The sequence below is a fragment of the Sphaerisporangium corydalis genome, from assembly GCF_025506355.1.
Lineage (GTDB): Bacteria > Actinomycetota > Actinomycetes > Streptosporangiales > Streptosporangiaceae > Sphaerisporangium > Sphaerisporangium corydalis.
The window spans coordinates 1-101,817 of the sequence record NZ_JANZYP010000028.1 but is presented as its reverse complement, the minus strand read 5'-3'; the positions used below and the strand labels follow the sequence as shown (position 1 = coordinate 101,817).

General features: G+C 72.2%; 105 protein-coding genes, 1 tRNA gene and 1 riboswitch. Of the genes, 52 read left to right on the top strand and 54 right to left on the bottom strand.

Annotated elements, in window-relative coordinates; all coding sequences use genetic code 11:
• Positions 1 to 441: 441 nt before the first annotated feature.
• Positions 442 to 586: riboswitch (cyclic di-AMP (ydaO/yuaA leader) on the top strand.
• 306 nt (positions 587 to 892) lie between these two features.
• Both NYZ98_RS20380 and NYZ98_RS20375 read left to right on the top strand, forming a co-directional pair.
• Positions 893 to 1,552 (top strand): hypothetical protein, encoded by a 660-nt coding sequence (locus tag NYZ98_RS20380; RefSeq protein WP_262844419.1) that lies wholly within the window; start codon positions 893 to 895, stop codon positions 1,550 to 1,552.
• 83 nt (positions 1,553 to 1,635) lie between these two features.
• Positions 1,636 to 1,712 (top strand) — tRNA-Lys (locus NYZ98_RS20375).
• Positions 1,713 to 1,813: 101 nt separating this feature from the next.
• Here NYZ98_RS20375 and NYZ98_RS20370 read toward each other — a convergent pair.
• On the bottom strand, positions 1,814 to 3,385 hold the full coding sequence (locus NYZ98_RS20370) for a sulfatase family protein (protein WP_262844418.1): 1,572 nt from the start codon (positions 3,383 to 3,385) through the stop codon (positions 1,814 to 1,816).
• 216 nt (positions 3,386 to 3,601) lie between these two features.
• Between NYZ98_RS20370 and NYZ98_RS20365 the strand changes: the two genes are divergently transcribed.
• The 5 genes from NYZ98_RS20365 (at position 3,602) to NYZ98_RS20345 (ending at position 7,896) form a co-directional block, all read left to right on the top strand.
• Positions 3,602 to 4,156, top strand: coding sequence for an RNA polymerase sigma factor (locus tag NYZ98_RS20365; RefSeq protein WP_262844417.1), 555 nt, complete (start codon positions 3,602 to 3,604; stop codon positions 4,154 to 4,156).
• A complete protein-coding gene (locus tag NYZ98_RS20360; protein ID WP_262844416.1) occupies positions 4,153 to 4,866 on the top strand; it encodes a hypothetical protein in 714 nt (237 codons plus the stop codon). Before NYZ98_RS20365 ends, NYZ98_RS20360 begins: the two co-directional genes overlap by 4 nt.
• Positions 4,863 to 5,606, top strand: coding sequence for an ABC transporter ATP-binding protein (locus tag NYZ98_RS20355; protein WP_262844415.1), 744 nt, complete (start codon positions 4,863 to 4,865; stop codon positions 5,604 to 5,606). The genes NYZ98_RS20360 and NYZ98_RS20355 overlap by 4 nt, the downstream gene beginning before the upstream one ends.
• Positions 5,603 to 7,120 carry a hypothetical protein gene (locus NYZ98_RS20350; RefSeq protein ID WP_262844414.1) on the top strand — a complete coding sequence of 506 codons (1,518 nt, stop codon included), beginning with the start codon at positions 5,603 to 5,605 and terminating at the stop codon, positions 7,118 to 7,120. Before NYZ98_RS20355 ends, NYZ98_RS20350 begins: the two co-directional genes overlap by 4 nt.
• A 275-nt stretch (positions 7,121 to 7,395) precedes the next feature.
• Positions 7,396 to 7,896 (top strand): hypothetical protein, encoded by a 501-nt coding sequence (locus tag NYZ98_RS20345; protein WP_262844413.1) that lies wholly within the window; start codon positions 7,396 to 7,398, stop codon positions 7,894 to 7,896.
• Between the two features lie 202 nt (positions 7,897 to 8,098).
• Here the strand turns inward: NYZ98_RS20345 and NYZ98_RS20340 are convergent, their stop codons facing one another.
• Entirely contained in the window at positions 8,099 to 8,866 is a 768-nt protein-coding gene (locus NYZ98_RS20340; protein ID WP_262844412.1) for a pentapeptide repeat-containing protein, read from the bottom strand.
• 494 nt (positions 8,867 to 9,360) lie between these two features.
• Here NYZ98_RS20340 and NYZ98_RS20335 point away from each other — a divergent pair, with 494 nt between their 5' ends.
• Positions 9,361 to 10,281, top strand: a complete 921-nt coding sequence (locus tag NYZ98_RS20335; RefSeq protein ID WP_262844411.1) for a hypothetical protein — start codon at positions 9,361 to 9,363, stop codon at positions 10,279 to 10,281.
• 34 nt (positions 10,282 to 10,315) lie between these two features.
• Here the strand turns inward: NYZ98_RS20335 and NYZ98_RS20330 are convergent, their stop codons facing one another.
• Entirely contained in the window at positions 10,316 to 10,759 is a 444-nt protein-coding gene (locus NYZ98_RS20330; protein WP_262844410.1) for an alpha/beta hydrolase family protein, read from the bottom strand.
• A complete protein-coding gene (locus NYZ98_RS20325; protein ID WP_262844409.1) occupies positions 10,756 to 11,958 on the bottom strand; it encodes a Bcr/CflA family efflux MFS transporter in 1,203 nt (400 codons plus the stop codon). The genes NYZ98_RS20330 and NYZ98_RS20325 overlap by 4 nt, the downstream gene beginning before the upstream one ends.
• Before the next feature lie 57 nt (positions 11,959 to 12,015).
• Between NYZ98_RS20325 and NYZ98_RS20320 the strand changes: the two genes are divergently transcribed.
• The 3 genes from NYZ98_RS20320 to NYZ98_RS20310 are packed head-to-tail and all read left to right on the top strand — an operon-like array spanning position 12,016 to position 14,768.
• Positions 12,016 to 12,507: a MarR family winged helix-turn-helix transcriptional regulator gene (locus NYZ98_RS20320; RefSeq protein ID WP_262844408.1), complete on the top strand. Its 492-nt coding sequence runs from the start codon at positions 12,016 to 12,018 to the stop codon at positions 12,505 to 12,507.
• A gap of 57 nt (positions 12,508 to 12,564) precedes the next feature.
• A complete protein-coding gene (locus NYZ98_RS20315) occupies positions 12,565 to 13,119 on the top strand; it encodes an acyl-CoA-like ligand-binding transcription factor (RefSeq protein ID WP_262844407.1) in 555 nt (184 codons plus the stop codon).
• A 20-nt stretch (positions 13,120 to 13,139) separates the two neighbouring features.
• A complete protein-coding gene (locus NYZ98_RS20310; RefSeq protein WP_262844406.1) occupies positions 13,140 to 14,768 on the top strand; it encodes an FAD-dependent monooxygenase in 1,629 nt (542 codons plus the stop codon).
• Positions 14,769 to 14,815: 47 nt separating this feature from the next.
• Here NYZ98_RS20310 and NYZ98_RS20305 read toward each other — a convergent pair whose 3' ends face one another.
• Complete coding sequence (locus NYZ98_RS20305) at positions 14,816 to 15,760, bottom strand: SDR family oxidoreductase (protein ID WP_262844405.1); 945 nt, start codon at positions 15,758 to 15,760, stop codon at positions 14,816 to 14,818.
• A 128-nt stretch (positions 15,761 to 15,888) separates the two neighbouring features.
• Here NYZ98_RS20305 and NYZ98_RS20300 point away from each other — a divergent pair, with 128 nt between their 5' ends.
• Positions 15,889 to 16,566, top strand: coding sequence for a TetR/AcrR family transcriptional regulator (locus NYZ98_RS20300; protein WP_262844404.1), 678 nt, complete (start codon positions 15,889 to 15,891; stop codon positions 16,564 to 16,566).
• Between the two features lie 107 nt (positions 16,567 to 16,673).
• Here the strand turns inward: NYZ98_RS20300 and NYZ98_RS20295 are convergent, their stop codons facing one another.
• The 11 genes from NYZ98_RS20295 to NYZ98_RS20245 form a co-directional block, all read right to left on the bottom strand.
• Complete coding sequence (locus NYZ98_RS20295; protein ID WP_262844403.1) at positions 16,674 to 18,425, bottom strand: tannase/feruloyl esterase family alpha/beta hydrolase; 1,752 nt, start codon at positions 18,423 to 18,425, stop codon at positions 16,674 to 16,676.
• A gap of 82 nt (positions 18,426 to 18,507) precedes the next feature.
• On the bottom strand, positions 18,508 to 19,290 hold the full coding sequence (locus NYZ98_RS20290) for an ABC transporter ATP-binding protein (protein ID WP_262844423.1): 783 nt from the start codon (positions 19,288 to 19,290) through the stop codon (positions 18,508 to 18,510).
• A gap of 2 nt (positions 19,291 to 19,292) precedes the next feature.
• Positions 19,293 to 20,042, bottom strand: a complete 750-nt coding sequence (locus NYZ98_RS20285) for an ABC transporter permease (RefSeq protein WP_262844402.1) — start codon at positions 20,040 to 20,042, stop codon at positions 19,293 to 19,295.
• A gap of 112 nt (positions 20,043 to 20,154) precedes the next feature.
• Positions 20,155 to 20,934: an ABC transporter permease gene (locus tag NYZ98_RS20280; RefSeq protein ID WP_262844401.1), complete on the bottom strand. Its 780-nt coding sequence runs from the start codon at positions 20,932 to 20,934 to the stop codon at positions 20,155 to 20,157.
• The gene (locus tag NYZ98_RS20275; protein ID WP_262844400.1) at positions 20,931 to 21,938 is read right to left on the bottom strand and encodes an ABC transporter substrate-binding protein; all 1,008 of its coding nucleotides are present in this window, start codon (positions 21,936 to 21,938) and stop codon (positions 20,931 to 20,933) included. The genes NYZ98_RS20280 and NYZ98_RS20275 overlap by 4 nt, the downstream gene beginning before the upstream one ends.
• 76 nt (positions 21,939 to 22,014) lie before the next feature.
• Positions 22,015 to 22,962, bottom strand: coding sequence for a catechol 2,3-dioxygenase (locus NYZ98_RS20270; protein ID WP_262844399.1), 948 nt, complete (start codon positions 22,960 to 22,962; stop codon positions 22,015 to 22,017).
• The gene (locus NYZ98_RS20265) at positions 22,959 to 24,023 is read right to left on the bottom strand and encodes a 4-oxalomesaconate tautomerase (protein WP_262844398.1); all 1,065 of its coding nucleotides are present in this window, start codon (positions 24,021 to 24,023) and stop codon (positions 22,959 to 22,961) included. Before NYZ98_RS20265 ends, NYZ98_RS20270 begins: the two co-directional genes overlap by 4 nt.
• Positions 24,020 to 24,709 (bottom strand): 4-carboxy-4-hydroxy-2-oxoadipate aldolase/oxaloacetate decarboxylase, encoded by a 690-nt coding sequence (locus tag NYZ98_RS20260; protein WP_262844397.1) that lies wholly within the window; start codon positions 24,707 to 24,709, stop codon positions 24,020 to 24,022. Before NYZ98_RS20260 ends, NYZ98_RS20265 begins: the two co-directional genes overlap by 4 nt.
• Positions 24,706 to 25,431 carry a PIG-L deacetylase family protein gene (locus NYZ98_RS20255; RefSeq protein ID WP_262844396.1) on the bottom strand — a complete coding sequence of 242 codons (726 nt, stop codon included), beginning with the start codon at positions 25,429 to 25,431 and terminating at the stop codon, positions 24,706 to 24,708. Before NYZ98_RS20255 ends, NYZ98_RS20260 begins: the two co-directional genes overlap by 4 nt.
• 168 nt (positions 25,432 to 25,599) lie before the next feature.
• On the bottom strand, positions 25,600 to 26,262 hold the full coding sequence (locus NYZ98_RS20250; protein ID WP_262844395.1) for a GntR family transcriptional regulator: 663 nt from the start codon (positions 26,260 to 26,262) through the stop codon (positions 25,600 to 25,602).
• A gap of 47 nt (positions 26,263 to 26,309) precedes the next feature.
• Complete coding sequence (locus NYZ98_RS20245; RefSeq protein ID WP_262844394.1) at positions 26,310 to 26,765, bottom strand: DUF1932 domain-containing protein; 456 nt, start codon at positions 26,763 to 26,765, stop codon at positions 26,310 to 26,312.
• 148 nt (positions 26,766 to 26,913) lie between these two features.
• Here NYZ98_RS20245 and NYZ98_RS20240 point away from each other — a divergent pair, with 148 nt between their 5' ends.
• The 3 genes from NYZ98_RS20240 to NYZ98_RS20230 are packed head-to-tail and all read left to right on the top strand — an operon-like array spanning position 26,914 to position 29,387.
• Entirely contained in the window at positions 26,914 to 27,870 is a 957-nt protein-coding gene (locus NYZ98_RS20240) for a methionine ABC transporter ATP-binding protein (RefSeq protein ID WP_262844393.1), read from the top strand.
• The gene (locus NYZ98_RS20235; protein WP_262844392.1) at positions 27,867 to 28,523 is read left to right on the top strand and encodes a methionine ABC transporter permease; all 657 of its coding nucleotides are present in this window, start codon (positions 27,867 to 27,869) and stop codon (positions 28,521 to 28,523) included. Before NYZ98_RS20240 ends, NYZ98_RS20235 begins: the two co-directional genes overlap by 4 nt.
• 12 nt (positions 28,524 to 28,535) lie before the next feature.
• Positions 28,536 to 29,387 (top strand): MetQ/NlpA family ABC transporter substrate-binding protein, encoded by an 852-nt coding sequence (locus tag NYZ98_RS20230; protein ID WP_262844391.1) that lies wholly within the window; start codon positions 28,536 to 28,538, stop codon positions 29,385 to 29,387.
• Between the two features lie 12 nt (positions 29,388 to 29,399).
• Here NYZ98_RS20230 and NYZ98_RS20225 read toward each other — a convergent pair whose 3' ends face one another.
• Together NYZ98_RS20225 and NYZ98_RS20220 are read right to left on the bottom strand one after the other, a co-directional pair.
• The gene (locus NYZ98_RS20225; protein ID WP_262844390.1) at positions 29,400 to 30,371 is read right to left on the bottom strand and encodes an endonuclease/exonuclease/phosphatase family protein; all 972 of its coding nucleotides are present in this window, start codon (positions 30,369 to 30,371) and stop codon (positions 29,400 to 29,402) included.
• A complete protein-coding gene (locus tag NYZ98_RS20220) occupies positions 30,368 to 31,231 on the bottom strand; it encodes a response regulator transcription factor (RefSeq protein WP_262844389.1) in 864 nt (287 codons plus the stop codon). Before NYZ98_RS20220 ends, NYZ98_RS20225 begins: the two co-directional genes overlap by 4 nt.
• 151 nt (positions 31,232 to 31,382) lie before the next feature.
• Here NYZ98_RS20220 and NYZ98_RS20215 point away from each other — a divergent pair, with 151 nt between their 5' ends.
• The 8 genes from NYZ98_RS20215 (at position 31,383) to NYZ98_RS20180 (ending at position 40,476) form a co-directional block, all read left to right on the top strand.
• The gene (locus tag NYZ98_RS20215) at positions 31,383 to 32,624 is read left to right on the top strand and encodes a helix-turn-helix transcriptional regulator (protein ID WP_262844388.1); all 1,242 of its coding nucleotides are present in this window, start codon (positions 31,383 to 31,385) and stop codon (positions 32,622 to 32,624) included.
• A gap of 186 nt (positions 32,625 to 32,810) precedes the next feature.
• A complete protein-coding gene (locus NYZ98_RS20210) occupies positions 32,811 to 33,011 on the top strand; it encodes a hypothetical protein (protein WP_262844387.1) in 201 nt (66 codons plus the stop codon).
• A gap of 177 nt (positions 33,012 to 33,188) precedes the next feature.
• A complete protein-coding gene (locus NYZ98_RS20205) occupies positions 33,189 to 33,737 on the top strand; it encodes a TlpA disulfide reductase family protein (RefSeq protein ID WP_262844386.1) in 549 nt (182 codons plus the stop codon).
• On the top strand, positions 33,722 to 35,722 hold the full coding sequence (locus NYZ98_RS20200) for an ABC transporter ATP-binding protein (RefSeq protein ID WP_262844385.1): 2,001 nt from the start codon (positions 33,722 to 33,724) through the stop codon (positions 35,720 to 35,722). The genes NYZ98_RS20205 and NYZ98_RS20200 overlap by 16 nt, the downstream gene beginning before the upstream one ends.
• Before the next feature lie 93 nt (positions 35,723 to 35,815).
• Positions 35,816 to 36,352: a MauE/DoxX family redox-associated membrane protein gene (locus tag NYZ98_RS20195; protein ID WP_262844384.1), complete on the top strand. Its 537-nt coding sequence runs from the start codon at positions 35,816 to 35,818 to the stop codon at positions 36,350 to 36,352.
• Entirely contained in the window at positions 36,349 to 36,837 is a 489-nt protein-coding gene (locus NYZ98_RS20190) for a S26 family signal peptidase (protein ID WP_262844383.1), read from the top strand. The genes NYZ98_RS20195 and NYZ98_RS20190 overlap by 4 nt, the downstream gene beginning before the upstream one ends.
• An 81-nt stretch (positions 36,838 to 36,918) precedes the next feature.
• Positions 36,919 to 39,849 carry an AfsR/SARP family transcriptional regulator gene (locus NYZ98_RS20185; protein ID WP_262844382.1) on the top strand — a complete coding sequence of 977 codons (2,931 nt, stop codon included), beginning with the start codon at positions 36,919 to 36,921 and terminating at the stop codon, positions 39,847 to 39,849.
• Between the two features lie 57 nt (positions 39,850 to 39,906).
• Positions 39,907 to 40,476 carry a hypothetical protein gene (locus NYZ98_RS20180; RefSeq protein WP_262844381.1) on the top strand — a complete coding sequence of 190 codons (570 nt, stop codon included), beginning with the start codon at positions 39,907 to 39,909 and terminating at the stop codon, positions 40,474 to 40,476.
• Between the two features lie 125 nt (positions 40,477 to 40,601).
• Here NYZ98_RS20180 and NYZ98_RS20175 read toward each other — a convergent pair whose 3' ends face one another.
• Positions 40,602 to 42,035 carry an NAD(P)/FAD-dependent oxidoreductase gene (locus tag NYZ98_RS20175; protein ID WP_262844380.1) on the bottom strand — a complete coding sequence of 478 codons (1,434 nt, stop codon included), beginning with the start codon at positions 42,033 to 42,035 and terminating at the stop codon, positions 40,602 to 40,604.
• A gap of 190 nt (positions 42,036 to 42,225) precedes the next feature.
• On the opposite strand from NYZ98_RS20175, the gene NYZ98_RS20170 reads away from it, so the two are divergent.
• Positions 42,226 to 42,390: a hypothetical protein gene (locus NYZ98_RS20170; protein WP_262844379.1), complete on the top strand. Its 165-nt coding sequence runs from the start codon at positions 42,226 to 42,228 to the stop codon at positions 42,388 to 42,390.
• A gap of 47 nt (positions 42,391 to 42,437) precedes the next feature.
• Here NYZ98_RS20170 and NYZ98_RS20165 read toward each other — a convergent pair whose 3' ends face one another.
• Genes NYZ98_RS20165 through NYZ98_RS20150 form a run of 4 tightly spaced genes read right to left on the bottom strand, consistent with a single transcriptional unit; the run spans position 42,438 to position 45,985 of the window.
• On the bottom strand, positions 42,438 to 43,103 hold the full coding sequence (locus tag NYZ98_RS20165) for a VOC family protein (protein ID WP_262844378.1): 666 nt from the start codon (positions 43,101 to 43,103) through the stop codon (positions 42,438 to 42,440).
• Complete coding sequence (locus NYZ98_RS20160; RefSeq protein ID WP_262844377.1) at positions 43,081 to 43,890, bottom strand: alpha/beta fold hydrolase; 810 nt, start codon at positions 43,888 to 43,890, stop codon at positions 43,081 to 43,083. Before NYZ98_RS20160 ends, NYZ98_RS20165 begins: the two co-directional genes overlap by 23 nt.
• Positions 43,887 to 44,774: a Rieske 2Fe-2S domain-containing protein gene (locus NYZ98_RS20155; protein ID WP_262844376.1), complete on the bottom strand. Its 888-nt coding sequence runs from the start codon at positions 44,772 to 44,774 to the stop codon at positions 43,887 to 43,889. Before NYZ98_RS20155 ends, NYZ98_RS20160 begins: the two co-directional genes overlap by 4 nt.
• Entirely contained in the window at positions 44,771 to 45,985 is a 1,215-nt protein-coding gene (locus NYZ98_RS20150) for a flavin monoamine oxidase family protein (RefSeq protein ID WP_316249582.1), read from the bottom strand. The genes NYZ98_RS20155 and NYZ98_RS20150 overlap by 4 nt, the downstream gene beginning before the upstream one ends.
• Before the next feature lie 78 nt (positions 45,986 to 46,063).
• Between NYZ98_RS20150 and NYZ98_RS20140 the strand changes: the two genes are divergently transcribed.
• Positions 46,064 to 47,254: a cytochrome P450 gene (locus NYZ98_RS20140; protein WP_262844375.1), complete on the top strand. Its 1,191-nt coding sequence runs from the start codon at positions 46,064 to 46,066 to the stop codon at positions 47,252 to 47,254.
• Between the two features lie 30 nt (positions 47,255 to 47,284).
• Here NYZ98_RS20140 and NYZ98_RS20135 read toward each other — a convergent pair whose 3' ends face one another.
• From NYZ98_RS20135 to NYZ98_RS20125, 3 genes are all read right to left on the bottom strand, one after another.
• Positions 47,285 to 48,145 carry an ABC transporter permease gene (locus tag NYZ98_RS20135; protein WP_262844374.1) on the bottom strand — a complete coding sequence of 287 codons (861 nt, stop codon included), beginning with the start codon at positions 48,143 to 48,145 and terminating at the stop codon, positions 47,285 to 47,287.
• Complete coding sequence (locus NYZ98_RS20130; RefSeq protein ID WP_262844373.1) at positions 48,142 to 49,089, bottom strand: ABC transporter ATP-binding protein; 948 nt, start codon at positions 49,087 to 49,089, stop codon at positions 48,142 to 48,144. The genes NYZ98_RS20135 and NYZ98_RS20130 overlap by 4 nt, the downstream gene beginning before the upstream one ends.
• Positions 49,090 to 49,177: 88 nt before the next feature.
• Complete coding sequence (locus NYZ98_RS20125) at positions 49,178 to 49,552, bottom strand: hypothetical protein (protein WP_262844372.1); 375 nt, start codon at positions 49,550 to 49,552, stop codon at positions 49,178 to 49,180.
• Between the two features lie 306 nt (positions 49,553 to 49,858).
• On the opposite strand from NYZ98_RS20125, the gene NYZ98_RS20120 reads away from it, so the two are divergent.
• Genes NYZ98_RS20120 through NYZ98_RS20110 form a run of 3 tightly spaced genes read left to right on the top strand, consistent with a single transcriptional unit; the run spans position 49,859 to position 52,154 of the window.
• The gene (locus NYZ98_RS20120; RefSeq protein WP_262844371.1) at positions 49,859 to 51,127 is read left to right on the top strand and encodes a cytochrome P450; all 1,269 of its coding nucleotides are present in this window, start codon (positions 49,859 to 49,861) and stop codon (positions 51,125 to 51,127) included.
• Positions 51,124 to 51,972, top strand: coding sequence for a class I SAM-dependent methyltransferase (locus NYZ98_RS20115; RefSeq protein WP_262844370.1), 849 nt, complete (start codon positions 51,124 to 51,126; stop codon positions 51,970 to 51,972). The genes NYZ98_RS20120 and NYZ98_RS20115 overlap by 4 nt, the downstream gene beginning before the upstream one ends.
• A complete protein-coding gene (locus NYZ98_RS20110) occupies positions 51,969 to 52,154 on the top strand; it encodes a hypothetical protein (RefSeq protein ID WP_262844369.1) in 186 nt (61 codons plus the stop codon). The genes NYZ98_RS20115 and NYZ98_RS20110 overlap by 4 nt, the downstream gene beginning before the upstream one ends.
• Positions 52,155 to 52,277: 123 nt before the next feature.
• Here the strand turns inward: NYZ98_RS20110 and NYZ98_RS20105 are convergent, their stop codons facing one another.
• The 7 genes from NYZ98_RS20105 to NYZ98_RS20075 form a co-directional block, all read right to left on the bottom strand.
• The gene (locus tag NYZ98_RS20105) at positions 52,278 to 52,619 is read right to left on the bottom strand and encodes a YciI family protein (RefSeq protein ID WP_262844368.1); all 342 of its coding nucleotides are present in this window, start codon (positions 52,617 to 52,619) and stop codon (positions 52,278 to 52,280) included.
• A gap of 99 nt (positions 52,620 to 52,718) precedes the next feature.
• A complete protein-coding gene (locus tag NYZ98_RS20100; protein ID WP_262844367.1) occupies positions 52,719 to 53,039 on the bottom strand; it encodes a YciI family protein in 321 nt (106 codons plus the stop codon).
• A 27-nt stretch (positions 53,040 to 53,066) separates the two neighbouring features.
• On the bottom strand, positions 53,067 to 55,991 hold the full coding sequence (locus NYZ98_RS20095; protein ID WP_262844366.1) for an NHLP bacteriocin export ABC transporter permease/ATPase subunit: 2,925 nt from the start codon (positions 55,989 to 55,991) through the stop codon (positions 53,067 to 53,069).
• 2 nt (positions 55,992 to 55,993) lie between these two features.
• Positions 55,994 to 58,258 (bottom strand): NHLP family bacteriocin export ABC transporter peptidase/permease/ATPase subunit, encoded by a 2,265-nt coding sequence (locus tag NYZ98_RS20090; RefSeq protein ID WP_262844365.1) that lies wholly within the window; start codon positions 58,256 to 58,258, stop codon positions 55,994 to 55,996.
• Between the two features lie 34 nt (positions 58,259 to 58,292).
• Entirely contained in the window at positions 58,293 to 59,108 is an 816-nt protein-coding gene (locus tag NYZ98_RS20085; protein ID WP_262844364.1) for an HlyD family efflux transporter periplasmic adaptor subunit, read from the bottom strand.
• Positions 59,109 to 59,114: 6 nt separating this feature from the next.
• Positions 59,115 to 60,479, bottom strand: a complete 1,365-nt coding sequence (locus NYZ98_RS20080) for a SagB family peptide dehydrogenase (RefSeq protein WP_262844363.1) — start codon at positions 60,477 to 60,479, stop codon at positions 59,115 to 59,117.
• A gap of 16 nt (positions 60,480 to 60,495) precedes the next feature.
• Positions 60,496 to 62,775, bottom strand: a complete 2,280-nt coding sequence (locus tag NYZ98_RS20075) for a TOMM precursor leader peptide-binding protein (RefSeq protein ID WP_262844362.1) — start codon at positions 62,773 to 62,775, stop codon at positions 60,496 to 60,498.
• A 346-nt stretch (positions 62,776 to 63,121) separates the two neighbouring features.
• On the opposite strand from NYZ98_RS20075, the gene NYZ98_RS20070 reads away from it, so the two are divergent.
• Complete coding sequence (locus NYZ98_RS20070; RefSeq protein WP_262844361.1) at positions 63,122 to 66,004, top strand: AAA family ATPase; 2,883 nt, start codon at positions 63,122 to 63,124, stop codon at positions 66,002 to 66,004.
• A gap of 29 nt (positions 66,005 to 66,033) precedes the next feature.
• On the opposite strand, the gene NYZ98_RS20065 is transcribed toward NYZ98_RS20070, so the two are convergent.
• From NYZ98_RS20065 to NYZ98_RS20045, 5 genes are all read right to left on the bottom strand, one after another.
• Positions 66,034 to 66,810 carry a MauE/DoxX family redox-associated membrane protein gene (locus NYZ98_RS20065; protein ID WP_262844360.1) on the bottom strand — a complete coding sequence of 259 codons (777 nt, stop codon included), beginning with the start codon at positions 66,808 to 66,810 and terminating at the stop codon, positions 66,034 to 66,036.
• A gap of 7 nt (positions 66,811 to 66,817) precedes the next feature.
• On the bottom strand, positions 66,818 to 67,414 hold the full coding sequence (locus NYZ98_RS20060) for a cell wall protein (protein WP_262844359.1): 597 nt from the start codon (positions 67,412 to 67,414) through the stop codon (positions 66,818 to 66,820).
• A gap of 15 nt (positions 67,415 to 67,429) precedes the next feature.
• Entirely contained in the window at positions 67,430 to 67,879 is a 450-nt protein-coding gene (locus NYZ98_RS20055) for a septal ring lytic transglycosylase RlpA family protein (RefSeq protein WP_262844358.1), read from the bottom strand.
• Between the two features lie 354 nt (positions 67,880 to 68,233).
• Positions 68,234 to 69,019 carry a sensor histidine kinase gene (locus NYZ98_RS20050; RefSeq protein ID WP_262844357.1) on the bottom strand — a complete coding sequence of 262 codons (786 nt, stop codon included), beginning with the start codon at positions 69,017 to 69,019 and terminating at the stop codon, positions 68,234 to 68,236.
• Positions 69,020 to 69,212: 193 nt separating this feature from the next.
• Positions 69,213 to 69,917, bottom strand: coding sequence for a response regulator transcription factor (locus tag NYZ98_RS20045; protein WP_262844356.1), 705 nt, complete (start codon positions 69,915 to 69,917; stop codon positions 69,213 to 69,215).
• 182 nt (positions 69,918 to 70,099) lie between these two features.
• On the opposite strand from NYZ98_RS20045, the gene NYZ98_RS20040 reads away from it, so the two are divergent.
• The 8 genes from NYZ98_RS20040 to NYZ98_RS20005 all read left to right on the top strand — a co-directional run bounded on the left by NYZ98_RS20040 (position 70,100) and on the right by NYZ98_RS20005 (position 77,596).
• Positions 70,100 to 70,399 carry a circadian clock KaiB family protein gene (locus NYZ98_RS20040; RefSeq protein WP_262844355.1) on the top strand — a complete coding sequence of 100 codons (300 nt, stop codon included), beginning with the start codon at positions 70,100 to 70,102 and terminating at the stop codon, positions 70,397 to 70,399.
• A gap of 2 nt (positions 70,400 to 70,401) precedes the next feature.
• Positions 70,402 to 71,925 (top strand): circadian clock protein KaiC, encoded by a 1,524-nt coding sequence (gene kaiC / locus NYZ98_RS20035; RefSeq protein ID WP_262844354.1) that lies wholly within the window; start codon positions 70,402 to 70,404, stop codon positions 71,923 to 71,925.
• Entirely contained in the window at positions 71,922 to 73,001 is a 1,080-nt protein-coding gene (locus NYZ98_RS20030; protein ID WP_262844353.1) for a sensor histidine kinase, read from the top strand. Before kaiC ends, NYZ98_RS20030 begins: the two co-directional genes overlap by 4 nt.
• 148 nt (positions 73,002 to 73,149) lie before the next feature.
• Entirely contained in the window at positions 73,150 to 74,121 is a 972-nt protein-coding gene (locus NYZ98_RS20025; RefSeq protein ID WP_262844352.1) for an ABC transporter ATP-binding protein, read from the top strand.
• Positions 74,122 to 74,128: 7 nt separating this feature from the next.
• Positions 74,129 to 74,884, top strand: coding sequence for an ABC transporter permease (locus NYZ98_RS20020; protein WP_262844351.1), 756 nt, complete (start codon positions 74,129 to 74,131; stop codon positions 74,882 to 74,884).
• 38 nt (positions 74,885 to 74,922) lie between these two features.
• On the top strand, positions 74,923 to 75,741 hold the full coding sequence (locus tag NYZ98_RS20015) for an ABC transporter permease (RefSeq protein ID WP_262844350.1): 819 nt from the start codon (positions 74,923 to 74,925) through the stop codon (positions 75,739 to 75,741).
• 64 nt (positions 75,742 to 75,805) lie between these two features.
• Positions 75,806 to 76,867 carry an alpha/beta hydrolase-fold protein gene (locus NYZ98_RS20010; protein ID WP_262844349.1) on the top strand — a complete coding sequence of 354 codons (1,062 nt, stop codon included), beginning with the start codon at positions 75,806 to 75,808 and terminating at the stop codon, positions 76,865 to 76,867.
• A 123-nt stretch (positions 76,868 to 76,990) separates the two neighbouring features.
• Positions 76,991 to 77,596 (top strand): GAF domain-containing protein, encoded by a 606-nt coding sequence (locus NYZ98_RS20005; RefSeq protein WP_262844348.1) that lies wholly within the window; start codon positions 76,991 to 76,993, stop codon positions 77,594 to 77,596.
• Between the two features lie 59 nt (positions 77,597 to 77,655).
• Here NYZ98_RS20005 and NYZ98_RS20000 read toward each other — a convergent pair whose 3' ends face one another.
• The 3 genes from NYZ98_RS20000 to NYZ98_RS19990 all read right to left on the bottom strand — a co-directional run bounded on the left by NYZ98_RS20000 (position 77,656) and on the right by NYZ98_RS19990 (position 79,632).
• Complete coding sequence (locus tag NYZ98_RS20000) at positions 77,656 to 77,958, bottom strand: putative quinol monooxygenase (protein WP_262844347.1); 303 nt, start codon at positions 77,956 to 77,958, stop codon at positions 77,656 to 77,658.
• A 136-nt stretch (positions 77,959 to 78,094) separates the two neighbouring features.
• Positions 78,095 to 78,811: a 4'-phosphopantetheinyl transferase family protein gene (locus NYZ98_RS19995; protein WP_262844346.1), complete on the bottom strand. Its 717-nt coding sequence runs from the start codon at positions 78,809 to 78,811 to the stop codon at positions 78,095 to 78,097.
• Positions 78,808 to 79,632: a metallophosphoesterase family protein gene (locus tag NYZ98_RS19990; RefSeq protein ID WP_262844421.1), complete on the bottom strand. Its 825-nt coding sequence runs from the start codon at positions 79,630 to 79,632 to the stop codon at positions 78,808 to 78,810. The genes NYZ98_RS19995 and NYZ98_RS19990 overlap by 4 nt, the downstream gene beginning before the upstream one ends.
• 33 nt (positions 79,633 to 79,665) lie before the next feature.
• Between NYZ98_RS19990 and NYZ98_RS19985 the strand changes: the two genes are divergently transcribed.
• The 6 genes from NYZ98_RS19985 (at position 79,666) to NYZ98_RS19960 (ending at position 86,469) form a co-directional block, all read left to right on the top strand.
• Positions 79,666 to 81,489 carry an ABC-F family ATP-binding cassette domain-containing protein gene (locus tag NYZ98_RS19985; protein ID WP_262844345.1) on the top strand — a complete coding sequence of 608 codons (1,824 nt, stop codon included), beginning with the start codon at positions 79,666 to 79,668 and terminating at the stop codon, positions 81,487 to 81,489.
• Between the two features lie 317 nt (positions 81,490 to 81,806).
• On the top strand, positions 81,807 to 82,571 hold the full coding sequence (locus NYZ98_RS19980) for a hypothetical protein (protein ID WP_262844344.1): 765 nt from the start codon (positions 81,807 to 81,809) through the stop codon (positions 82,569 to 82,571).
• The gene (locus NYZ98_RS19975; RefSeq protein WP_262844343.1) at positions 82,571 to 83,296 is read left to right on the top strand and encodes a hypothetical protein; all 726 of its coding nucleotides are present in this window, start codon (positions 82,571 to 82,573) and stop codon (positions 83,294 to 83,296) included. The genes NYZ98_RS19980 and NYZ98_RS19975 overlap by 1 nt, the downstream gene beginning before the upstream one ends.
• 21 nt (positions 83,297 to 83,317) lie before the next feature.
• The gene (locus NYZ98_RS19970; RefSeq protein ID WP_262844342.1) at positions 83,318 to 84,592 is read left to right on the top strand and encodes a hypothetical protein; all 1,275 of its coding nucleotides are present in this window, start codon (positions 83,318 to 83,320) and stop codon (positions 84,590 to 84,592) included.
• A 36-nt stretch (positions 84,593 to 84,628) separates the two neighbouring features.
• Positions 84,629 to 85,369: a PRA1 family protein gene (locus NYZ98_RS19965; protein ID WP_262844341.1), complete on the top strand. Its 741-nt coding sequence runs from the start codon at positions 84,629 to 84,631 to the stop codon at positions 85,367 to 85,369.
• Between the two features lie 110 nt (positions 85,370 to 85,479).
• On the top strand, positions 85,480 to 86,469 hold the full coding sequence (locus tag NYZ98_RS19960; protein WP_262844340.1) for a C40 family peptidase: 990 nt from the start codon (positions 85,480 to 85,482) through the stop codon (positions 86,467 to 86,469).
• A gap of 17 nt (positions 86,470 to 86,486) precedes the next feature.
• Here NYZ98_RS19960 and NYZ98_RS19955 read toward each other — a convergent pair whose 3' ends face one another.
• Positions 86,487 to 86,939 carry a MaoC family dehydratase gene (locus tag NYZ98_RS19955; protein WP_262844339.1) on the bottom strand — a complete coding sequence of 151 codons (453 nt, stop codon included), beginning with the start codon at positions 86,937 to 86,939 and terminating at the stop codon, positions 86,487 to 86,489.
• 251 nt (positions 86,940 to 87,190) lie between these two features.
• Between NYZ98_RS19955 and NYZ98_RS19950 the strand changes: the two genes are divergently transcribed.
• The 3 genes from NYZ98_RS19950 to NYZ98_RS19940 all read left to right on the top strand — a co-directional run bounded on the left by NYZ98_RS19950 (position 87,191) and on the right by NYZ98_RS19940 (position 88,929).
• On the top strand, positions 87,191 to 87,766 hold the full coding sequence (locus tag NYZ98_RS19950) for an RICIN domain-containing protein (RefSeq protein WP_262844338.1): 576 nt from the start codon (positions 87,191 to 87,193) through the stop codon (positions 87,764 to 87,766).
• A 144-nt stretch (positions 87,767 to 87,910) separates the two neighbouring features.
• The gene (locus NYZ98_RS19945) at positions 87,911 to 88,537 is read left to right on the top strand and encodes a TetR/AcrR family transcriptional regulator (RefSeq protein WP_262844337.1); all 627 of its coding nucleotides are present in this window, start codon (positions 87,911 to 87,913) and stop codon (positions 88,535 to 88,537) included.
• A gap of 101 nt (positions 88,538 to 88,638) precedes the next feature.
• The gene (locus NYZ98_RS19940; RefSeq protein ID WP_262844336.1) at positions 88,639 to 88,929 is read left to right on the top strand and encodes a YiaA/YiaB family inner membrane protein; all 291 of its coding nucleotides are present in this window, start codon (positions 88,639 to 88,641) and stop codon (positions 88,927 to 88,929) included.
• Between the two features lie 46 nt (positions 88,930 to 88,975).
• On the opposite strand, the gene NYZ98_RS19935 is transcribed toward NYZ98_RS19940, so the two are convergent.
• The 3 genes from NYZ98_RS19935 to NYZ98_RS19925 form a co-directional block, all read right to left on the bottom strand.
• On the bottom strand, positions 88,976 to 89,605 hold the full coding sequence (locus NYZ98_RS19935) for a response regulator (protein WP_262844420.1): 630 nt from the start codon (positions 89,603 to 89,605) through the stop codon (positions 88,976 to 88,978).
• Positions 89,606 to 89,657: 52 nt separating this feature from the next.
• Positions 89,658 to 90,761, bottom strand: coding sequence for a MacS family sensor histidine kinase (gene macS / locus NYZ98_RS19930; protein WP_407696424.1), 1,104 nt, complete (start codon positions 90,759 to 90,761; stop codon positions 89,658 to 89,660).
• A gap of 569 nt (positions 90,762 to 91,330) precedes the next feature.
• Positions 91,331 to 91,912 (bottom strand): GNAT family N-acetyltransferase, encoded by a 582-nt coding sequence (locus NYZ98_RS19925; RefSeq protein WP_262844334.1) that lies wholly within the window; start codon positions 91,910 to 91,912, stop codon positions 91,331 to 91,333.
• A 164-nt stretch (positions 91,913 to 92,076) separates the two neighbouring features.
• Here NYZ98_RS19925 and NYZ98_RS19920 point away from each other — a divergent pair, with 164 nt between their 5' ends.
• From NYZ98_RS19920 to NYZ98_RS19910, 3 genes are all read left to right on the top strand, one after another.
• A complete protein-coding gene (locus NYZ98_RS19920; protein ID WP_262844333.1) occupies positions 92,077 to 92,358 on the top strand; it encodes a DUF6458 family protein in 282 nt (93 codons plus the stop codon).
• A gap of 81 nt (positions 92,359 to 92,439) precedes the next feature.
• A complete protein-coding gene (locus NYZ98_RS19915; RefSeq protein WP_262844332.1) occupies positions 92,440 to 92,937 on the top strand; it encodes a hypothetical protein in 498 nt (165 codons plus the stop codon).
• Position 92,938: 1 nt separating this feature from the next.
• Complete coding sequence (locus tag NYZ98_RS19910; RefSeq protein ID WP_262844331.1) at positions 92,939 to 93,202, top strand: DUF4235 domain-containing protein; 264 nt, start codon at positions 92,939 to 92,941, stop codon at positions 93,200 to 93,202.
• A gap of 66 nt (positions 93,203 to 93,268) precedes the next feature.
• On the opposite strand, the gene NYZ98_RS19905 is transcribed toward NYZ98_RS19910, so the two are convergent.
• The 4 genes from NYZ98_RS19905 to NYZ98_RS19890 form a co-directional block, all read right to left on the bottom strand.
• On the bottom strand, positions 93,269 to 94,267 hold the full coding sequence (locus tag NYZ98_RS19905; RefSeq protein WP_262844330.1) for an SDR family oxidoreductase: 999 nt from the start codon (positions 94,265 to 94,267) through the stop codon (positions 93,269 to 93,271).
• Between the two features lie 31 nt (positions 94,268 to 94,298).
• A complete protein-coding gene (locus NYZ98_RS19900) occupies positions 94,299 to 94,556 on the bottom strand; it encodes a hypothetical protein (protein WP_262844329.1) in 258 nt (85 codons plus the stop codon).
• Positions 94,557 to 94,743: 187 nt separating this feature from the next.
• Positions 94,744 to 95,640, bottom strand: coding sequence for a glycosyltransferase family 9 protein (locus tag NYZ98_RS19895; protein ID WP_262844328.1), 897 nt, complete (start codon positions 95,638 to 95,640; stop codon positions 94,744 to 94,746).
• 43 nt (positions 95,641 to 95,683) lie between these two features.
• The gene (locus tag NYZ98_RS19890; RefSeq protein WP_262844327.1) at positions 95,684 to 96,901 is read right to left on the bottom strand and encodes a glycosyltransferase; all 1,218 of its coding nucleotides are present in this window, start codon (positions 96,899 to 96,901) and stop codon (positions 95,684 to 95,686) included.
• Positions 96,902 to 97,373: 472 nt separating this feature from the next.
• On the opposite strand from NYZ98_RS19890, the gene NYZ98_RS19885 reads away from it, so the two are divergent.
• Positions 97,374 to 97,700 (top strand): BON domain-containing protein, encoded by a 327-nt coding sequence (locus NYZ98_RS19885; RefSeq protein WP_262844326.1) that lies wholly within the window; start codon positions 97,374 to 97,376, stop codon positions 97,698 to 97,700.
• A complete protein-coding gene (locus NYZ98_RS19880; protein ID WP_262844325.1) occupies positions 97,697 to 98,431 on the top strand; it encodes a metallophosphoesterase family protein in 735 nt (244 codons plus the stop codon). Before NYZ98_RS19885 ends, NYZ98_RS19880 begins: the two co-directional genes overlap by 4 nt.
• A gap of 372 nt (positions 98,432 to 98,803) precedes the next feature.
• On the opposite strand, the gene NYZ98_RS19875 is transcribed toward NYZ98_RS19880, so the two are convergent.
• From NYZ98_RS19875 to NYZ98_RS19860, 4 genes are all read right to left on the bottom strand, one after another.
• Positions 98,804 to 98,953, bottom strand: a complete 150-nt coding sequence (locus NYZ98_RS19875; protein WP_189166679.1) for a GPGG-motif small membrane protein — start codon at positions 98,951 to 98,953, stop codon at positions 98,804 to 98,806.
• Between the two features lie 253 nt (positions 98,954 to 99,206).
• Positions 99,207 to 99,707 (bottom strand): DUF6328 family protein, encoded by a 501-nt coding sequence (locus tag NYZ98_RS19870; protein ID WP_262844324.1) that lies wholly within the window; start codon positions 99,705 to 99,707, stop codon positions 99,207 to 99,209.
• Positions 99,694 to 99,951, bottom strand: a complete 258-nt coding sequence (locus tag NYZ98_RS19865) for a hypothetical protein (RefSeq protein ID WP_262844323.1) — start codon at positions 99,949 to 99,951, stop codon at positions 99,694 to 99,696. Before NYZ98_RS19865 ends, NYZ98_RS19870 begins: the two co-directional genes overlap by 14 nt.
• The gene (locus NYZ98_RS19860; RefSeq protein ID WP_262844322.1) at positions 99,951 to 100,469 is read right to left on the bottom strand and encodes a DUF1360 domain-containing protein; all 519 of its coding nucleotides are present in this window, start codon (positions 100,467 to 100,469) and stop codon (positions 99,951 to 99,953) included. Before NYZ98_RS19860 ends, NYZ98_RS19865 begins: the two co-directional genes overlap by 1 nt.
• Positions 100,470 to 100,562: 93 nt before the next feature.
• On the opposite strand from NYZ98_RS19860, the gene NYZ98_RS19855 reads away from it, so the two are divergent.
• A complete protein-coding gene (locus NYZ98_RS19855; protein WP_262844321.1) occupies positions 100,563 to 101,165 on the top strand; it encodes a nucleotidyltransferase in 603 nt (200 codons plus the stop codon).
• Positions 101,166 to 101,298: 133 nt separating this feature from the next.
• Here the strand turns inward: NYZ98_RS19855 and NYZ98_RS19850 are convergent, their stop codons facing one another.
• Positions 101,299 to 101,664: a PRC-barrel domain containing protein gene (locus NYZ98_RS19850; protein ID WP_262844320.1), complete on the bottom strand. Its 366-nt coding sequence runs from the start codon at positions 101,662 to 101,664 to the stop codon at positions 101,299 to 101,301.
• Between the last annotated feature and the right edge of the window lie 153 nt (positions 101,665 to 101,817).

The following is a 101,817-nucleotide window of genomic DNA, read 5'->3' as shown; positions in this document are numbered from 1 at the left end:
GGGGGGGGGGGGGGGGGGGGGGCCCCCCCCCCCCCCGACTCTTTTCCCCACCCACCTCCACCCCCTCCGTCCCTCGCCTCCACTCCCGCCTTCGGCCTCTCGGTTCCTCGCCTTCGCTTGGCCTGCCTTCTCGGGCTTCTCGCCTCCGGCATCGGTCTGTGGGCCTCGGCCCCTCGCCCCTGCTCCTGGTCGCCCCACTTCCTCTACCGCTTCCTCGCCGGGCGCACCTTCTGGGCCCCGTGACACTCCCTCTGGCCGTGTCGAGGCGTTGCCGGGCAGGACTTAGGGCGTTATCAGCCTTGTTGTCCTGAATCTTGGTGTTTAGGGTCGTAAGGTAGATCTAATAATGCTTTGTAGTGCTTTCGTTTGCTTTGTCCTGACTTGATAGGTAAGGTTTGATCCACCTAAAGAGGTGGTGACCTGGTCTTCAGCCGGAAGGCCGCCGCCTCAACGTCGAATCCACGAGCCGCCACAGGCTCGGGGAGCCGGGGACCCAAGTTCACTGGGGTGAATCCGCGAAAGCGGTAGGGCAGACTCCAAGCCCGAATCCGTCAGCTAACCCGGTAGACGTCATTGGAGAGGAGATCCGAGTGGAGAACTCCACTTCGCGCAGTCCGTCTGCCGGGCAACCCTAAGCCCCGGTCACGCCGTCAGAAGCGGCGGACTAGTCGGCTGGTAGCAGCCGTCCACCGGGCGACTCCCTCGCCCTTCGCGACACAAGGTGGCCCTGCCACCCTGACCGACCCGAACGGAAACGCGCGATCATCGCCGGCGACGGCACCCCTGCCTTCGGCATACCCATCCGGTGACAGCGCCTTCCATCCCCCGCACCGATCCCTGCACGACTCGGAGCGCGGGTCCCCTTGTCTTCTGACGAAAGATCTGTCGCCCCATGTCTTTTTTCACGAGCACCCCCAAATGCCGATGGACCTCCGGCATCGTCAGCGCCACGCTGGCCTGCACCACCGCGATCTGCGCAACCGCCGTCTGCACCACCGTCTCGGCCCACGCCGACGACTCCCCCGTCGTCGCCGTGACCGCCCAGGCCACCAAGACCGCCCTCCTCACCGGCTCCACCAAGGCCTCGTACTTCTGGGACGACTCCTCCGGCCGCATGGGTGACACGGGCCTTCCGGCCATCGGCAAGCCGATGCAGAAGGGCCTGTTCGCCAGCCCGAGCTGGCCCCTCGGAACCGAGGGCTACGTCACCTACAACGGCAAGAAGGCGCCCTTCTTCATCGGTGACCGTGGCCCGGGCATCCCCTCCGAGAGCGGCGTCATGCTCGACATCGACGGGCGGACCTTCGCGGAGCTGACCGGCGGATCCTTCAGCGACTCGTCCCTCGTGGTCACCGGCTTCGGCGCCGGCCACATCGACGTGGACTACGTCATCACCAAGTGGGGCCCCGGCGTCGGCAAGAAGGACCAGCCCGTCCCCTTCTCCGCGGGTGCCTGGGGCGTCTACGACTCGACCCCCGCCTCGCCTCCCGCGACGGTCACCCCGCCGGTCTCGGCGTCCTCGGTGGTCCCGGTCACCGTCATCGGCGACTGACCCGCCCACCCCCGAAGCGGTGGCCACGGCCGACCCGCCGATGTGCGGACCCTGGCCCAGACTGCTAAAGTCACCGTAGTCACGCGCCGCTAGCTCAGTTGGTTAGAGCAGCTGACTCTTAATCAGCGGGTCCGGGGTTCGAGTCCCTGGCGGCGCACCACGGCCAAGGCCGATGACCTGGGCACTCTCCACTTGACGGGGGGTGCCCACAGTCATTTCCGCCCCGGCCGCCGGTGTGCCCGCCGCACCGCGATGGGTCCTCTACTGGGGCGGGTTCTCTTCCGCGTCTCGTAGTGCCTGCCCGGAGGCGCTCTTGAGGCTGGTGACCCAGGTTTCGAGCCTCTGTTTGAGCGCCAGGCCGGCGCTGTCGTAGGAGTTGTCGAGCTGGTAGGGGTCGGCGGACAGGTCGTACAGCTCATGTTCGCCGGTGTTGTAGGCGACGTAGTTCAACGCCGCGTTCACGCCGAGCGTGTTGGGTTTGGCCCGCAGGCCGACGTAGACGGGGGCGCCTCCGGTGGCGAGCGCTTGTGCGTCGCCGGGATCTTGGGGTTCCAGTAGGTTGTTCTGGGTGTTGGTGTTCAGGGTGCGGGGGCCGGCATGCTCGTTGAGGAACGCCAGGCGCCATGGCGATGGTGTGGTACCGCGCAGGAACGGCACGAGTGAGCGGCCGTCGACGAAGGCGGGCGCGGTCGCTCCGGCCAGTTCGGCGAAGGTCGGTGCGAGGTCGACGTTGAGGGTGAAGGCGTTGACGACCGCCCCGGCGGGGACGCCGGGTCCGCGGATGACCAGCGGGACGTTGAGATCTTCCTCGAAGGCGGTGTTCTTGCCGGAGTTCAGGCGGTGCTGGCCCTGGTGGAAGCCGTTGTCCGACGTGAAGACGATGTAGGTGTTGTCGAGCACGCCTTGCGCCTGCAGAGCGTCGATCGTGTCCTGGACGAGGTCGGCGACCGAGCGCAGGGATTCTCTGCGCTTTTCGTAGAAGGCGTCGATCTTGTTGATCTGGGCGGCGGTGAGCTTGGGTTTGTTCCGGATCCAGGCCGGCTTGTCGCTGACGTCGTCCTCGTTGAAAGACGGAGTTCGTGGAGCCTTGGCGTTGGGGTAGATGCCGTCGTAGCGCGGCGGCGGCGTCGCTGGTCCGTGTGGGATGTAGGGGGCGACGTAGGTGAAGAATGGCTTGTTCGGGTAGTCGGTGGTGGTGTTCTTGATGAACGTGGTCAGCCTGCGAGAGATCACGTCAACGCCGTAGTCCGCCGGCGCGCTGCCGAAGTGGACCGTCGTGCCATTGTCGTTGACGTCGTAGTTGTACTCCGAATACGGGCTTCCGCCGTTGGGGCTGAACCAGCGCGTCCACCCAGGCGGAATGTAGGTACTGCTGGGCGCTCCGTTGGGGTACCCGTTGAGGTATTTGCCGAAGAACCCGGTGCGGTACCCGGCGCTTTGCAGCCAGGTGGCGACGGTCGAGTCCTCCAGTCCTTTGCTGTGGACAGACTGGAATCCGCCGCCGGAGGCGGCCTCGTTGGTGTAGATGCCCGTGTTGTGGGCGAACTGCCCGCGCAGCGTGGAGGTTCGAGACGGACAGCACAGCGACAGTTCGACGAACTGTTTGTTGAATGTCGTGCCCTGACTGGTCAGGAGTGTTCGGAGCCCGGCGTCCTTGCCGAAGACGTCCTCGTTGAGGTCATCGGTGAGGATGAAGACGATGTTGGGCTGGGTCGTCGCTGCCGACGCCGGCGAACTGTCGAGTTTCACACCCGCGTAGGTGGTGCTCGCGGATGCGACAAGCAGGGCTACCAAGAGTTTCGATCGGTGACGATGTGGCTTGCGCGATGACATGACCTCATCGAATCCCAATTGAACCTACCGATCAAGTGGGGAATTGTGCCGCTGCGCCCCGCCGTCCATGTCGGGTCGGCTGTCGTCGGCGTCGAGTCCGCGAGTTCGGTCCCCGCGAGGGCGCACCTCTGCCGTCCCGCTCCACTCGATGCGCTGCACAGATCTGTTTCCGGTCTTTCGTGAACCGGCCGGGGCCGTGGCGCAATAGAGGGGGTGATGGATGACGACGAGCTGATCGCCCGCCTGGCGGGTGGCGACGACACCGCGCTGCGGGAACTGTACTTCCGGCACGCGCCGTGGCTGGCCGCCCGGCTGCGGGTCGCGCTGCCCGCCGCCGATGTGGAGGACGTGCTCCAGGAGACGTTCCTGGCGGTATGGCGCGGTGCCGCGGGATACCGGCCGGAAGGCTCCGGTGGCGGCTGGCTGTGGGGGATCGCCCGCAGGCAGGCCGCGGCGTGGCTGCGCCGCCGAGGCCGGGGCGACGACCTGGTGGCCGCCCTGGCGCGGGCCGGCCCGCCGTCCCTGGCCGATCCGGTGGAGGCCGTGCTGTCCCGGTCCGAGCTGGACGACGCGGTCGCCGCGCTGGGGCCGGCCGGAGGGCCGGAGCGTGAGGTGTGGCGGCTGCTCTATGTCGAGGACCGGCCGGTGGCGGAGGTCGCCGAGCTGACGGGCGTCCCGGCGGGCACGGTGAAAAGCCGCGCGTACCGGGTCAGGCGCCTGCTGCGTAAGGCGCTACCGGGGCGCTCGGTGGCGCAGGGAGGATCGTCATGAGCGAGCTGTCCGCGGACCGGGCCGGGGCCCCCGGCGACGTCGACCTGGATCGGGTGTGGATCGGGGTGGCCGCGCAGGTGTGGCGCCGCGAACCGGGATGGCCGGAACGGCTGGCGGGGCGGCTGCTGCGCTCGCCGGGGCTGGCCAGGGCGTTGCTGACCACGCCGTCGCTGCTGGTGCCGTGGCTGATCGCCAGCGTCGTGGTGTTCGGCGCGGGGGCGCTCGCGACGGCCGGGTCGGACCAGCCGCTGGTGGCGCTGATGACCCCGGCGCTGGCGGCCGCGGGCATCGCCTACGCGTACGGGCCGGGAATCGACCCGGCCTGGGAGCTGTCGGCCAGCATGGCGGTCAGCGACCGGATGGTGCTGCTGGTACGCGTCGTCGCGGTGTTCGGCGTCAACGCCGTCCTCGGCCTGGCCGCCTCGGCGGCGTCCGGGACGGCGGCGGGGCTCACGTTCGGCTGGCTGCTGCCGATGACCGCGGTCTCGGCGCTCGCGCTGGCCGCCGCGACGCTGGCGCGGTCGGCGAACGTGGGGGTGGCCGCCGGCGTGGCCGGCTGGACGATCATGATCCTCGCCGGGGAGACCGTCTCCGGGCGGTACACCTTCGCGGTCGGCGACCCCGCGCTCGTCCTCCCTTATCTGGCGTTCACGGCCGGCTGTGCCGCGGTCGTGCTGTACGCGACCCGTATGTCGAGAGGAACTTCGTGAACATCGAGATAAGCGGGCTGACCAGGCGATTCGGCCGCGCGCAGGCCGTCGCGGGGGTGGACCTGGAGGCCGGGCCAGGGGTGTTCGGGCTGCTGGGGCCGAACGGGGCGGGCAAGACCTCGCTGCTGCGGATGATGGCGACGGTGATCCCGCCGAGCTCGGGCCGCCTGCGGCTGCTCGGGCGAGATCCCGGCTCCCAGGGGCAGCGGAGGGAGATCCGGCGCGGGCTCGGGTACCTGCCGCAGACCCTCGGGTACTACCCGGGTTTCACGGTGGTGGAGTTCGTCGAGTACTTCGCGCTGCTCAAGGAGGTGCCCCCCGCGCGGGTGCCCGCCGCCGTGGCGTCCGCCGTCGAGCGTGTCGGGCTCGGCGACCGGGCCAAGGCGAAGCTGCGCAACCTTTCTGGCGGGATGCTGCGCCGGGCCGGCATCGCGCAGGCGATCGTGAACGAGCCTCGGCTCCTGCTGCTGGACGAACCGACGGCGGGGCTGGACCCCGAGCAGCGGGTGACGTTCCGTACCCTGCTCCGCGACCTGGGCGAGCAGGCCACCGTCGTGGTCAGCACCCACCTGGTCGAGGACGTCGGCGCCGCCTGCGGGAGGGTCGCGCTGATGGAGAAGGGGCGGATCGCCTTCGACGGCACCCCCGCCGAGCTGATCTCCCGTGGCGTGGGACACGGCACGGGAGACGCTCCGCTGGAGCGCGGGTACAGCGCCGTGCTCCAGCAGGTGCGGTCATGACCGCGGTGGCGGTCCCGCCACGGGCCGGGCGCGCACGCCTGACGCCGCCCGGGCGGTTGCTGCGGCTGGAACTGCGCCGCAACCCGATGCCGTGGACGTTGCCGCTGCTGGCCGTGCTGTACTGGTTCGACACCTACCAGACCATCGTGTCGTTCCCGCCCTACTGGCTCCAGCGGGCCATGATCATGCAGACGCACGCCATCACCGACTTCGAGCCGTTCGTCGTGGGCGTCGCGGCGTGGATGGGCTCGCGGGACGGTCGTCGCGGCACCACCGACCTGGTGGGCGTCACGTCGCGACCGCGGCTGTCGGCCCAGCTCGTCACCTGGGCGGCCACCGCCTGCTGGGCCGTGCTGGCGTACCTGGTCTTCGCGGGCGTCCTGTTCGCGATCATGGCTCGTGAGGCCGTCTGGGGCGGGCCGCCGTGGTGGCTGGTGGCGGTCGGCGCCGCGAGCATGGTGGCGTTCAGCGCCATCGGGTTCACCGCCGGGGCGCTGCTCCCCAACCGTTTCACCCCGCCGCTGGCGGTGATCGCCGTGGCCGTCCCGCTCCTGGTGGCGTTCCGGCTCGCGGTCCAGGGCGACGTGGTCGCGCTGATCGCGCCGGCCAACGACACGATCGGGCACAAGCCCGACGCGGACCTCGGCATCTTCCACCCCTTCCTGCCCGACCTCTCCATCACCCAGCTGATCTTCCTGTCCGGCCTCACCATCGCGGCCCTCGCCGCACTGGGCCTACCCGCAGGCTCGGGACCCTGGCGGGTCCGCCGGGTCTGTGCGGCGCTCGTCGTGCCCGGGCTGGTCGCGGCCGGGATCGCGGTCCGGCTGACAAGTACGGCGCGGCTGCAACCGCAGGGCATGATGGCCATCCCCGCCCTGCACGACAGCGCCGACGACCGGCCGATCGGCTACACCCCGGTCTGCGACCACTCCGTGGTCCCGATCTGCCTGCACCCGGCCTTCCGCGCCGACCTGCCGGACGTGGTGGCCGCCCTCGCCCCCGTGCTGAACCAGGTCACCGGCCTGCCCGGCGCACCCGTCCGTGTCGATCAGATCACGACGAACCTCCGGGCGTGGCCCAGCCTTGGGGAGGAGGTCAGCGGCAGCCCGCCGGCGCTTCGCCTGCCGCTCGCCGGCTACGGGGTCGCCCCGCGGAACTTCGGCTCCGCCTTCATCGCCGGCATGGTGCGATCGCGCGCCGGGATGACGATCGTGAGCAGCGTCGTCGGTGGCGGGTACAGCCCCGGCCCGATGGGCGAACCACGAGGCACCCCCGCCCAGCAGGCGATCGCGGCGGCCCTCCTGAAGCTGGCCGGCACGTCGTCCACCCCCCAGTGCGCCCGATCGGGCATCACGACAAGCTGCTACGTGGTCCCCATGCCCCCGCCCGGCACACCAATCCACACCGCGGCCCAACGCTTCGCCGCACTACCCACCGCCACCCGCCACACCTGGCTGACCACCCACATAACCGCCCTGCGCACCGGCCGCCTCTCCCTGAATCAACTGCCATGACCGCCCTGCGCACTGGCCGCCTTTCCCTGAAGCAACTGCCGTGATCGCGCTACGGATCGGCCGCTTTTCCCTGAATCAACTGCCATGACCGCGCTACGGATCGTTGGGCGCCTCTGCCTGGAGCCGCTGCCGTGACCGCCGCCGACCTGCGACCGGGGGTGGCGGGCCGGTCGTGGCCGGCGGGGCTTCGTCTGGTACGCCTGCATCTGGCCGGCCGTCAGGTCCCTGGGGCTCTCGCGGCACTGGCCGGGTGCGCAGTCCTCCTCAGGTGCGCGTTGCACTGGCACTGGATCCAGGGCAGCGGACCCTCCGCGCAACAACTGCCGCTGCTGATCGAGAGCGCTGCGGCCATGATCATCGCGGTCACCACCCGCAGCCCGTTCGGCGAGGTCGAACGCGCCACCGGCCGGTGGCTGCCCTGGCTGCGCCTCGGCACCACCCTGGCACTGACCGCGGCCGCCGCCGGGATGCTGGCCGCCGGTACCGTACCCGCGCACCTGCCCGGCGGCGACCTGGCCCTGCTGCGCAACGTCGCCGGTCTGGTGGGCGTCGGCCTGCTGTCCGCCGCCGTGCTCGGCGGTCATCTGTCGTGGGTCGGACCGGTGGGCTACCTGGGTCTGGCCGAGGTCGCCCTCACCTCCGCCCGGACCACGCCATGGATCTGGCCCGCCTGCCCACCCCACGACCACGCCGCGGCCCTCTGCGCCACCCTGGCCTTCACCGCAGGCACGCTCGCCATCACCTGGCGCGGCGCCCGCGACACCACCCACGAATGATTCACCTCCTGCGGTTCGGGACTGTTGGCCCTGCAATGGTCGATATCGGTCTCGTGCTGTGGTGGGGAACCTCGGGCGGCGATGGGGCGTCTGCTTACGGTCAACGACCCCGGGTGTTCACAACCTCCCGAACACCGTTTCTTGTGGATAAGAGCATGCGGCCGCCCGGTCTGCTCGGTCTCTGAGAGACCGGCTGTGGCGTTCAGGCGGGCTCTTGCCGGCCTGTCGCCTCCTCCTTTGGGGGTTCCTCGGTTCGGGGAGCCTTCTGGACCAGGTCGACAGAGTTCGAGCCGTCCGGTCGGGCTGACTCGGTCCAGCCATCCGGCCAGGAACGCCGGGCGTTGGTCGGTTGCGCCGTGGCCTCGTGTAAGGCCGGGGCTTTCGTGAAGATGGCTTGCAGGAAGGAGGTTCCGGCGGAGAATTTCGCCTGCCGGAAGACGCTCTCGTTCATGAAGGCGGCTCCGTCGAAGATGGCCTCCTTCGTGAAGGTGGCCGCGCGGAAGACGGCCCGGTCCTTGAAGGTCGTCCGGCTGAAGAGTGCCGTCCCCGTGAAGGCGGCGCCCCGGAAATCCGCTCGGAGGGCGAACACGGTCTCTCGGAATATCGCGTCGCCGGTGAACAGCGCCTCGGCGAAGGCCGCCTTGTAGTTGGCCTCTCCCCAGGAAGCCCTGCCCGCGAACACGGCTCCGCTGAACACCGTCCGCCCCTGGAACGTGGCCCGGTCGAAGCGGGCGAACCCCTCGAACCGGGCCCCGCCGAACCCCGCAGAGCGCATCCGGCAGTCGGTGAAATCAAGCTTCACCAGCCAGGCGCCCGTCAGTTCCACGTCGACGTCCGGCCAGAACAGGGCGGGGTGCGGGTATTCGGACCTGCTCCACTGCAGATGGTCCCGAAGGATCCGCTGCGCCGTGGTGCGGACCTGAAGCTCCTGCGGGTCGACGAACGCTCTGATCTCTTCCTCGGGGTTCACCGGTGGGTCCGCTCCCTTTCCCCGCCGCGCCGGTACGGGCGAGGTCAGGACGGGAGCCATCCGGCCTCTCGTCGGCGTCGTACTCCTGATACGCCTGCGTGCGCTCCCCGAGCCATTGCCGGCGGATGCCGAGCATGAGCGCCACGAGCCCCGCGGCGCCGGCGCCGACGGTCAGCCCGGTCTTCACGGCATCCAGCCGCAGCTCGACGCGCTTGGCGGCGTCCGGCGTGCCGTCCGCTAGGAACAGCAGGACCGCCGTGGCGCTCCACATGGAGACCGCGACGATGAGGACCCCGGCCAGGACCCACCACCACGGCAGCACCCGCAGCGTCGCCCGGTCGGACCGCGTGCCCCTACTCGACAGGCCAAGGCCCGCCCCCGCGAGCACCCCGGCGACCAGCAGCCCCCTCTGCCTCATACCGGTAACTCCACCATGATTCCCACCGAAGTGTCGGTCGGTACGCCCGCTCCGTCACACCCCTGGAGCCGCCCTCGTGGGCGCTCCGCACCTCGGGGCGTTCATCGCGTGCGCCGGTGTGCTGGACTTCGTCCAGGAGACCGAGAGATGGGGGACAGGCATGAGGAGCACCGTGCCGTTCGGGCCGGCCGAGCGGACCGAGATCGGGGCTTACGTGGACTTCGTGACCGGCGCTCCGGCGTCGGTACGGGAGACGCTGGGCATCGGCTCGCTGCGCGTCGGCGCGGTGCTGGCGCTGACGATCCGCGAGGACCCGAGCCGTTTCTTCAACCGGGCCGGCGGGTTCGGCGCCGACGAGCCGGTCACCGCGGACGTGCTGGCGCGGGTGTGCGACTTCTACCGCGAGCAGGGCGTGCCCCAGGGCTCGTTCATGATCGCGCCGCCACTGCTGCCGCCGGACTGGGCCACGACCGCCGGTGAGCTGAACCTCACCGAAGGCGGCCGTCACGCCAAACTGGGATGCGACACCCAGACCGCGGTGTCCGCGGCCGACGGCCTCGCGGCGCTTCACCCCGGACTGCGCCTCGGCCCGGTCGAACCCCACCATGCGCACGAGTGGGCGACGGTCATGATGACCACCTTCGGGTTCACCACGCCTGCCATGATCGACATGGCCGCGTCCTGCGTGGGCCGGCCGGACTGGCGGCAGTACGCCGTCTGGGACGGCGAGCGGATCATCGCGGTCGGGAGCATCTTCGTCAACGGGGAGTGCGCGGACATGTTCGGCGGGGCGACGCTCCCTGAAGGCAGGGGCCGAGGCGCCCAGTCGGCGCTGCTCACCGCCCGCGCCCGGGCGGCCCAGGACGCGGGCTGCCGATGGCTCGTCGCCGAGACCGGCGCGGAAGGGCCCGGCGAGCACAACACCTCCCTGCGCAACATGCTGCGCGCTGGCTTCGAGCCGCTGTACGAGCGGGTCACGTGGCTCTGGCGCGAGTAGGGATGCCGCCTCACCGTGAAGGACGGGCCGGCCATCACGGGGGAGCTGTCGACAGCCGGGACCGGAGGAAGTCCACGATGATGTCCATGACCTGCGTGCTGGCCCAGACGCGGGCCGTGGGCGAAGCGGTGCGATAGTCGATGGCGGCCACCACGAAACCCACCTGGGTGACATGGCGGCGCGGGCGGGCGGCCATCGCGCGCCGGGCGGTGACGAAGCCACCCCCGGGCAGGTACAGCACGAGCGGGTGCGGGCCGGGCGTCCGCGGGGTCAGGATGTCCATGCGCAGCGTGCGGCCCCGAGCGGCGTAGGGGATGCCTCGATGGGAGCGAGCGCCTCGGCCGGGCCTGATCTGGCCGGCGGGTTCCACGCGCAGGTGGAGGCTGTCGGGGTCGTCGTCCGGGGCGGCCACGCTGGACAGGCGGATGGGACGGCCGCTCAGCGCCGCCAGTGCCATGATCAGGCGCATGGCGTTCACACGAAGCTCCTTTCGAGCAGCGGCCGCCACGGGCGGGCGGCCAGCAGCGCCGCGACCGCCAGCGCCAGGGCGGCCAGCATGACGAACGCCATCGTGCGCAGCGTGGCGCCGCTCAAGGGGGCGGCCAGGGCGCCGAACAGGTAGGCGGCGCCGCCGGACAGTGCGGACGCCGCACCGGCGCGGGCGCGGCCGATGGTCTGGGTGATGGTGGTGACGGCGGGGAAGACGCCGCCGACGCCGAAGAGCGTGATGGCGAGGCAGACCCAGGTGCCGGCCAGGGTGGGAGCCAGCGTGGCCTGGACCGCCAGCGCCAGCGTGCCAAGGGCGCCGACGGTGAGGTACCCGGTCAGCAGCAGCGGCACGGCCGCCCGCCGGGCGGCCAGGCCGAAACCCGCGCCGGCGGCGAGCATGGCCGCGGCGTTGACGGCGAACACCATCCCGTACTGGACGGCGCTCAGTCCGTAACCGTCCTGGAAGACGTAGCTGGAGGCGCCGATGTAGACGAACATCGCCCCCGCGGCCGAACCGAGCGCCAGGATGTATCCGGCGAAAGCGCGCTGGCGGAGCAACACCACCATTGAGCCGAAGGCCTGACGCAGGCCGCCGGGCGATCGCCGTGCGGGCGGCAGGGACTCCGGCACGCCCAGCCAGGTCGCCGCCAGCAGCACCAGGCCGAGGGCGGTCAGCGCCCAGAACACCGCGCGCCAGCCGGAGGCGGTCACGATCACGCCGCCCAGCAGCGGGCCGAGGACCGGCGCCACCCCCAAGATCATTGCCAGGATCGAGAAGTAGACCGGCAGCCGGGGCCCGGCGAAGCGGTCGGTCAGTACGGCGCGGGCCAGCACCAGCCCGGCCGCTCCCGCGCACCCTTGCAGGAAACGGCCGCCCACCAGCAGCGGCGCCGTCGGTGCCAGCGCGCAGCAGGCCGACAGCAGCGCGAAGGCGGCGGTGCCCGGCACCAGCAGCCGGCGCCGGCCCAGCCCGTCACTGAGCGGCCCGATCACCAGCTGGCCGGCGACCAGCCCGATCAGGAAGGCGCTCATCGACAGTTGCACCGCCGGTCGGCTCGCGGCCAGTTCCCGGCCGAGGCCGGGGAAGCCGGGCACGTACATGTCGATGGCCAGCGGCGCCACGGCGGTGAGCGGCCCCAAGACGGCCAGCAGCAGGACGGGACGCCGGAGCGTGGGGGTCTCTACCATGTCGTAAAGGTAACCTAGTAGTCAACTGGTTAACAATTACTCTGGAGTGAGGGTGGCATGAGCCGGAGTACCGATCGCGTCCGCGAGCTGTGGGCCGCGGCCCGTCCCGACCTCGACACCTCCCCGATGGAGGTGATCGGCCCGCTCAAACGGGTCGTCGCCCTGCTCGGCGAGGCGCTGGACCCGCTGTACGTCGACGCCGCGCTCACCGGCGCGGAGCTCGATGTGTGCCTCCGGCTGCGGCATGACCGGAACCCGACCATCGCCCGCCACCTGGCCGCCCAGATGCGCCACTCACGTGCGGCGATCAGCAAGACCCTGAGCCGGCTGGAGGGCCGCGGCCTGGTCGCGAGAGCACCCAGCCCGACCGATCGTCGCGCCGCGCTGGTACGGCTGACGCCTGCGGGCGAGGCGGCCGTCGATGCGATCTTCCCCCGCCAACTGGCGCGGGAGGCCGAACTGCTGGAAGGCCTGGGCCCGGACCGCGAACACGTGATCGACGCCCTCAACCTGCTGGCCGACGTCCTGGCCAGGCGATCGAGCTTGTAGTGTTATCTACTAACATGTTAACGTCTAACATGTTAGTAGATAACGTATGGGGTGCTGGTGAACGACTGGCGAGAGCGTAAGAAGGCGGCCACGCGGCAGCGGATCCAGGACGCGGCGATCGAGCTGTTCCTGGTCAAGGGGTACGAGGCCACCACGGTGGAGGAGATCGCCGCCGCGGCCGGGGTCTCGCACATGACCTTCTTCCGGTACTTCCCGGCCAAGGATCTGGTGGTCACCGCCGACCCCTACGACCCGATGATCGCCGAGTTGGTGGCCGCCCGGCCGGCCGAAGAGCCGCCGCTGCTGCGGCTGCGGCGCGCCCTGGCCGAGGGCTTCACCTACCTGGAGGAGCGGGAACTGGCGACCGTGCGCGCCCGCGCGCGGCTGATCCTGGACACCCCCGCGCTGCGCGCCCAGTTGTGGCAGCAGGAACGCGACACGGCCGAGCTCGTCGCGACCGCGCTGGCCGGCGGCGTCCCCGACCTGCGCTTCCGGGTGCTGGCCGGCGCGGGCATGGCCGCGATGACCGCCGCGGTCGTCCAGTGGGCCGGTGATGACGAGACCGCGAGCCTGGCCGAGCTCATCGACCGCGCCTTCCAGGCGCTCACCTGACGCATTCCGAGGAGCCTCAGATGCCCGATGCCCCCGAACTCCACGACGGCCCGCACGCTACGCCCGTACCCCACGACCTGCCCGAACTTCACGACACGCCCGTGCGCCACGAGGGCCCGCTCGACACGCCCGTGCTGATCGTCGGAGCCGGCCCGACCGGGCTGGTGCTGGCCATCGACCTGGCGCGTCGCGGCGTCGCCTGCCGCGTGCTCGACAGGGCCGCCGAGCCGTTCCCCGGCAGCCGTGGCAAGGGCGTGATGCCGCGCACGCTGGAGGTCTTCGACGATCTCGGTGTGATCGAGCAGGTGCTGGACGCCGCGATGCTCATGGCAGTCACCCGGTTCTACGACCGCGACAGGCTCATCGCCGAGCTCACCTTCGTGTACGGCCGGGCGGGCGAGTCCATGCCCTACCCTGACGCCCTGCACGCTCCGCAGTGGCGGATCGAGACCATCTTGGCCGAGCGGCTGGCCGCCCTGGGCGGCGTGGTGGAGCGCGGGCAGGAGTTCGTCGGCCTGGAGCAGGACGCGGAGGCGGTGACCGCGACCGTGCGGGACGTGGCCACCGACGCGACCCGGACGATCCGCGCCGCCTACCTGGTCGGCGCCGACGGCGGACGGAGCACGGTGCGCAAGTCGGCCGGGCTGCGCTTCGAGGGTCACGGCGACCCCGGCCAGGTCGGCCTCATCGGCGACGTCGAAGTTGAAGGGCTCTCGCGCGAGGCCCGATACGTCTGGTCCAACGCCGACCACACCTTCCTGCAACTGTGCCCGCTCAAGGGCACCGACGTCTGGCAGTACAGCGCCACCCTCGCGGGCGACGAGGAGCCCGGCCCCGCGACCTTCCAGCGGCTGTTCGACGCCTACACCGGGATGACCGGAGTGCGTCTCCACAGCCCCACCTGGTTGTCGCGCTTCACGGTCAACCAGCGCATGGTCGACCGCTACCGGGTGGGCCGGGTGCTGGTCGGCGGCGACGCGGCGCACGTCCACTCCCCGGTCAGCGGCCAGGGCCTCAACTCCGGTGTCCAGGACGCCTACAACCTGGGCTGGAAGCTGGCCATGGTGCTGGGCGGCGCCCCGGACCGCCTGCTGGACACCTACGAGGCCGAGCGGCTGCTGGTGGCCCGCAAGGTGCTGGCCACCAGCCAGACCGGGCACGGCGCGCTGTTCTCCACCAACCCGCTGATGGCGCTGCTGCGCCGCTGGGTGCTGCTGCCGCTGCTCACGCTGCCCCCGGTCACCCGCGCCCTGCTGCGCAGGCTCTCTCAGATCGGCCTGCACTACCGCGAGTCCCCGCTCAGCGCCCCCGGTCCCGCGGGCCGCCCGCGCGCCGGCGACCGCGCCCCCGACGGCACCGCCGTACAAGCCGGCACCGGGACCCGGGTGCGCCTGTTCGACCTGTTCCGTGGGCCGCACTTCACCCTGCTGACCACCGAGCCCATCCGGCTCGACGGGGTGGTGACCCACCACCTGGAGCGGGTGTACGGCACCGCGGGCTGCGCCCTGGTCAGGCCCGACGGCTACCTCGCCTACCGGGGCCCCGCCGACCCGCGCGTCCTGCGCGACTACCTGGCCGGCCTGACCGGCTCCCATCCCGCCGCCCTGCCCACCGGCACCGGCCGCCCGAGGACGGACACCTACGGCTGACGGCCCTGCGAGGACGCCGGGCTCGCCGCGGGCGTTCCGGCGGGCGATTACGGTCGTGCGGGACGGTCGGTGTGGAAGTAGTGGCCCTTTTCCAGGTCGTCCAGGAGGCCTGGCTGGGTGGGGGTCCAGCTCAGGAGGTCGCGGGTCAGGTCGCTGGAGGAGGCGCTGTCGAGGGAGATGAAGCCCGCGAGCCAGGTGAAGTGGCCGGGCGCGTCCTCGGGGGAGATCGAGCGGACCGGCAGGTCGAGGTGGCGGCCGAGGACCTCGGCGATCGAGCGGATCGGCACGCCCTGGTCGGCGGTCGCGTGCAGGGTCGATCCGGCGGGTGCGCTCTCCAGGGCGAGCCGGAACAGGTGTGCGGCGTCGACGCGGTGCGCGGCCGGCCAGCGTTGGGAGCCGTCGCCGACGTAGCCGGAGACGCCCTTGTCGCGGGCGATGCCGACCAGTGCGGCCATGAAGCCGTGGTCGCCGTCGCCGTGCACGGTCGGCGGGAGCCGTACGACCGACGAGCGGATGTCCTGGCCGGCGAGGGCGATGGCCAGGTGGGCGGTGCCCATGCGGATGCGCGGGCCGCCGGTCACGTAGGCGGGCAGATCGTTGGGCTCGAGCCCGTCCGCTTCGGTGCTCACCTGGCCCGGCTTGAGGCCGAGCAGCCCGGAGGCGAGCACGAACGGCCGGCCGGAACCGGCGAGCGCCTGGCCGAACGTCTCGACGGCGCGGCGGTCGGCGTCGGCGGCGTTCGTGAAGCCCCCTGAGAAGGCGATGTCGTGCTTGAAGGCGAGGTGGACCACCCCGTCGGACGCGCCGGCCGCGTCGCGCAGGACGTCGAGGTCGTCGAGGGAGCCGTGGACCACCTCGGCACCGGCCGTGGTGAGGGCGGCGGCCGAGGCGTCCGAGCGGGCGAGCCCGACGACCTGGTGACCCGCGCCGATGAGTTCGGGCACGAGTGCGGAGCCGATCCATCCGGATGCCCCGGTGACGAAAACGCGCATGAGTGAGCCTCCAGCCTGGGCCGATCGTCCTCGCGCCGAGACGCGCGGCTGACGATCGATCGATGTCAGTTGCTGACATCACACAGTAGCAGTGATGTCAGCCGCTGTCATCGGGGTACGATGCCCGCATGGGTCGATGGGAGCCGGACGCGCGCGGCCGGCTCGAACGGGCGGCACTGGAGCTCTACCTGGAGCGCGGCTTCGAGCGGACCTCGGTGGCGGAGATCGCCGAGCGGGCGGGGCTGACGGAGCGCACGTTCTTCCGGCACTACGCCGACAAGCGTGAAGTGCTGTTCGGGGGGTCGAGCGCGCTGCAGGAGCTTCTCGTGCGTACGGTCGCCCGTGCTCCCGAGCCGGCGAGCCCGATGGAGGCCGTGATGGCGGCCGTTTTGGCCGCCGCGGCCGTGATGCAGGAGCGCCAGGAACATTCCCGCCGGCGCCAGGCCGTCATCGCCGCCAACACCGAGCTGCAGGAACGCGAGCTGATCAAGCTCGCGTCGCTGGGGGCGGCGATCGCCGACGCGTTGCGGCGGCGCGGTGTCGACGAGGCCTCCGCGAGCCTGGCCGCCGAGGCGGGCATCGCCGTCTTCAAGATCGCCTTCCGGAGCTGGACCGAGCAGGCCGAGCAGACCGAACAGGCGGCGGACCAGGCGGACCAGGCGGACCAGGCGGAGCGGGCGGAGCGGGCGGAGAAGGCCGGGCAGACCGGGCAGACCGGGCAGGTGGAGCAGGGCGGGCAGAAGGACTTCACAAGTTTCGTCGAGGAGTCGTTCGCGGGCCTCAAGGCGGTGACCGCGGGCACCTGACCCGCGACGCCCGGCCGGTCCGGGGACCGCGGCATCTGCCCTGCGATGCCCGGCCGGCCCGGTGCGGTCGTCCGCTCGGCACCGGTGCCGGCCGGTCGTGAGACGACTCAGATCATGCGGGTCAGCCAGGTTCGTTCGGGATGGAGGACGAGCCGTGTTCCCTCGGCTCGGCCCCGCGTTTGGTAGTCGTGGGAGAAGAGCCGTTCGCCGAGCCAGTGGTAGTCGTCCTTCGGCTGGTGGGCGGGGGTGGAGGAGACGAAGTTCGCCGCGTCGTCGGTGCTGCCGGAGCCGTCGTAGCGGGCGACCGCCGGGTAGGGGAAGACCGGCCGGGTCCGTGCGGGCGTCTGGTTCGCGGACGTCGAAGCGACGATCCGTCCGGGCTCGGCACCGCTCTCGACCCAGGCCATCACCGGCGTGAGCACGTCGAAGACGTTCGGCCCCTCACCGCCGCCGCAGTGCGCGACGCCGGGGAAGAGGTAGAGCCGGGCGAAGCCGTCGACGGCGCCCCGGCCCATGGTCCGCTGGACGGCGTCGAAGTAGGCGAGGGTGCCCTGCGGGGAGATGTGCTGGTCGTTCCAGCCGTGCCAGAGCAGCAGTTTGCCGCCGCTCCGCCTGAACGCGGTGAGGTCGGGGTCCATCGCGGACAGGTAGCTGGACGACTGGACGGTCCGCCAGAACCCCTCGACGGTGAGCTTGAGATCCGACAGCTCCCAGGTGGGGTCCACCTGGTTGGTGTAGCCGAGGTAGCGGGCGAAGGAGAGCACGAAGTTCTCGCTGCCCACCTTCGTGCCCTGGGCCGAGGGGACGAACAGGGTCCACTCCGGCTCCGAGCCCCACTCATGGGCGATCGCCGGCTCCAGCCGCTTCCCGTCGCCGGTGACGGCGCCGTCGTGCAGGCGGCGGACCACCGCGGCCTCGGCGGGCGTCAGGCAGGTCGCGGTGTCCTGGCCGGTCCGGCAGACCAGGCTCGCGGGGTCGAAGTCGCAGCGGCGCGGGTCGTCGAGCACCCCGTCCGCCAGCCCGTCGCGCGCGTCGCACCGGGCCAGCACGGCCTGGTGGACGAGCGGCAGCCGGCCGGCGAGCAGGATGTACTTCCCGTCGGCGCCGAGGTTCGCCAGGACGTTCCACGCGTGGTGGAAGGTGTTCTGGACGACCATGTTGTTGGCCGGCGCCCCTGCGGCGATCCCGTCGAAGTCGCCGGGGTAGCGCTGGGCCTCCATGAGGGCCTCGCGCCCGCCGTCGGAGCAGCTGTCGAAGTAGGAGTACGCCGGGGCGTGCCCGTAGAACCGGGTGATGACCGCCTTGGCGACCTGGGCGGTGACGTGGACGCCCCGGTAGGCGAAGTCGATCTGCGCCTGCGGGTCGCCCGCCGCCCAGGAGCCGTCGAACGAGCCCTGGTGGCCCATGTCGGTGGTGGCGCTGGCGATGGTGCCGTCGGCGATCGGCCGGCAGCTCGCGGCCTGGGTGTAGTTGATGGTGGAGGAGCCGCACTCACCGCCGCAGCCGGTCTGCAGGTAGCGCTGGGTCCAGCCGCCGACCGGCAGCCGCATGACGATGGTGTCGGCCGGGGCGATGGTCCCGGTGACCGCGCAGTAGGGGGCCGGGGCCCCGGCGGTCGACACGGTGGCCGAGGTGATGGTGACGGGCGCGTCCGTGACGCCGCCCAGGTCGAGGCCGGTCAGGGCGGAGCATTCCATGACCGGTTCGAGGGCGGGCAGGTCGGCGAGGCCGCCGCCCGGCCGCGCGCCGGCGGTGACGCTCACAGCGCTGGCGGTGGCGCCAGCAGTGGCGCCGGGGGTGGCGCTCGTCGCTCCGGCGGCGGTGGCGGGGCTCAGTACCGCCACCAGGGCCACCGCCATGGCCGCGCCGCACAATTTGGATCTGAGGGTCGTTCTCCGCATGGACGTCCGCTCTCTCGGGGGGTGGGGTGACGCTCGGGGATCACGCGACGGGGCGCTGCCCGTTCTTGGCCTGCTGGATCAGCTTGTAGACGTGCGCCCGCAGCTCGGCGAAGCGCGGCAGGGACCGCGTGGTGAGCTGGTCGCGCGTCGCGGGCAGGTCGACGGCGACCTCTTCGAGGACCTCGGTCGGCGAGTTCGACAGGACGATCACCCGTTCGGCGAGATATACCGACTCGTCGATGTCGTGGGTGACGAACAGGACGGTCATTCCAAGACGTTTCCAGAGCGACCGGACGAGGTCCTCCAGGTCGGCGCGGGTCTGGGCGTCGACCGCCGCGAACGGCTCGTCCATCAGCATGACGCTCGGCTCGTAGGCGACCGCCCGTGCGATGGCCACCCGCTGCTGCATCCCGCCGGAGAGCTGCCAGGGATGGGCGTCCGCGTCCCCGGCCAGGCCGACGGCCGCAAGCGCCTCGTCGACGAGGCGGCGCCGATCCTCCTTGCCGAGTCCCTTCTCCTTCAGCGGCAGTTCCACGTTCTGGCGCACGGTGAGCCAGGGGAACAGGCTGCGCCCGTACTCCTGGAACACCACCGCCATGCCGGGCGGCGGGCCGACGACCGGCCGCCCGTCCAGCCGCACCTCGCCGGACGTGCCCTCCAGCAGCCCGGCGACGCAGCGCAGCAGGGTGGTCTTGCCCGCGCCTGACGGGCCGACGACGCACACCAGTTCGCCCGCGCCGACCGCGAGGGTCAGGTCACGGACCGCCTCGACGTCGCGTCCTCGTCCCTGGTAGACCTTGCGCAGGTGGCGGACGTCCAGCAGGGTCATTCATTTCTCCAGCTCAGCAGCCGGGCCTCGGCGACCCGGAAGATCAGGGACAGAAGGACGCCGATCAGCCCGAGCAGGATGATCCCGGTCCACATCTGGGGGACGGCGAAGGTGCGCTGGAACTGCACGACGGTGAAGCCCAGGCCGTTGCCGGCGGCGAACATCTCGCTGATGACCATGAGGATGATCCCGACCGACAGCCCTTGCCGGGCCCCGGCGCAGATCTGCGGGCTCGCGCCGGGCAGCACCAGGCGCAGGAGCCGGGCCCGGCGGCCCAGCCGGTAGCAGCGTGCGGTGTCGCGCAGCACCTCGTCGACCGCGCGCACGCCCTCGACGGTGTTCAGCAGGATCGGCCACACACAGCCGGAGACGATCACGAGGATCTTCATAGTGGTGCCGATCCCGGCGAACAGCATGAGGACCGGCACGAGCACCGGCGGCGGAATCGCCCGGAAGAACTCAAGGACGGGTTCGAGCACGGCACGCAGCACCGGCAGCGACCCGATCGCCACGCCGAGCCCGACGCCCAGCACCAGGGCTAGGCCGTACCCGGCGAGCAGGCGGCCGACGCTGGGCAGCACGTCGGCGGTGAACCTGCCCGTGAACCAGGTCTCACGGAAGGTCCCGGCGATCTCGCTCAGCGGCGGCCAGAAGAAGTTGTCGCTGTTCACGGTCGCGACCCACCACAGGGCGATCAGCAGCACGGGCAGCCCGAGGAGCTGGACGCCCTTCCTCAGGGCGTTCATTCGGGAACCTCCCGTTCATGGGCTCTCACGCGGGCATCTCCAGGCTCAGGGCGTTCACGCGGGCATCTCCAGGCTCAGGGCGTTCACGCGGGCATCTCCAGGCTCGGGACGTTCACGCGGGGATCTCCCGGCGGATCGAGGGGTGCCAGCGCAGCGCGCGGCGTTCGGTGGCGCGGGCGGCCGCGTTGACCGCCACACCGATCAGGCCGACCACGATGACCAGCGCGTACATCGCGGGGACCGCGCCGGAGTTCTGCGCCTCGGCGATCTGCCTGCCGAGGCCGGGCGAGCCGATGACAAGCTCGCCGGTGATCTCCAGGATCAGCGCGACGGCCGCGCCGAGCCGGAACCCGGTCAGCACGTACGGGAGCGCGGTCGGCCACAGCACGGTACGGACCTGGGTGAGCGGCCGGAACCGGTAGGACCTGGCCGTCTCCCTGGCGACCGGGTCCACGTCCCGCACCCCGTACAGGACCTGGACGAGCACCTGCCAGAACGTCGCGTACACCACGATCAGCAGGGTGGAGCGCAGGTCGGTGCCGAAGAGCAGGACCGCGAGGGGGATCAGCGCGACCGACGGGATCGGCCGCAGGAACTCGATCGTCGAGGTCGTCGCCGTCCGGGCGACCGGCACCCCGCCGATCACCAGACCGAGCACCACGCCCGCGACCATCGCGATGCCCAGCCCGAGCGCCCAGCCGCGCAGGGTCTCCAGCAGCGACCGCCAGAACTCGGCGGTGCCCGCCTGGCCGGCCAGGGCCTCGACCATGGCGCTGAAGGGCGGCAGGTACCGGCGGTCGACGAGGCCGACCCGGGGGGTCGCCTCGAGCACCAGGACGAGCCCGGCCAGGCCGAGCCCGCCCAGTGCCCAAGGCGGCGGGGTGCGCCTCACGGAAGCAGCCCGGCGAGGTCGGGGGCCTTGGTGATCAGCCCGTCGTCCTGGACGAGCTTGGCGAGGGTGTCGAGCGAGGCGCGGTTGATCTCGGCGGGGAAGGCGGGGAGGGTGAGCGACCCGGCCGCCGAGGCGTCGATCTTGGTGTAGGTGAGCAGCACCTTGCGTACGGCGTCGGGGTGGGCGTTGGAGTACTCCTGCGACTTCCGCATCGCGGCGGTGAACCTCTTGACCAGGTCGGGCTTGGCGGCGGCGGTCTTCGCGGAGGTGAAGTACCCGGCGACGGAGAGGTCGGGGGCGGCGTCCACGTAGTTGGAGGCGATGATCCGGTCGCCGGCCTTCAGCGACGCCGACAGGAACGGCTCGACGATCTGGACGGCGTCCACGCTGCCCTGGTCGAGCGCGGCGAGCATGTTCGGGAAGGCCAGCTCGGTGAACTTCACCGCCTTGGGGTCGCCGCCCGCGGTGCGGACCGAGGCGCGGACGGTGGTGTCGTTGATGTTGTTGAGCGTGTTGACCGCGACGTTCTTCCCCGAGAGGTCCCTGGCGGTCTTCAGCGGGCTGTCGGCCTTGACCACGACCCCGCCGAAGTCCATGCCCTGCACGCCCGTCGAGGCGGCGCCGGCCGCGACGACCTTCAGGCCGAGGCCCTTGGACGAGGCGACCATGAGCGAGGTGAAGTTGCTGAAGCCGAAGTCGTTCTGGTCACTGGCCACCGCCGGGATGATGGCGGCCCCGCCCTGGGCCGGGACGAGTTCGACCTTCAGCCCCTGCTCGGTGAAGAACCCCTGCTGGACGCCGAGGTAGATCGGCGCGACGTCGACGATGGCGATCACGCCGACCTTGACCGGGGTGGGCCCGCTCGCGTCGGGATCGGCCTCGCCGCCTCCGCACGCGGTCAGCGCGGCCAGGCACAGGGCGGAAGCGGCGGCCACGGCCGCACGGAACTTGATCACGGGCTTCTCCAGGGGGTGAGGGCGGGTGTCGATGATGCTAGAAATCACCTACAAGATTGTCAACGATTTGGTCACCAATCTTGATGTGGGGATTCGTGCCCTCCGGGCGGCCACGGTGTCCCGCCTAGCCGACGGGAGGGGTGCCGTGGGTGTGGAACGACTCGATCGTCTTCAGGCCCCAGGCCTGGCCCTTGGCCCGCTCCGCCTCGGTCCAGGTGATGGTCTTCCAGTCCGGCGCCAGGATGAGCCTGGCGACCGGGTTGCACAGTTCGATGCGGTTGCCGCCGGGCTCGTACACGTAGAGGAAGAAGGTCTGCTGGATGGCGTGCTTGTGCGGGCCGGTCTCGATGTGGACGCCCTTGTCGAGGAAGATGTCGGCGGCCCGCAGGATGTCCTCGCGGGTGTCGGTGGCGAAGGCGATGTGGTGCAGCCTGCCGTTGCTGCCGGTCCAGTCCCGCGTGTAGACCAGGTCGTAGGACTTGTTGGTGAAGCTGAGCCAGCGAGCCCCGATCGTGCCGCTGTCGAGCAGGATCTGCTCGGTCGGGCGCCCGCCCAGCACCTCGCGCACGAAATCGGCGCTGCCCTCCACCTCGGCCGCCAGGTAGTTGACGTGGTCGAGCCGCCGCACGCACACCCCGCGCGCCGGGTAGGCCTGGGCCTGGTTCTTCAGCGACGGCGCCAGCTCCGGGGGGGCCTGGTACCACTCGCTCTCCCAGTAGATCTCCAGCTCGTGCCCGTCGGGGTCGCGGAAGACGTACGTCGGGCCGATCCCCGGATCGCCGTCCCGCCAGCCGACGCCCAGCCCCGCCGCCTCGACCGCCTCGACCCGCCGGTCCAGGGCGGCCTGAGAGGAGGCGCGCAGCGCCATCCTGCGCAGGCCCGAGGTGTGGTGCGCGGTGAGCTTCAGGGTGTGCCGCTCGTAGTCGTCCCAGGTCCGCAGATACACCGAATCGCCCTCGGAACCGACCTCGGTCAGCCCCATCACCTCGGTGAAGAACCACAGGCTCCTGTCGAATTCGGGCGTGAGCAGCTCCACATTGGCGACGTGCGCGATCTCGTGTTCCGCCGTCATCGGAGACCTCCGGGTCGTGGGTGGACGGTGCCGTCGAAGAGTTTGCGTGCGGTGCGGACCAGGCTGGCGCGGCGCACGTCCGTGCCGTCCAGCTCCACCAGCACCTCGAGCCGCCCGGTGGGATGCTCGATGGCCAGCGGGCCGCCGCCGGCCGGGAGCTCGGCCAGGTCGTGGCCGACGGCCCCGTCCATGAGCAGCGCGGTCGCGACGGTGACGGCGCCGAACACGCCGATCGACGCGTGCACCTTGAGCGGGATGAACGTCCGGGTGCTGATCGCCCCGCCGTCGCGCGGGGGAGCGACCAGGGTGGTCTTGGGGACGGACGCGCCGGTCACGTCCCCGAGCCCCATCAGCGCGCCCGCCTTGAGCCGCAGCGACTGGACGCGGTCGCGCAACGCGTCGTCGGCGGCCAGCTCCGCCACGCCCTCGTACCCGGTGAGCCCGAACGCGGAGGCCGGGGCGACCACCACCGGCATGCCGTTGTCCACGCAGGTGACCGGGACGCCGTCGACCACGTCGCGGACCCTGCCGGTCGGCAGCAGCGCGCCGCAGGCCGACCCTGCGGTGTCCGCGAAGTCCAGCATGATCGGCGCGGCGGTCCCTGGCACCCCGGAGATCGCGGTGCCGCCCTCGTAGCCGACCACGCCGCCCGGCGTCGGGAACGTCGCGGTGGCCAGGCTCTGGGAGTTGACCATGCGGATGCGCAGGCTCGTCTCCCGGGGCCCGGCCGCCACCAGGCCGCGCTCGACCGCGAACGGGCCGACGCCCGCCAGAAGGTTGCCGCAGTTCTGCCGGTCGGAGACGACCGCCTCCTCCACGCCCAGTTGCAGGAACAGGTAGTCGACGTCCGCGCCGGGCGCGGCCGGAGGGGACACGATCGCGACCTTGCTGGTCAGCGGGTGGGCGCCGCCGATCCCGTCGATCTGGCGCGGGTCGGGGGTGCCCATGACGCGCAGCAGCAGCTCGTCACGCTCGCAGGGGTCGGCGGGCAGGTCCCCGGCCAGGAAGTAGGCCCCCTTGGAGGTGCCGCCGCGCATGAGCATGCAGGGCACGCCGGTCACGGCGCCTCATATGGCTCGTACACCAGGCCGAGCCCGGGGAGCATCGCGCGCAGCCCGTACCGGTCGAGGCCCAGCTCGCCGTCGCGGAAGGCGGCGCGGGTCGCCTCCTCCTTCGCCGCGCGGGCGTCGGAGGCCGACAGCGCCTCGGCGACGTTCTCGCGGGCCACGCACACGACGCCGTCGTCGTCGGCGACGATCGCGTCGCCGGGGCGGACGACCTGCCCGCCGATCGTGATCGGCACGTTCACCGCGCCCGCGGTGGCCTTGACGGTGCCCTGGGCGCTGACGGCGGCCGACCAGACCGGAAAGCCCATCGCGTGCAGCTCGGCGATGTCGCGGACGCCCGCGTTGGTGACCAGGCCGCGTACGCCACGGTGCCGCAACGCGGTCGCGAACAGTTCGCCGAACATCCCGTCGGTGGACGGGGAGGTGGTGGTGACGACCAGGATGTCGCCCGGCCCGCACTGCTCGACCGCCACATGGATCATCAGGTTGTCGCCCGGCCAGGCCAGCACGGTCACGGCCGTCCCGCCGATCCGGGAGCCGAGGTGGGTGGGGCGCAGGTGCGCGCCGAGGAAGCCTGTGCGCCCGATCGCCTCGTGGACCGTCGCGGCACCGTGCGCGGCGAGCGCGTCCACGGTGGCGAGGTCGGCGCGGGGCGGGCCGGTGACGACCACGGTCCTCATGCCAGGATCCCGGTGGTCTGCGGGTAGAACCGCACGTACGCCTCGGCCATCGTGGTGTGGGCCAGGCCGAGGTTCGGCCCGGCGTTGCGCCTGAGCTGCACGCCACGGCGCCTGGCGAGGTCGGTGTAGTACTCCCACATGTGCTGCTGGGCCGGCAGGCAGGTCATCGCCCGCTCTTTGCGCTCGAACACCGGGGTGATGTCCAGCAGCACATCAGGCTTGAAGTCGCACTGTTCGCTCTGGTGCGGCTCGAAGAAGAAGACCGGCGGCGCCCCGAGCGGCTCGCCGGGCGCGTCGTACCCGATCGCCTGGGCGAGGATCCGCGCCTGCAACGCCATCCGGGCGGCGGCGGGGTGGTCGCCGTTGTACGGGTCGCTCAAGGTGTGGGTGAGCACGACGGCCGGGACGAACTCGCGGTAGACGTGGACCAGGCGGTCGGTCAGTTCGGGCGTCTCCAGCAGGGGGTAGTCCCCGGCGTCGAAGAACTCGATCTCCGCGCCCAGAGCGGTGGCGGCGGCCTCGGCCTCGGCCCGGCGCAGCTCCTTGATCTCTTCCAGCTTCTTCCCCTCGCGCCAGGCCTTGGCGGACTCGCCGCGCTCGCCGTAGCTCAGGCAGACCACTCTCACCCGGTCACCCCGCTCGGCCGCCAGGGCGATCGCGCCCGCGGCCCGCCAGACGAAGTCTCCGGCGTGCGCGCTCACCACCAGCAAGGGGTTGCTCATCAGATCTCCTCCGCAGGGTCGGGTTCGCGCCCATCTTGCCGAGGTAGATCGTGATTGTCAACAATATTGTCTGCAATACTTTGATCCGCGACAGGACCCGGCACGACCGGCGAGAAGAGAGGACGAGGCCGTGGAAGGCGCGGCGTCGGTCAGGCGACCGTCAGCGGCTCACTCGGCGTTCTTGAGCGCCTGGATGACGCTGGTCAGGTGCCGGCGCATGGCCCGCTCGGCGGCCGCCGGCGAGTGCGCGCAGATCTCGTCGATGATGGCCAGGTGCTCGACGAGCGAGACCTGCGGCCGGCCGGGCACCAGGGCCAGCCGGAACTGGTGACGCACGTTCTGGGCGCGCAGCCGCTCCAGCACCCCGGCCGCCGTCGCCTGGCCGCCGATGTCCCTGATCCGCCGGTGCAGCGCCTGGTTGAGCTCGGAGTACCGCAGGACGTGCCCGTCGGCCACCGCCGCGCGCATGGCCGCGCCGATCTCCTGCAGCTCGGCGATCTCCTCATCGGTGATCCGCTCGGCCGCCTTGGCCGCGCACAGGCCCTCCACCACCATCCGGACCTCGGAGATCTCCACGGCCTCTGCGACCGTGACCGCCCGCACGCGGGCGCCCCGGTTCTGCTCGCGCTCGACGAGCCCCTCGTTGGTCAGCTCGAAGAGCGCCGTGCGCACGCTGCCCCGGCTGGCGTCGAACTGCCGTGACAGGTCGGCCTCCACCAGGCGCTGGTTGGGGGCGAAGTCGCCGCGCGCGATCGCCTCCCGGATCGCGGCGGTGACGTCCCGCACGACGACGGCCCCCTGGCCGGACGCTTCCTGTTCCTGCGCTGGCATGAGCTCCTCGCTCGCTGTGTACCTGATCGGCGACGACATCGCCGCCCTTACGCCTCTTCCACGGTGGACCCCGCCGCGGCGAGCTCGGCCAGCCAGGCCAGGCTCGCCTCGGTGATCCGGACGGGGACCTCCAGCTCGGCCAGCAGCTCGGCGGCGGCGGTCATCTCGTGCGCCCGCCGCTCGGCGTGCCGTATGGTGCCCTCCTCGAGCCGGGTCACGAAGGACGCGTCCGCCGCGGCGAGTTCCTCGCCGATGTTCTCACGCAGCCAGTCCTCCAGCCCAGCCGCGCGGGCGGCGGTCAGCTCCTCGGCCGCGGCGGCGCTGTTGACGCTGAGCACCAGATCGGCCCCGGTGGCGGCGTCGGCCTCCCCGGAGCAGGGGATCACCCCAGGACCAGGCCGCACCACGGGGTCGTAGCCGCGCACCTTCGCGCCGGCCGCGAGCAGGTCCCGCGAGATCAGTCCCCCGGCCTCACCCAGCCCGAGCACCGCGACCGTGACCACACGTACCTCCGCAGACGCCGCCCTTATTGTTAACAAGATAGCTGAAAATCATGTCACCCGGTCTCCCGGCCGGTCGCGCACGCGGCCCTTACGCCCGTCAGAAGACCCCCGGTTCGAACTGTGTCAAGATTTCCGATATAACCTACTTGTGATACATGTTTCTGCCCTGCGCAAGGTGTACGGCACCGGCGTGGTGGCGCTCGATGGGGTCGACCTCGATGTGCGCGAGGGCGAGATCTTCGGCGTGCTCGGGCAGAGCGGGGCCGGGAAGAGCACGCTGCTGCGCTGCGTCAACCTGCTGGAACGGCCGACCAGCGGCACCGTGACCGTCGGCGGGCAGGACCTGACCGTCCTCGGGGACGCCGAGCTCCGCGCGGCGCGGCAGCGGATCGGGATGATCCACCAGCATTTCGCGCTGCTGGCCTCCCGCACGGTCGCCGCGAACGTGGCCTTCCCGCTGGAGGTGGCCAAGACGCCGCGCGCCGAGCGCCGGACCCGGGTGGCCGAGCTGCTGGATCTGGTCGGGCTGTCGGACAAGGCGGGGGCGTACCCGGCGCAACTCTCCGGCGGGCAGAAGCAGCGGGTCGGCATCGCCCGCGCGCTCGCGGCCCGGCCGAAGGTGCTGCTGTCGGACGAGGCGACCAGCGCCCTGGACCCGGGGACCACGCAGTCGATCCTCGCCCTGCTGCGGCGGCTCAACACCGAGCTGGGGCTGACGATCCTGCTGATCACGCACGAGATGCAGGTGATCAAGAGCGTGTGCGACTCGGCGGCCACGATGCGGGACGGGAAGGTGCTGGAGTCCGGGCTCGTCCACGACCTCATCGCCCGGCCCGGCGCCCTGCTGACCCGGGAGATCTTCCCGCTGCCCGAGCCCGCGCCGCCCGGCAGCGTCACCCTGACCTTCGCCGCCGGGCAGGCCGGCGAGCCGGTGCTGTCCGGCCTGGTGCGGAAGTTCGACGTGGACGTGGACATTCTCGGCGGCTCGCTGGAGGAGCTGCGCGGCGTGTCGGTCGGCCGGCTGCGGGTCGGGCTGCACGGCGGGGAGACCGCCGCCGCGCTCGCCTACCTGCGCGGACGCGGCGTACTGGTGGAGGGCCCATGACGTTCGAGGAACTGCTCCCGATTCTTGGGCAGGCCACCGCGGAGACCGCGCAGATGGTCTTCTGGTCGACGCTGCTGACGGCGCTGCTCGGCCTGCCGATCGGCGTCCTGCTGGTCACCACCGACCGCGGCGGCCTGGCCCCGCTGCCGAAGGTGAAGGCCGTGCTCGGGGCGGTCGTGAACGTGGGGCGGTCGTTGCCGTTCATCGTGCTGATGGTCGCGATCCTGCCGTTCACCCGGCTGCTCACCGGCACCACGATCGGCACCGTGGCCGCCATCGTCCCGCTGACGCTCGGGGCCGTCCCGTTCTACGCCCGGCTGGTGGAGACCGCGCTGCGCGGCGTCGGCCGCGAGGTCGTGGAGGCCGCGCAGGCGATGGGGGCGCGGCGGGTCACCGTCGTCACGAAGGTCCTGCTGCCCGAGACCCTGCCGGAGCTGGTCGCCGGGCTGACCGTCACCGTCGTCGCGCTGATCTCCTATTCCGCGATGGCGGGCGCGATCGGCGGCGGCGGACTCGGCGACCTCGCCATCAGGTACGGCTACCAGCGGTTCGACACCGGCGTCATGGTCGTCACCGTCGTCCTGCTGATCCTGCTCGTTCAACTCATCCAGATCCTGGGCGACGCCATCGCTCGCAGGCTCGCACACAGATAGGAGATTTCGGGGATGCGTAGATTCATGGGGGTCACGGCCGCGGCCGTGCTGGCACTGGTGCTCACCGCCTGCGGGGGCTCGTCCGGCACGAGCGGCACTACGGCGGCGGCATCGGGGGCACCCGCGGCCGAGAACGCTCCGCTGAAGGTCGGCGTGAGCCCGGTGCCGCACGCGGAGATCCTCAAGTACGTCAGCGACAACCTTGCCGCCAAGGCAGGGATCAAGCTGGATATCGTCGAGTTCTCCGACTACGTGCAGCCGAACGTGCAGCTCCAGGAGGGCCAGCTCGACGCGAACTACTTCCAGCACCGGCCGTACCTGGCGGACTTCCTGAAGTCCAAGGGCGGCGAGGAGCTGACGTTCGTCCAGGCCGTGCACCTTGAGCCGCTCGGCCTGTACTCCAAGAAGGTGAAGGCCGTGACCGAGCTGGGGAGCGGCGCCACGGTCGCGCTGCCCAACGACGCGACCAACCTGGGCCGCGCGCTCAAACTGCTCGAGGACAACGGGGTGATCACCCTCAAGCCGGGCGTCGGCACCGCCGCCACCGAACGCGACGTCGCGGACAACCCCAAGAAGCTCCAGTTCAAGCCCTTGGAGGCGGCCCAGCTTCCGCGTTCGCTCGAAGACGTGGACGCCGCCGTGATCAACGGCAACTACGCCCTGGAGACCGGGCTCAAGCCCGCCACCGACGCGCTGGTGCTGGAGAAGGCGGAGGGCAACCCGTACGCCAACGGGCTGGTCGTCCGCAAGGGCAAGGAGAACGACCCCCGGGTGAAGAAGCTGGCCGAACTCCTGGCCGGCCCCGAGGTCAAGAAGTTCATCGAGACCACCTACCAGGGCTCGGTGATCTCCTCCACGACCTGACCGGCCCCCGCCTCAGGGGAGTACCAGGTGGGCGAAAAGGGGGCGGTGGTCGGTCCCGGGGACCAGGTGCGTGCTGTACGCGCGCACCGCGACGCGCGGGTCGGCGAGCACGTGGTCGAGCGTCACCCCGGGGATCGGCCGCCACCCCTTGGCGGGCCAGGTCGGTGACAGCCCCTGGCCGGTCGCGTCGGCGGCGTCCCGGTACCCCGTCCCGACCAGGCGCCGCAGCGCCCCATGGTCCAGCGTCGCGTTGAAGTCCCCGGCCAGGACGCGGACCACTCCCCGCGGCTCGGCGCCGGGAAGCGCGCGCAGGCCCTGCGCCCAGCACGCGACCTTGTAGCCGAAGCGCGGCGCGCACGGGTGCACCGACGCCACGTACACCTCCGGACCCCCCGGCACCCGCACGACGGCCACGGCCTGGCGGAAGTTCCCGTACTCGATGACCGGCGCGGCGCGGAGCGGGAACCGCGCGTAGATGCCCGACCCCCACGGCCCCTTCGCAGGGCTCCCCGCGAGCGTGGGGAGCAGGTCGCCCAGCCCGGCCCTCTTCAGGCCCTCCACCGCGTCGGGCGTGAGTTCTTGAACCGTCAGCACGTCCGGCTTCAGCCGCCGCACGAGGCCGACGACCGCCTCGGCCGAGGCCGCCCCCGCGGCCATGTTGGCGGTCATGATCCGCAGCTCACGCCCGGCGGCCGGCGGATCGCCCCCGGCCAGCGCCCTCGGCAGCACGCACGCGCCCAGCACCGCCGTCACCAGCGCACCCGCCGCCGCGATCCGCCACCGGCGCAGGAGCAGAGCGGTCAGGGGCGCGGCGACCGAGGCGGCGGCGACGTACGGGGTGAAGGCGACGAGCTGGATCCAGTACAGGCCGGCGTCCCATCCCGTGAGGCGCAGCGCGGCCCACGCCGCGAACGGCAGGAGGAGCAGCCACGCCAGGACGGTCACCCAGCGCCACCGCCGCCTGGGGGCCGGTTCGTCGGTCATGGCGGTGATTGTCGCAGGGGCGGGGCCACTTTTCTGGCGGGGGAGAGGCCACATGCTGAGCCTTCGTTTCCGCACGCGCAACCGTCAGGGGGGCGCACGACGCTGGTGCGCGGATCGGCGGCCGGGGGCGCGTACCGGTCCGTCTGCCAGCGGGAGCCGGTCAGGTGGAGGATGGCCTGGATGTGGCTGGTGACGCCGAGTTTGCGGTAGATGGCTTCGAGGTGTTTGTCGACGGTTCTGATCGAGATCTGGAGGCGCCGGGCCGCGAGGCGGCGGGTGAGGCCGTCGGCGATGAGACCGAGGACCTGCTGCTCGCGCGGGGTCAGCGGGCTCGCGGGGGAGCGTGATCGGCGGGCCCTGCGGTCCAGGGCGATCAGCAGGGGGTGGAGCCGCTCCACGAATTCGCGTTCCTGCTTCTTGAAGCTCCCGTCCTCCCTGCCCAGGGCGAACGCGCGCATGGTGCCCGCCGGGGACAGCAGGGGAAGGGCCAGGTGGTCGTAGAAACCGGTGACGGACCGGATGTCGGAGCCGACCGCCGAGGAGCGCCAGCTTCGCAGGCTCGTCAGGTCGGTGACCGCGAGCGGCCTGCGGTCGCCGGTCCGTACGTAGTGCTGGATCAGCGGGTGACGCTCCATGTTGCGGCGGGTGACGTCGGTCATCGTGGACGTGGGCAGGCGCGTTTCCGGCCACCCCAGCCCCTTGACGCCGTTCCTGCCGACCTCGGAGAAGGTGGCCACGGGGCATTCCAGCACCCGCTGGAGCGACTCGGCGATCCAGCCGTAGTCGATCTCGGCAGGGCTCATCGCCGTCAGCTCGACGGCCAGATCGAGCACCTGGTCGTACCTGTTCCTGGAAAGCATCCCGCCCCTACGGCTACGTACTTCCGCGTATACCGCCAAGGCCGACGCTATGCCAAAAATTACCTTCAGGCACCGGCCGCGGGGGGCGCGGTACCGGCGACCGAAGCCGCTCGTCGCGCCGAAAGGCGTCTTTGTCATGAAGGAAACGCCCGTGTCTCACTCGATGGTGCCGTTCACCGGACGTACGACGGAGTGCGACGCGATCCGGGCCGCGCTGCGGGAGGGCGCGGGCGTCCTCGTCGTGGGGGAGGGCGGCTCCGGCAGGACCCGGTTGCTGGCGGAGGCGGTGGCGGCCCTGGAACTCAGCGGCACGCCCGTGCTGCGGGTGACGGGCGCCGGTGCGGACGTGCCGTTCGGGGCCCTGGCGCACCTTCTGCCCGGCTCGCCCGACGCGGTCAACCCGATCAGGTGGGCGGCGGAGGCCATCTGGCCACCGGCCCCGGTCCCCAGCCCCACCCCCTTCCCCAGCCCGGTCCCAGCCCCGATCCCCGTACCGGGTCCGGTCCCGATTCATGGCCCGGGTAGGGCGGCGGGTGGCCGGATGGTTCTGGTGGTGGACGACGGTCATCTGCTCGACGCCCATTCGGCGGCGACGGTCAGGCACCTGGTGGTCCACCGCGGAGCGCGGCTCGCCGTCAGCGCCCTCGCCGGGGCCGCGCTCCCCCCGGCGATCCTGTCGCTGTGGAAGGACGGCCGGCTGTCCCGGCTCGACCTGGCGCCGCTGTCCGCGCAGGACACCGCGCGCCTGCTGGCCGCCGCCCTTTCCGGGGACGTCGAGCCCGCCACGGCCCGGTCGCTCCGGCACGCGGCCGGCGGCAACGTCCGCCTCCTGGTCGAGCTCGTCGCCTCCCAGTCGTTCACGCGGGTGGACGGGCGGTGGCGGTGGCGGGGGGAGCTGGTGCTGACCGGCAGGCTGCGGCAGCTCGTCCTGGCGGACATCGGCGCCCTCGACGACGCCGAGCGGGAGGTCCTTGAGTACGTGGCGACCGGCGAGCCCCTCGCGCTGGACACGCTGATCCGCCTCACCTCGCCCGGCGCCGTCGAGCGCGTGGAACGGCGGGTGCTGATCGCCGTCGAGGTCCGCCGCTCCGGCCTCCTGGTACGGCTCGCGCATCCGCTACTCGGCCGGCTCATCAGGGCCGGGTCGGCGCCCGTCGCCACCCGGAACCGGCTCGGCCGGGTGCGCGAGGTCCGCGGCCCCGGTGAGGAGGAGGCCACCGTGCTCAGCGCCAGGGAGTTCGAGGTCGCCCGGCTCGCGTCGTGGAACCTGACCAATCGCGAGATCGCCGACTGGCTCGCCCTGTCCCCGCGCACGGTCGGCAACCACCTGTGCAGCGTCTACACCAAGCTGGGCGTCAACCGCCGCCTCGACCTGCCCCCGCTGCTGGTCTGAACGTCCCCCGCCCCTGCCGGGGCGACAGGGGGGCGACGCACAGGAGACAGGGGGACGACAGGGCCCGCCGTTAACGTCCCGGGACGACGGATCTGAGGACTCCGGCTGGACGCGTCCGGGAGCGTGCGCCATCGGAGGCGGGGTTCGTCGTGTGTCCTCGTCGGAACGCGAACAGGGGAGAAGGGTGTGCTGAAAAATCTGAGCGATCGAGTGCTCTCGATCTTTGTGCCGGAGGTCGAGGCGGCGGCCGGGAGCTTCCTCCAGGCATGCGGCTGCAAATGGCATTGGAACTGGACCTACTGGTACCGCAACTGCTACTGGATCACCGTCGGGACCCTGTACAAGTGCGACCCGTGCTACGACTCCTACCTCGCGTGCTCGCCGTAGGGGCGAGCGCGTCCACGAGCACACCGGCCGCCACGCGGCCGTGAGGCTCTGAGAAGGGGATCGATCCCAATAGGCCGGGCGCGGCGGTCCCAGGCAGTCGGACCGGGGCCGCCGCGTCCCGTCAGAGGCCCGGGCGGGGAGATCCGCCCGTTCGGAGTGACTAGGGGGAATGGGCCCATGCCCTATGTAGTGGCGGCGACGGTCCTGGTGGGAATCATCGGCGTCGCCAACCTCGTCCTGACCTACGGCGTCATCCGCCGGTTGCGGGAGCACAGCGCGCTGCTGACCATCGGGCCGCCGAGGAACGACGACTTCGAGCAGGCGAAGCTGCCGGTCGGCGGTTCCGTGGCGGACTTCGAGGCGATCACGACCGACGGTCTCGACCTGTCGCGGGACGGCCTGACCGGTGAGACGCTGGTCGGGTTCTTCGCCCGGTCGTGCGACTCCTGCGCGGAGGAACTGCCCCGGTTCGTGGAACTGGCCGCCGGGATTCGCGGCGGGCGGGACCAGGTGCTCGCCGTCGTCATGGAGGACGGGCTGGACGCGGGGGAGATGATCGGCGACCTGGCCGGCGTGGCGCGCGTGGTGCGCGCCGAGAACCCGGAGAACGCCATCGTCCGGGCCTTCCAGGCGCGGGCGTTCCCCGCCTTCTTCTTCCTGGACGACGGGGTGGTACGGGCGGCCGAGTTCAGGGTGGGCGCGCTCCCCGCGTGGCAGCCTTCGTGACCCACGAGGCCCAGGAGGGCGGCGGCGCCCGGCACGAGACCGGCGGGGCCCGACCCGAGCACGGCCCGGAGGTCAGCGGCGCCCGGCACGCGCATGGCCCGGAGACCGGAGAGGTACGGCACGAGCACGGACGGGAGGCCGGTGGTGCCCGGCGTGGGCAGGTCGCCCGGATTCGCGAGGCCGTCATCCTCTCCTGGCGCGCCGGGCCCGTACCGCTGTCGGTCACGGTGCTGTGCAGCCTGGTGTCCGCCGCGCTGCCGGTGGCCTCGGCGTTGTGGACCAAGGCGGTGGTCGACACGCTCGCGCGCCCCGGGTTCGCCTTCGCCGACGTGCTCCCCCCGGCCGCGGGGCTGGTCGTGGCCGGCATGCTCGTCGCGGTGGTGCCGCGGGTCGGCTCGTACGCGCGCGGCATCTCCGACCGGGCAGCGGGGGTCCTGTCCCAGGACCTGCTCTTCGCTTCCGTCGAGCGCTTCACCGGCCTGCGCCGTTTCGAGGACCCCGCGTTCCAGGACCGGCTGCGCCTCGCCCAGCAGTCCACGGCGCAGACCCCGGGACAGGTCGTCCAGGGCGTGCTCGAATGCGCGGCCGGCGGGCTGACCGTCGCCGGGTTCCTCGCGTCGGTCACGACGCTCGGCCCGGCGATGCTCGTGCTCGTCGCGGCCACGGCGGTCCCCGTGCTGGTCGCCCAGCTCAGGCTCGCCCGGCATCACGCCTCCATGCTGTGGAAGGTCAGCCCGCTCGAACGCCGGGAGATCTTCTACACGATGCTGCTGTCCGGCCTGGACGCCGCCAAGGAGCTCCGGCTGTTCGGCACCGGGCCCGTCCTGCGCCTGCGGATGCTGGCCGAACGACGGGCGTCGAACCTCCAGCGGCGCGGCGCCGAGCGGCGTGACCTCCTCACCCAGGGCTGCCTGTCGCTGCTGGCGGCGGTGGTCAGCGGGGTGGCGCTGATCTGGGCGGTGAACCTGGCCGCCGAGGGCGCGATCGGTGTCGGTGACGTGCTCCTCCTGGTCGCCTCGGTCGCCGGGACCCAGGGGGCGGTGACCCGGATCGCCTCCGCCGTCGCCGGCACGCACCGGCAACTGCTGCTCTTCGACCACTATCTCGGGATCATCCGGGCGGAACCCGATCTGCCCGTCCCGGTCGCCGGCCACCGGGAGCTGCCGGAGCTGCGCCGGGGGATCGAGTTCCGGGACGTGTGGTTCCGCTATTCGGACGACCACCCGTGGGCGCTGCACGGGGTGAGCGTCTTCATCCCGTACGGCCAGGCGGTCGCGCTCGTCGGGCGCAACGGGTCAGGCAAGAGCACGCTGGTGAAGCTGCTGTGCCGGTTCTACGACCCCACCAGGGGGTCCATTTCGTGGGACGGAACGGATCTGCGCGACGTACGTCCCGAGGACCTGCGAGAAAGGATGACGGTGGTGTTCCAGGATTTCATGCGGTATGAGATGACGGCCGCGGACAACATCGGGCTCGGCGACGTCACGGCCATGGGCGACCGGCCGGTGCTGGAGTCGGCGGCGCGGCTCGCGGGCGTCCACGACACCCTGGCCGCCCTGCCGCGCGGCTACGACACACCGCTGACGCGCATGTTCACGGGCGACGGTGACGGCGGCTCCGAGGAGGACGGCTCGTCCGACGACGGCGTGCTGCTGTCGGGCGGCCAGTGGCAACGGCTGGCCATCGCGCGGGCCCTGATCCGCCGGGGCCGCGACCTGGTCGTCCTCGACGAACCGAGCTCGGGACTGGACCCGTCCGCCGAACACGACGTCCACACGCGGCTGGGCGAGCACCGCGCAGGGCGCACCAGCCTGCTGATCTCCCACCGCCTCGGGGCCGTGCGAAGCGCCGACACCATTCTCGTCCTCTCCGGCGGGACGGTCATCGAACAGGGGACCCATGACGAGCTCGTCACGGGCGGCGGCGAGTACGCCACCCTCTTCCGGCTCCAGGCGAGCGGGTACACCGATGACCGCCAAGCCTGAGCCCCGCGCCCGGCCGACGACCGGCGAGCCTGAGCGCGGAGTCCGGCCGGTGGCGGGCGGTTCCGGGCGCCGCGCCCGGCGGGGGTGGCGCGCGTGAGCGACGTCCTGATCGCCTGCCGCGGCCTGATCATCCTGGTCTTCGCGGTCGCCGTGGCCGGAAAGGCCCGGAACGCGGCCGCGTTCGCCTCGTTCGAGGCCTCGGTCAGGGCGCTGAAGGTGGCGCCCAGGCCGATGACCCGCCCCCTGGCCGTCGCGGTGGTCGCGGGAGAGCTCGCGGTCCCGCCGCTGCTGGCCTTCCCCGCGACGGTGGTCGCCGGGTTCGCCGTCGCCGCCGTGCTGCTGGTGGCGTTCCTGGCGGCCATCGTCTCAGCGCTCAGGCGGGGGACGGCCGCGACCTGCCGCTGCTTCGGCGTGTCGGAGGCCCCGTTCGCCTGGCGGCACGTCGTCAGGAACGCCCTGCTCACCTCGGTCGCCGTGACCGGGATCGTCTGCGCGGCGACCGGCGGTCCTTCGCCCGTCCACCCGGCCGGGGCGGCCGTCTCGATCGCCGTGGCCGCCTTCCTCGCGTTCCTGGTCGTCATCATGGACGAGCTGGCCGCCCTGTTCGGCCCAGTGGCGCGCCGCTCGTGATCGTGGCCGTCGTGCTGGGCGTCCTGGCGGTGGCCCTGGCCGTGCTCGCCGTCTGCGCCCGGCTGCTGTTCCTGGTGGTCACCGTGGTCGGCGCGAGCATGGAGCCGGCCTACCGTGCCGGGGACCGGCTGCTGTCCCGGCGGTGGGCGCCGCACCGCGTCGGCCGGGGCGATGTCGTGGTCCTGAACGGGGCCGTCACCGGAGTCGACCTCCCGCCCCAGGCGATGTCCTACCTGCTGTCGCGGCAGGAGGGCCGCCTGGTCCGGTTCCTCGTGAAGAGGGTGACCGCCGTGCCCGGCGACCCGGTGCCGGAGGTCGTCGTGCCCGCGCTGACGGTGCCGGCCGACGTCGTCCCGCCAGGACGGCTCGTGGTGCTCGGCGACAACTGGCGGACCAGCGCCGATTCGCGCGTGTTCGGATTCGTGGCGGCGGATCAGGTGGTCGCCGTGGTGATCCGGCGGCTTTCCGGTCGTCAGTACGGTTAGCTGTTCGCGACGGGTTCGAGGCCGCGGGGTGCCCCGGCCGGCGGGCCGGGACGGGGGGTCGAAGGAGTGAGGTCATACGGGGTGAGCCGGTTCGGCGTGCTGGGGCCGCTCGAAGTGGTGTACGACGGCCGGCCGGTCCCCATTCCGGCGGCCAAGCAGCGGGTCGCGCTGGCGACCCTGCTCCTCGAGGCGAACCGGCCGGTGCCGCTCGACCGGCTGATCGAGCGTATCTGGGAGGACGGCACCACGCCCGAGGACGCCCGCGCGGCGGTGCAGACCCACATGGCCCGGCTGCGCCGCACGCTGGGCGACGGCACCGGAGGCGTCCGGCTGATCGACACCCGCGACCGCGGCTACCTCATCCACGCAGGCCCGGACAGCTTCGACCTCATCCGGTTCCGCGACCTGGCCGGGCGGGCCGCGCGGGCGGGCGACGGCAGGGCCGAGGCCGGTCTGCTGCGGCAGGCGCTGGCGCTGTGGCGCGGGCCCGTGCTGGGCGACGTCCCGTCGGAGTCGCTGCATCGCGACGAGGTGCCCCGCCTGGTCGAGGAGCGGCTGGCCGCGCTGGAGCGCTGGTCCGACATCGGGCTCGCCCTGGGTGACCACGACGAGGTCATCGCCGAGCTCAGGCCGGCCACGGCCGAGCACCCGCTGCGTGAGCGCCTCTGGGTCAAGCTGATGCTCGCCCTCCACCGGTCCGGCCGGCGCGCGGAGGCGCTGCACGCGTACGTGAGCGTCAGCTCGGTCCTGCGGCAGGAGCTCGGCGTCGACCCGGGGGAGGAGCTGCGCCGGATCCACCACGCCGTCCTGGCCGACGAGCCCGACCTCGTGCCGGCCGAGCACGTGCGCGCGGGCGCGGCGCTCCGTCCGGCCACGCCGCCCCGGCAACTCCCGCCCGACATCGCGCACTTCACCGGCAGGGAGGCCGACCTCGCGCGTCTGGACGCCCTGCTGCCCCCGGAGCGTGAGCCCGCCTCCGTACCGCCAGGGGAAGCCCCGCCGGACGCGACCGTGATCTCCGTGGTCAGCGGGATGGGCGGGGCAGGGAAGACGACGCTCGCCGTGCACTGGGCACACCGGGTGGCGGCCCGCTTCCCCGACGGGCAGCTCTACCTCAACCTCCGCGGGTTCCGGTCCCGCGCGCCGCTGGAGCCGGGGGCCGCCCTGGAGATGACGTTGCGGGCGCTGGAGGTCCCGTCCGAACGCATCCCCGACCAGGTGGACGCCCGTTCGGCGCTGCTCCGCAGCGTGCTGGCCGGCCGGCGGGTCCTCATGGTCCTGGACGACGCGCGCGACAGCGCCCAGGTGCGGCCGCTGCTGCCCGGCTCGGGCTCGCTGGTGCTGGTCACCAGCCGCAGCCGGTTGGGCGGCCTGGTCGCGCGGGACGGCGCCCGTCCCGTCACCGTCGGCCAGCTCTCCCCCGCCGAGTCGGTCGGCCTGCTCGGCGCGGTGCTCGGGCGCGACCGGATCAGCGCCCAGCCGGAGGCCGCGGCCGATCTGGCGAACCTGTGCGCGCACCTTCCGCTGGCCCTGGTGATCGCGGCCGAGCACGCCACGCGGCGGCCTGACGTGCCACTGGCGGTGCTGGCCGGGGAACTCGGCGACGAGCGCACCCGCCTGGACCTGCTCGACACCGAAGAGGACACCGAGTCGAGCCTGCGCGCGGTGTTCGCCACCTCCCACCGCGAGATCGGCCACCAGGAGGCCCTCGCCCTGGAGCTCCTGGCGACCGGCCCCGGGCCGGACATCGGCCACGGCGCCGCCGCCTGCCTCATCGGCCTGCCCCGGGCGGGCGCCCGCCGGACGATGGAGCGGCTGCACGGCGCCAACCTGCTCCAGGAGCACGTGCCCGGCCGGTACCGGATGCACGACCTCGTCCAGATCTACGCGGCCGAGCAGGCCGGCCGCGTCCTCGCCTCGCGGTTCCGCACCGCCGCGCTGCGCCGCCTGGCCGACTTCTACCTGCACACCGCCTACGCGGCCAACCGGCTCATCGACCCCCACCACCTGCCGTTCGAGATCGGGCCGCCCCCGGCCGGATGCGAGCCGGAGCCGCTCACAGGCGTGACGTCGGCGCTGGCGTGGTTCGACGCCGAGCACGCGTGCCTGGTCGCCGTGCACGACCTGGCCCTGGACCAGGGGTGGTACCCCCTGGTCTGGCGGCTGACGCTGTGCCTGTTCGGCTTCCACCACCGGCGGGGTCACCTGCCCGACCACCTCGGCATCTGGCGGTCCGGGCTGGTGGCCGCCCGGCACCTGGGCGACCCGGCGGCGCTCAGCCTGGCCCATCGCCGCCTCGGGCAGGCCTGCTCCCGAGCGGGCTCGTCCGCCGAGGCCTTCCACCACCTGTCGCGCGCGCTGGCGCTCACCGAGCGGAGCGGCGACGTCCCGCAGCAGGCCCACACCAACATGGCCATCGCGGTGGCGTGGGGCAGGCAGGGGGCCGACCATCACGCCCTGGTCCACGCCGAGCGCGCCCTGCGCCAGTTCCAGACGCTGCCCGCCCCCGTCTGGCAGGCGCAGGCGCTCAACGCCGTCGGCTGGTACCACGCGCGCCTCGGCGACTACGAGCGCGGCAGGTCGCACTGCGAGCGGGCGCTGGACCTGCAGCGCGAGCACGGTGACGGGGCGAACGAGGCCATCAGCCTGGACAGCCTCGGCTTCATCGCCCACCGCACCGGCCGGCACGAGTGCGCCGTGTGCCACTACGAGGACGCCCTGGCCCGGTACCGCGAGCTCGGCAACAGCTACCAGGAGGCCGACACCCTGATGCGGCTCGGCGACGCGTACGAGGCGCTCGCCCGGGCCGAGGAGGCCCGCGACGCCTACCGGCGGGCCCGCGACCTGTACGCCGTCCAGCACCGCACCGGGGACGCCGGGCACACCGGCGGCGGGCCGGTACGCACCTCGGCGGGATCCCCGTTCCTGGCGGTCCTGAGGTCGGCCGCGCTCCAGCACGGGCCGGGCGGGGAGGCCGCCTCGCCGCGTTCCGGCGGCGCGTCTCTCGCGTGACCGGACCGGGACCGGAGGGGGTGGGGGACGTGGCCCGGCCTGTGTGAAGATCGGCGCATGATGCGATTAGGGCGGTTACTGCTTGCTTTCGGCTGCGTGCTGACGTTGACGGCGGGGGCCGTCTCCAGCGCCGCGGTGGCCGATTCGGCGAGCGCGGCGAAGGTCACCGACGTTCCCACGCAGCTCTCCGCGATGGAGAAGCTGGGGTTCATGGTCGGCAGGTGGGCGGGGACCGGCTGGACCATCGGGAGCTCCGGTGTCCGGCAGGAGTTCCTGCAGACCGAGCGCGTACGGCGCCAGGTGGGCGGCCTGGTGATCTCCGTCGAGGGCGAGGGGCGGGACAGGGCCGATCCCCGGCGGGTCGTGGACACCGCGCTCGCGGTGATCAACTACAACGACGTCACCGCGCAGTACCGCTGGGAGGCGTTCTCCCAAGGCTTCGTGACAACGGTGGCGCCCGTGGTCGGTGACGACACCTTCCAGTGGAGCCTGCAGACCCCCAGCACGACGATTCGGTACACGCTGCAGTTCACCCGCAGGACCTGGCACGAGATCGGCGAGTTCACGCTCGACGGCGGGCAGACCTGGCGGCAGAACTTCCAGATGGACCTGGTGCGCGTCGCCTGACCCGCGCGGGCGGCGCCGCTCACTCCGGTCCGGCGCCGTCCGCCGCGGGGGCGGGTGACGGGCGGCGCCGGGTGCGGTGTCACCGGAGAAGGGCCAGGGGGTTCACCGGGTGAAGGTATAGGCGGTCACCGGGTGAAGGTCAGGCCGGTGGCGGCGGGCGCGGCGGCGGTCCTGGCCCTGCGGATGCCGAGGACGGGGTCGGTGACCAGGTACAGGCCGGTGGCGGCGTCGTACAGGTCGTTGGCGTCCATCTTCATCGGCGCCTGCGTGCTCCCCTCGGACGGGACGTTCCCGGCCGCGCGCAGTTCGGCGGTGTGCGCGGCGGCGACCAGTTCGTGCATGGGCGCGGTGCCGCCGGACGTGCTCGCGTCCGACAGGTCCGACAGGCCGGCGGTGATGGAGGCGAACGCGTTGCCGTGCCGCCGCGCGGGCTCGGTCCTGAGCAGGCGCTGCGCGAGCCAGAAGTAGCTGGCCCTGCCCCGGTACTGCCGGTAGACGGCGGAGACCATGGCCAGCAGCCGGGCGTAGGAGTTGCGGTAGAGCGACTCGTAGAAGCCGCGCGCCTCCAGCTCGCCGACGTCGCCGTCCACCGTGGCGGTGATGGAGGCGGCGGCGAGCAGGCCGCTGTACATGGCCAGGTGGACGCCCGTGGACAGCAGCGGGTCGAGGAAGCAGGCGGCGTCCCCGGCGGTGAAGTACCCCGGGCCGCAGAAGGTGTCGGCGACGTAGGAGAAGTCCTGCTCGACGCGGACGGGGCCGTCGGGGGTGCCGGTGGCGACCAGTTCGGCGACGGTGGGCGACTCGGCGACCAGGGCGCGGAACATCTCCTCGGCCGAGCCGAAGGCGCCCCTGCGCTCAAGGAACCGGGTCTGGTGGGTGACGAACCCGACGCTGTAGACGTCGTCACGCAGCGGGATGACCCAGTACCAGCCCTCGGGCGAGGAGATCACGTTGATCCCGCCGCCGGGGGTGTCCGGCAGCAGGGCGCCGCCCTGGTAGTAGCCCCAGATGGCCACGTTGCGGAAGATGTCGTGCGGCCTGCGGTCGTGGAGGTGCCGGACCGACAGCACGCCCGCGCGGCCGGAGGCGTCGACCAGGAAGTCGAAGTCCTCGGTGGCGGTGGTGCCCCGGTAGGTCCAGTCGGCGGCGTGCGCCCGTCCCTCGTCGAAGTGGACGCGCTTGACCTGGGCGCCCTCGATGACCTCGGCGCCCTGCTCGGCGGCGTGGTCGAGCAGCACCTTGTCGAAGTCGGCGCGGTCCACCTGCCAGGAGCGGACCTTCGGCCCGAACGTCTTGGCCCAGTCGATGGTCCAGTCGCGTTCGGTGCCCCAGCGCAGCAGGATGCCCTCCTTCACCGTGTAGCCGCGGGCCTCGATCTTGTCGTGCGCGCCGGCGTAGTCGATGATCGCCCGGCACGATGGGGAGACCGACTCACCGATGTGGTATCGGGGAAATATCTCGCGTTCCAAAAGGCGGACGTCCACCCCCCGCCGCGCGAGAAGCGCCGCCGTGATCGAGCCGGCGGGGCCGCCTCCGATAACCAAGACTTTCTTCGCCATCAGCCAGTCCTCCGCATTTATCGGTACAAGTCGCGTTGGGAATTACGTATTACGCATGGGCCGCGACGAACTACGTACGCGTCGGACGGTGGATGCGTATGTTATGACCTATTCTTGGCGATATTCTGGACCGGTCATGTCAGATGGCCGATGATGCATTTGGGCCTCACCCCGTCCAAAGGAGCACATCATGGGCTTGAACCTGCGAGTGGTCGTCCCGCTCGTCTACGCGGCAGCCGTCATCGTCACCCTGCTGATCGACAAGACCGCCGGCGGCGTGGTCGCCGTCGTCGGCGCCATCCTGGTGGCCCTGTTCTTCGTGAGCTACGGCCGCAGGGCCAAGCGCACCTCGTAGCCGGACGCGCGTCAGTGACCGGACGCGCGCCGAGGGCCGGGCGCGCGTCATCGGGGCGTCAGCGCGAAGAGGGCGCCCCACGGGTCGTAAAGGATCGTCGCCCGGCCGTGCCGAGCGGCGATCGTGGCCCCGAGGCGCTCGGCCGTGGCGAGTGCGGCCGGGCCGTCGCCGGTCATGAAGTACGTCACCCATCGCGCCGCCGTACCGGCCATCGGCGCCCGTACGGCCGTGGCGACCCCGGTCGCGCCGAACACGCCATCGTAGAAGGCGCCGGCCCCGTCCCGGGCCCACAGCTCGTTGCGGCACCACGTCCCCGGCTCGTCCACCACCACGATCCCGTCCGCCCAGTGGCCCTGCCACAGCCCGACGGCCGCGCCGCCGGGGTCCACCGCGAACAGCAGCCGCCCGTCGTGGCCCGCGTCGATCGGGCCGAAGACCACCGAGCCGCCGAGCTCCTTGACCCGGACGGCGCCGGCGTCGGCGTCCTTGGTGGCCAGGTAGGTGTTCCAGGACGCGGGCAGCCCCATGCCGGGGGCCACCCGGCCGAACCCCCCGACGACCTGCCCGTCCAGGCGGACGAACCCGTACCCGCCGGCCTCCTCGAACTCCCACCCGAACAGCTCCCCGTAGAACGCCTTGGCGCCCTCGGGGTCGAGCGCCGCGTAGTCCACCCAGCACGGCGCGCCGGGCTCATAGGACCGGTGAATCGGCACGGAGTCCCTCCCTCTCGGCCAGCAGCAGGTGGTCGCCGACGGCGGACGCGACCGTCTCGGGCCGCTCGATCAGGCACAGGTGCCCGGCGGCGGGCACGGTCAGCGTCCGGCACCGGGGGACGGTCGCGCGCAGCAGCTCGGCGCTCGTCCGGAACGTCGGCATGTCCTCGTCGCCGACCACGACCAGCGTCGCCGCGCGGATGCCGCCGAGGTCCTGCGCGGTGTGGACGTGCCTGCTGAGGCCGTACATCGCGCCGTCGCTCAGCTCCTTCCACGCGTGCCTGGCCACGACGGAGCGGAGCCGGGCACGCAGGGCGGGGTGCCGCTCGGTGCCGCGGAAGATGTCCGGCGGCGAGCTCATCCACAGGTCGGCGAGCTGCTCGCCTGAGGCGCCGAACCGCGCGAGCGCCGCGAGCGCCCGGTAGCGGTCGCCGGTCCCGGGCTCGGCGGGCGCGCCCGCGATGGTGGGCGAGCCGATGATCAGGCCGCGGATCGCCTCGGGGTCGCCGATGGCCATCTGCAGGGCGATCATCGACCCGATGGACTCGGCCACGACCAGCCGCGCGGACTCGGCCCTGGCCAGCGCGGCCAGCTCGGCGCCGACCGCGCTCAGGGACGTGCCGGGCGGCAGCGGGCCGGACCGGCCGTGACCGGGCAGGTCGACGCCGACGTGCCGCCAGCCGGGCAGCAGCGTCCACAGCTCCTTCCACACCGACGAGTCCATCGTGTAGCCGTGGATCCACAGGACGGCGGGGCCGTCGCCGTGCGTGCGCGTGAACAGGTTCATGACGGCGCTCCGAAACTCGCGCAGAACTGGCGGAAGGCGATGACGGGCGCGTCACCGGCGTCGAACCGCTGGGGCGCGTTCACGTCCAGGTGGTCCCAGACGACCCGGTCCTGGTCGAACGCGTACTTGGCGCCGTGGATGAGGGCGGGCAGCGAGCCGGTCTGGCCGGGGCGGACCCCGATCGCGACCCGTCCCACGCAGCCCTTCCCGTCGGGGACCGCCCCGGTGATGATCGTGTACGGCGCCTCGCCGTCACCCAGCTCGGTGACCACCAGGTGCGGGCTGAAGGCGCGGGCCACGAACCGGGACGCGAAGTCCAGCCGGCGCTCCTTCTCCCAGGGGGGCGCCTTGGTGCGGAACTCGCCGGCGATGACGAGCTCGCCGTGCTCCCCGAGGGTCGCCCGCATGCCGCGGACCGAGGGCACCAGGTGGACCGTGCGGAAGTGCTCGGCGTCGAAGGCGTTCTCCACGACGTACTCGGCGGGCACCGCGACCGGCTGGATCACCGCGCCGACGACCACCAGGTCGGCGGCCACCTGTTTGATCACCTGCTGGAAGCCACGGTCGTCGCCCGGACCGTCCGACAGCCGGGCGAACAGGGCGGCGCCCGCCCGTTCCGTGGGCAGTTCGGCCACCGACCAGCGGCGGCCGGTGTCGCCCAGGGAGATCCGCTTGCCGTGGAAGGGGCAGGTCACGCAGCCGCCGTCCAGCTTGCCGCCGTACCCGAGGTGGGCGCCCCGGTGCGGGCAGGCGCCGTCGAAGACCCGGATCCGGTCGCCGTCCCTGACCGCGATCAGGCTGCGGCCGCAGGCGCTGAGCGGTGTGAGCTCCTCGGTGAGCTCCTCCTCCAGCGCGAGCAGGAACCATCCGCCATGAGATGTCATCTCTTCAGCGCCCCCATCACTTCTCTGGCCGCGCGCTCGCCGCTGGCCATCGCCATGTGCACCATGGGCGGGCCGGAGCGGCCGACGGTGGCCTCCCCGGCGAAGAAGAGCGTGCCGCCCATCGGTTCGGCCCAGGCCGCCGACGCCCACAGGGCGCCCACGGCCGGGTACGTGTACGCGCCGCCGGCCCACTCGTCGGCGCCCCAGTCGGCCACCTCGACCGAGATGGGTTCCACCGAGCGGGTCCACGGCATCGCCTCGCGCAGCGAGGCCGCCACGCCGCCCGGCGAGCGCGCCGCCACGCGGGCCGCGTGGGCCGCGCGGTCCTTGGCCACGATGAGCACCTCGGGGCGGCCCGCCGTGGCGCTGACGAACCCGAGCCGCCCGCCGGCGTCGAAGACCACACTCGACTCCGGGGCCGGGCCCGGGTAGGTGACCACGCCGCACCACCCGTCGCCGAGCCGCAGTTCGTACGCGGCGGCCTGCTTGCGCACGGGCAGGGCGTCGATGACGAGCCCGCCACCGGTGACCAGCGGGGGAGGGACGGTGACGACGGCGGCGCCCGCGGTCGTGACGCCGCCGGGGGTGGTGACGTCCACCCGGCCGGGCGTCCACGCGATCCGCAGGGCCGCGCTGCCGGTGCGCACGTCCAGGCCCGTGGCGAGCCGGGCGGGCAGGCGGTCGAACCCGCCGGGCACGGTGAACTCGCCCCGGCCCGCGCGGTCGGCCCGCCGCCCGGCGGCCAGGCCGAGGGCGCTGAGCACGTCAGGATCGGCGGCCCAGTTCTGCCGGAACCACTCCGCGGTCGCCTCGGCGACCGTCGGGCTCACCGGGGCCTGGAGCTTGAGCCACTGCGCGACCGGTACGTCCTCGGCCGCGCGGGCCAGCAGCCGTTCCTCCAGCACCGGGGGCGGCGGTCCGCCCTCGGACAGGGCGGCCATCGGGCGCAGCTCCCCGCCGAGCAAGACGTGGGCGGGCCGCCGGGGCATCGGCACCAGGCGTTCCTGCCCGGGGAGCGTCCAGATGGGGTTGCGGTCCCCGTGGACGACCTGCGCGCCGAGTTCGAGCAGAGAGGGCCGATGGGTGAGGATCCGGCCGCCGATCCGGTCCCTGGCCTCAAGGACGGTCACCGCGAGGCCCGCGTCGCGCAGGCGCCCGGCCGCGGTGAGGCCGCTGACTCCGGCTCCGATCACGACCACATCGAACTGCACCGCTTTCCACCCCCTTGTAGTAGCTTGTTGCTCGGCTTGATCATGAGGACGCGTGATGCTTGATCAGGAGGACACGTGATGAAGGCATCCCGCGGGCTTCCCGCCGATCTGGCCCACCCGTTCTCGCCACGCGGCCGGGCCGATCCGTACCCGGCGTACCGCTGGCTGCGGGCCAACGACCCGGTGCACTTCGACGTGACCTCCCGCATGTGGCTGCTGACCGGACACGCCGACTGCGCGCTGGCGCTGCGTGACCCGCGCTTCTCCGCGGCACTCGGCCAGCGTGAGCGGGTCAGGGAGGACGCCCTGCCGCCGTCGATGCTCACCACCGACCCGCCCGAGCACCAGCGGCTCCGCTCGCCGGGCGCGCTGCTGCTCGGCCCGGCCGCCATCCGCGGCATCGCCGCCGGCATCGCCCGCGAGGTCGACGAGGTCATGGCAGGGCTGGCCGGACGCACGGAGGTCGAGGTCACGGCCGACATCGGCGAACCGGTCGCGACCGGCGTGCTGGCCAGGCTCTTCGGGCTGCCGGCCGCCGCACGTACGGAGTTCGCCGGGCTGGCCGCGCGCACCTCGGTCAACCTGGACCCGCTGGCGGGCCCCAAGGAGGCCGCGGCGGGCCGGGCCGCGATGGGGGAGCTCACCCGTTTCCTCGGCGCGCACGCCGACCGGGCCCTGGGCGGGCGGGACGAGGACGGGCGGACCTCGCCGTTCGGCAGGCTCGCGGCCGACGACCGGCTCACCCGGCCCGAGATGCTCGGCGTCGCGTCCCTGGCCATCGTCGGCGGCTGGAAGCCGCTGGCCGAGATGGTCGGCAACGCGCTGTACTGGCTGCTGCCGCGCCCCGAGGAGGCGGCGCGGCTGCGCGAGGGCGGCGAGGAGGCGGCGGGGACGGCCGTCGACGAGCTGCTGCGCGTGGAGGCACCGATCCCGTTCATCGCCCGCGTGACCACCGAGGCCGTGCCGCTGGACGGCGGGACGATCCCGTCCGGGGCCCGGGTGCTCGCGCTGATCGCCGCGGCGAACCGGGATCCGGCGGTCTTCGACCGGCCGGACGACCTGGTGGTGACCCGCTCGCCCAATCCGCACCTCGCCTTCGGCGGCGGCACCCATTTCTGCCTGGGTGCTCCTCTGGTCAGGCATGCCGGGGCACTCCTGCTGCACGACCTGCTGAGCCGGTACCCCGGGCTGCGCGCCACGGGGTCCCCGCCCGTCTGGGCTCCGTCGCTCGTGCCCCGGCGGCTCGACGGCTTCACCCTCGCCCTGTGACAGGCCCCCCGGCCTGCCACGCGGGCCGTATCACTTGACGTTGGCGCCGCGCCACCTGAAGCTCAGCAGCGTCAGCAGCAGCGAGGCCACGCACCAGGCGCCGAGCACGGCCGCGGTGCGGCCCAGCTCCCAGGTGCCGGCCGGTTCCACCACGGCGAAGTCGGCCGGCAGGAACACCGACCGCAGACCCTGCGTCATCCACTTCAGCGGGAAGAACGCCGCGATCGTCTGCATCCACGCGGGGAGCTGGCTGTAGGGGAAGAACACCCCCGAGATGAACTGGAGCACCAGGAACGGCAGCGTGACGATCGCCGCGGCCGACCTCGCGTTCGGGATGACCGAGCTGAACGCGACGGCCAGCAGCGAGCAGGCCATGGCGCCGAGCAGCAGCACCCACAGGAAGGTGACCCAGTGTTCGGTGGTCGCCGGTAGCGGCAGGTGGAACAGCGAGACCCCCACCGCCAGCAGGATCACCGCCTCCAGGATGCCGGTCACCACCACGCGGACGATCTTGCCGACGAAGTACGCGGTCTTCGGCATCGGCGAGGACGCCAGCCTGCGGATCATGCCGGTGTCCCGCTCGATCGCGATGTTGATCGCCAGGCCGTTGAAGCTGACGCTCATGATGCCGCAGGCGATGATCCCGGCCACGAACGTCTGCTTGAAGTCGGTGTGCGTGCCCGGAACGGTGCCGGAGAAGATCGAGCCCAGCACCAGCAGCAGGACGACCGGCAGCAGCAGCGTGAAGAACAGCGACTGCTTGTTGCGGAAGAACGACTTCAGCTCCACCGACGACCGGGCCATCGACGCCCGCCACAGGCCCGAGCCACGTCCGGTCGCGGTCCGCGCCGCCGGGCCCTTGCGGGCCACCGCCGCGTCGGGAGTTGTCATGAGTCGGCCCCCTGGTTCTCGCTGATGAGCTTGAGGTACACGTCTTCGAGCGTGGGGCGCTGGACCCGCAGGTCCGGCAGCTCGTGGACGCCCGCCTCGGCGGCCCACGGGAGGATCGCCGCGAGCGCCTGGGTCGGGCTGTGGGTGTGCAGGGTGACGACCTCGTCGTCGGACGGGTCGACCAAAGCGTCCGGTGGCAGCAGCGGCAGGGTGAGGCCCGCCATCCGGCCGACGCGGGTGAAGCTCACCACGGCCGGGGTGTCGCGACGGCCGCCGAGCTCGGCGACGGTGCCGACCTCCACGACCTTGCCCGCGACGATGACGGCCGCCCGCTGGGCCAGCGCCTCCACCTCGTCGAGGTAGTGCGTGGTCAGCAGGGTCGTCTTGCCCCGGTCGGCGAAGTACCGCACCAGCTCCCACGCTTCGAGCCGGGCCGCCGGGTCCAGGCCCGTGGTCGGCTCGTCCAGGAAGATCAGGTCCGGGTCCCCCACGATCCCGACCGCGACGTCCAGGCGGCGGAGCTGGCCGCCCGAGAGCTGGTGCGCCTGCTTGCGCTCCTGCTTGCGGAGCCCGACCATCTCCATGGCCTGCTCGACCGGGAGCGGCGCCGGGTAGAACGCCGCGAAGTGCTCGATGACCTCACGGACCGTGAGGTCGGAGTAGGCGCCGGTGGTCTGCGGCACGATGCCGAGCCGCGCGCGCCACTCGGGGGCGTCCTCGGCCGGGTCCCGGCCGAGTACGCTCACGTCGCCACCGGTGCGACGGCGAACCCCTTCGAGGATCTCCACGGTGGTCGTCTTGCCCGCGCCGTTCGGCCCGAGCAGGGCGAAGACCTCGCCGGGATGGACCTCCAGATCCACGTCCTGGACGACGCTCGCGTTTCCGTACCGCTTACGTAGCCCACGCACGTGAATCGGGTTCGCCGTGTCGACGACCGCGGCCATGACCTCTTCCTCTCGCTCGGGGGACCGCCGGGCCGGCGGTCCCTTGCCGAGGCCACGCCGGTGAGCGCGGCCGGTATGTCGAGCGTCCTCAGGTGCAGCAGCAGCAGGGGCAGCAGCAGCAGTTGATGTCGACGCCCGCGGCGATCGAGTCGAGGTCGCCCTCGCTCAGCTCGGCCAGGTCGATCTGCGGGGTCTCCGGGACGTGGAACTCGAAGACGCCGCTCTCCAGACCCCGCTCCCACAGGGCGACCTGGACGTCGAGGTTGCTGTCGTGGTGGCCTTCGGGCACGTTGCGGACGAGGGTGACCTGCGCGCCTGCGGGCAGTTCGAGACCGGCCTCGGCGAGCGCCTCACGCGGGTTTGTGTCGAGCTTGGTGGAGAACTCCTCGCTCGACCAGGCGGTGATGAGCACGCGGGTGTAGGCGTTGACGAATTCGGTCCGCTCTTGGGGGTTCAGGGCCATTGTGTCCTCCTGGAGCTTTTCGCTGCGGCGCGACTCGCCGTCTGGAATGAAGTCTCGCATGCGAAATTCAGGGTGCCCAGACTTAAATTTCCGGGGCCAGAATATAAGTATTGAGGGGCCTTGTGCGAGGGGGTACGCTGTAAATGCACCCCCGTGAAGAATACGCTTCACGAGTACGTATCAAAGCATTCGCATATACGTATTCAAAATGAATGCCGACGTAAGTGATTGGGAGAGCCGATGTCCGGGACGTACGTATCTCCCCGCCTTCCTCCGGGACCCGGCGGCACCCAGAGCCTGCGCACGATGCGCGACGCTCCCCTCGACTTCGTCACCGCGATGGCGGCCTACGGCGACGTCACACGGCACGACGCCGACGGCGGGCCGGTGTACATGCTCAACCGGCCCGACCTCGCCAGGTACGTACTCAAGGAGAACGGGGCCAACTACACCAAGGACGGCACCCCCGACGACGACATGCTCCGGCCGCTGCTCGGCAACGGGCTGCTGACCAGCAGCGGGAAGGAATGGGCCGCGCAGCGCAAGATGTGCGCGCCGGCCTTCCGGCCCAGCGAGGTGGAGAAGTTCGACGAGGTCATCACCGGCGCGGCCGGGAACCTGGCGCGCCGCTGGGCCGAGACCCCGTACGGGCAGCCCGTACGCGTCGATCACGACCTGACCGCGCTCACGCTGACCGTCATCGTGCGCGCCATGCTCGGCACCGACATCGGCGGCATCGGCGATGGGTTCGGGCGCGCGGTGGACGCGGTCAACCGCTTCATCGGCCACTACGTACCGAACGACGACCCCGACCCCGCCGACACCTCCGTACGCTTCGCGGGTTTCCACCGGGCGCGCGGGTTCCTCGACCAGGTGACCCGCCTGATCATCGCGGCCCGCCGCGCGGGCGGCGGCGACGGGCACGACCTGCTCACCTCGATGCTCGCCTCCGGGCACCACATGTCCGACACCGACCTGCGCGACCAGGTACTGACGATCATCATGGCCGGGCACGAGACCACGGCCAAGGCGCTCACCTGGACGCTGTACCTGCTCGACCGGCACCCGGAGATGGCGCGGGACGCGTACGCGGAGGTGGACGACGTGCTCGGCGACCGTACGCCGGTCGCCGCCGACCTGCCGAGGCTGGTGGCCTGCCGCCAGGCGATCCAGGAGGCGATGCGGCTCTACCCGCCCGTCTGGCTCATCTCGCGGCGCTCGGTCGAGGACGACGTCATCGGCGGCTACGACGTGCCGGCCGGCACCCTGGTCTGCGTCAGCCCGTGGGTGCTGCACCGCGACCCGAGGTACTGGCAGGACGCCGACGCGTACCGGCCTGACCGGTTCGCGCCCGAACGGGTGGCGCTGCACCTCAGCCACCAGTACCTCCCCTTCGGCGGCGGGCCGCGCGTCTGCGTCGGGCAGCACTTCGCGATGGCCGAGGCCACCCTCGTGCTCGCCGTGATCCTGCGGCGGCTGCGCCTTGAGCTGGTCGAGGGCTTCCCCGTCGAGACCGAGGCCCTGGTCACCCTGCGGCCCAAGCACGGCATGATGATGATCCCGAGGTCCCGATGAGCGCCCCCACGGTCCACCGGGCCGGTTCCTACGACGCGGCCAACACCACCTCAGGCGGGCTGCGCGGCGAGCTGGCCCGCCTGGAGGCCCAGGCCGAGCTGTCCTTCGACGAGGAACTGCGCATCATGCGCGAGCTCGGCCTGCGCGGCGCGGGCCCGCTGCTGGAGCTGGGCGCCGGGTCAGGGGCGGTCACCCGCCGGCTGCGCGCCGCCGAGCCCGACCTGCCCATCGTGGCGGCCGACATCGACGAGACCGTGCTCGCGCACGCCGCCTGCCCCGGGGTGCCCCGCCTGGCGGCCGACGGCCGGGGGCTGCCCCTGCGCACGGGAAGCGTCGGCGGGGTGCTGCTGCGATACGTACTGCAGCACGTGGCCGACCCGGCGCCGGTGCTGGCCGAGGCGCTGCGCGTGCTGCGGCCGGGCGGGCTGCTGATCGTGGTCGAGGTCGACAGCATGCTGTGGGGGCTCGCCGACCCCATGTACCCCGAGCTGGCGTCGGTGCACGCCACGATGGCGGGCGCCCAGCGCGGCGCCGGGGGCGACCGCCAGATCGGGCGGAAGCTGACCCGGCTGCTGCGCGGGGCCGGCTTCGCCGACGTGGCGCTGCGCCCGTTCGCCACCACCAACGACGACCACCCGACGGAGGCCTTCGCGCCGCACATGGGGCCGGAACGGCTGGTCCCGCTGGTGGCGTCGGGCGCTCTGTCGATGGCCCAGCTCGCCTTGGCGGCCGACCGCTGGAAGCGGTTCAGGTCCGACCCGGACGCGTGGGTCATGCTGCTCGGCTTCGTCGTGGCCGGCACCGCACCGGGCGGTCCGGCCGGAACCACATGGAGGAAGAGATGAGCCCGTTCTGGAAGATCTTCGTTGCGATCTTCGCTTACATCAGTGGGATCGTCGGCCTGGCGCTGGCGGTCATGAACGCGAGCCAGAAGCCGCCCACGACGTCGCTGGCCGTCATCTACGGCGCCGCCGGGATCATCTTCCTGGGGGTGGGTGTCGTGCTCAGCAGGAGGCCGCGCTACTAGCCGGCGGCGAGTGGCCGGTTCCCGCCCCCCACGGCGGCGAACCGGCCCATGCGTGCCTCACCGGACATCTCCCCGACGCATGCCTCAGCGGACATCGCCCGGGCGTGCCCGGCCGGGCGGCGGTCACGCGGGATCGCAGGGGCGTACCTCCACGATGTCGCCCGGCGCGTACGGCATCTTGCGCGCCCAGGACTCGGCCTCGTCGGCGGACTGCACCTCGATGACCCAGATGCCGCCGATCTGCTCGCGCCCGACCGCGTACGGGCCCGCGACCGCGGGCCCGTCGGGGCGCACCAGCTTGGCCGCGTGGGACCTGGTCAGCCCGCAGCCGTACTTGACGATGACACCCGACTCCACCATCGAGCGGCCGAACTGGCGGTGCGCCTCGGCCATCTTGTCCCGCTCGGCCTCAGTGAAGGCGTCCCAAAGCGTCTCGTCGCCATGTATGAGTAGCACGAAATCCACGTGTTGATCCTCCCTCATGGGTCCTGCCCGTGAGCGTGACGCCGTGAGGAATGACCTCAAGGCGCGGGCGGGGGCCGCCGAGGCTTGGCATGAGCCCTGTCATCCTCCATGCTCGCAGAGACGCAACTCAACCACGTCCCCCGGTTTCAAGGGGAGGCGTTCCGCCCATGCGACGGCCTCGTCCTCGGAGGGCACGTCCAGGATCCACATCCCGCCCAGTTCGGGCTCGCCGTCGTCGCGCGGCTTGGCGTCCGCGACCGACTCGGGGCGGGCCAGGCGGCAGCCGTAGACCACCCGCACGCCCGACTCGCGCAGGCCCGCGCCGAACGCGCGGTGGGCGGCGAAGTAGTCCTGCCGTTCGTCGCCGGCCATCTCGGCCCACGCGCTCTCGGCTCCGTGGATCAGCAGTGCGAATTCCATGGTCACGTCCTCGGCTCGGTCACGCGGTCACATCTGCCGGCTGGCCAGGCGGGCGAACAGCCCGCCGGTGTCGGAGACCAGCTCGTCGTACTGGCCCTGCTGGACGATCCGCCCGCCGTCCATCACCACGATCTTGTCGGCCGCCCTGATCGTGGACAGCCGGTGGGCGATCACGATGCGGGTGGCGTTGAGCTGGCGGGTGCTCTCCGCGACGGCGTTCTGCGTGGGGTTGTCCAGGGCGCTGGTGGCCTCGTCGAAGAAGACGATGCGGGGCCGGGAGACCAGGGCCCGCGCGATCATGATCCGTTGCCGCTGGCCGCCCGACAGGGTGTTGACGCCCTCCGACAGGACCGTGTTCATGCCCATCGGCATGGCCGAGATGTCCTCGGCCATGCCGGCCATCGAGGCGGCCTCCCAGGCGTCGTCGACCGAATGGTTGGTGCTGCCGATGATGTTCTGCCGGATGTCCCCGGCGAGCAGCGCGCCGTTCTGCAGGACGACGCCGCACTGCCGCCTGACCGCGCCGATGTCCAGCTCGGTCAGGTCCTGGCCGTCGTACAGGACGGTGCCCGCGACCGGTTCCTCGAAGCCGAGCAGCAGGCGCAGGATCGTGGACTTGCCGCTGCCGGTGGGGCCCACGATCGCGACGAACTCGCCGGGGTCCACCGACAGGTCGATGTCGCTCAGCACGAGCGGGCCGTCGTCGCCGTACCTGAACGACACCCGGGAGATGGCGATGCGGCCCGACAGGTCGCCGGGGTCGGCCTTGCCCGTCTGCTCCTCCGGCTCGGCCGACAGGATCGGGGCCAGCTTCTCCAGCATCGGCACGATGCTCATCGCGGTGATCGCCGAGCCGGTGAACTGCAGCACCGAGGCGATGAGCAGGTTGAACGCGGCGAAGAACGCCAGGAACGCGGCGATGGGAAGCTGGCCGCGCAACGGCCCGCCCGCGATCGCGAAGATGAGGACCGAGCACACCAGCGGGTAGCCGGCGTTGAACGTCGTGACCAGGTTCTGCAGCCGCCGCGCCGAGGCGGAGGTGCTGCGCGTCTGCAGGAAGTCCCGCGTCCACACGCTGAACGCCTGGTCCTCGGCGGCGGCCACCCGCAGCTTCGGCACGGCCGTCAGGAGCTGGAACACCCGCGAGGACAGCTTCTGCTCCTGCTCGTACAGCCGGCGTTGCAGGCGGACCTCGAAGTACCCGGCGAGCCCGCACACGAACACGCTGACCAGCACCAGCAGGGTGGCGATCAGGGCGAGCCTGCTGTCGTAGAAGTAGACGAGCACCAGGTTGGCCAGCCCGGCGAACAGCCCGAGCGTCGCGGTCGTCATGACGCCGGACAGCATCTCCTGGGCCGCGCTGACCCCGAGCACGGTGGTGCCCAGCTCGCCGGTGGAGTACCGGGCGAAGAACGTGGCGGGCAGCGACAGCAGCCGGGTCCAGGCGCCGGCCTGTAACCGGGACGACGACCGGCCCTCGATGCGCAGCGCGGCGACGTTCTGCACGATCGACAGCGCGCCCGCCACCAGCGCCCCGCCGATGACCAGCAGCGCCCCCTCCACGATGAGGTCGTGCTGGGCGCGCGCGACGAACGTGCCGAGGACCATGCCGGTCATGGCCGGCACCAGCAGGCCGATGATCGCGACCAGGGTGCCGAGGGACGCCAGCACCCAGAAGTCGCGGCGGTTGCGCGCCAGCCCGAACCGCAGCAGCCCGGCCACCGTGCGCACCTCGCGCGGCAGCGGCTGGTACAGCACCTCGGCCCGGTTGGACAGCGTCGCCGCGACCGCCGCGGTGACGGGGGTGACCCGGGTCTGCCCCGGTTGCGCGACCACGTAGTGGGTGCCGATCGGCAGCAGCGCCACGGGGACGTCGTCGGCCGCCCGGAAGCCCACCATGGGCCCGAGGTCCTTCTTCCACCATCCCTCGTCCAGCCGCACCGTCCGGGTGCGCACCCCCGAGACCAGCGCGATCGCCTGCAGGGGATCGACGTGCCTGCCGTGCGTGCCGCCGGGCGGCGGCGCGGTGACGCGGAACCCGCCGTGCGAGGCCACCAGCCGGGCGGCGGCCAGCGCGGGCGAGTCGGTGGTGACGTCGGCCAGCCGCACCCGGGCCTCGGTGTCGCGCACGAGGGTGTCGAACCCCTGGCGCGCGGTCCGCATGGCGCCCGCCTCCCGCTCGCCCCGGCGGGTCAGCATCTCCACCTCGCGCAGGCCGTGCCGTTCGACGCGGCGGTCCACGGTGTAGAGGAAGCGGGTCGCGTACTCCACCCACCTGGCCCAGATCGTCTCGTCGGCCAGCAGCTCCCACGTCGTCTTGGCGGCGAGCCGGGTCTGGCCGGTGGCCACCACCCAGTCGCGTTCGGTCACGCAGACCTCGGCGCCGGCGGTGAGCCGCCCGGCGACGCCTTCGGGCATCTCGATCGCGCCGTCCTCGACGGTGAGCCAGCAGATGCCGTCCACCGACCGCGCCGCCTCGCCGTCGGCCAGCTCGGTGGACCTGCCGGTGGACAGCGGGACGAACTCGCGCGGGGGCAGGCCGTTGCGCATGGCCTGGGCCAGCGAGACGATGCCGGCCTCAAGCCCGCGGACGAACTGCTGGACGGCCACGCCGTACTCGCCGGTGGCCATGGTCCCCGAGCGGCCGGTGGCCGACAGGGCGCGCAACCGGCCGAGCGGCATCCGGGACACGCGGGTGCCCGGGATGGGGCGGCCCACGATGCTGTGCCGGGGGCCCTTGGGCGAGCCGAGCAGCAGCGCCCCCTGGCGGACCCGGCACAGGTAGTTCCACCGCCCCACGGGCAGGCCGTCCTCCAGCCGTACCGCGAAGAGGTCGACCGCCCCCTCCTCGACCAGGAGCACCTCCCGCAGGTCGGACAGGACGTGCATGCGGTCGGCCGAGTAGTCCACCGGGGTCGCGGCCTCGGCGAAGAAGGGGACGAATCCCGTCACGGTCAGCTCCCGTCGCCGTTTCTGTGGGCGTTCTCGATGAGCCGGGCGTAGTGCCCGCCCTTGGCGACCAGCTCTTCGTGGCGGCCCTGTTCGACCACCTCACCCTGGTCCAGGACGAGGATCTCGTCCGCGTCGCGGATGGTGGACAGGCGGTGCGCGATGATGAGGCAGCCGCATCCTCTGCGGCGCAGGTTGTCGGCGATGATCCGTTCGGTCTCCGAGTCCAGGGCGCTGGTCGCCTCGTCGAGGACCAGCAGGGTGGGCTGGACCGACAGCGCCCTGGCCAGCTCCAGCCGCTGCCGCTGCCCGCCGCTGAAGTTGCGGCCCCCCTCCCTGACGTTGCTGTTCAGGCCGCCGGGCCGGGCGGTGATCATGTCGAAGATGGCCGCGTCGCGCAGTGCCGCGATCACCACCTCGTCGGGGATGTCGTCGCTCCACAGCGTCAGGTTGTCGCGCACGGTCCCCTCGAACAGGCTGATGTCCTGGTCGACGTAGGCGACCGACACCGCCACGGCCGTGCGGGAGTACGCCTCCCTCGGGAGGCCGTCCAGCAGGACCTGGCCCGACCCGGGCACGTACAGGCCGGCGGCGAGCTTGCCGACCGTCGACTTGCCGCTGCCGGAGTTGCCGACGATCGCCACCCGGCGTCCCGGCACGACCGAGAACGACAGGTTCTTGATCACCGGGGGCGCGATCGGGTTGTAGCCGAAGGACACGTCGTCGAACTCCAGGCTGCCGTCCAGGCGGACGTCCACCGGCGGCGCCGGGCGGGGCTCGAAGACGTGCGCGACCGGGTAGCGCTCGACGTCGTACAGGCGGTTGATGTCGGCGGAGATGTCCTGGAGCTGCCCGCCCAGGTTGGTGAGCTGGGTCACCGGCCGCGACAGGGCGTTGAGCAGCGTCTGGAAGGCCACCAGCATGCCGACGCTGATCACCCCGTCGACCACGCGCAGGCCGCCGATGAGCAGGATGAGCCCGCTGTTGACCCCGGCCAGCAGCGGCGGCACCACCGTGAGCGTGGCGGTGGCGACGCCGAGGCGCTGCTTGGCGGTGACCGCCTTGGCCAGGAACCCGGCCCAGCGCTGGAAGGCGTTCGGCTCGGCGCCCGAGGCCTTGACGGTCTCGATGAGCTGCAGGGTGTTGAAGGTGGTGGACGTCAGGTTGCCGAGGTCGGCGCGGAGCGCGGCCACCGCGTCGGTGCGGCTGCGGGACACCCGGCGCAGCACCAGGATGTTCAGCAGCGCCATGGCGACCCCGACCAGGCCGAGCAGCAGGTCGTACCTGATGAGGATGGCCGCGTAGAACAGCACCAGCACCAGGTTGACGGCGGTGACCGCCAGGTCGCGCGACAGGATCTCGGCGACGGTGTCGTTGGCCTGCACCCGTTTGGCGACCTCGGCGGGGCGGCGTTGCAGAAAGAACTCGACGGGCAGCCGCAGCAGGTGCCGGAAGAAGCGGGCCGAGCTGACCAGGCCGAGCCGGATCTCCAGGCGCAGCAGGTAGTGCCGTTGCACCGACGTCAGGACGAACACCGCGACCGACGTCAGCCCCATGCCGAACAGCAGCGGCACCAGGTACCCGGGGTCGCGGCCGGACAGGATCCTGTCGATGTACACCCGGCTGAACGCGGGCCCGATGATGCCGGGCACCACCAGCAGCAGGCTGGCCAGCAGGACCAGCGGCAGCGCCCGGCCGGACGGCATCCGCCGCGCCAGCAGGGCCTGCCCGACCCGGGTGGGCCGCCCGCCGGGGCGGAAGTCCGGGGACGGCTCGAACGTCAGCACCACGCCGGTGAAGCCGGAGTCGAAGTCCTCCCAGTCGACCAGGCGCGGCCCGCTCGCCGGGTCGTTGACCGCGACCATCTCCTTGCCGAACCGGGTGCGCACCCCCTCGACGACCAGGAAGTGCTGGAACGCCCAGAAGATGATCACCGGCTTGGCCGCGGTCCGCAGGTCCTGGGCCTCCATCTGGAAGCCCCGGGCGATCAGGCCGTAGCGCCGCGCCGCGTTGATGACGCTGGAGGCCTTGGCGCCGTCCCTGGAGACCCCGCAGGCGGCCCGCAGTTCCTCCAGCGGGACGAACTTCCCGTAGTACCCGAGGATCATGGCCAAGGAGGCGGCGCCGCACTCCACCGCCTCCATCTGGATCACCGTCGGGGTGCGTTTCCGCCATCTCCACCGCCGCCCCCGGGCGGCCTTGGCGGCGGCCGGGCGTGGCGGCCTCCCCGCCTCGGGAGCTCGGGGCGGGCTCGCCGTGGCCTGGCTCATGCGTCCCTCCAGTTCGGGCCGTTCGGGTGCCGCTTCAGCGGCCGAGCATCAGGTCGAACAGGGTCTGGCTGCCGAGGTCGATCGAGCCGGTCACGTTGACCTGGGAGGACAGTCGCAGCGGCGGGCCCGCCTTGGTGGACCACGCGTACCCCGACGTCGTGTGCGGGTCGCGGTCCAGGTCGACGATCACCAGCCGGGGCGGCGTGCCGTTGAGGTAGCCGTGCGCGGCGGACTCGCCGCCGACCAGGTCGGCCACCTCCTCAAGGATCAGCGGGTAGGTGCTGACCGAGGCGACCCGGCCGCGCAGCAGCCCGAAGCTCCCCGGCGGGGCGGTGGAGACCGACAGGTCGACCTGCCTGCCGGGGACGACGCCCAGCATGCGGTCGGCCGGCACGAACAGCATCGCCACCAGCCGGTCGCCGGGCGCGTCGGTGCGCTCGACGGTCAGCAGGTCCTCGCCCGGCATGACCATGTGGCCGTCGTCGGTCGTCGCGGCCACCACGTGCCCGCTGAACGGGCTGTGGACCAGGCGCGGGGTCGTGGAGTCCGTCTCGATGATCTCCACCACGGCCTGGCCCCGCTGGACGGTGTCGTCGGGATGGACCAGCATCGTGCGGACCAGCCCCGCGTACGGGCTCTGCAGCTGGGCGGTCCCGCCGGGGTGGGTCAGCAGGCCGGTCGCCGACACCGTGACCGGCAGCCGCCCGACGAACGCCCACACCGTCACCGCCGCGACGATGATCAGCACCACGAAGGTGGCGATCCACCCGCGCGGGGAGGCCAGCAGGGTCGGGGAGTCGAGCTCGTCGGGCTCCCGCATCCGCTGGAGCGCTTTGAAGCGGAATTTCATCTCGCATCACCGTTTGCTGCCGAGGACCAGCTCGCCCACGCTGCCCTCGGCGTAGTAGTCGAGCCCGCTCGCGGCGGCGAAGTCCTCGGCGTCCCCGCCCCCGAGCCCGCACACGGCGAGGCCCATGGCGGTGCCGACGAGATACAGCGTCTGGTACAGGACGCCGACGTGCTTGAGCACCAGGGAGTAGGCGATGGTCTCGTACTTCCACATCACCCGGCCGAAGCGCGCGGTGACGATGAGCACCACCTGCGGGTCGGCCGCCAGCACCGCCGAGGACCTGGCCCGTTCCACCAGGATGGCGGTCGCGGGGCCGGGTTCGGCGACGCGCTCCAGCGCGTGCCCGGCCGTGTCGTAGTGCCACAGGCCCGGCTCGGCGCCCTGGCACGAGACCACCAGCGGGTAGACCTCCAGTTCGTGGACCGACCCGCCGGAGGGGTAGGGGCGGTCGACGAGTTCCTGGCCGTCCGACCCGGTGTACCCGTCGCGCCGGCGCATCGACCGGTAGAGCAGCTCGCCGAGCTGGTCCACCGTGATCGGGTCGTCGGGGTCGTGCTCGCGCAGCGACCGCCGCCGTTCGAGCGTCTCGGTCAGGCTCGGGTCGGCCTTGGCCACCACCTCCAGGTCGGGCGGGGACAGGTCGATCCTCGGGCCGCCGAACGCGGGCGGGGCCGAGGGCATCGGGCCGAAGCGGTCGCCCAGCGGGTAGGTACCGCCGTAGCGGCCGGTGACGCGCGGCCCCCGGCTGTGGGCGTGCAGCCACAGGTCCCTCGGGGACCACTGCGCGATCGGCTGCGTCTCGTCCTCGGAGGTGGGCGCCAGCAGGCCCGCGGCGGCGAAGAACCGCAGCATCGGCCCGACCGGCAGGCCGGGGAGCGCCCCGGCCAGCTCGGCCGGGGTGGTCCAGCCGGCCAGCGCGCCGAGGATCGCGGCCGCGTCCGGCGCCAGCTCGACGATGCCGGAGTGGCGCGGGGAGCGCACCGCCAGCACGCCGTCCTCGGCCGTCGTGACGGCGAACCGCGACAGCCGCACCCGGTCACCGGGGCCGGGCGCGGCCCCGGGTTCCACCGGCCCGGCGCCGACCGGCCTGAGCCGGGCGGCGTCCACGCTGTACTCCAGCAGGCCGCCCTTGCCCAGGCGGCGCACCAGCATGTGCCAGCGGAGCAGCCCGGCCTCCCCGTCGCCGGCGACGACCGTCGCGGTGAGGTCGGCCTCGGTCACGTCCCCGGCGGCCAGCGCCCGCAGGGCGCCGGCCGTGCCGGGCGGCAGGCCGCGCAGCGCCGAGGAGCCCCCCGGGGTGGTCACCCGCAGGACGCCGTCGGCCTCCGATAGCTCCGCGTCGCGGCGAAGCCGTAACTTCGTGTCGGTCACGGTCTGCTCCTCCCGCTCAGAAGAAGACGCTGGTCGGGTTGAGCTGGTCCTCCGTGCGGGCCTGCGGCACCCAGCCCAGCGCGACGGGGACGTCGTACAGGCGCCCGGCGCCGAGCCGCCGCCAGAAGTGCCGCATGCCGGGCGCGATGACCCGGACGACGCTGAGCTCCAGGTCGGGGCGGGTCTGGTCGAGCACGACGACCTCGATGTCGCAGGCCCTTGCCTTGGCCACGCACGTCTCGACGTCCGCCGCCAGGTCGTCGCCGCCGGACAGGGGGTGGTCGGCGAGCGAGCGCGTCCCGAGCGAGGGGTCGGGGACCAGCCAGGGCTCGTTCGCCAGCTTGGTCTCCTTCCACCAGGCCAGGGTGGCGACGTCGTCGTCCAGGTAGATGGTCTCCCCGGCGTCGTCGCGGCGTTCCACCGACGGCAGGAACTGGTTGACCTCGGTCAGCGTCCTGATGGCCGCGATCCTCGGGTCCAGGTGGGCGCCGAAGCCGACGATGACGTCCTCGACCGGGTGGCCGACGCGGTGGGAGACGCCGACGAAGGCGGGGATGCCGAGGTCGGTGGTGAGGTCGAGCAGCCAGATGTCGCGGCCCATGCGCCGGTAGAACTCGCGCAGGGTGTCGACGTAGGGGTCGCGCAGCGAGTCCAGGTCGAACGCGGGGCGCCGCGCCCGGTTGTACCACCACAGGGCGACCGCGTCGCGTTCGACGAGTTCGCAGAAGCCCTGGAGGATGGCCTCCTCGATCGAGTTGCCCGACGCGTTCCCGTTGGAGTCGCCGACGCAGTAGAAGTGGCGTTCCAGGTCCGGGTGGCCGTACCAGGCGTACCCGGAGGGCACCAGCCGTTCGCGCTCGTCGGTGAGCGACCAGGCGGGCGACCAGTCGATGGGCAGGTCGGTGCGGAACTTCTCGGGCACCAGGTGCAGCCGGTGGCCGGGGTCCTTGTTCCACGCGTCGCGCCCCGCGTACTGGCCGGGGGAGAAGTGCAGCAGGGATTCGGGGTGTACCGCCACGGCCGGGTCGAGGTCGGCGTAGGCCGCCTCGCGGACCGGCTCGTCGCCGCGCCACACGCCCGAGTAGCGCTCGATGGCCTCGCACAGGGCGCTGACCTTGGCCTGGACCTCGGTGCGTCCCTTGCCGCCGCTCTGCCCGCGCAGGTTGCGGCGGAGCAGGTCCATGTTGTCGCCGACCATGGCGAAGTTGTGGCCGGCGGTGAAGCTGTAGGTGACGCCGTTGTCGTACTCGGCGAAGGTGTGCAGGCGGGTGACCGCCCCGATGAGCGGGCTGATGTGCTTCTGCAGCCGGTCGTAGGTCTGCGAGGGCGGCTCGATGCGGTAGCCGCCGTCGGTGACGTGGCGGGCGTCGCGCGAGGTGAGCACCACCTTCGGGCTGCGCTCGGTGATCAGCGACTCCTCGCCGCAGGCGGCGCACTGCGGCAGCCGGACCATGGTGTGCTCGGTGGCGGCCAGGGTGCGCAGGTCGATCGTGGTCATCTTGCCTTCGAGCCGGGACGGGGCGCCGGTGGCGGCGATCCGCGCCAGTTCGACCGCGAGCAGGCCGCCGGCGATCGCCGGTCCGGCGGGGACCGACTCCCGGGAGGGGTGCACCGGTGTGCCGCCGGTGCCGAGCTTTCCGGCGAGGTAGCGCTCGACCTGCCGGTTCCCGCTGATGCGCTGGGACAGGCAGGACCAGCAGCCGGTGCGGCCGGGCTGGAGCACCGGTCCGGCCCACAGCGTCATCCCGGCGGGCTTCACCAGCGCCCACGGGTGCTCGGCCGCCAGGTAGGCGGTGTTGAGGCGCTCCAGCGCCGGGTCGAGGTAGTCGTTGACGACGACCAGGGTGAGGGCGCCGCTCGGGTCGGCGGCCTCGGCGAGGTCCACCTGCCGTACGCGTAGTCCGTGTTCGCGTAGTTGTGCGATGACCGTGCCGGGATCGGCGCCCGCGCCGGTCACCGTGAATTCGGTGTCCGCGAGCGAAACCCTGACCTTTTCCGGGTCGAGACCTTGTGCGTCCCAGTACGCGAGTGTGTGCTCCGGCCAATCAGGCCGGCCGTCCGCCAGGTGCCCGAAGGCGTCGAATTTGCGAATGGCGGTGAGCACCTGCATAAGCGGCAGTTTGCCGCTCAGCGCCACCGCGATGTCGGCCACCGTGTGCCGTCCGTCCAGGTAGGGGAGCACTTCGGCCGTCCCCGTCCCCTGGATGAGATAATGCTGGCCCTCGGCGAGCAGGAACACCTTCGACCCATCGACGACCTGGGCCGTGAAATGCGCCTTGAGGCGTGGGCGGTCCATGGCCCTCCCCGTATTCGCTTGATTACCTTTGATCGCAGAGTTGCACCCGGGCCGGACCGGTGTAAAGACGCATTCCGGCCGTACGTATTGGGGCGGTATTCAAAGGGCGACGTACGGGATGCGTATCCGGGAAATGCGTACGGCGCATTGCGGTCCGCGCTCGCGTACGTTTCGGGTAAGATCCATACGGTCGCCCCGGGTTGGGCGGTGTTCTACGCGTAAGCCCAGTAAACCGGCCACAAGGGATGATAAGTCCCTTTGGTGGTGAATTAGGTATTGACAACCGACCCGTCGTTCGCGGCATGATCGTGGCATCAGACGTAGCCACCCGGCCCTTGGGGGAGCGATGTCTTCAGGGCAGCCGGTGCTGCACCGCGACATCGAGCTAGCGGCGATCCAGGAGGCGATTTCCCACGTCTACGCGGGTAAACCCTCCGTTCTGGTGATCCTCGGTCCCCGGGGAATCGGCAAGACCACCCTCCTGCACGCCGCCCTCGCGCGAAAGCCGGACATCGGCGCCATCCTCATGGCCCGCGGCCACTCCGACGAGCACGACTACCCTTTCGGCGTGGTCCGCCAGCTGTTCGATCCGCTGATGGGCGGGTCGGGCAACGGGGTGCCGCCCGCCACGCCCGGGTCGCTGGTCCTCCCCGGGCAGGTGTACGAGAACCACGGCGGCGGGCTCGTCGCGCCCGACCTGCTGCAGAGCCTCTACCGCTCCACGCGCTCCATCACCACCGGCTCCCAGCCGCTGATCATCGCCATCGACGACGCCGACTACGCCGACCCGCAGTCGGCCCAGTGGTGCTCCTACATCGCCCGGCGGCTCGACGACCTCCCGGTCATCATGATCCTCACGGTGGACTCCCAGGGACGCGGCGGACGCGAGATCGTCCGCGAGATCGCCGCCCTCCCGTACGCGCGGCTGCTCCGGCCGGCACCGCTCTGCGCCACCTGCGCCGGGCGCCTGCTGGAGGGGGCGATGGGCACCGCCGTGGACGCGGACGTCGCGGCGGCCTCCCACCGGCTCACCCAGGGGAACCCGCTGCTGCTGCACCAGATGGCCGGCCAGCTCCTCGCCGCCGGGGTGAGCCCGGAGAAGACCGAGCTGACGCGGGTGCTGGAGATCGGGGCGGTGTCGCTGACCGAGACGGTGCTGCGCTGGCTCGCCGACCACGACCCCGCGAGCGTCGACCTGCTGCAGAGCCTCGCCATCGTCGCCCCCGAGGACGGGCTGGAGACCGCCGCCATGCTCTCGGGGTTCGGCCAGCTCGTCGCCGAGAAGGCGGGCGGGACGCTGCGCGCCGCCGGGCTGCTCGCCGGGCTGCCGGCCGGCCGGTTCGCCCACGAGCACATCCAGCGGACGATCCTCGCGGGCATGGACCCCGCCGTGCGCGACGGCCTGCACCGCAGGGCCGCCTCCCTGCTCTACCGCCTCGGCGTTCCGGTGGAGCGGTCCGCCCGGCACCTCATGTCGGCCGGCCCGACCGGCGACCCCTGGAGCGTGACCGTGCTGCGCGAAGCGGCCCGGGAGGCCGCCGCCGAGCACTCCTGGGAACCGGCGACCCGCTACCTGCACCGCGCCCTGGCCGAGTCCGGCGACCCGACCACCGACCTGGAGGTCACCGCCGAGCTGGGCGCCGTCGAGATGCACCGCGACCTGCCCGCCAGCCTGCGGCACCTGCGCACGGTGTTCGCCCGCGTCCGCGCGGCGCCGCAGAACATGCTGGCCCTCACGCCCTTCGCCGACATCCTGGTGACCGCCAACTCCGCCGAGGCCGGCGACATCTTCACCGAGGCCGTCGCGATCGCCTCCGAGGCGCCCACGCCCTTCGGGCCCGACCTGCTGCTCGTCCTCGCCGCCCAGGCGCTGCTGTGGGGCAGGTCCGCCGCGGTGCCCGGCCTGCTTCGCCGGCTCCGCGGCTCCTCGCGCCTGCTCGCCACCCCGTCGGCGCAGCAGTTCGTGAGCGCCCTGGCCCTGGTCACCGGCGTCCGGGGCCGCAACCTGCCGCGGACGCTCGCCCTGACCCGGCGGTGCTTCGACGGCAAGGGCGTCGCGCCGCTCGGGGCGGTGCTGCCGCTCATCTGGTGCGACCGGATCGACGAGGCGTCGTACTGGTCGCAACGCGTGGTCACCGAGGCGCGCTCCGCCGCGTCCGACACCCGGCTGGTCCTGTCGCTGCTGGTCAGGTCCGAGGTGGGCTACCAGCTCGGCAGCCTTTCCGCCTCGCTGCGCGACGCCGAGGAGGCGATCCGGTTCTCGGCGGCCTCGCGCGCCGAGGGGTTCCACGTCGCGGCCCTGGCCAACGCCGGCCGGGCGCTCGTCGAGCTCGGGGACCTGGACGCCGCCGAGCGGGTGCTGCGGTCGGTGGACCCGTACGGGGACTGGCACCCGCTGGTCGCCGGCCAGATCATGGACGCCCTCGGCCGGCTGCACGTCGCCAGGGGCCGCCCGCAGGACGGGCTGCGGATCCTGCTGGAATGCGGGCGGCGCCTGGCCTCGGCCGGCATCACCAACCCGGCCTGCGTCCCCTGGGGCACCCACTCGATCCTCGCGTACGTGCTGTTCGGCGAGCGTTCCGCCGCGCGGGCGGTCGCCGAGCGCGAGCTGGAGCTGGCCCGCGCCTGGGGCGCGCCCACCACCGTCGCCCGCGCGCTCAGCGCGGGAAGCGTCGCCTACGAGGGGACCGCGCGGCTGGACATGCTGCACGAGGCCATCGAGCTGCTGCGCAACAAGGGCGCCCGCCTGGAGCGCACCCGGGCCCTCATCCGCCTGGGCATCGCCCAGCGCCAGTCGGGCGACGAGCAGAAGGCCCGCGACACCCTGACCGCCGGGCTCCGCCTCGCCGACGACTGCGGCGCCGTCCGGCTGGCCGCCCTGGCCGACAAGCACCTGGCCGACACCGGCGCCCGCGTCCCCGGCGCCCGCGTCCCGCCCGTACGCCGGGAGGGCGCGCACCCGCTGACCGTGGGGGAGCGCCGCGTCACCGACCTGGTCCTTCAGGGCATGAGCAACCTGGAGGTGGCCACCACCCTGTCGATCAGCAAGCGCACCGTGGACACCCACCTGGCCCGCATCTACCGCAAGCTCGGCATCCACGCCCGCGCCGAGCTGGCCGCGATCCTGAACGCCCTGACCACCACCCTGCCCGCCGTCCCCGAGCCGGGCACGCGGCCCGCTCCGGTCCTCGACCTCGACGACCCCATGGAGTACCACGCCGTCCTGTGAGGCCGGCGGCTCCTGGCCCGTCAGGTCCGTCACGCGGGCACCGGCTCGTCGATGAGGGCGACGCGGACGGCCGAGGGGTCGCCGCCGGCGAGCGGCACGGCGAACACCGCGATCCGGCCCTGGGCCGCGTACACCACGAACCGCAGGCCGTCCTCGTCCCAGGTGTCCTGGACGTCGGAGCTGAGCCGCGCGGACGCCGAGCAGTAGGCGGGGCTGAGGTAGAGCAGCCGCAGCGTGACCTCCAGGGGGACCTCCCCCGGCGGGGGTGCGGCGAGCGGCCCGCGCAGCCGCACGACGAGCCGGCGCAGGGGCGTCAGCCAGTAACGGTCCAGCTCCGCCGAGAGCCCCACCAGGACGGCGGCCTCGGCCAGGCCGAGGGCCGCGAGCGGCGGGGTGACCGTGAGGGGACCCGCGCCGATCACCGCCAGGCTCATGACGAACAGGAGCCCGGCGCGGGCGAAGGCGCGCGGGTCCGCCGGGCGCGCGTGCCCGCCGAGGCAGCCGCACGAGGAGGCCGGCGCGGCCACGCGCGCGTAGGTGAGGTAGGCGAGGAACCCCGCCGACAGCGCGGCGGCGGCCAGGCCGTCCACCGGCAGGGCGGGCGGCGCCAGCAGCGCCGCCGCCACCGCGAGTTCGAGGACGCCGGTCAGCCGGTACGCGTGGACCGCGCGCCCCGGTCCGGCCAGCCGGGCCAGGGCGCTCTGTTCCGCCGACGCGCGCGCCCGCCGCCCGAGCAGCTTCGCCATGGCCGCCCAGAGCAGCAGGGGGCCGATGACGTACGCCTGCAGCGCGGCGATCCCGTGCATGTCGCTCCTAGTGCGGGGAGAAGACGGTGGCGATGTCGGCCTCGTTGGTGTCCGGCCGCCAGGCGCCCAGGACCTGCACGTGCTGGCCCACGCGCAGCAGCGACAGGTCGGCGGACGGCGGCGCGTCGGAGTAGACGGCGACCGAGGTGCCGGGCACCAGGTGGCAGAGGACCTCTTTCCCGTTGTGGTCCAGGTGGATCTTGTCGCTGGTGATGTTCCTGATGTGGCCCTTGATGTTGATGATGTTGAGCCACACCGACTCGGCCGCGAGCACTCCGTCCGGCATGCGCACGCCACGGGCGTACAGCCCGTCGCCCGGCCTGGCCTGCTCGAAGGAGACGGGGCCCAGCTTCCACAGGCTCGTGCCGTCGACGACCCGGATGCTGTGGAACACCATGTTCGACCCGAGGACGAACAGGGTGTTGCCCTTGATGTCGCGGATCCGGCCCTCGGCGAAGTTCGGGTCGGGCGTCCCGGGTTCGATCCCCGGCGCCGCGGCGCCGAACGCCGCCTCCGGGCCGAGCGACCCCATGGTGGTGGCCGCGAGCACCCCGGCCCCGCCCCCGAGGACGGCGGACCTGAGCAGCTGCCTTCTGCTGGTCATCGGGCGTCCTTCCTGCTAGGGGGTGGAGATCTCGGCCGGCCGGAGGCCGGCGGAGAGGCTGGCGATCTGGCTGAACGCGGCCGGGGTCAGGTCGATCAGCCGGTTGCTCGCGCACGTCGCGCCGCAGCAGCTCCGCTCGCCGCAGAACAGGTCGGTCTGCGGGCCGCAGTCGGCGATCGAGGTGACGACACTGGCGCCGCTGCACAGTGCCGTGGTCCGGTGGTTGAAGCCGCAGGTCCTGCGGGACAGGCCGACGCCGCAGGTGTCCGGGTGGGTGATCGCCAGGCAGTTGTCGGAGGTGTTGGGCCACGCGTGCTGCATGCTGCCGGAGTTGCAGGTGCCGCAGGCTCCCCTGCCGGTGGTCGAGCACGGTCCCCAGGCGGTGCCGCAGCAGAACCAGGAGACCTCTCCTTGGACGGGGCCGAGCAGGTCCCTGGGCGGGGCGGGGGGCTGGCTGCGCGCCATGCGCGTCCTCCTACGAGTGGCTCCGGCGGTCCCTCGGTCCGATAAGGCAAATACGGAAATTCCTGACCTTCCCATGAATAACATGTCAGATGATTTCGTCAATGCCTGATCGCGAGCCGCTATGAACTCACCCGCCGCGTCCACCGGCCGCCGCCCTCGGAAACCCCGGGCGCGGGATGCGTACGCATGGCCGTGAGCGAGGAGCATTCATCCGGAAACTCTCCGAAGACGCCCGCCGTCGTGGCCGGATGTACGAATAATGTACGCCCATAATGCGGCCCCCGCCCGGACTTCCCCGCCGCACAGGAAAGCGCGCGGGAATGTGATGGGCGCGACGGGTTCACGGGCGTCCGCTCACCCGCCCGTGAGGGGGAGGCGCAGGGTGACGCGGGCGCCGCCCAGGGGGGAGGGCCCGGCGTCCAGGGTCCCGTGGTGGGCCTGGGCGATCTCGCGGGCGATCGCCAGGCCGAGGCCGCTGCCGTCCCGGTCGAGCGCGCGGGCGGCGTCCAGCCGGGTGAACCGCTCGAAGATCCGCTCACGGTCGGCCTCGGCGATTCCCTCGCCGTCGTCGGACACGGCCAGTTCCGCCACGCGGCCGGTGCGGCCGAGTTCGACCGACACGATCCGCCGCGCGTGCCGCTGGGCGTTGTCCAGCAGGTTGGTGAGCACCCGGCAGATCTGGATGCGCACGGCGTCGGCGACCACGCCGCGCGTGAGCCGCAGGCGGATCCTCAGCGGGTCGGACCGCAGGGCGACCTCCGCCTCGACCAGCTCGGCCAGGTCCACCGGCTCCCGCCGGGGCGCGTCCACGCCGCTCCTGGACAGCAGGAGCAGGTCGTTGATGATCGCCTCCAGCCGGCCGACGTCGCAGAGGGCCCGGTCGATCACGTCGCGCACGTCGTCCTCGCCGGGGTGCATCCGGGCCTCCTCGAGTTCCGCGCGCAGCCCGGCGACGGGCGTGCGCAGCTCGTGCGAGGCGTCGGAGGCGAAGCGGCGCTGGCATTCCAGCGCCCGGCTGAGCCGTTCCAGCCTGAGGGCGGCGTTCTGCACGCTCGGGCCGATCCCGATCTCGCCGGCCATCTCGGGGACGCCGTCGCGGTCGGGCGTGGCGGGCACGCGGGCATGGTTTCTGCTGTCCATATCGGGTCTTCCTTCCGCGGCCGGGCCGTGGGTCACGGTGCCCGGAGCGCAGGTGTCCCGCGCGTGGTCTCCGTCCGGTCGGACGGCACGCGACCGGGGTGATGCGGCGACATGGGCTGGACCAGGGATGAGCGGGGGGAACGCGCCGCTTGCTTTACCCACACTAGGAGCGGGGTGTAACGTCCTGCCACCCTCAGGTGGTCCGACCCCCACCCCCAGATGGGCCGGATCGGTGCCCGGCGCCGGTCGCCCGCGGCCCTGGCAGCAGGCCCATGCGGTGGGCCACCACGACCGCTTCGAGCTGGCTGTGCGCGCCCAGCTTCATCATGACGTTCTTGACGTGCCCGCGGGCGGTGTGCGGGCTGAGGACCAGGTGGCCGGCGATCGCCTGCGGGTCGAGCCCTTCCCCCATGAGCCCGAGGACCTCCAGCTCGCGCGCGGTGAGTCCCGTGCGGTCGTCGCCCGGCGGCGCGGCCCCCGGCCCTGCGCCCTTGAACAGTTCCCGGAACGTCCCGCCCTCCACCATCACGATCGCGTCGTCGACCGAGGCCCGGATCACCCGGAGGATGTCGGGGAAGGCGCTGTCCTTGGGGAGGAATCCGGTGGCCCCGGCGGTGGCGGCCGCGCCGAGGAGGCCGGGGGTGGGGTCGCCGGTCAGGATCAGGACCCGGATCCCCGGGTGGGCCGCCTTGATCCGCCGGGTGCCCTCGATCCCGTCGTCGCCGGGCAGGTGGACGTCCATCAGCACCACGTCGGGGCTCCGCGTCTCCACGAGCCTGACGGCCTCTTCGACCGTGCCGGCCGTGCCCACGCAGTCCAGGTCCGGCTGGGCGCCGATCGCGATCTCCAGTGCGCCGGCCAGGGCCCGCTGGTCCTCGACCACCAGGACCCGGGTCACGCGTCCCCGCCCTCGGCGGCGCGCGTCGGGAGCGCGGACGGTTCTCGGCACATGGCTGCTCGCTTCGCAGGCGGTCCTCACCCTTCGTCACGAAGGTAACCACAGCGCGTAGTGCCGGGCAAATCCCGCCGTGCCCCTCGGCGCGCCGTTTGGGCGCCGCAGGGGGTGGAGACGGTCCATCTGTGACCACCTACTCGTTCCGGTTGTACGTGGCCGGGACCACGGAACGGTCCAAGGCCGCGGAGGCGAACCTGCGGTTCCTGTGCGACGAGCGCCTCGCCGGCGCGTGCGAGGTGGAGGTCGTCGACGTCGCCGAACGGCCGGACCTGGCGGAGGAGGGCCGGGTGCTCGCCACCCCGACGGTCGTCAGGCTCGCCCCGCCGCCGGTGCTGCGGGTGGTCGGGGACCTGTCCGACCACGGGCGCGCCGCCGCCGCCCTGGGCCTGCCCGCCGCGCCCGGCCCGCCCGAGGAAAGGCTGTGACGATGGACGGGAGCACCGCGATCGAGCGGGTCCCCACGGGGATCGACGGGTTCGACCATGTGGCGCTGGGCGGCCTGCCCGCCCGCAGGTCCACGCTCGTGAGCGGCACGACCGGCAGCGGCAAGACCGTGTTCGCCGTGGAGTTCCTCGCCCGGGGGATCCTGTGCTTCGACGAGCCCGGGGTCTTCGTCACCTTCGAGGAGGCGCCGGCCGGCATCCGGCTCAACTCGGCGTCCCTGGGGTTCCCCATCGAGCGCTGGGAGGACGAGGGCCGGTGGGCCTTCGTGGACGCCTCGGACGTCCTCACCGACGAGGCGCCGGCCGTCGGGGCGTACGACTTCGGCGGCCTGGCGGCGCGCGTCACCTACGCCGTGCGCCGGACCGGGGCCCGCCGTGTCGTGCTCGACTCGCTCGGCGCGCTCTTCGCCCGCTTCGCCGACGCCGCCGTCGTCCGCCGCGAGCTGCTCAAGATCACCTTGGGCCTCCAGGCGCTCGGGGTGACCTCGGTGGTCACGGCCGAACGGCCGGGGGAGTACGACGGCGTGACCCGCCACGGGGTCGAGCCGTTCGTCATGGACAACGTCGTCGTCCTGCGCAACGCCCTGCGGCGGGGACGGCGGAGCCGGACGCTGGAGATCGTCAAGTTCCGCGGCGCCGCCCACCGCACCGGTGAGTGGATCTTCACCATCGACCCGGCCGAGGGCATCGTGCTCGTCCCCCCGGCGTTCCTCGCCGCCTCCACCGGCGGGCGCGCCTCCACGGTCCGCGTCTCGTCGGGCAACGCCGGGCTGGACGAGATGTGCGGCGGCGGCCTCTACCGCGACGCGGTCGTGCTGGTGTCCGGCCCGACCGGCATGGGCAAGACGCTGACCGCCCTCCGCTTCGCCGCCACCGCGGCCGAGTCCGGCGAGCGCTGCCTGATCTGCACGTTCGACGAGACCCGCGAGCAGCTTCTCCGCGACGCCGGCGGGTGGGGGCTGGACCTGCGGGCCATGGAGGCCTCCGGCCTGCTCCGCGTGGTGTCCGGCTACCCGGAGGTGGCCTCGCCCGAGGACCACTTCCTGCGGATCAGGCGGTCGATCGAGGAGTTCGCGCCCACCCGCCTGGTCGTCGACACCCTGTCCTCCCTCGAACGCGTCGTCAGCCAGCGGGCCCTGCTGGACTTCGTCATCGCGCTGGGCGCGCTGCTCCGCCGCGACGAGATCACCACGCTTCTCACCGCCGCCCCCACCGGCCACGCGGTGCCGGCCGGCGTCTCGGCGGTCACCATGGAGATCGCCGGGCTGGCCGACGTGTGGATCATGCTCAGGTACGCCGAACGCGCGGGCGAGGCCCGGCGCGCGGTCACCGTGCTGCGGGCCAGGGGCTCGGCCCACGACCACCGGATCCGCGAGTTCACGATCGACGGCGGCGGCATGCGCATCGGCGAGCCGCTGAACGGCGTCCCGCACGTCTCCACGGGGAACGCCGATCCCACCGCACTGTGGCCGCCGTCCGCCCGTGCCACGGACAGGCCGCCCGGATGAGGGCCGAGGGGGAGCCGGGGACCGGCGCCGGGCGGGAGGCCGCGCGCCGGGACGGCATCAGCGAGGTGGTCGTGTCGGCGTCGGCGGACGGCGTCGTCGCGGTCGACGGGCGCGGGGTCATCAAACTGTGCAACCCGGCGGCCGAGTCGCTGTTCGCCCGCCCGGCGGGGGAGCTCGTCGGCACCCCGTTCGGCTTCCCCATCGTGGCCGGCGCGTCGACCACGATCGACCTGGTGCTGCCCGGCGGGGGCAGGCGGGTGGTCGAGATGCGGGTCTCCGCCACGACCCTGGACGGCGCGCCCCTGTACGTGGCGGCGCTGCGCGACGTCACCCGCAGCCGGCACGCCGAGCGGGAGATGGAGGCGGCCCTGGAACGCCAGAGCGTCCTGGTCGCCATGGCCGCCCACGAGCTGCACAGCCCGCTCGCCACGATCAGCGTGCTGGTCGGCGTGCTGCGCGACCGCCTGACCGCGCTCGCCGAGGACCGGCGGGCCGAGATCGTGGACCGGATCGCCGACCGCACGGCCCGCCTCCAGGGGCTGGTCAAGAAGCTGCTCGTCGCCTCCAGGATCGACGCCAGGGGCGGCGCCTCCGCCTCCCTGGAACGGGTGCCCGTGCTGGCGCTGGTCGTGGAGCTGGTGGGGGAGCAGGACGGGCGGGCCGGGGACGTGCGCCTGTCCTGCGAACCCGGGCTGGTCGCGCTCGCCGACCGCCAGGAGTTCTCGGTGATGGTCGGCAACTACCTGGAGAACGCCTTCGCCTACGGCAGGCCGCCGGTCGAGGTGTCGGCGTCCCGGCGGGCGGGCTGGGTGCTGCTCCGGGTGCGCGACCACGGGCCCGGGGTGCCTGGGGCGTTCGTGCCCCGGCTGTTCGACCGCTTCGCCCGCGAGCCCGGCGTCGAGCGGGTCACCGAGGGCACGGGCCTCGGGCTGTGGATCGTCCGCAGGCTGGCCAGGGCCAACGGCGGGGACGCCTGGTACGAGGCCAGGGACGGCGACGGTGCCCGCTTCCACCTCCGCCTCCGGCGGGCGCCCGGCGACCCCGGCGGGCGAGGACCGGAACCCGTCCGCCCGTGATCGCTTATGTCCAGAGCGCCGGAGATTTTCGCTCATAAGTTAATAAGTTGCGAGATTTCAGCCTGGTCTTACAAACTATGGTCGTTCGCGCACGAGTGATCTCTGGCCGGGAAGCGTCCGGCCGCACCGGCCGGCGGAGGTGACCAGGGTGGACGACGGCGAGACGCCTTTGATCGACGCGAAGGGGCTGGTGAAGGAGTACCCCGCCCGCGACAGGCCAGGAGGGGTCTTCCGCGCGGTGGCCGGGCTCGACTTCCAGGTCGGCCGGGGCGAGGCCTTCGGGTTCCTCGGCCCCAACGGGGCGGGCAAGTCCTCGACCATGCGGATGCTCGGCTGCGTGTCCCCGCCGACCGCCGGCACCCTGCGCATCCTCGGCATGGACCCCGCGCGCGACGGGCGGCTGATCAGGGCACGCCTCGGGGTCGTCCCCCAGGAGGACGCGCTGGACGTCGAGCTCACCGTCCGCGAGAACCTGCTGATGTACGGCAACTACTTCGGCATCCCGCGCCGGGTGGTCAAGGAGCGGGCCGCGCGGCTGCTGGAGTTCGCCCAGCTTGAGGAGAAGGCCGGCGACCGGGTCGAGGCGCTGTCCGGCGGCATGCGGCGCCGGCTCACGATCGCCCGCTCCCTGGTCAACGAGCCCGACGTCCTGCTGCTGGACGAACCCACCACCGGGCTCGACCCCCAAGCGCGGCACGTCCTGTGGGACCGGCTGTTCCGCCTCAAGCAGCAGGGCGTGACCCTCCTGCTCACCACGCACTACATGGACGAGGCCGAGCAGCTCTGCGACCGGCTCGTCGTGATGGACAAGGGCCTGATCGCCGACGAGGGGTCGCCCCGCGAGCTGATCGAGCGCCACTCGACCCGCGAGGTCCTGGAGCTCCGGTTCCGGCTGGACGAGCAGGACCAGGCCACCGGGAAGGTCAGGGCCGTCACCGGCGCCCGCGAGGGCGAGCGCGTCGAGGTCCTGCCGGACCGCCTGATGGTCTACACCCCCGACGGGGAGGCGGCGCTCGCGGCCGTCACCGCCGCCGGGCTGGCCCCGGTCACGGCACTGGTGCGCCGGTCCACCCTGGAGGACGTGTTCCTGCGCCTCACCGGCCGCTCCCTGACGGACTGAGGCACCGATGCTCCTCCGAGAGTTCTCCGCGTGGATGCTCCGCTACCGCCGCACCTGGCGGTCCACCATCGTGGTCAGCGTCGCCAACCCCCTGCTCTTCCTGCTCGCCATCGGCGCCGGCCTCGGCCGGCTCGTCGCCCCCGAGGCGCTGGACGGCATGACGTACCTGGAGTTCTTCGCCCCCGGCATGCTGGCCGCCGCCGCCATGCAGAACGCCTACATCGAGTCGGCGTTCAGGGTGAACGGCGCGCTGCGGCGCGACCGGAGCTACGTGGTCGCCGCGGCCACGCCCCTGGAGCCCAGGGACATCATGGCCGGGCACCTGCTGTTCATCACGTTCAGGATCGCGAGCAGCGCCCTGGCGTTCGCCGTGGTGATGGTCGCCTTCGGCGCGTCGCGCTCCCCGATGGTGGTGCTCACCGTCCCCGCCGCGCTGCTCACCGGCCTCGCCTTCGCGACCCCGCTCGCGGCCTGGGCGGTGACGGTCGAGAAGTTCGGCACGCTCAACGCGGTCTTCCGGTTCGTGCTGATGCCGATGTACCTGCTGTCCGGCACCTTCTTCACGCTGGACTCGCTCCCCGCCTGGCTGCACACCGCCGCGTACGCGCTGCCGCTGTGGCACGGCGTCGACCTGTGCCGGACGCTGAGCCTCGGGACGGCCACCCTGGCGGGCTCCCTGGTGCACGTCGCCTACCTGGGCGCGTTCGCCGCCGGCGGCGTCGCCGTGGCGCTCGTGACCTACCGGCGGCACCTCCACTACTGACGCGACCGGCGTCACCCACTTCAGACGGGAGCGAGGAAATGTCGGCGCTGAAGCTCGGCGAAGGTCCCGGGATCCGGGACGTGCCCCACGTGCCGCGCGCGGGCGGTGCGCACCTGCTGCTGCTCCGCAACCTGTGGGTCCACAAGGGGCACAGCCCGTGGACGATGGCCCTGTACTCGATCTTCGAGCCGGTCCTGTACCTGCTGGCCATCGGCGTCGGCGTCGGCCGGCTGGTCGGCGACGTGGCCGGGGTCGACGTCGGCTACGCCTCGTTCGTCGCCCCCGGCCTGCTGGCCACGGCGGTCATGAACAGCGCGCTGCACGAGACGATGGAGGCCGCGTTCACCAAGGTCCGCTACGACCGGTTCTACCAGTCGGTGCTGGTCACCCCGGTCACCGTGACCGGCGTCGTCGTGGGGGAGGTGGCGTGGGCGATGCTGCGCGGCCTCATCACGGCGGTGGGCTTCCTGGTGGTGATCACCGCGTTCGGCCTGGTGCCCTCCGCGTGGGCGCTCGCGACGCTGCCCGCCGCGCTGCTCGTCGGTTTCGCCTTCGGCGCCTGCGGCCTCGCGGTGACGACGTACATCAGGGGGTGGCACGACTTCCAGTACGTGCAGCTCGTGCTGCTGCCGATGTTCCTGTTCGCGACCACGTTCTACCCCGTGACCGTGTACCCGAGGGTCGTGCAGTTCGTGGTGGAGCTGCTGCCGCTCTACCACGCCATCCAGCTCCTGCGCGGCCTCGCGCTGGGCCGGATAGAGCCCGCGCTGCTGGTCAGCGCGGCCTACCTGGTCATCATGGGGGTGCTCGGGCTCGTCGTCGCCCGGCGGCGCTGGACCCGCGTCCTGCTGCACTGACACGGGGCGGGTGAGCGGGGCGGGTGTGATCCGTGATACGGATGTGGGGCTGAAGGAGGGGACCATGTTGCCTTGGCGGGGCGAACCGGCCGGACGGATCGACGAGCACGTCTTCGAGAGCGAGCTGCTGCGCGGCAACCCCCTCGGGGACCCGCACCACCGGCCGCTGTGGGTCTACCTGCCGCCCGGGTACGACGACGACCCCGACCGGCGCTACCCGTCCGTCTACGTCATCCAGGGCTACACCGGCCACCTCGCCATGTGGAACAACCGCACGCCGTTCCGCCGGCCGTTCCCCGAGACCGCCGACGAGGTCTTCGCCCGGGGCGAGGCGCCGCCGGTCATCGTCGTGTACGTGGACGCATGGACCGCGTACGGCGGCAGCCAGTTCGTCGACTCGCCCGGCACCGGCCGCTACCACTCCTACCTGTGCGACGAGATCGTGCCGTGGGTGGACGCCCGCTACCGCACCCACGCCGGCCGCGACCACCGCGCGATCACCGGCAAGTCCAGCGGCGGGTTCGGCGCGATGATCACCCCGATGCTCCGCCCCGACCTGTTCGGCGCGTTCGCCACCCACGCGGGCGACACCCTCTACGAGTACTGCTACCTGCCGGACTTCTCCCAGGCCGTGCGCCTCCTCCGCGCCTTCGACGGCGACATCGGCCGGTGGTGGCGGGAGTTCCAGGGCCGCACCGCCTTCACCCATCCCGCCGACGAGGTGCTGATCGGGGTGCTCGGCTGCTCGGCCGCCTTCTCCGCCCGCGCGGACGGCGTCCCCGAGCTGCCGTTCGACCCGCGCACCGGCGTGCTCAGGGACGAGCTCTGGCAGCGCTGGCTCGCCTGGGACCCGGTCCGCATGGTGCCCGGTCACGCCGACGCGCTGCGGTCCATGCGGGCCATCTGGATCGACGCGGGCACCCGCGACGAGTACAACCTGGACGTGGGGGCCCAGGCATTCCACCAGGCGCTCCTCGACAATGGCGTATCGGATGACCTGATGCACTTCGAGCTGTTCGACGCCGGGCACGGCGCCATCGACTACCGCTACCCGGTCTCGCTGACCTGGCTCGCCAGGCGCATCCAGCCCGCTCCTGTCCGGGACACGGCTCCCCCCATCCAGTAGCGTTGCGGTGACCGTCGGACAGGCTTCCTGCCCGCAGGCCCTCGCATGGCGTTCCCGGCCGCGTGGCCGGATCCGTGCCGGCCCGTACGGCCCCCTGTCACCGCACCCCCGAGGGAGGGTCCCGTGTCCACCCCGACGTCCGGCGACGGCCCGCCCGGGTACCCGCGCCTGGCCAGGGCCGAGATGGACCGCCTGGCCGAGGTCCGCCGCTACGAGATCCTGGACGCGCCCCGCGACGGGTCCTTCGACGACATCGCCCAGCTCGCCGCCATCGCCTGCGCGACGCCGATCGCCACGGTGACCATCGTCGACGAGGACCGCGTGTGGTTCGCCGCCACCGAGGGGCTGGAGGGCGTGGAGCAGGTCGGCACCGAACCGGGCTTGTGCGCCTCGGCGGTCCTGGACGACGTGCTGTACACCGTGACGGACGCGACGCTCGACCCGCGCACCCTGGACCACCCGCTGGTCCGTGGCGAGCTCGGCCTGCGCTTCTACGCCGCCGCGCCGATCATCACCGCCCAGGGCCACCGGCTCGGCACCGTCAACGTCATCGATCGGGTGCCCCGGCTGCTCAGCGCCACGCAGAACGCCGTACTGACCCGGCTCGCCGCGCTGGTGGCCCGCCTGCTCGACCTCCGCCTGGACGCGATCACGGCCATGCGCGTCGCCCAGGAGCTACGTGAGGCGGCGGCCAGGAACACCGCCGCGGCCGAACCGGGCGGCCCTTGATCGGCCGGGCTCGGCCCTGCGGCCGCTGATCGGCCGGGCCGGCCCGTGATCGGCGCGTGTCAGCCCGGCGGGTCGGCGGCGATGACGTCGACGCGTTCGATCGTCGGCGGGCGGGTGAAGAGCTCGTCGGCCCGCTCCATCAGGGCCTCTGCGACCTTGCCCGACTGGTGCGCCAGCCGCCCGGCGTCGTCGGCGAAGATCCCGAAGATCCCGAAGGTGGCGCAGTTGATGCGCAACGCGAACCATCCTGCCGTGTCCGCCTCGTCCTCGACCAGGACGAGCGAGTCCCGCAGGAAGTTCTCGATCTCCCGCTCCTTACCCGGCCGGGCGTGGACGCGTACCAGCAGGCCGGCGGTCACCATGCGCGATCCCTCCCTCTTCGAGGGCGTGGAAACCTGATCGCCGTGAGCCCTACCCGACCTGGAATGCGGACGAACTACCGTAAATCAGGAAATGGCCTGGCCTTTGCCTGATCGGGGCGTCCCCGGGGTAGCCGGGCTAGGAGCCGATCAGTTCCGAGCCGGGGGAGGCCCCCGGAGGCGAGCCGGCCGTCGTCGCCGGGGCCGGCAGGACGATCGCGGTCAGGATGAGGCCGTCCCTCACCAGCCACCGCCCGGAGAAGGCCGTCACCTCCGAGCCGTCCACCACGGGACCCGGCACGAGGAGCCGCGCGGAGAAGGTGCCGTCATCGGGGCCGATCGACAGGTCCGCCTCCTCGAAGTCGAGCCACAGCCCGGTCAGCGGGAACCACGCCTTGTAGACCGACTCCTTGGCGCTGAACAGCAGCCGCTCCCAGCAGACGCCCTCGCTCCGGCGTGCCAGCTCGCGCAGGCGTTCCCGTTCCGCCGGCAGGGAGATCACCTCGAGCACGCCCTGGGTCAGGACCTCGTTGGGCTCGGCGTCGATGCCGATCGTGGCGACCCGCGCCGACCTGCCGAGCACGGCGGCGCGGTAGCCGGTGCAGTGGGTCATGCTGCCGACGATCCCGCTCGGCCACCCCGGCTCCCCGCGCGGCCCCGGCACCACCGGCACGGGCGGCAGGCCGAGGCGGGCCATGGCGCGCCGGGCGCACAGCCGTGCGGTGGTGAACTCCCTGCGCCGCTTGTCGACCGCCACCTCGACGGCCTTCTCCTCCTCGGGGAACAGCATCGTGTCCGGCGGATCCTCGAACAGGTCCTCGGAGACCACGTACGAGGGGAGAATGCTCTCGATCACGACGGGGCCTCCTCCGGGAAGACGTGCCTGATCGCCCGCATGCCGTCAATGTTGTACTGGCGCCGCTCGCGCGGGTACCCCAGCGACACCTCCTCGAAGCGCACCCCGTCGTACCAGGTGGTGCGGGGGATGTGCAGGTGCCCGTAGATGACCGCCGCCGCGTTGTGGCGCAGGTGCCAGTCGGCCGTCTCGACGGTGCCGCACCACTGCGCGAACTGCGGGTAGTGCAGGATGTCGGTGGGCTGGCGGGTCAGCGGAAAATGGTTCACCAGCACGGTCGGGATGGCGGGGTCGCGCTCGGCGAGGCGGGCCTCGGTCTCGCGCAGCCGGGCCCGGCACCACGCGTCGCGGCTCGGGTAGGGGTCGGGGTGCAGCAGGAACTCGTCGGTGCACACCACGCCGGTCTCGTGCGCCCAGGCGAGCGCCTCCTCCTTGGTGGTGTCCGGCGGCCGGAAGGTGTAGTCGTACAGCACGAACAGCGGCGCGATGGTGACCGGCCCCCCGTGCCCCGTCCACACGGCGTACGGGTCCTCGGGGGTGAGCACGCCGATGCGCCGGCACAGCTCGACCAGGTGGCGGTACCGCTCGTCGCCACGGAGCCGCACCGGGTCGTCCTTCGGCGTCCACAGCTCGTGGTTGCCCGGCGTCCACACGACGGTGGCGAACCGCTCCTTGAGCAGGGTGAGCGCCCACTCGATGTCGGCGACGAACTCGCCGACGTCGCCGGCGACGATCAGCCAGTCGGAGTCCGACTCGGGCCGGAGTTTCTCGACGATCTGGCGGTTCTCCGGATACGCGACATGGAGGTCGCTTATCGCCATCAGCCTGCCACTGCCCGTCGCGCCGATCGTCACATGGCGATCGTAACCGTGACCTTGGCGGCCGGGGAACACACCCCGGGCTGGACCGGAGACGCGCGCGATCCCGGCCCCGCCGGGCGGACGGCCGCGCGAGGCGGCCGGCGCCACCGGCGCGCGGCGGTGGCCTGGGCGGGCGTGCGGCGGTGGCCCGGCGCCGGATACCGTTTGCGCATGACCGCCACCATCGTCGCCAAGGACCTCGCCGCCGGGCACGGTGACCGGGCCCTGTTCGCCGGGCTCGACCTCGTCGTGGCTCCCGAGGACGTGATCGGCCTGGTCGGCGTCAACGGCGCGGGCAAGTCCACGCTGATGCGGATCCTCGCGGGGCTCGCCGCCCCCGAGGCGGGCTCGGTCCAGCTCAGCCCGCCGTCGGCCATCGTCGGATACCTCCCCCAGGAGCCCGACCGCCTGCCCGGGGAGACGGTGTCGGCCTTCCTGGCCCGGCGCACGGGCGTCGCCGCCGCCCAGGTCGCCCTGGACGCGGCGACCGAGGGCCTGGTGGAGGGCCGGCCGGGCGCCGACGACGCGTACTCCACCGGCCTGGAGCGCTGGCTCGCCCTCGGCGGGGCCGACCTTGAGGAGCGCGCGGGCGAGGTCGCCGCCGAGCTCGGCCTGGACGTCGAGCTCGACCGGCCGATGACGGCCCTGTCGGGCGGGCAGGCCGCGCGGGCGGGCATGGCGTCCCTGCTGCTCAGCCGGTACGACGTCTTCCTGCTCGACGAGCCCACCAACGACCTGGACCTGGACGGGCTCGAACGGCTGGAGCGCTTCGTCCAGGGGCTGCGGGCCGGCACGGTGATGGTGAGCCACGACCGCGAGTTCCTCACCAGGACCGTCACCAAGGTGGTCGAGCTCGACCTCGCCCAGCAGCAGGTGCGCGTGTACGGCGGCGGCTACGAGGCCTACCTCACCGAGCGCGAGGTCGCCCGGCGCCATGCCCGCGCCGAGTTCGAGGAGTACGCCGACACGCGGGCCGGGCTCCAGGCGCGGGCCGGGATGCAGCGGGCCTGGATGGAGAAGGGCGTGAAGAACGCCCGGCGCAAGGCCCCCGACAACGACAAGATCGGGCGGAAGTTCCGGTCAGAGGCCACCGAGAAGCAGGCGGCCAAGGCGCGCCAGACCGAGCGGATGATCGAGCGGCTCGACGTGGTGGAGGAGCCACGCAAGGAGTGGGAGCTCCGCATGGAGATCGCCGCCGCTCCCCGTGCCGGGGCCGTCGTCGCCACCGCGCGGGGCGCCGTGGTCAGGCGGGGCGCCTTCGTCCTCGGCCCGGTCGACCTGGAGATCGGCTGGGCCGAGCGGGTGGCGATCACCGGCGCCAACGGCTCGGGCAAGTCGACGCTGCTCGCGGCGCTTCTCGGCAGGGTGCCGCTCGACGAGGGGCACACCGCGCTCGGTCCCGGCGTGGTGGTCGGCGAGGTCGACCAGGCCCGCGCCCTCTTCCTCGGGGACGAGCCGCTGCTCGGCGCGTTCGAGGCGGCCGTGCCCGACCTGCAGCCCGCGGACGTGCGCACCCTGCTCGCCAAGTTCGGCCTGCGCGCCGACCATGTCCTGCGGCCGGCCGCCACGCTGTCACCCGGCGAGCGCACCCGCGCGGCCCTCGCGCTGCTCCAGGCCCGGGGCGTGAACCTGCTGGTGCTGGACGAGCCGACCAACCACCTCGACCTGGTCGCGATCGAGCAGCTCGAATCGGCGCTCGCGTCCTACACCGGCACGCTGCTCCTGGTCACCCACGACCGCCGCATGCTCCAGGCCGTGGACACCACCCGCCACCTCCACCTCACCGCCGGGCGCGTCGACCAACTCGCCCACCCCTGACAGACGCGCCCACCCCTGACGCCGCCGGCCGTTCAAGGACCGCCCACTCGGTTCCGTCCGCCGGGCCGGAGTTCGGCGTGCAATTTTTTCGTGATCAAAGGCCGAAAACCGTATTTACACGAGTTTATGTATGTGACTTATGTATATTTTACGATCTTCCGCTGCTTGGAACGACCTTGGCTGCTAAGACGTTCTTTAGCTAGGTACTTTACTCACATCAAGGGCACTGGTGCGATCGGCCGCGTGCGCGCCCCACGCGACCCCTCCGTACCGCGCCGGGAAGCGGTGGGCACGTGCACAAGGCGCATAACCCGGGCATGCCGACGCCGTGGTCGCGAGGAGTCCAGTTCTTCCAGGCGTCCCGCGCGGGACGCAGGGACGGGCGTCACGGGGTTCCCTACGACCACTTCCCGTACGCGACGAGCTCGTCCGGCGTGCCGGGCGGGTCCGGCGACGACAGGTGGACCAAGTACATCCGGGCGGTCGCCGCCGACAGCGCGTGCCGCCGCGCCCGGGTCATGAAGTCGTTCATCCGGGACACCAAGGAGGAGGAGGGCGCCCTTCTGGTGGCCGCCGGCACGATCAACGAGCTCTCGCGGCGGCTGGAGGGGACCGGGCCGCCCGCCGCGCCCGCCCCGGGCCCGTCGTCGCAGTACCCGCTCCCCCTGGGCGAGGTCATCGCCGCCCGCCGTGCGCGGCTCGACGCCGACGCGCGCGGCGCCGCCGACCGCGAGCTCGCCGCCGCGCGCAAGGCGCTGGCCGAGAAGCTGGCGCTCTACCAGTCGTCGGTCCGCCAGATGCGCACCGACATGAACGAGGTGGCGTCCTTCGCCAACCACGTCGTGTCCCACTACCACCAGGCCCTGGACCGTTCCTACCTGGCCAGGAAGCGGAAGGAGGGCCGCAGGGACGTCAGGCTCCCGGCCTGGGAGCCCGCGAGGATCGAGCCCGACGCCTCCGAGGAGCGCATCGTCATGTCCGGCGACATCCTCGACCTGCTCCCCCCGAAGATCCGTGAGGTCGTGGAGGAAGCGCTGCGGAACCTCGGGAACGGCCCCGCGAGCGAAGGCGGTGCCGCGTGATGACGTCGGCCAGGATCCTCGCCTGCGCGCTGCTCCTCGGGCTCGCGTGCCTGACGGGGTGCGGCGACGACGAGCCCCCGAGCGTCTTCCGCTCGTGCGGCCTGGTCGTGGACGCCACCTCCTTCTCGGTCAACACCGACGTCCCCAAGAAGATCCGCGAGGCGGTCCCGGCGTTCCTCGCCGACTGCGACCGTGTCGCGTACACCGTCGTCAGCGGTTCGGTCGGCTCCTCCGACTGCCGGCAGGCGCCGCTCGGCCTGAACGCCGGCCCCCGGGACGGCGCCCAGGGGAACCCGCACAGGATCGAGCAGATCAACCTCACCCGCAGGGCGGCGGCCGTCACGGTGATGAACCGGCTGCTGGACTGCGCCCGGCAGGAGACCAGGACGCGGACCGGGTCCGACGTCATCGGCGCCCTGGCCGACATCGCCCGCCAGGCCAACCCCCTCGACACCCCGGCCAGGCTCCTGCTGATCAGCGACATGGCGCAGAACACCAAGGAACTGAACCTCTACAAGGCCGAGATCGGCACCGCCGCCCTGCGCGAGGCGATCATCGCGCGCCTCCGGCGGGACAACCGGCTCCCCCGGCTGGAGGGCACGCAGGTCAGGATCGTCGGGTTCGGCGTCAACGTGACCTCCGACGCCCTACGACAGCAGCAGTTCAGGGACTTCTGGAACCTGCTGTTCCAGAGGGCCGGTGCCCCTCCGGTGACCTACGTCTGACACGTCGAAAGGAAGACGCCGATGGGCCAGAACCAGCGACGCGCGTGGTGGTGGCGCGTCAAGCCGTACCTCAACGCCGGCGACCGGACGAGCGTCGCCGAACTGGAGATGGAGGGGGACCCGTACGGGGGCCCGGTGCCCTCGGGGCCGCCCCCGGAGCGTGACCTCAAGAGGCTTCGCGCCGAGGCGCGGGAGAACGGCTACCGCGACGGCAGGTCGGGGATGTACGACCAGTGGAGCCTCTCGACCGGGAGCAGGCCGCCGTACCTCATGACGCTGGAGGCCAAGCGCGAGGAGGTCGTCGCCGAGGAGAAGGTCCGCTCGCTTCGCGACCTGCAGCGCCTGGAGGAGCGCATCGCGGTGACGAAGCAGGACCTGAACAGGTGCACCGAGCAGGTCACGAGCACCAAGGGCGAGATCGAGGCCCTGACCCGGCAGGAGAAGGCGCTTCAGCGGCTGCTCGGCGGCGAGGGGCCGGAGGGGGGGACCGGCGCGGAGGGGACCGCCGCCCAGCCCGGTCGCAGGTGGGCGGAGCCGACGCGCTCACTCAAGCGCCGCCTGCTCGCTTTCGTGCTGCGCGGTGTCGTGCTCGTGCTGTTCGCCGCGGTCGAGATCCCGATCCAGTACGCCACGTTCCTGTTCTTCGGCGAGAGCCCGGTCATGACGCTGGCCTTCGTCGCCGGCACGGCGGGCTCGATGCTCGTGGCCCCTCACCTCGCCGGCGGGTGGGTCAGGCGGATGAGCGTCGAGGGGTGGCGCTCGCCCCTGCTCCCGGGCACCGTCCTGGTCGTGGCGGGCTGGTTCACCGGGGTGTGCCTGCTCGCCTACCTGCGCACGGCCGTGCTGTTCGCGTCGATCATCGACTCCGAGACCCTCCTGCAGGTGAAGTCGACGATCGACACGCTCCAGCTCGGCCGGGTGCCGGTGGTCGTGCTGTTCAGCGCGCTGCTGACGCTGAGCGGCGTGGTGACGTTCACCTACGGGTTCCTCGGCGAGAACCCGTACGCGACGAAGCTGGCCGACATCCAGCGCGAGCGCAAGAAGCTGGAGAAGGTGCTGGCCGTGCTCGAAGGGCGCAGGCACCGCGACGAGTACCTGGTCAGCCTCGCCGCCACGCGCAGCGCGCGCCACGCGGAGCGGTGGGAGGCCTGGATCACCGCCAGGGGCAAGCACTACGACGTCTGCGTGGCCGTCTACCTGCAGGCGGTCGCGGACGCGATGAAGAACCCGGCGTTCACCGAGTCCGCGGGCCTGTGGCTTCGCGAGCAGGCCAAGGGCCCGGTCTCGGCGCACTGAATGGTTTCGAGCAGTACCGAGTGACGGGAGCGTTGGGTGGACAGTGTCCGCGTATGCCTGGCCGGGATCGGGTTCGGCCTCATCATCGCCGGATTGTTCGGCGCCTCGATCAGCATCGCGTCCGTCGTCGTCCTCAAGGAACCCACCTTCGGCCAGCGGGCCGCGCTGGCCGCCATCGGCGTCGTCACCGTGGCCCTGATGCTGTGGACGAGGCCCCCGTGGAGGTCCGTGCCGCTCCACAGGCTGACCGCCCTTCTGGTCAGTTGCCTCATCGGGCTGCTGCTCGCCTACCTGACCTCCAGCCTGCGCTTCCCCGACCTCACCGCGGACCGGCCCCACAAGGGACGGGAGGGCAAGTGGGGGGGCGTCCTCGACTACGGGAGGGCCGGTAAGCACACGGTCTGGCTGAGCATCGACGCCGTCAGCGGCCCGCTCCTGGTGTCGGGCAGGCTCGAAATCGGGATGCGCAACGGCTCCTGCGCCTTCGAGCTCAGCGACTCCCTGGTCACGCCGGGAAAGGCGGTGTCGATGGGGTCGCCCGGCCGGTCCCGGGACGAGGAGGTCTGCGGGGCCGAGGACGGCGCCGAACTGGGCACGGAGGTGGACCCCTCCGGCACGCGCATGCACCTCGTCCTGACCGGCAAGGGAAGGAAAATCGCGGAGGGGGACGTGTGCCGCGGACCGCTCGGAATCCTCCCCGTCCTCCCTGATATCCCCGGCATCCGCGTCTTCGACTGTCCGCCGCCGGCCCCTCCCGGAGATCTCCCGTCCCGTTGAACCGCATCCCGCCGCAGCGCGTACCTCCTGGTACGAATCGCCGCTCGGCCCCGCGTACGTACCGCGGCGGAGCGGACGACGGTCCAGAGTGATCAGGGAAAGGGGTCTCCGTGCCCGTGCGCAGCGTCCGGAAGAGACTCGTTCCGGCGGTCGCCGGGTTGGCCGCCGCCCTGCTGCTGACCCCGACGGGGAGCGCGTCCGCCGAGCCGCGCCCGACGGTCGCGCAGGCGAAGACCAGGCTGGACAAGCTCCAGGACCAGGCCGACAAGATGGTGGAGCGCTATAACACCGTCGCCGAGAAGTACAAGTCGGCCAAGCGGAAGTACGGGCGGCTGGACCAGGAGCTGAGCCGCGAGACCGGCAAGGTCGCCGACCTGCGGGAGGACGTCGTGTCCGCCGCCTCGAACATGTACCAGTACGGCGGCCTGATGAGCGTGCCGGGCATCGTCTCCCAGGACGACCCGGCCGGGCTGCTGTCCGGGCTGGCGGTGGCCAACCAGGTGACGGCCGGCCAGGCGCAGACCCTGGAGGAGTTCGACAACGCCACCAAGGGCCTCCGCACGCGCCGCGGCAAGGCCAAGTCGGCCTACGACGACATGGCGAAGATCCTGGCCGACGTCGCCAAGGAGAAGAAGCAGGTCGACAAGCTCGTCGGCGAGCAGGAACGCCTCCTGCGGCGGCTCAACCAGTTCAACGCGGGCGACCCGAACAGCCGCGGCATCAAGTACACCGGCACGGCGTCGGGGAACGCCAAGGTCGCCCTGCAGTTCGCCTTCGCGCAGGTGGGCAAGCCGTACCGCTACGGCGCCACCGGGCCGGGCGCCTACGACTGCTCCGGGTTCGCCCAGGCGTCGTGGGCCAAGGCCGGCGTCAGGCTGCCGCGCACCACCTACTCGCAGTGGGCGTGGGGGTCGGCCCGCCGCGTCTCGCTGAACGACCTGCAGCCCGGTGACCTGCTGTTCAGCAACGGGCTCGGCCACATGGGCATCTACGCGGGCGCCGGCAAGATGGTGCACGCGCCGCACACCGGCGACGTCGTGAAGGTCGTCACCCTGGACTCCTACTGGCGCGGCCGGCTGGTGGGCGCCGTCCGCCCCTGACCGGCCCGGCCGGGCCCTCAGGAGACGTACAGGTACAGCGCGTCGGCGACGCAGGCGGGCCTGCGCATGCCGTCGACCTCGACGGTCAGCCGGACCGAGGCCAGCCGCCCGGCGGGCGAGTTCTTCAGGTCGGTGAGCGTGGCGCCGCCGCGCACCTTGGCGCCGACCGGGACGGGGGCGCGGAAGCGCAGCTTGTCCAGGCCCACGTTGACCACCATGCCGGCCTCCTCGATCGAGAAGATCTCGGCGATGAAGGCGGGCAGCAGGGCCAGCGTCAGGTAGCCGTGGGCGATGGTCGCGCCGAACGGGCCGGCCGAGGCGCGCTCGGGGTCGACATGGATCCACTGCCGGTCGCCGGTCGCCTCGGCGAACATGTCCACCTGCGCCTGCGTCACGACATGCCATCCGCTGTACCCGAGGTGCTCCCCCTTGGCCGCGCCGAACTCCTCCACGCTCACGAAAGATCTCACCCCCGCATCCTCCTGACCCCGCGCGCGCCGCGCAACAACGGCCGCGCCGGATGGGACGCGGCGGGGTGTCCGGGACATCCCGGCCGTATCAAGGCCTGCTTTGGGTAACGAGATGATTACGCTTCGTTGCCTGTCCGTCATCCGATCCGTGGTGCATGGTACTGATCCTTTGTACTCTCAGTAGTCAATCGATCGCTGAGAGTGAACAATCGGATCGCGCTTCGGCGCATGCGCATCGGAGGTCGACAAGCATGGACAAGCAATCGCCGGTGGACGGTCGCGGGCACGGACGGCTCGGCCGGGTCCTGTCACGCCTCGGAGCCGTCGTGGCCGGCGCCGGCCTGATCGTGGTGCCCGCGACGGCGGACGCCGCGCGTGGTACGGACGCCGCGCCGTCCTCGGCCAGGGCCGACGTCCAGATCGTCGCGGTGCACAGCCGCAAGTGCCTGAACGTGGACCTGAGCCAGGGCGGCACCGAAGACGGCGCCGACGTCCTGCAGTGGACCTGCGCCGGCACCGACAACCAGCTCTGGAGCATCGAGGACGCCGGCGGCGGCTACTACCGGGTGATCGCCCGGCACAGCGGCCAGTGCCTGGAGGTCGAGGGGGGCAGCGCCGAGGACGGCGCCAACGTCCAGCAGTGGACCTGCGTCGCCAGCGCCAACCAGCTCTGGTCGGTCCACCGCTTCGGCGACGGCTCCTTCGCCTTCGCGTCCGCCGTCAGCCGCAAGTGCCTGCAGGTCGCCGAGGGGAGTTTCGAGGACGGTGCCAACGTCGAGCAGTGGGGCTGTGACCGCGCCTCGTACCAGCGGTGGCTGATCGGCTGAGCCGGGTCGTCATCAGGCTGGGAGCCGGCGCCTCCCCGGATGGGCGCCGGCTCCCGTTCGCCGCCGCGGGGTGTGGACGGCGCGCCGGGACGCGGGCGCGCACCTTCGCGGTCGGAAATTACTTGGTTAAGGTAATTATTACTCATGCAAGTAAGCGAGGGGCCGTCCCGGCGGCGCACGTTCGCCGGGCGGGCGCGGCGGGCGCAGATCGTCGAGGCCGCGATCGGCGTCATCGCCGAGCTGGGCTACGGCCAGGCGTCCTTCGCGCGCATCGCCGAGCGCGCCGGGCTGAGCAGCACGCGCCTGATCTCCTACCACTTCGCCGGCAAGGACGAGCTGATCAAACAGGTCGTCGCCCAGCTCTACGGGGAGATGTCCGGGCACATGGCCGAGCGCGTCCAGGCCGAGTCCACGCCCGCCGGGGCGTTCCGGACCTACATCCAGGCGCTCGTCGGGTTCATCTCGGCGCACCGGGCCCGAATGAAGGCCCTGCTGGAGATCTTCCTCAACCACCGCGACGCCGACGGCGGCGTGACCTCCTACGACGCGGCCACCGACCTGGCCACGCTCGCGCCGATCGAGGAGATCCTGCGATGGGGCCAGCGCGAGGGCGAGTTCCGGATGTTCGACACCCGGGTGATGGCGATGACCGTGCACCGGGCCATCGACGGGCTCCCCTTCCTGCTGGAGGCCGACCCCGGCCGGGACCTCGACGCCTACGGCGAGGAACTCGTCACGCTGTTCGACCTGGCCACCCGGAGCGCGAGGTGAGACGCGGCGGGGGTGAACCGGCCGCGACCCGGTGAGGTACTCAGGTGCGGCCGGGTACGCGTACTCAGGCGCCCGCGCCGCCGGCGGTGGACCATCGAAGCATGACGAAGCCCATCCAGCCCACCATGACCGGTGCCTACTACGCGCAGTGCGTCATCTCCTTCGGGCTCGCCCTCGCCAGTGTGGCGATCGGCATCGCCTACCTCCCCGTGGACGCCTGGATCCGCGCCTTCCTGGCGGTGGCCGTCCTGTCCACGGTGACCTCGTCCTTCGTCCTGGCCAAGTGCGTGCGCGACCGCCAGGAGCTCGGCAACGTGTCCAGCCGCGTCGACCAGGCCCGCCTGGAGAAGCTGCTCTCCGAGCACGACCCCTACAAGGTCGACGCCCTCTGATCGGTCCTGGGCGCGCTCCGAGGTCCCGGGGGAGCACGGGGCGCGCCTAGGACTCGCCGAGACCGCGTTCGATGGCGTACCGGACCAGCTCCACGCGGTTGTGCAACTGGAGCTTGTTCAACGTGTTCTGCACGTGGTTCTGCACGGTGCGGTGTGAGAGCACCAGCCGTTCGGCGATCTGCTTGTACGACAGGCCCTTGGCGACCAGGCGCAGCACCTCGGTCTCGCGGTCGGTGAGCCGGGGGCCGTCGTCCGGCGCGGACCGCGCGGCGAGCCTGCGGTACTCGCCGAGCACCAGCCCGGCCAGCCCGGGGGTGAACACCGGCTCGCCCTCGGCGGTGCGCCGCACGGCGTCCAGGAACTCCTCCCGGCTCGCCGACTTCAGCAGGTACCCCGAGGCGCCCGCCTTGACGGCCTCGAGGACGTCCTCCTGCTCGCCGCTGGCCGACAGCACCAGCACGCGGGGCGGGTGCTCGCGGGCGGCGAGCCCCCGGGCGACCTCGGCCCCGGGGATGTCGGGCAGCCTCAGGTCGAGGATCACCACGTCGGGGCGCACCGCCGAGGCGACGCGGAGCGCCTGGCGTCCCTCACCGGTGGTGGCCACCACGTCGTACCGCGCCTCGCCGAGGTCGCGGGCGACCGAGTCACGCCACATCGGGTGGTCGTCCACCACCATCACCCGTAAAGCGGTCACGACCGTAACTGTAGGGCGGTTCGCCGCCCCCGGCCTAGGCGGCGGGGGATCCGGACCGCGCGGGGGCCGGCACGGCCAGCTCCACCTCGGTCCCCTGCCCGGGGACGGAGGTGAAGCGGGCCGTGCCGCCGAGGACGGCGACCCGGCCGAGGATCGACTGGGCGACGCCGAGCCGGCCCTCGGCCTCGGCCCGCGCGAGGCGTCCGGCGGGGATGCCGGGCCCGTCGTCGCGGACGGTCACGGTGATGGTGCCGCCGTCCTGCTCGGCGAACACCCAGGCGCGGGTGTCCTCGGCGCAGTGGACGCGCACGTTGTCCAGGGCCGCGCCGACCGCCGCCGCCAGTTCCCCGGCCTGCCCCGCGCGCAGGAGCAGCGGGGTCGCGGGCGTGGACACGGTCACGGCGGCCGAACCGTACCGGCGCAGCAGGGGCACCAGGTCGGCGAACCCTTCGTCCTCGTACGAGGACGAAGCCGGTGCGGCGCGGACCATCTCCCGCAGCGCCTCCTCCTGCTCCCCGGCGAGCCGCCCCAGCTCGGCCGCTTCACCGCCGAGTTCCAGCCCCCGGCGCCGCACCATCGCGAGCACTTGCAGGACCGAGTCGTGGATGCCCCGGGCGAGCCGGTCGCGCTCGCGGGTGGCCGCCTCCATCTCGACGGCCCGCTGGAGCCGTTCCTCCGCCTGCGTGGTGAGCCGGGCGACGTGGCCGACGACCGCTCCGGCGAGGATGAGCAGCACGGTCCCGTTCAGGGGGACGAACAGGTCGAACCCCCGCAGGCCGCGCTGCCACAGGTCGGCCATCGACAGCACGACCGCCGCCACGATCCCCGCCCGGCGCCCGGCGTACACCGCCCAGGCGAGCACGGGCCCGGCGACCCAGGTCGCGGTGACCGGCATGATCCCGTCCGGGCCCGCGGTGGGCCCCTGGACGTACGGGGAGGCGAGCAGGCACCCCATGGTGACCAGGACGTCGATCACCAGGAGCGTCCGGCCTCGGGCGACCGAGTAGCCGAACGCCGTCGCGGCGGTCCACAGGGCCATGACGCCGATGACGAGCCACCCGACGACGGGCCGCTGATAACCACCGGCGCCCGCCAGCGCCAGCGCCGCGTAGCCGACCGAGGCGATACGGTAGACCACGATGGCCCGCCAGAATGATTCGGCTATCCCCATGACAGGGCCGGCACACCGTTCCCGGCACGGCCGCCAGGACCGGGAAGGACGGCCGGTCTCCGCCCAGCGGAAACGCGGTGGCCTGGCAGGTCACAAGCTCGCAGCGGCGGCTGGATTCTCCAAAGAAGCCAGCGATCTGGCGGAAATAAGGTCATATCGCGGTTACGCTCGATTCATGGTTAGGCAGCAGACAGCGGTAGTACCGGCAGATCCAGAAAACCCTGGCACCTGCCTATGCGGGTATCCAGCCGACTACGTGATCGAGACCAACTGGTTCTCGGGCAGGCGTTCCCGGGACCCGGTATGTGAGCCGCACGTCGACGAGGTGGTGCGCGGCATCGCCAAGAAGAACGCGGTGCGGAACGGCGGAGCTTAGAGCGGCCGGCGAGGCCGGCGCGTGAGGTACCGGGCGCCCAGGAGGCACCAGGGCTCCCGGTCACCGGAAGTACGAGACACGTCACCCCAGCAGGCGTAGCAAGTCGGCGGTGGTCGCCACGACCACCGCCACGACCCCCGTCACGACCCCGTCGCACCGGTCACGGCCGGCCCGCCGGGGCGAGGTCCGGGTGCCCGCGGTGGGCGGACCAGTCCGGGGACAGGACGGACATCACGATCGCGTCGTGCCATGCGCCGTCCCAGCGCAGGGCGTCACGCAGCACACCCTCCCGCACGAAGCCCACCTTCTCGTAGACGTGGTGCGCGCGTGCGTTGAACGCGAACACCTCGAGCCCGATGCGGTGCATCCCCACGGTCTCGAACGCGTGGGCCAGCGTCAGGCGGGTGGCCTCGGTGCCGAAACCCCTGCCGTACGCGCGCGGGCCGACCAGCGCGATGCGCAGGTTGCAGGACACGTTGCCGGCGTCGAGGTCGTTGAGCACGATCTCGCCCACGTAGGAACCGTCGGACGCGTCGCAGATCGCCAGGTCGAGCCGGTCCTGCTGCGCGCCGCGCGAGGAGTACCAGATCCTGGCCGCCTCGTAGCTGATCTCCGCCTGCGACCCGGTGAGCCGCCGGGTCTCGGGGTCGCGCACGAGCTCCCACAGCCCGTCGGTGTCCTCGGGGCGTACCGGGCGCAGCACGACGCGCTCGCCGGCGAGGGTGGGTTTATCGCGGAACATCACGCAAGAGTGCGTATCACCGACGTGCCTGCCTGGGCAAACGGAACGGCCGCCACCCGGACGGACGAGGCGCGCGCCCTGTCCGATCTGCGGGAAAGGTCTCCTGACGTTTGAGATCCGTGGGGGGGAAAGAAGGGGTGGCGAGGAGCGAAGGAGGCATTTCCATGACCATAGCCGGAAGCATCTTCCTGATCATGCTCGGCGCCATCCTGACGTGGGCCGTCGAGTTCGACCTCGCCGGCGTCGACATCAACGTCGTCGGCGTGATTCTCATGCTCGGTGGCATCGCCGGTCTGCTGTTCGGCATCTGGCGGATGGCGAACATGCGCCGCACGGCGGCCGTCAGCCGGACGGACACCGTCACCCCTGTCACCCCCATGAGCCCGGTCGACGGCACGAGGACCCAGGTGTACGAGGAGCGGCGTTACGACGACCCGATGGCCTGACCTTGGCTCTCACCCCGGCGGGAAAACTCGTTAGAGCCTTTCCTGCAGGGGTAGCGGGGGTTCATGGCGAAGGAGGACACCATGGCGGATATCACGGATCGTGCGCAGGACGCGCTCGCCGAGGCGAAGAAGAGCACCGGGGACCTCGCGGTCAAGGCCGGGGACAAGGCCGGAGATCTGGCCGTGAAGGCCGGTGACAAGGCCGGCGACCTCGCGGCCAAGGCGGGCGACAAGGCCGGGGAACTGGCCGCCAAGGCCGGTGACAAGGCGGGCGAGCTCGCCGCCAAGGCGGGGGACAAGGCCGGGGAGTTCACGGCCATGGCCACCGACAAGGCCGGGGAGCTCACCGCCAAGGCCGGTGACAAGGCGGGCGACCTCGCCGAGCTGGCCGGCACCAAGGCGGGCGAGCTCGCGGGCAAGGCCGGCGACCTCGCCGAGAAGGCCCGGGCCAACATGCCGGACGAAGTGAAGGACGCCGCCGACAAGGTCGTCACGCAGGCCAAGAACCGCCCGTGGGCGACGGCGGCCGTGGTGGCCGGCGTTCTGCTCCTCTGGCGCGCGCTGCGAAGGAAGAAGTGACGTGAGAAAGCTTGTCTACAGGTCGGCGGGCGCCCTTTCCGGCATGGCCGGCGGTCTCCTGTCCGGCCTGATCTTCAAGCAGGTGTGGAAGCTGGTGGCGGGCAAGGGCGACGCCCCGGAGGCGACGTCCCGGCAGTACGGCTGGACCGAGATCCTGATCGCCGCCGCCGTCCAGGGCGCGATCTTCGGGGTGGTCAAGGCCGCGATCGACCGCGCCAGCGCGGAAGGCTTCGAGCACGCCACGGGTGAGTGGCCCGGAGACTGATCGCCGATCGTGGTCCGCGCGTCCGCCGCCGTCGCTCACCCGCGACGGCGGCTTTCGTCTGCTCGGTCAGCGGCGTGCGAACAGGACGGCCATGGCCGCCGCCGCGGCGCCGCCCACGCCGGCCGCGATCAGGTTGCGGTGCTGGGACATCCAGACCTGCGCGCTGCGTTCCTTCGAGCGATCGTCGAAGCTCCCGTGGGCGCCGTAGTCGCGGTCCTGGTCGGCTGGCTCCCACAGGTTGGCCACGCCGCTCGGCCGCTTCTCGTCGGTCTGCTGCGACTTCACGCCCGTCCTGCCGAGGTAGCGGTCGATCAGCCCGGGGGCGAGCCGCTCGCCGATGATCGTCGCGGCCGTGCTGCCGCCCACCCAGTACTCGCGCCGCGCCGGGTGCTCGGCCGCGTACACGATGGCCTGGGCGGCCACCTCCGGCTGGAAGATCGGCGGCACCGGCTGCGGATGACGCCGCAGCCGCGAGAGCACCCAGTCGAACTGCGGGGTGTTCACCGCCGGGAGCTGCACCATCGTGATCTTCACGTCGCTGCGCTCGTTCATGAGCTCCGTGCGCACCGACTCGGTGAAGCCCTTCATGGCGTGCTTGGCACCGCAGTAGGCCGACTGGAGCGGGATGCCCCGGTAGGCGAGCGCCGACCCGGCCTGCACGATGACGCCCCTGTTCCTGGTCCGCATCCTCAGCAGCGCGGCCCGGGTGCCCCAGACGTACCCGAGGTAGCTGACCGCCGTGGTCCGCTCGTACTCGGCCGGGTCGATCTCCGTGAACGGCGCGAACACCGAGGAGAAGGCCACGTTGATCCACACGTCGATGGGGCCGAGCTCACTCTCGATGGCGTCGGCCGCCGCGTCCACCGCGCGGTGGTCGGAGACGTCGGCCGCGTACACCGTGGCCGTCCCGCCCGCGGCGCCCACTTCGGTCGCGGCGGTCGCGAGCCCGGTCTCCCCCCGCGCGATGAGGGCGACCTTGGCGCCCTTCTCTCCGAGCATCCGTACGACCGCGCGGCCGACGCCACCACTGGCGCCGGTCACCACTACGACTTTGCCGGTTAACACGTCTTCTCCTTCTCAGCCGGTGGGGCGGGACTCAGCCGGTGGAGCGGGGCCCGGTGCCGATGCGGCGCTGCCGCCGTACGGCCAGGACGACGTCCACGACGGCGGCCACGGCCACCACGGCGAGCACGATGGCGAGCACCGGGGCCTTCGCGACCAGCGCGAGAACGCCCAGGGCCAGCGCGAGGAACAGGACGAACGACCCCAGACGTATGTGAATGACATCCCGGGGTGTTCCGGTCACCATGGGCGTGCCAGTGGTCGACCGCTGTTCCGGAGTTTCGTCCGTCATCGCTCCCCCTCTGCGCTGAAAACTCCCATTACCCGACAAATCCGATGACATGTTCGCTCCGTGTGCGGCGGGAGCCGACGGGCGGATCGCGCCCGCGTGCTTCCTACCGGCGAGTTCCGTTTCGGAACAGCTACCGCCCGGGAGGCCTTCCAAACATCGCCCCCCGCGGCGAGAGCCCCTCACACGGTCAGGGGACGGGCACCGACAGCACCGCGCGGCCCGCCGCGACGACCTCTTCCACGGTCACCGACCGGGGGTCGGTACCCCGTGAGAGGGCCCGGTGCCGCGGCCGGTCGGCCGGCGGTCCCCACCGGGCGGGCGAGCCGGGCCCGAACACCACCACCGACGGCGTCCCGTAGGCGGTGGCCAGGTTGGCCACCCCGGTGTCCGCGCTGACCACCAGGCCCGCCCCCGACACCAGGGCGCACAGCTCCCTCAGGGTCGTGCGGCCGGCCAGCACGCTCCGGGGGAGCAGCCCGGCCTGGGCGGCGACCAGCAGGGCCATGGGGCGTTCCCTGCGGGTGCCCGTCACCACGGGGCGCAGCCCCTCGGCGGCCATGGCCCTGGCGACCTCCGCGAAACGCCCGGGCGGCCACCGCCGCGCCGCGTCCCGGCCGCCCGGATGGATCACGACCGCGCCCGGCGCCGGGTTCGGGCAGAGCGGGACAGGGAGCATGAGGTCGTCGGGGTCCGCGCGCGAGCCGTACCACCGGACCAGGCGGCACCACCGCTCCACCTCGTGCTCGTGCTCGTGCCAGGACGGCCCCTTCAGCCGGGGCATCGCCGGGTTGGCGAACGCCCACAGCCGCCGGGGGCGCGCGTCCATCAGCAGGTGGTGGCTCTTCGGCCCCCGGCCGTGCATGTTGACGGCCAGGTCGGGCCGCCGCCCGTTCCACATGAACTCGTCCAGGCCGCTCGTGGGCAGCAGGCCCTCCACCGCCCCGGTCAGCAGGGCCAGGTCGCTCAGCTCCGGTGGCGCGGCGAGCACCACGCCCAGGCCGCCGCGGCGCAGCGCCCGGAGGGCCGGCACGGCGGTGAGCAGCTCACCGACGCCGTGCGCCCGCAGCACCACCGCGACGCTCATCGTTCCTGCCCCCTCACGGGGGATAGCGGGGGGTCCTGGGAGTTCACGATGCCTTCCTTCCGATGGGGACGCGCCCCCGGGCCGCGAGGACCTGCTCGTAGACGGCGCAGGTCTCCTCCGCGACGCGGGGCCAGTCGTACCGCGCACGCGCCCGCGCGGCGCCCGCCTGGCCGTAGGCCGCGAGCAGTCCGGGGTCGCCGAGAAGAGTGTTGACGGCCGTGGCGAGCGCCCTCGGCTCACGGGGCGGGACCAGGAGGCCGGTCACGCCGCCGACGACGGTCTCGCAATGGCCGCCCACGGCGGAGGCGACCACAGGGAGCCCGCACGCCATGGCCTCCAGGGCGACCATGCCGAACGGCTCGTACCAGGGCACGCACACGGCCACGTCGGCCGAGCGCATGAGCGCGGGCACCTGCTCGTGGGCGACCCGCCCGACGAAGCGGACCCGGCCGAGCACCCCGGCCTCGGACGCCACCCGGCGCAGCCGCGCCACCTCGGGGTCGTCGTCCAGGTCCTGCGGGAGCGGCCCGCCCGCGACGATCAGCTCGGCGCCGGGAACCAGGCGCATGGCCTCGATGGCCGTGCTCACCCCCTTGCGGGGCACCAGCCGCCCGATGGACAGCAGTCTCCGGCCGCGCGGCCGGGGCGCGACAGGACCGGCGGGGCCGAAGTCCGCGCAGTCGACCCCGCAGGGGACCACCTGGACCGAGCGCCGGGGGACGTCCATCCGGAGCAGCTCACCGGCCTCGTCGCCGCACGTGGCGATCACGCGGTCGACGCCGTGGGCGATCACGGCCTCCGCCTTCAGCCGCTCCCGGGGGCTCGGGTCGCCCGCCCCCTGGTGGCGCCGCTTGACCACGCCGAGGGCGTGGAAGGTGTGCACGACCGGGATCCCCGGATCCCTGGCCGCCGCCAGGGCGGCCAGGCCGCTCATCCAGAAGTGGCTGTGCACGACGTCCGGCGGCTGGAACGTCCAGTGCTGCCGCAGCCAGTGCGCGAAATCGGGGACCCAGGGAAGGATCGCGTCCTTGGAGATCCTGGACGGCGGGCCGGCGGGGACGTGGACCACCCGGACGCCGGGGGCGAACGCCACCTCCTCGGGCAGCTCCGCGCCGTCCCTGCGGGTGTAGACGGCGACCTCGTGTCCCCTGGCGGCCAGACCCCGGGCCAGGGCCGCGACATGGACGTTCTGGCCGCCGGAATCCTCGCCCCCGAGCGCGGCGAGCGGGCTCGCGTGCTCGGACACCATCGCTATCTTCACCGGGTCTCCTCCATGTTGCCGAACCCTGCATGGTCCCTGGCCCGGTCGCGGGGCAGGGGACGCCCGGTGACCCGCGCGCGCCGTCCGGCCGGAGAACCGCCGCCGGGCGTGACCGATCACGAAAGGGCGAATCACGACACGACTAGGAAGGGCGGAACGCGGTCACGCGGTGCACGGGTGACAAGGTGCACGACGCCGGCGCCGACGGTGTCCCGCCGTGGGCGGGACCGTCCGGAGTCCGGCCGGGTGACCTGAGCGCTCGCTGCCTTGGGGACTGGAGATCGGATGACCCGCACCCACCGCCCACGTCGTCGGGGGCGGCGCATGCGTCTTGTCAACGGACGGTTCTATCCTCAAAAAGAGGGCTGAAACCTCCCTGGTTTCAACGCCCGCGCGCCGGGCACAGCCCTTGGTTTCAACGCCCGTCCCCCCGGGCACAGGCAGGAGCCTGCACTCGATCGGAGGGGGGATCATGTCCCACGAGACCGGGAACCACACCGTGTCGCACGAAGCCGCGTCGCACGAAGCAGTGCCCCATGAAGACGCGCCCCACGGAGACGCGCCGCACTACGTGGCCGCCCGCGTGCAGCGGGCGCTCGCGGAGGACGAGCGGACCTACGAGCTGGGCATCCGGGTCGACATCCGGGGCGACCTGCTGTTCCTGCGCGGCCAGGTGGAGGGCGACGAGCGCCGGCTGCTGGTGGCCGCCGTCGCGGGCGAGACCGCGCCCGGCCTGAAGGTGCGCAACGAGGTCACCGTCGTCGAGGTCAGGGACCCTGGAGAGGAGGAGACCCTGTGAAGATCAGAGTCGCGGCCGTCGGTGACGTCCACCTCGGCGAGGACATCCGAGGGAGGTACCGCCGCAGGCTCGAGGGCATCGAGGAGCGGGCCGACGTCCTGCTGCTCGCGGGCGACCTGACCCGACACGGCACCCCCGAGGAAGGCAGGATCGTGGCCGAGGAGTTCCGCGACCTGCCGGTTCCGGTGGTCGCCGTGCTCGGCAACCACGACTACCAGTCCGACGCCGAGGACGAGATCGCCGAGCTGCTCGGCGACGCCGGGATCCGCGTGCTGACCGACGACTCCACGGTCCTGGACTTCGGCGGCGTACGGCTGGGCGTGGTGGGCGGCAAGGGGTTCGGCGGCGGGTTCGCGGGCAAGTGCGCCAGCGAGTTCGGCGAGCCGCAGATGAAGTCGTTCGTCCGGCACACCAGGGAGATCGCCGAGCTGTGGCACAAGGCGCTCAAGGGCCTGGACACCGACTACCGGGTGGTGCTCAGCCACTATTCGCCGGTCAAGGACACCCTGGCGGGCGAGCCGCTGGAGATCTATCCGTTCCTCGGGAGCTACCTGCTGGCCGAGGCCGTCGACTCCGAGGGCGCCGACCTGTTCCTCCACGGGCACGCGCACGCCGGTGTCGAGAAAGGGGTCACCCCGGGCGGCCTGCGGGTGCGCAACGTGGCGCTGCCCGTGCTCGGGCGGGCGTACGCCGTCTACTGTCTGGGCGGCGAGGACCCCGAAAGCTGCTGACCCGCTTCCGGGGCGGTGCCGACCGGTCTGGAGGCCCCCAAAAGCTGCCGGCCCCGTCCAGGATTCCTGGGCGGGGCCGGGGTTTTCACGAATGGATGGGCGATAAGGCAACACGTGTGAAATTCCGATGAAGAAAGTCTTCTTCTGGGAATGGCCGCATGATGTCAGGCGGTCCGGCCCGTTGGTGCGGCCGGCCGCTGTATTCGTCAATCCTCTGGGAAGTGCCGGGGCCGGCGTCAGACGACGTGGCCCAGGCGGAGCCCGCGCGGCCGTGGGCCGCCGGATCCTCGAGGTGGGACGGCCGCGGCCGGCGGACCGGATCGGCCGGTCCGCCGCTTGCGCGTCCCAACTCGCCTCTTCTTCGAGGTGCTGTTACGGATGAAAAATGCTGACGCCGCCCGGGCCGACGAGCAACCCGACGACGATGAGGACGATCCCCCAGAGGAGGTCGCGACGGGCCAGGATGACGTAGATCCCGGCGATGACCAGAACGACGGCGATGAGCCAAAGAAGTGTACCCATGGGCATCCCTCTGCCCTGACAAATCCAGCCTTAACGTTTTCGAGGATCAACTCTTTCGCGGGCTCGATTCTTGGCCGAGCCGTGGCCTCCTGAGGGGGCCTTCTTGGCGAACGCGGCCCCGGGCCACCGCGGCGTACGCGCGCCCGCCGGCCCCATGGCCGCAGGGGCATCCGGGGCCCCGGGACGGGAACGGGCGCCTCCCCGGCGCGGTGCCGGAGAGGCGCCCGTCAGCGCCCTCGTCCTTCGTCCGGTGCTAGGCCGGCTCGACCTCGTCGCGCCTGCGGTACCGGGAGACCAGCGGCTCGACGAACCACAGCCAGGCGCTCAGCCCGGCCACCCCGCCCGCGAGCAGGGCCGCAGGCAGGATCCCGAGGAACGCCTCCACGACCAGCCCGGTCGAGCAGGTCATGGAGGTGGCCAGCGCGACCCCGCCCACGATGCCGAGCCGGTTGGCGCGGTGGAGCATGAGCTCCTTGAGCTGGGTGCGGAACAGGATCCTGTGCTGCGTCGCCGGGGCGATGAAGCAGATGGAGGCCACGGCGGCGCTCAGCATCGCCACGTAGAACAGCCACCGGCCCGCCTGGTCGACCTTCCCGAACCCGGCGGAGAAGGGGAGGGTGAGCAGGAAGGCGAACAGGACCTGCACGCCCGTGGCCGCCACCCGTAACCCCTGGAGGAGCTCGCCGAGCTCACGGTCGACCCGTTCCTTGTGGCTCTCGTCGGAACCGGGCCCGGCCATGTCACTCAACGTCATGTTGTTTCCTGATCCTTTCGCGCCGGTGCGCCCGCACCATCCGCCGTACGGTGAACAGCACCGCCGCGAGCGCGGCGTACGCCAGCAGGCCCAGCAGGACGGTCAGCCAGACGGCCCCCGCCTGCCCCGCCACCACGCTGAGCAGGGTGCAGGCGACCAGCCCCAGCGCGGCTATCCCGAACCACTTGCCGTACGGGTTCTCCTGAAGGACCTTCAGCGAGCCGCTGAGGGAGATCTCCGACATCACTCCTCCTCGGCCGGCGTCATCAGCTTCCCGTACACGAGCTGGAGCCAGTCGGAGACAGCGACGGCGGACATCGTGACCCCGGCGAGGCGGGTGACGCCGGGGGCGAAGACCATCCCGGCCGCGTACGCGGTCGCCACCCACTGCGCGATGCAGAACGGGCACGTCACCAGCTCGCCGATCGCGTGCTTGATGCCGTGGCCGCGGACCTCCTCCTTCAGCTCGGCGGGCCCGCTCACCCCGGTGTACCGGGTGAAGGGCGCCCGGAGGGGGCTGGTGACCGGGTCCTTGGTGAGCGTCCGCGACATCCGGTGCGTGCTCAGGCCCATCAGGAGCAGGTCCATCGGGGAGATCCGCTTCGGCGGCCGGGCGCCGGTCAGCCTGCCCAGGGCAAGGAGGCCGGCCACCGCACCGCCGTAGACTCCGAGAACGCGCAGGTAGGAGCCCAGCGGCCGTTCAGCGCCGTTCTCGTAGGCTCGTTCCTCCTTACGAAGTGTGTTCGCAATTGTGTTGGTCATACGGCGCCGCCTACCCGTACGGCGCCCGGCCATGCGCCGCGTTTGCACCGGAAACGGCGCGGGTACACGGGATCTCTAACCGTAGGGGGGGTCTTGGGCAGCCACACGCATGAGGTCACCGACGCCATCATCGACACACTCAAGCGCGCCGGTTCCGTGCTCAAAGCCGAAGGGGTGCGGTTCGCGCTCGCGGGCGGGTGCGCGGCCTACGCCAGGGGAGCGGCCCCTTCACTGCACGACGTGGACTTCGTGCTGGTGGAGGAGGACGTGCCACGGGCGCTGGAGAAGCTGCGGGAGGTGGGGTTCCGCACCGCCAAACCGCCAGAGGACTGGCTGGTCAAGGCGTTCGACGAGGGGGACAGGCTCGTCGACCTCATCTTCAGGATCGACGAGCGGGCGATCACGCCGGCGATGATCGAGCGGGCTGACATGATCAACACGGCGGCGCTGAGCCTGCCGGTGCTCGACGCGACCGACCTGGTCATCTCGTGGATCCTGCCCATGTCGGAGCACAGTTGCGACTACGGCTCGATGCTGCCGCAGGTCCGGGCGCTCCGGGAGCAGGTCGACTGGGACCGGGTCGCCGTCGCCGCCTCGGTCAGCCCGTACGCCGCGACCTTCCTCACCCTCCTGGACCGCCTCGGCGTCGCCTGCCCCAAACCCCCACCCCCCAACGCCGACACCACCTGGCCCTGACACGGCGGAGGGCCGCGCCTCCCGGCCCGGCCCTGACACGGCGGAAGGCCGCGCCTCCCCGGCGCGGCCTTCCGTACTACTTCCCTGGGTCGGGTGATGGCCTAGAGGGTGCCCGGCCCGAAGGTGGTCCTTGCTACAAGGTGCCCGGCCCGAAGGGGAAGCGACCGTAGTAGTCGCCGACCTGGGTGCGGTACGCGGGCTCCTTGAAGGCGCCCTCGTCGAACTCGGGCGAGTCCTTGATCTCCTGCTTGGTGCGGCTGAGGAAGACCTTCTTCTCCTGCGGGTCGATCTGGGTGACCGTGCTCGCGGGAAGCATGACCTTCTTGCCGAAGATCCAGGGACCGGTGTCGACGATCAGGTAGCTCTCGCCGACGTCGTATGTCGCCTCGTCGACCGAACCGATCTTGCCGTCCGTGGCCTCGACGTGGTACCCCACCACGTCGAAGGTCTGGCCGGCACCGGTGACGGTCGGGCTGAAGCTCCAAAGATCCTGCTGCATGTTTCTCGTTCTCCCTTCGATGGACTTCGTCGGGACCCTTCGCCTACCCGCTCACTCCCCGCCAAACGTCCCCCTCCCGCCACGCCGCCCTGTCCCGACGGTCATCCGGCCCGACGACCACCCCCTCCCGCCCCCACCGAATCGTCCCCTCAC

Excerpts from the sequence above, each read along its gene's own strand:
- NYZ98_RS20305 (WP_262844405.1), bottom strand. The coding sequence starts at position 15,760 with ATGCGCGTTTTCGTCACCGGGGCATCCGGATGGATCGGCTCCGCACTC.
- NYZ98_RS20325 (WP_262844409.1), bottom strand. The coding sequence starts at position 11,958 with ATGGTAGAGACCCCCACGCTCCGGCGTCCCGTCCTGCTGCTGGCCGTC.
- NYZ98_RS19985 (WP_262844345.1), top strand. The coding sequence starts at position 79,666 with ATGGCGATCGTAACCGTGACCTTGGCGGCCGGGGAACACACCCCGGGC.
- NYZ98_RS20285 (WP_262844402.1), bottom strand. The coding sequence starts at position 20,042 with ATGAACGCCCTGAGGAAGGGCGTCCAGCTCCTCGGGCTGCCCGTGCTG.
- NYZ98_RS19915 (WP_262844332.1), top strand. The coding sequence starts at position 92,440 with ATGGCGGATATCACGGATCGTGCGCAGGACGCGCTCGCCGAGGCGAAG.
- NYZ98_RS19885 (WP_262844326.1), top strand. The coding sequence starts at position 97,374 with ATGTCCCACGAGACCGGGAACCACACCGTGTCGCACGAAGCCGCGTCG.
- NYZ98_RS20085 (WP_262844364.1), bottom strand. The coding sequence starts at position 59,108 with ATGAAATTCCGCTTCAAAGCGCTCCAGCGGATGCGGGAGCCCGACGAG.
- NYZ98_RS20180 (WP_262844381.1), top strand. The coding sequence starts at position 39,907 with ATGATGCGATTAGGGCGGTTACTGCTTGCTTTCGGCTGCGTGCTGACG.
- NYZ98_RS20205 (WP_262844386.1), top strand. The coding sequence starts at position 33,189 with ATGCCCTATGTAGTGGCGGCGACGGTCCTGGTGGGAATCATCGGCGTC.
- NYZ98_RS20100 (WP_262844367.1), bottom strand. The coding sequence starts at position 53,039 with ATGGAATTCGCACTGCTGATCCACGGAGCCGAGAGCGCGTGGGCCGAG.
- NYZ98_RS20030 (WP_262844353.1), top strand. The coding sequence starts at position 71,922 with ATGAGGGCCGAGGGGGAGCCGGGGACCGGCGCCGGGCGGGAGGCCGCG.
- NYZ98_RS20090 (WP_262844365.1), bottom strand. The coding sequence starts at position 58,258 with ATGAGCCAGGCCACGGCGAGCCCGCCCCGAGCTCCCGAGGCGGGGAGG.
- NYZ98_RS19970 (WP_262844342.1), top strand. The coding sequence starts at position 83,318 with ATGGGCCAGAACCAGCGACGCGCGTGGTGGTGGCGCGTCAAGCCGTAC.
- NYZ98_RS20320 (WP_262844408.1), top strand. The coding sequence starts at position 12,016 with ATGAGCCGGAGTACCGATCGCGTCCGCGAGCTGTGGGCCGCGGCCCGT.
- NYZ98_RS20010 (WP_262844349.1), top strand. The coding sequence starts at position 75,806 with ATGTTGCCTTGGCGGGGCGAACCGGCCGGACGGATCGACGAGCACGTC.
- NYZ98_RS20350 (WP_262844414.1), top strand. The coding sequence starts at position 5,603 with ATGACCGCGGTGGCGGTCCCGCCACGGGCCGGGCGCGCACGCCTGACG.
- NYZ98_RS19875 (WP_189166679.1), bottom strand. The coding sequence starts at position 98,953 with ATGGGTACACTTCTTTGGCTCATCGCCGTCGTTCTGGTCATCGCCGGG.
- NYZ98_RS20220 (WP_262844389.1), bottom strand. The coding sequence starts at position 31,231 with ATGCTTTCCAGGAACAGGTACGACCAGGTGCTCGATCTGGCCGTCGAG.
- NYZ98_RS19975 (WP_262844343.1), top strand. The coding sequence starts at position 82,571 with ATGACGTCGGCCAGGATCCTCGCCTGCGCGCTGCTCCTCGGGCTCGCG.
- NYZ98_RS20075 (WP_262844362.1), bottom strand. The coding sequence starts at position 62,775 with ATGGACCGCCCACGCCTCAAGGCGCATTTCACGGCCCAGGTCGTCGAT.
- NYZ98_RS20110 (WP_262844369.1), top strand. The coding sequence starts at position 51,969 with ATGAGCCCGTTCTGGAAGATCTTCGTTGCGATCTTCGCTTACATCAGT.
- NYZ98_RS19850 (WP_262844320.1), bottom strand. The coding sequence starts at position 101,664 with ATGCAGCAGGATCTTTGGAGCTTCAGCCCGACCGTCACCGGTGCCGGC.
- NYZ98_RS19935 (WP_262844420.1), bottom strand. The coding sequence starts at position 89,605 with ATGGTGGTGGACGACCACCCGATGTGGCGTGACTCGGTCGCCCGCGAC.
- NYZ98_RS19940 (WP_262844336.1), top strand. The coding sequence starts at position 88,639 with ATGACGAAGCCCATCCAGCCCACCATGACCGGTGCCTACTACGCGCAG.
- NYZ98_RS20370 (WP_262844418.1), bottom strand. The coding sequence starts at position 3,385 with ATGTCATCGCGCAAGCCACATCGTCACCGATCGAAACTCTTGGTAGCC.
- NYZ98_RS20070 (WP_262844361.1), top strand. The coding sequence starts at position 63,122 with ATGTCTTCAGGGCAGCCGGTGCTGCACCGCGACATCGAGCTAGCGGCG.
- NYZ98_RS20055 (WP_262844358.1), bottom strand. The coding sequence starts at position 67,879 with ATGGCGCGCAGCCAGCCCCCCGCCCCGCCCAGGGACCTGCTCGGCCCC.
- NYZ98_RS20170 (WP_262844379.1), top strand. The coding sequence starts at position 42,226 with ATGGGCTTGAACCTGCGAGTGGTCGTCCCGCTCGTCTACGCGGCAGCC.
- NYZ98_RS20125 (WP_262844372.1), bottom strand. The coding sequence starts at position 49,552 with ATGGCCCTGAACCCCCAAGAGCGGACCGAATTCGTCAACGCCTACACC.
- NYZ98_RS19865 (WP_262844323.1), bottom strand. The coding sequence starts at position 99,951 with ATGTCGGAGATCTCCCTCAGCGGCTCGCTGAAGGTCCTTCAGGAGAAC.
- NYZ98_RS20020 (WP_262844351.1), top strand. The coding sequence starts at position 74,129 with ATGCTCCTCCGAGAGTTCTCCGCGTGGATGCTCCGCTACCGCCGCACC.
- NYZ98_RS20300 (WP_262844404.1), top strand. The coding sequence starts at position 15,889 with ATGGGTCGATGGGAGCCGGACGCGCGCGGCCGGCTCGAACGGGCGGCA.
- NYZ98_RS19895 (WP_262844328.1), bottom strand. The coding sequence starts at position 95,640 with ATGAGCGTCGCGGTGGTGCTGCGGGCGCACGGCGTCGGTGAGCTGCTC.
- NYZ98_RS20225 (WP_262844390.1), bottom strand. The coding sequence starts at position 30,371 with ATGACCGACGAACCGGCCCCCAGGCGGCGGTGGCGCTGGGTGACCGTC.
- NYZ98_RS20230 (WP_262844391.1), top strand. The coding sequence starts at position 28,536 with ATGCGTAGATTCATGGGGGTCACGGCCGCGGCCGTGCTGGCACTGGTG.
- NYZ98_RS19950 (WP_262844338.1), top strand. The coding sequence starts at position 87,191 with ATGGACAAGCAATCGCCGGTGGACGGTCGCGGGCACGGACGGCTCGGC.
- NYZ98_RS20380 (WP_262844419.1), top strand. The coding sequence starts at position 893 with ATGTCTTTTTTCACGAGCACCCCCAAATGCCGATGGACCTCCGGCATC.
- NYZ98_RS20365 (WP_262844417.1), top strand. The coding sequence starts at position 3,602 with ATGGATGACGACGAGCTGATCGCCCGCCTGGCGGGTGGCGACGACACC.
- NYZ98_RS20065 (WP_262844360.1), bottom strand. The coding sequence starts at position 66,810 with ATGCACGGGATCGCCGCGCTGCAGGCGTACGTCATCGGCCCCCTGCTG.
- NYZ98_RS20160 (WP_262844377.1), bottom strand. The coding sequence starts at position 43,890 with ATGAACCTGTTCACGCGCACGCACGGCGACGGCCCCGCCGTCCTGTGG.
- NYZ98_RS20155 (WP_262844376.1), bottom strand. The coding sequence starts at position 44,774 with ATGACATCTCATGGCGGATGGTTCCTGCTCGCGCTGGAGGAGGAGCTC.
- NYZ98_RS19870 (WP_262844324.1), bottom strand. The coding sequence starts at position 99,707 with ATGACGTTGAGTGACATGGCCGGGCCCGGTTCCGACGAGAGCCACAAG.
- NYZ98_RS20260 (WP_262844397.1), bottom strand. The coding sequence starts at position 24,709 with ATGAGGACCGTGGTCGTCACCGGCCCGCCCCGCGCCGACCTCGCCACC.
- NYZ98_RS20255 (WP_262844396.1), bottom strand. The coding sequence starts at position 25,431 with ATGAGCAACCCCTTGCTGGTGGTGAGCGCGCACGCCGGAGACTTCGTC.
- NYZ98_RS20000 (WP_262844347.1), bottom strand. The coding sequence starts at position 77,958 with ATGGTGACCGCCGGCCTGCTGGTACGCGTCCACGCCCGGCCGGGTAAG.
- NYZ98_RS19920 (WP_262844333.1), top strand. The coding sequence starts at position 92,077 with ATGACCATAGCCGGAAGCATCTTCCTGATCATGCTCGGCGCCATCCTG.
- kaiC (WP_262844354.1), top strand. The coding sequence starts at position 70,402 with ATGGACGGGAGCACCGCGATCGAGCGGGTCCCCACGGGGATCGACGGG.
- NYZ98_RS20175 (WP_262844380.1), bottom strand. The coding sequence starts at position 42,035 with ATGGCGAAGAAAGTCTTGGTTATCGGAGGCGGCCCCGCCGGCTCGATC.
- NYZ98_RS20140 (WP_262844375.1), top strand. The coding sequence starts at position 46,064 with ATGAAGGCATCCCGCGGGCTTCCCGCCGATCTGGCCCACCCGTTCTCG.
- NYZ98_RS20295 (WP_262844403.1), bottom strand. The coding sequence starts at position 18,425 with ATGGCGGTGGCCCTGGTGGCGGTACTGAGCCCCGCCACCGCCGCCGGA.
- NYZ98_RS20060 (WP_262844359.1), bottom strand. The coding sequence starts at position 67,414 with ATGACCAGCAGAAGGCAGCTGCTCAGGTCCGCCGTCCTCGGGGGCGGG.
- NYZ98_RS19990 (WP_262844421.1), bottom strand. The coding sequence starts at position 79,632 with ATGGCGATAAGCGACCTCCATGTCGCGTATCCGGAGAACCGCCAGATC.
- NYZ98_RS19925 (WP_262844334.1), bottom strand. The coding sequence starts at position 91,912 with ATGTTCCGCGATAAACCCACCCTCGCCGGCGAGCGCGTCGTGCTGCGC.
- NYZ98_RS20120 (WP_262844371.1), top strand. The coding sequence starts at position 49,859 with ATGCGCGACGCTCCCCTCGACTTCGTCACCGCGATGGCGGCCTACGGC.
- NYZ98_RS20235 (WP_262844392.1), top strand. The coding sequence starts at position 27,867 with ATGACGTTCGAGGAACTGCTCCCGATTCTTGGGCAGGCCACCGCGGAG.
- NYZ98_RS19980 (WP_262844344.1), top strand. The coding sequence starts at position 81,807 with ATGCCGACGCCGTGGTCGCGAGGAGTCCAGTTCTTCCAGGCGTCCCGC.
- NYZ98_RS20015 (WP_262844350.1), top strand. The coding sequence starts at position 74,923 with ATGTCGGCGCTGAAGCTCGGCGAAGGTCCCGGGATCCGGGACGTGCCC.
- NYZ98_RS20130 (WP_262844373.1), bottom strand. The coding sequence starts at position 49,089 with ATGGCCGCGGTCGTCGACACGGCGAACCCGATTCACGTGCGTGGGCTA.
- NYZ98_RS20310 (WP_262844406.1), top strand. The coding sequence starts at position 13,140 with ATGCCCGATGCCCCCGAACTCCACGACGGCCCGCACGCTACGCCCGTA.
- NYZ98_RS20135 (WP_262844374.1), bottom strand. The coding sequence starts at position 48,145 with ATGACAACTCCCGACGCGGCGGTGGCCCGCAAGGGCCCGGCGGCGCGG.
- NYZ98_RS19860 (WP_262844322.1), bottom strand. The coding sequence starts at position 100,469 with ATGACCAACACAATTGCGAACACACTTCGTAAGGAGGAACGAGCCTAC.
- NYZ98_RS20050 (WP_262844357.1), bottom strand. The coding sequence starts at position 69,019 with ATGGACAGCAGAAACCATGCCCGCGTGCCCGCCACGCCCGACCGCGAC.
- NYZ98_RS20115 (WP_262844370.1), top strand. The coding sequence starts at position 51,124 with ATGAGCGCCCCCACGGTCCACCGGGCCGGTTCCTACGACGCGGCCAAC.
- NYZ98_RS20270 (WP_262844399.1), bottom strand. The coding sequence starts at position 22,962 with ATGACGGCGGAACACGAGATCGCGCACGTCGCCAATGTGGAGCTGCTC.
- NYZ98_RS19945 (WP_262844337.1), top strand. The coding sequence starts at position 87,911 with ATGCAAGTAAGCGAGGGGCCGTCCCGGCGGCGCACGTTCGCCGGGCGG.
- NYZ98_RS20250 (WP_262844395.1), bottom strand. The coding sequence starts at position 26,262 with ATGCCAGCGCAGGAACAGGAAGCGTCCGGCCAGGGGGCCGTCGTCGTG.
- NYZ98_RS19900 (WP_262844329.1), bottom strand. The coding sequence starts at position 94,556 with ATGACGGACGAAACTCCGGAACAGCGGTCGACCACTGGCACGCCCATG.
- NYZ98_RS20360 (WP_262844416.1), top strand. The coding sequence starts at position 4,153 with ATGAGCGAGCTGTCCGCGGACCGGGCCGGGGCCCCCGGCGACGTCGAC.